Raw genomic sequence first — 115,343 nt, 5'->3', positions numbered from 1 at the left:
CCGGCGCCGCTGTTTCCGGGCTCCGATACGCTCGGCCAACTGCAATATATCCAGTCCACCGGCTATGATTATTCATGGTTCGTGCTGACGCAGGCGATCATCAAGAAAGAGTTTGCGCTCTCCGGCTCCGAGCAGAATCCCGACCTCACCGGCAAGAGCTGGCTGATGACCGCGCGCCGCGCCACCAACAAGGGTGCGCCAGCGCCTGTCGAAGCCTTCAAGGATCACGGCATCGACTTCGTGGTGCGCGATAATCTCGACGACCTCGTCAGCGCCATGAATGCGCTGACCGGCGACAATCTGCTGAAGCTCGACGAGATCCGCACGCAGATCGAGGCGCGTGACCGCACCATGGCCAATCCCTACGTCAAGGATGCGCAGGTGATGAACATCCACAATGCGCGCAAATATATCGGCGACCGCCTGATCCGGACTGCGAAGCCGCATCGCATTCTCGATGCCGCGCAGGGCCCGCTGATCGCCGTGCGGCTGAACATCCTGACGCGCAAGACGCTAGGCGGTTTCGAGACCGATCTGGACTCGCGCGTATTCGGCAGCAACGGCCAGATCATGCCAGGGCTCTACGCGGTCGGCGAAGCTGCCGGCTTCGGCGGCGGCGGCATGCACGGCTATCGCTCGCTGGAAGGCACGTTTCTCGGCGGCTGTCTGTTCACGGGTCGCACCGCCGGGCGCGCAGCGGCGAAGGCGGTGGGGTGATCGGTCTCCCGCTCACAGCCATCCGTTGCGCTTGAAGCGGGTATACAGGTAACCGCAGATCGCGGCGATGCCGCCCAGCACCACGTAATAACCGTAAGCCCATTTCAGCTCCGGCATGTGTTCGAAATTCATGCCGTAGATTCCGGCAATCGCCGTCGGCACCGCCAGGATCGCCGCCCAGGCCGCAAGCCGGCGGGTAATCTCGGTCTGCTGCGACTGCCCTGACATCAAGCTGGCTTCAAAGGCAAAGGCCAGCACTTCGCGCAGCGAGTCGATATCTTCTTCCGCGCGTTTGACGTGATCCAGCACATCGCGGAACAGAGGTTTCATGTCATCGTCGATGAACAAGATATCGATATGTTCGAGTCGGTGACAGACATCGACCAGCGGCCCGACCGCGCGACGCAGGCGCAGCAGCTCGCGGCGCAGCTTGTAGAGCCGCTCGAATTCCGCCCGCGTCAGCATGCGATGCAGGACGCCATCCTCGAGCTCGTCGATCTCGGACAGGATGGATTCGATGACAGGACGATAGTTGTCGACGATAAAATCGAGAATTGCGTAGAGGATGTAGTCTTCGCCGTGCGTCAGGTTGGTCGGGCAAGCCTCGCACCGCTCGCGGACAGACGCATAGGACGTCGAGGCGCCATGGCGCACGGACACGACGTAGCCTTTACCCAAGAAGATATGCGTCTCGCCGAAAGCAACAGTCTGATCGACCAGTTGCGCCGTACGCGCGACGATGAAGAGCGCTTCGCCATATTGCTCGACCTTGGGGTGCTGATGCGACTTCAGCGCGTCCTCGATGGCGAGCGGATGCAGATCGAATTGCGCGCGCAGTTTCTCGAGCAGTTCAAGGGACGGTTCAAACAGTCCGATCCAGACGACATGGCCCGGCTTCTGCGCCCAGACCCCCGCCTCCTCGACGGGGATATCCGCAACACGGCGGCCATTGGCATAGACGCTGGAGGCGACAACGCCGGGCACATTGCCGGCGGTTGCAGCTGAGAGGGGAAACGTCATGCAAGAACCTTGTGTTGTGCGAACAGCAACGGGCGCCTTTGAAGAACGGCGGGGATGCCAAACCGTTCAATCGCCATGCGGCACCGATCATCTGGAATGAATGAGGGGGCTGGAGCGGACGGAGGGAATCGAACCCTCGTATGCAGCTTGGGAAGCTGCCGTTCTACCATTGAACTACGCCCGCATCGTCGCGCCATCTGATCTAGCCGAGACCGGCCGATCCGCCAAGCGGATTGATGGCAGCTGGTTACAGTTCCTTGCGCCGCACACCCGGCCGCGCCCTCCGAAAGGTCACCGCTCAAAGATTCCAGATGACGGCTTCAATTCGCCTGCTAACATCCCTTCGGGATGGCTGGGCACGGATACACAACCTTCGACACGTCGGTGGGCCGATGCGGTATCGCATGGGGCGACGCCGGCATTGTTGGCGTGCAGTTGCCGGAAGCGCGCGAGATCGAGACCCGGCGCCGCCTGCTGCAGCAATTTCCCGATGCGCGCGAATTCCGGCCGCCGGCCGATGTCGACTACGCCATCGAGGGCATCGTTGCGCTGCTGCGCGGCCAAGCCGTCGACCTCGGCGATATCCCCGTCGACATGCATGGCCTGCCGCTGTTCAATTGCCGCGTCTATGAGGCGATCCGGATGATCCCGCGTGGCGAAACCCGCACCCATGCGGAGATCGCAGCAAAGCTCGGCGCCAGCGGTGCGGTCTATTCGGTCGGGCAAGCCATCGCGCGCAATCCGTTTGCGATCCTCGTGCCATGCCACCGTGCACTGGCCGTTGCGGGCCAGACCAGCGGCTTTGCCGGCAACGGCGGCATCATCACCAAGTCGCGGCTGCTCTCGATCGAGGGCGCGCTGGCGGGCCGGACGACCACCCTGTTCGACGCCCTGCTGTCGGTTGCCCCACCGCGCCCACAGGGCTAAATTCAGCCTATGCAGGCAACAACACTGTTCCAGAGCAACGCGATCACCGTCACGGACTATCGCTGTACGGCGGGGCCGGACGACCAGCCGTTTTCCGAACAGCACGCCGGCCATTCGCTCTCCTATGTTCGCAAGGGCAGTTTCGGCTGTCGCTGCCGCGGGCAATCGCACGAACTCATCGCCGGCGCGCTGCTGATCGGGCACCCCGGCGACGAATATACCTGCCATCACGAGCATCATGGCTCTGGCGACGAGTGCCTTTCATTCTCCTTCGCGCCTGAGCTGATCGACACCGTCGGCGACGCCAGGGACATCTGGCAGCAGGGCGCCATCGCGCCGCGCGCCGAATTGATGGTGCTGGGCGAGCTCGCGCAGGCCAGCGCAGGGGCGCACAGCGATCTCGGGCTCGATGAGATCGGTCATGCATTTGCGGCGCGTTTTGTCGACGTCGTCTCGGGCGAGCCGCGCAGGCGTGTGAACGGCAATGCACGGGATCGCCGGCGCGCGGTCGAGGCCGCGCTGTGGATCGACGCCCATGCCAGCGAGGAGATCGATCTCGATGCGGCCGCCCGTCAGGCCGGATTGAGTCCGTTTCATTTCCTGCGTCTGTTCAGGAATGTGCTCGGCGTGACACCGCACCAGTATCTGGTGCGCGCGCGGCTGCGGCAGGCTGCAAACCTGCTGGTCGAGAAAGACCGCGCCATCACCGACATCGCCTTCGATGTCGGCTTCGGCGATCTCTCGAATTTCGTGCGCAGCTTCCATCGCGCTGCCGGCGTCTCGCCCCGCGCATTTCGACAGGCTTCCCGCGGCGACCGCAAGATTTTCCAAGAACGGCTGGCCGTGCACTGAGTAGTCTGCCGTCCTGATCAACCCGGGAGGCACAGCATGGCATCGATTCACAAAGAGATTTTCCTCGGCGCACCGGCAGACGATGTCTGGTCCGCACTGGCCGACTTCGGCGCGCTGCACACAAGGCTGGTGCCGGGCTTCGTCACCGACACAAAGCTGGACGGCGACGCGCGTATCGTGACGTTCGCCAATGGGTCCGTCGCACGCGAAAGACTGGTCACCTGCGACCACGACCGGCAGCGCCTCGTCTATGCCATCGTCAGCGAACGGATCGGCCAGCACAGTGCGTCAGCGCAGGTGTTTGCCGATGGCGATGCGCGCTGCCGGTTTGTCTGGACGGCCGACGTGCTGCCGAATGAGATCGCGCCTTATATGAGCGAGCAGATGGATCTGGGCCTGGCGGCGATGCAGACCCAATTCGGGAAAGCCGCGCGATGACGGCATCGTTTCTCGATGCGCTCGCAGCGGACGGCCCCGCCCCGGATCGCGTCGGGCAGATGGATCTCTATGGCTGGCTGATCGGCGCCTGGGAGCTCGATGTGGTCAGGTATATGACGGACGGCGAAGAGCGCCGGCGCAAGGGCGAATGGCATTTCGGCTGGGTGCTGGAAGGCCGTGCCATCCAGGATGTCTGGATCGTGCCGCCGCGCGGCCAGTTGCGCGACGGCGACGCCGCAGCGAATGCCTACTCGTATGGAAGCACGCTGCGGATCTACGACCCACGTATCGATGCGTGGCAGATCCAGTGGACCGATCCGGTGATGCAGAATTTTCTCACCATGACCGGCCGCAAACAGGGCAACGACATCGTCCAGCTCGGCCGCGACAATGACGGACGCCCGATCCGCTGGAGCTTCTCGCAGATCACGCCGCGCTCGTTTCTATGGCGCGGCGAGACCTCGCATGACGACGGCGCGACGTGGCGGCGCGATGTGGAATTTACTGCGACGCGCGTCGGCTAGAAACTGCTCAGACGAGCTCCGGCCGAATCTCGGGCACGGGGCCAGCCTTCGGTCCCCACGACGTCAGCAGTACGCTGAGCGCCGACAGCACGCCGAGCAGCACCATGGACGCCGCCGCGAGCCAGAAAAAGCTTGTGGCCGAGGCATCGATCGACAGCAGCCACCAGCCTCCAACGCTGACGAAGACCAGCCGCGCGGTTTGCGCTAGCACCGGGCCGAGTACCTTGGCGGCGCCCTGCGAGGCAAAATAGGCCACCGTGGACAGCCCCAGAAAGGCATACATTGGCGCACAGGTGGCCAGATAGGTCCGGCTTGCCGCACGCACACCGGCATCATTGGTGAACATATTGACCCAGGCATCGGGGAAGATCGCGATCAGCGTGCCGAGCAGGCCGACGACACCGAAGGCGATCACGCTGCCAGTCCAGGTCACGCGGCGCGCACGCGCGATGCGGCCAGCGCCGATTGCCATGCCGACGATCGGCACCGAGGCGATACCCACCGCGAAAGCCAGCGTGCTCAGCATGAATTCGAGCCGCGCACCGATGCCGTAGCCGGCCAGCACCGCGGTGCCGTATTGCGCCAGCATATGGGTGAAAATCAGGAGAGTCAGAACGCCCTGTAGCGGATTGAAACAGGCGATGGCACCCACTTTCAGAATATCGAAGAACATTCCGCGCTGAATGCGAAAGCCCTTGATCTGAGGCCGGACTCGCGCACGACCGGAAAAGACATACCAGCCCATGACGCCTGTGCCGATCGTGAATGCAATCAGCGTGCCCGCCGCGACGCCGGGCATGCCGAATTGCGGGATCGGACCGAAGCCGAGGCCCAGCACGCCACCAAGAACCACTTGCAAGGCGGCCCCCGCCATCTGCATGGCGGAGGGCATCTTCATGTTGCCGGTGCCGCGCAGGATCGCCGCGAAGGTATTCAGCAGCCATGGGATCACGCCACCAGCGAAGAAGACGGTGATGTAGCCCTGCGCCTGGCTCAGCACATTGCCGCGGCCACCAAGCAGTTGCAGCAGCGTGGAGCCGAAGGTCAGCATGCCGACCGTGAAGGTGAGGCCGAAGCAGATGGCGATCAGCAGTGCATGGCCCGCCAGCGTATCGGCGCGCGCGCGGTCGCCGGCGCCGAGCGCGCGCGCGATGGCCGAGGACACGCCACCGCCCATGGCGCCGCCGGACATGGTCATGGTCAGCATCACGAAGGGAAACACCAGCGCCATCGCCGCCAAGGCTTCGGTGCCGAGCCGGCCGACATAGGTGGTCTCGAAAATAACGACAACGGCACCTGCCGTCAGCGCGATGACATTGGGCCAGGCCAGCCGCAGGATGGTCGGCAGAATGGGATGATCCAGCAGGGGATTTTTGGCGGGCGCCTTCAGGCTCGGGAGCGGCTGCTTGTCGGCATCGACCAATCGGGGTTCGGCGACGACAGCGTCGGACATGCATTCTCCCTGAGCTTCCGGTCTTGCCTGCCGGACACCTCGTTCGTAGCACCGATCACAGACAATGCCATGCCCGGCGCACGCATGGGGGATGCTCGATTTGCACTGCAGTATGAGCGAATATCGGTGCTAGCCGATCGTCCAGATGAACGGCAGCGCACCGCCCACGCCCGGCGTCATCGTGACGGGTATATTTCGACCGCATCCGGCGGCGAGGCCCTCGACCAACCCCTGCAAGGCCCTCGCGCAGGCGGCATTGTTGTCGGCGACGCCATCCATCAGTTTCCAGCTCTGCTGCCGGATCTCGAACTGGCCCTCGGATGTGCTGATCTCCACAATGTCGTCCTGCGCTGCGAACAGGGTGCCGAGGAAGTCGGCGAAAGCCTTGGCGTCGCCGCGCGGCAGGCCAAAGCCCGCAGACACCTCGTCGAAATACTGCATGCCGATCAGCTTGCCGGTAAGATGCAGCAAATAGCCTGCATCGACCGGGCCGAACAGTTGAACCGCCACAGGCGCTGCGGTCCGTACATATTCCATGGCGTAGTTGCGATAGGCCTTCTCCAGCCGGGCTTTCGGCCAGCTATCGACGGGCAGCGCCGGCGCCTTCGCGGGATCGAACAACGGCGCTTCCAGATGGCGCGCGAACACCAGACGCTGATCGATATCCAAATCATGGTCGTATTCGCAGTAATAGCCTTCGAGCCCATCCTGGCCATCGACGCTCTGCTTGGTACAGACGAAACCCATGCGGGGATTGCCGAGCGAAACGCCATTGTTGGCGTGCCAGCCGCGCAGCATCGCGCGCGAGACCTCGCCGGGCACACCGCAGATTGCCGTGCCGCGCCAGATCCAGCGCGGCGGCGGATAGCGGATCCAGGCCTTGCGGTCGCTCTCAACCATGTACTCGACCGACACGCCGCCGATCCAGTTCGAGAGATAGTGATACTGGGCCGCAGCGACCGCGGGCGGCAGGCCGGACAGACCGAGCTTCACGAGTCCCGGCAGAAAGCGCTCCTGCTGCTGCCGACGGAAGATCCGAAACATGAACTCGGCGGCGTCTGCCGTGCCGCGGCGCGTGACCGTGGTCAGAATCAGGCCGGTGAAATAGGCGTGATAAAGATCGGCGACGCTACGCCAGCGCGTCCACGTGGCTTCGTCGCTCGTATTTGTCGGTCCGGTCATCGTTTCTTCCCTGTTTGTTGGGAGGACCATAGCCGTGCATCACTCCGGCTTCACATGAAATTCATGCAGGGAGGCCGAACGTTCCTGCATCGCGCGCATTGAATTCCGTTAGCCACAAGGACATTCCATGCGCCAGAAATTTTTGCTTTCCGCCTGTCTCGTCGCCCTGGCGCTGCCACTGGCCGGATGCAACGAGAAATCCACCATTGCGTCAGGCGAAGATTTCGGACCGTCACCGAAGCTCGTTGAGCCCAACAAGTCGCTTATTCCAACGGTCAATGTCTCCAAGGCCGTCGGGTGGCCCGCGGGCGCCAAGCCGAAGGCTGCGGAAGGCATGACGGTCAACGCTTTTGCTAAAGGCCTCGATCATCCGCGCACGGTCTATGCGCTGCCCAATGGCGACGTGCTGGTGGCAGAAAGCAATGCGCCGCCGAAACCGGAAGATGGCAAGGGCATCAAGGGCTGGGTCATGAAACTGGTGATGGGCCATGCTGGCGCGGGCACACCGACGGCCAATCGTATTTCGCTGCTGCGCGACGCGGACGGCGACGGCGTAGCCGAGACGAAGACAGCGTTTCTCGAAGGGCTCAACTCACCCTTCGGCATGGTGCTGGTGGGCGACGAATTCTTTGTCGCCAATGCCGATGCTGTGGTGAAGTTTCCCTACAGGACCAATGATACCAGGATCACGACGCCAGCCGTGAAGGTGGCTGACCTGCCCGGCGGCCCGATCAATCACCACTGGACCAAGGATCTCACGGCGAGCCCCGACGGCACGAAACTCTATGCAACCGTCGGCTCCAACAGCAATGTCGGCGAGAACGGCATGGAGGCCGAGAAAGACCGCGCCGCGGTGTTTGAGATCGACCGCGCGACCGGCGCCTCACGCATCTTCGCATCCGGTCTGCGCAATCCCAACGGCCCGTCATGGCAGCCGCAGAGCGGCGCGTTGTGGGTCACCGTCAACGAGCGCGACGAAATCGGCAGCGACCTTGTGCCAGACTATATGACCTCGGTGAAGGATGGCGGCTTCTACGGCTGGCCCTACAGCTATTACGGCCAGCACGTCGATGTCCGCGTGCAACCACCACGTCCCGACATGGTTGCCAAAGCCATCGCGCCCGATTACGCGCTCGGTGCGCATACCGCATCACTCGGGCTGACCTTCAACACCGGAGACCTGTTTCCAGCCAGCATGAAGGGCGGTGCCTTCATCGGCCAGCACGGCTCGTGGAATCGGCGCCCGCAAAGCGGCTACAAGGTGATCTTCGTGCCCTTCACCGACGGCAAGCCATCGGGCAAACCGCAGGATGTGCTCACCGGCTTCCTCAATGACAGTGGCGAAGCGCAGGGACGCCCGGTCGGCGTGCGCATCGACAGCAAGGGCGCACTACTGGTGGCCGACGATGTCGGCAATACGGTCTGGCGCGTGACGCCATCGGGCGCGAAGGCTGCAGCGTTGAAGTGACACCAGAGCGCTGACAAAGCTCCGTCATGGCCGGGCAGCGCGAAGCGAGGGCTTCACTTGATTGTCCCGGCCATCCACGTCTTCCTGAGTTTATGGCCGAGACGTGGATGCCCGGCACGAGGCCGGGCATGACGAGTTTTTATTACTTCGCCTATCCCACTTGAAATTCTTCACGTCACCGGCGCGGGGTTGAACAGCACCAGGTCGTTGTGCAGTCCCCATTTGTCCGCCCAGACCTGCTTGCGACCGCTGGCGACGTCGAGGATCAGCTGGAACAGCTCCCAGCCGGCTTCCTCGATGGTCATCTCGCCTGACGCAATGCGGCCGGCGTCGAAATCGATCAGGTCCGACCAGCGCTTCGCCAGTTCAGTCCGCGTCGAGACCTTGATGACCGGTGCCTGCGCCAGCCCATAGGGCGTGCCTCGTCCGGTGGTGAAGATCTGCATCTGCATGCCGGCGGCAAGCTGCAGCGTGCCGCAAACGAAATCGCTGGCTGGCGTTGCTGCAAACAGCAGTCCCTTCGTCGTCGCGCGCTCACCCGGACCAATGACGCCGCTGATTGCGCTCGAACCGGACTTGACGATGGAGCCCAATGACTTCTCGACGATATTGGCAAGACCACCCTTCTTGTTTCCGGGCGTCGTATTGGCGCTGCGATCGGCGCCCCCGCGTGCCAGATATGAGTCGTACCAGTCCATCTCGCGTATCAGCGCGCGGCCGACATCCTCGTTGACCGCACGGCGCGTCAACAATTCGATCGCGTCACGCACCTCGGTGACTTCGGAGAACATCACCGTGGCGCCGGCGCGCACCAGCAGATCGCTCGCGAAGCCGAGCGCTGGATTGGCGGTCACACCGGAAAACGCGTCACTGCCGCCGCATTGCAGACCGATCACGAGGTCGGAAGCCGGACAGGTCTCGCGCTTGCGCTGGTTCAGGATTTTCAAGCGCGCTTCAGCCATGGTGATGATCGTATCCACCATGTCGCCAAAGCTCTGATTGCTCTCATCCTGAAGGCGCATCATGCTCGCAGGATCCTCCTTCGGCAGCAAACGCTCCGGTGCGAGCTTCTCGCAGCCAAGGCCGACTACCATCACCTCGCCGCCGAAATTCGGATTGCGCGCGATGTTCTGCAGTGTGCGGATCGGAATATAGGCATCCGGCGCATTGATGGCGACGCCACATCCATAGCCGTGGGTGACGGCGACAACGTCATCGACATTCGGATAGCGCGGCAGCAGCTCGGCTTTGATCTTCTTGAGCGCAAATTCGAGCGTGCCGGCGACGCATTGCACCGACGTGCTGATGGCGAGAATATTCTTCACGCCGACGGAGCCGTCGCGATTGCGAAAACCTTCGAATGTGTAATCGTTCAGCGGCGGCTGCGTTTCCGGAACCGCATTGGCAATCTCAAGACTGTCGAGATCCGGCGCATCGGGCATGTGGATACGCGCCTCCTCTACCCATTCGCCGGCATAAATCGCATCGAGGGCATAACCGATGATCTCGCCGTAGCGGATGATGGGCGCATCCTTGGCGATATCGGAGAGCGCCACCTTGTGGCCCTGCGGCACGAAGTTACGCAGCTCCAGGCCGCCGGTCATCAGGGTGCCCGCGGGCAGGCCAAAATCATTGACGATGATGGCGACATTGTCGCGCGCATTCAGTTTGATGTAGCGCGGCGCATATGCATCTGCTGCCAGCGTGGTGGCCATCGCCTTGTCCTTCCCAAATCTGCCGGCATTCGCGCCGGTCTCGTAGCAGAGCAGTAGCACAAAAGATGACGGTGTCGCGCACTTGACCGGCGCGCTCTGCAGCCCGAATGATGACCTTGAAATGGGCCGGCGCGCCCGAATTCATGCAGAAATGGAATGAACGTGCGTCTTTTCGTCTTCGGGCTCGGCTACAGCGCAAACCGGTTCATTGCTCGGCACGGCGGTCAATTCATCGGGATTGCCGGCACCATCCGCACGGCCGGCAAGTCGGCTGCCCGCGATATCGAGACGCTGGTCTTCAATCCGGATGTCACCGATCCCGGCATTGCCGATCACCTCGCGAGCGCCGATGCGCTGCTCGTCTCGGTCCCGCCCGGCACAGACGGCGATCCCGTGCTGCGGACCTTCGGCTCCGTGATCGCGGCCAGCGGCATCCGGCGCATCATCTATCTCTCCAGCGTCGGGGTTTACGGCGATCATCAGGGCGCCTGGATCGACGAAACCGCCCCGGTCTCCGGCGAGGGCCGACGCAAGGCACGTATCGATGCCGAAGACGCATGGCGCGCCGTGGCCGGCGATCGCACGACGATCCTGCGCATCGCCGGCATCTACGGTCCCGGCCGCAATGCGCTGGAGAATCTCAAAACCGGCAAGGCCCATCGCATCTTCAAGCCGGGCCAGGTGTTCAACCGCATCCATGTGGACGACATCGCAACATCTGTCGCCGCAGCATTCGATCACGCGCAGACCGGCATCTTCAATCTCTGCGACGACGAGCCGGCGCCGCCGCAGGACGTCGTCACCTATGCCGCAGCGCTGATGGGCATCGCGCCGCCGCCCGAGCAGAACTTCGATGACGCCGAGATGAGCCCAATGGCGCGCAGCTTCTATGCCAGCAACAACCGCATCTCGAATGCGCGGCTGAAACGCGAGCTCGGCGTGAAGCTCGCATTTCCAACCTACCGCGAAGGCCTCACGGCACTGTGGGAACAACGCGAGGTCTAGGCAGCGAGTGACCTGCGGACTACCGGCCGGTCATCGCCTCCAGCCTGTCCGGATATCGGTTGCCCTGCACGGTGATTTTTGCAGCAATGCTGTCGATATCCCGCAGATCGTTGGCTGTCAGCTCAACGTCTGCTGCACCGAGGTTCTCTTCAAGCCTGTGCAGTTTCGTGGTGCCCGGGATCGGCACAATCCACGGCTTCTGGGCCAGCAGCCACGCCAGCGCGATCTGGGCCGGCGTCGCCTGCTTGCGTCCGGCGATCTCGCCGAGCAGATCGACCAGCGCCTGGTTGGCCTTGCGCGCTTCGGGCGTGAAGCGCGGGAGGATATTGCGGAAGTCTCCGCTGTCGAGCGTCGTGCACTCGTTCATGGCGCCCGTGAGAAAGCCCTTGCCGAGCGGGCTGTAGGGGACGAAGCCGATACCGAGCTCCTCAAGCGTCGCCAGCACTTCCTTTTCGGGGCCACGCGTCCACAGCGAATATTCGCTCTGGATTGCGGTGATCGGCTGTACGGCATGGGCACGGCGAATTGTCGTCACGCCCGGCTCGGACAGGCCGAAGTGCTTCACCTTGCCCTCGCGGATCAGGTCCTTCACCGCACCGGCGACATCCTCGATCGGCACGTCGGGATCGACGCGATGCTGGTAGAACAGATCGATGGCATCGATCTTCAAGCGCTTGAGCGATGCTTCGGCGACCTCACGAATATGTGCGGGGCGGCTGTCGAGACCGACCTGCTGACCGGTTGCGGGATCGAGCCTGAAGCCGAATTTGGTGGCGATGACCACCTGATCGCGAACCGGCGCGAGCGCCGCGCCGACGAGTTCTTCATTGGTGAACGGGCCATAAACTTCGGCGGTGTCGAAGAACGTGACGCCGCGTTCGACCGCCGCGCGGATCAGTGCGGTCATTTCCGTTGTGTCGGCCGGAGGCCCGTAGCCGAAACTCATGCCCATACAGCCGAGCCCGATGGCCGAGACCTCCAGTCCGCTGCGTCCGAGTTTGCGTGTCTTCATGTCAGATCTCCTGTGCCATCCGGCCAATGAGCGGCTCCCGCGCTGGTGGGATTTTGCCGCCGACATGCGACATCTGGAGATCGTGCGCCCATGAGACTAGATGATATAATCTGCACGCACTTATCAGCCGGATTCATGAATGGCCCGCCAGACAATCGACGACCTCCTCGCTTTCTTCGCCGTCGCGAAGGAGGCGAGCTTCACGCGCGCAGCCGCCAAGCTCGGCGTCTCGCAATCCGCGCTCAGCCACACCATTCGCGGTCTCGAGGAGCGGCTTGGACTGCGGCTCCTCACCCGAACGACCCGCAGCGTGGCGCCGACCGAGGCTGGCGAACGCCTGATCCGGACGATCGGCCCCAAGCTGGAAGAGATCGACGCCGAACTCGCGGCCGTCACGGAGCTGCGCGAGAAGCCGGCCGGCACCATCCGCATCACCACCGGTGAGCATTCCGCCGAAACGATCATCTGGCCCGCCCTCGCCAAGCTGCTGCCGCGCTATCCCGACATCAAGGCCGAACTCGTCGTCGATTACGGCCTCATCGACATCGTCGCGGAACGCTACGACGCCGGCGTTCGCCTGGGCGAACAGGTCGCAAAAGACATGATCGCCGTCCGCATCGGGCCGGACTTTCGCATGGTCGTGGTCGGCGCACCGTCCTATTTCGCCAAACGACCGCTGCCGAAACGCCCGCAAGACCTCACCGCGCATGACTGCATCAATATCCGCCTGCCGACCATGGGCGGCCTCTATGCGTGGGAGTTCGAGAAGCGCGGGCGCGCCTTGAAAGTGCGCGTCGATGGCCAGATCGTGTTCAACAACATGTCGCTGCGCCACAAGGCGGTGCTGAACGGACTGGGGCTGGCCTATTTGCCGGAGGATCGCGTGCGCGATCACATTGCCTCAGGCCGGCTTGTTCAAGTGCTTGACGATTGGTGCCAACCGTTCTCGGGTTATCACCTTTATTATCCGAGCCGCCGACAACCGACATCCGCATTCGCGGCGCTGGTTGAAGCGTTGCGTTACCGTGGCTGATCAACGGTTGTCGTGTTCCAGCGCCTCAATCCGAACGTGATTGAAACGAAATCGCACATTGTGAAAAGTTCCTGAATCAATTTGGGCGATGCTGTGTCCTAAGCGCGACGTGGTCGCCAAAGCTGCCTTTTTCGTTTGAGGCGCTGTTGCACGCGTGTGACAGCAATCACTGCGCAATAGTCTAGGTTGCCTTTCGTCATCCCCCGTCGGGATTGAGAAGGAACACCTGATGAAGAAGCTTCTACTGTCTACCGCTGCTCTGGCCCTCGTCGCTTTGGCCGCTCCGGCGTCCGCTGCTGACCTGGCTGCGCGCCCTTACACCAAGGCTCCGGCCTATGCTCCGGCTGCTCCGATCTACAACTGGACCGGTTTCTACATCGGCGGTCACATCGGCGGCGCGTTCCCGGGCAACGACAACAACCTGCTCGGCGGCAGCAATGACGGCACGTTCATGGGCGGTGTGCAGGGTGGTTACGACTACCAGTTCGCCCCGAACTGGGTGTTCGGTCTTGAAGCCAATTACAGCTTCCTCTCCACCAGCAGCAACTTCGACAATCGCGGCCTCGGTTCGGTCACCGGTCGTCTCGGTTACACCTGGGGTCCGGCCTTGCTTTACGTAAAGGGCGGTTACGCCTGGGCTGACTCGCGCTTCACCAACGGCTTTGCCGGCGACGGCGGCCGCGATGGCTACACGGTTGGCGGCGGTCTCGAATATCTGTTCACCCAGAACTGGTCGGGCAAGGTCGAATATCAGTATTACGACTTCGGTAACGTCAACTTCATCACGCCGACCCTCGCCGTTGGTGGTTTCAAGAACGACGAGCACACGATCAAGGCCGGCCTGAACTATCGCTTCAATCTGGGCAACTTCGGCGCAGGCTTCGTTCAGTAAGCCTGACGATCTATCGTCTACTTCGTCTCCAGAAAAAACTTAGGCCCGCAGCAATGCGGGCCTTTTTTCTTGCTTACTCGGAGCGGTGAGCAATCAGACTTTGAAGTGCTTCGACAGCTTCAGGCTCTGGCCCTGATAATTCGAGCCGATACGCTGGCCGTAGAGGGCATCCGGACGATCCAGCATGCGCTCATAGACGAGACGGCCGACGATCTGGCCATGTTCGAGAATGAACGGCACTTCGCGCGAGCGCACTTCCAGCACCGCGCGCGAGCCTTTGCCGCCAGCGCCGTCATGACCGAAGCCCGGATCGAAGAAGCCGGCATAGTGGACGCGGAATTCGCCGACCAGCGGATCGAATGGCACCATCTCGGCGGCGTAGTCCGGCGGCACCTGCACCGCCTCCTTGGAGGCGAGAATGTAGAACTCGCCGGGATCGAGGATCAGCGTGCCGTCCTTGCGCGCCGAGATCGGCTCCCAGAATTCATTGACGCTGTAGCCACCGCGGCGATCGATATCGACCACACCGGTATGACGCTTGGCGCGGTAGCCGACGAAGCCCGAGGCATTCTCGCCGGAGAGATCGACAGACAGCGCGAGGCCATTGTTGAGGTCGGCAGTGTCGCTGTCGACCAGCGGCTCCTGCGCGTGGAGTTCTTCCAGCGCCTCGGTGTCGAGCACCGCATCGCCGACCCGGAAACGGACCTGCGACAGGCGCGAGCCTTCGCGCAGCAATACCGGAAATGTCTTCGGGCTGATCTCGGCATAAAGCGGCCCGTGATAGCCCGCACCGATCACATCGAACCGTCTGGTGCCATCAGCAATCACCCGCGTGAACACATCGAGGCGTCCCGTGGAGCTCTTCGGATTGGCAGCCGCGAAGATGTTCGGCGGCAGCGCCAGGCTTTCGATCAGCGGCACGATGTAGACGCAGTTGGTTTCCAGCACCGCGCCATCGGACAGGTCGATCTCGTGCAGCTTCAACTCGTCGATGCGTTCGGCGACCGTCGAATTCGGCCCCGGCAGGAAGCTGGCGCGCACGCGATAGGCGATGGAGCCGAGCCGCAGATCGAGGCTGGCAGGCTGGATCTGGCTCTCGACGAAGGGATATTCCGGCAGGATCAGGCCGGCATCGGCCATCGCCGCAATCATGCGGTCGGGCAGAATTCCATCGGCATCGGGGGCAAGCGTAAACGGCACAGGTCTCGTCCTTCGGTCGTCCTTCAGCGAGAATACACTGAAAAATAGCGACTTTACCGGTTATCTCAGCCCCGCCTTGACGAAAAGGGCAAGCGGGAATATGCACATCGTTATCCCGTGGTGATTTGAGCCGGCCGGCTTGCAGCCACGTAAAATAAGTCGCTAAACAGGCCGGGGACACATGTCCTTCCAGCATGCGATCCCGGCCTGAGGACGTCCGTCCAGGCCGGTTTTTTGTGCCCGTGTTACGCGGGTACGTTGGAGGTCACATGTCTACGAAGTCCTATCGCCCCGAAACCCGGCTCGTTCATTCCGGCGCGCTGCGCTCGCAATTCAACGAGACGTCCGAAGCCCTCTTCCTCACGCAGGGCTTCATCTACGAGACCGCAGAAGCCTGCGAGGCGCGGTTCAAGGGCGAAGATCCCGGTTTCATCTATTCGCGCTTTTCGAATCCGAATACGTCGATGTTCGAGAGCCGCATGATCGACCTCGAAGGTGCGGAGGCTGCACGCTCGACGGCCACCGGCATGGCCGCCGTGACCACCGCCATTCTCGCGCCGCTGCGCATGGGCGATCACGTCGTCGCCGCCAAGGCGCTGTTCGGCTCCTGTCGCTACGTCATCGAAGAGCTGCTGCCGCGCTACGGCATCGAATTCACGCTTGTCGATGGACTCGACCTCGACCAGTGGCAGAAGGCGATGCGCCCAAACACCAAGTCGCTGTTCCTGGAAAGCCCGACCAATCCGACGCTTGACGTGCTCGACATATCAGCCATCGCTGACATCGCCCATGCCGGCGGTGCGCGACTGATTGTCGATAACGTGTTCGCGACGCCGCTCTGGCAGAGCCCGCTCGCGCTCGGTGCAGATGTCGTCGTGTATTCGGCAACCAAGCACATCGACGGTCAGGGACGCTGCCTCGGCGGCATCATCCTGTCGTCGAAGGACTTCATCGACGAGCATATTCATAACTATCTGCGCCAGACAGGCCCCTCGATCTCACCGTTCAATGCATGGACGCTGGTGAAGGGGCTGGAGACGCTGGCGATCCGCGTCGAGCGGCAGACGCAGACCGCGGCTGCCCTCGCAGACGTGCTGGCCCAGCATCCGAAGATTTCGCGGCTGATCTATCCGGGCCGCGAGGATCATCCGCAGGCGGCGACGGTGAAGAAGCAGATGCGTGCGGGCTCGACGCTGATCGGCTTCGAGGTGAAGGGCGGCAAGGCAGCAGCCTTCCGCGTCCTCAACGAGCTGAAAGTCGCCCGCATCTCCAACAATCTCGGCGACGCCAAGAGCCTGGTCACGCATCCGGCGACAACGACGCATCAGCGCCTGCCGCTGGAAGCGCGGCTCGAACTCGGGATCACAGAGGGCTTCATCCGCTTCTCGGCCGGCCTCGAGCATCGTGACGATCTGATCGAGGATCTCGAAGCGGCACTGGCGAAGGCTTAGCCAATCTCTCCATCGTCATTGCGAGGAGCACTTGCGACGAAGCAATCCAGACTTTCTTTCAAGCAAGACTGGATTGCTTCGCTCAGCGAAAATCGCCGAAGGCGAATTTCGCGGGCTCGCAATGACGGCTGAGAGGCATTCGCCCCTCTTCGAACTTACAGCGGCTTCTGCGCCTGCTGAATCTGCGGCTCGTTGATGCCGAGCTTCACCTGGCCGACCGACTTGATGATGTTGTCGCCAAGCAACTGCGCGAAGCAGGCATAGCCCCAGTCATTCATGTGTAGGCCGTCGGCAATGACGAAGCTGTCGAACGACATCTGCTGACCTTCGTGCCATTCCTTCATCACTTCGAAGCGCGGGAAGATGCCGACCTTGCGCAGTTCGGCTACCTTGTGCAGCAGCGAGACCATCTTGCTGGTGCCTTCCGGCCGCGTATTCACCAGCGGCGAATATTGCGGATCGACCAGCACCAGATCGGCACCGGCCGCCTGAATGCGGGCGACGCCGTCTTCCACCATCTTGCTGGTTTCGCCGGGATCGAGATTGCGCAGCACCGCATTGGTGCCAACCTGCCAGATCACGAGATCAGGCTTCGAATTGATCACTTCGCTCTGCAGCCGCGCCATCATTTCCGGCGCATCTTCGCCGCCCTTGCCGCGGTTGAGCACGGTGATATTGGCCGAGGGATAGGCGCGGTGCAGCTGCGCTGCGAGACGGTTGGGATAGGTGAATTCCGGCGCCGTCGAACCGTAGCCCTCGGTGGAGGACGAGCCGAACGCAACGATGACCACGGGCTTGCCGGCAACGAGTTTGCTGGCCACATGCGGCAGCGCGCCCATCGCCTTCATGCCCCCTTTCGGTGTGCGGCAGGGGACGCGGCTCAAGATATCGGTCGCGGTCTTCGCGACTTCCTTGACCTTGTCGATGGCCTTCGCAGCGACGCCCCTCTTCGCGGCGTCCGCGGGATCATTGACCGCAATGCTCTGATCGGCGCCCTTGCCGTCAGCCGGGGCGGCCTGCGCCGCTTCGGCGTGCGCAATGGACGATGAGATCGGGAGCGCGAAGGTCGTGGAAGCGGCAAAGGCAGCGACGACAGCAAAGCGAGACAAATGGCCGACGAAACTCATTAACGCTGAATCCTCAAATCCGCTGCTTTGATCTTGGCCGCATCGACGACAAAGGTCGAAAGCGCCCGGCCAAGACAATCATGCACCCGCTTCGCCAGCTCCATGCCGGGCGACGCGCTGAACAGGTCAAAATCACCGCTCTCATTCCAGTGCCGCATGATGGCGAAACGGTCGAACAGCGGGACGTCGTGCTGCTGCGCCACCACACGCATATTATCTAGGTAGGCGGAGCCGGAAATCATCGTCTCCGTGCGCGGACTGTACTGCAGATTCATTAAAATGACGTCAGTTCCGGCCTTTTGCATGGCGGCAACGCCCTCATCCAAGGCGTTCCGGAAGTCGTCGGCGTCGGCCTGCTTCATGGCATCCACGGTTCCGGTCTGCCAGATCACCAGGTTCGGCTTCTTGTCCGTCACCAGCTGTTCCAGGGTCGGGGCCATTTCCTCGGCGGTCTTCTTGACCTGCAGCTCCAGCGCCATGTTCACCTCGACGCCCGGTAGCTTCTCCTTCAGATAGGCCTGCAGGCGGTTCGGATAGGCTGCGGAGTGGTCTGAGACCCCGATCACCGAGGATCGGCTGCCAATGACCAGAATATCGAGCTTTCCGCCCGGTTTCGCCGCAGCCTCGACCTTGGGCAGGGTGCTTTCGGAGGTCAGGAGGTAGGCGGGAACCTCACAGGTATGCGCGGGCGGTTCGGCCCGGACAGGAGCCGCCACCAGCAGGCCAGCCAGCATCGTGAGCCGCAGAACGGCCTTCATGCTTCCCCTCCTGCGAGATCCGCGTCGGATCGTTTGGCGCGGGATCCGCCTTTGACAGTGACGCCCTTGTACCACGAAAACACCCAGGCGGCGGTTGACATAACAACTATGCCGAGGAAGCTGATCAAGGCATGCATGCCAGCCCCGCCTGCGACCTCAGCCAGCACGAAATGGCCGGCAAAGGCCAGGAACACCCCGATACAGAAGATTTCGAGCGAGTGCTGGCCGCACAGCACCATCGGCCGCAGCCAGATCGATTTCAGCCCCGGCCAGTCCTTGGGCAGGAAACGGACCGTGAGCGCCGCCAGCGCCAGGAAGTGGGCGAAGCGCAGCACGTCGAGATCGGTTTTGTTGATGGGATACATCCACTGCTCGATGACCTTCGGCAGCAGATGATGGATCTGCGGAATGTACCAGGTCAGCGTCACCCAGAACGCCGCCAGAAGATAGGCCACGCAGAGCCATAGCGTGATGTTGGATGACAGTATCCGCGACATCCTGACGGCGCCGCCTAGTGCGCACCAGGCGCCGAACACGAACAGCAATTGCCAGGCGAACGGATTGAAGGCCCAGACGCCGTTCGGGTAAGCGGTCAGATGCAGGTCGAATTCCCAGGTCAGCGCATAAAGACCGACCGACAGCGCCAGCGTGAGATCGGCGCGGCGCCGCATCAGCCAGAGGATCGGCGGCAGGAACAGCATGAGGACGATATAGAGCGGCAACACGTCCATGTTGACCGGGCGAAATTTCAGCAACAGCGCCTGAACGATGGTCACGTCGGGCTGTTTGAGAAAATCGAGAATTCCCATTTCCTCTGAATAAAGCGGGTTCTCGAACCGCGTCGCGACATAGGAGATTTCCGCGAGGAAGATCGTGAACAGGAAGACGTGGGCGACATAGATCTGCCAGACCCGCTTGAAGATGCGCGCGCTGGCAACCAGCGTGCCCTGCTCCTGCATCGCGCGGCCATAGACGAAAGCGGCGGTATAGCCGGAGATGAAGATGAAGATCTCGGTAGCGTCGCTGAAACCGTAATTACGGATCGTCAGCCAGGTCAGGATATTCGGCGGCAGGTGATCGATGAAGATCAGCCACAGCGCCAGCCCGCGAAACAGATCGAGGCGCAATTCGCGTTCGGTGCCTGCAACGGGAAACGACACGGCATCGGCACGCGTCGAGACGCGCGACGCGGACACGTGGGAGGACGCATCTGCGTGGGGATGGCCGGCAATCGGGTCGGCAACAGAGGTCATTCAGCACCGCTCAACGGAAATCGTCGCATGATGAAAATCGACCGCCCCACACCACGCAGGCCATCTGCATGGGGCGATCCGTCACGTCATAGCCAAATCAGGGATCGATTATGGGGTAACTATGTTGAAACCGCGATGGGTTGCCGCCGTTCCGCGCAGCACTCCACGCCGATTTTCCCTGGATTTGGCCGGTAACGTGTTTTTCGCTATGCTTGCGACGCATTTTGAACGATGACACCGCCATGTACCGCGCCATCACACGACAGATCGAAGTCACCGTCGAACCGAATTTCATGCCTGAAAGCTCGTCGCAGGAGAAGCGACAGTTCTTCTGGTCCTATACGGTCGTCATCACCAATGCCGGCAAAGAGACCGTGCAGTTGAAGACCCGGCACTGGATCATCACCGATGCGTCCGGCCGCATGCAGGAAGTACGCGGCGAAGGCGTCGTCGGCGAGCAGCCCGTGCTCGGCCCCGGCGAACGCTTCGAATACACATCGCGCGTACCGCTGCCGACGACGTCGGGCTTCATGGAAGGCACCTATCAGATGGTGACCGATACCGGCGAGCCGTTCGAGATCGACGTGCCGCTGTTTTCGCTGGACGGACCGGACGGGAAGCGCGTGCTGAATTAGGCGACCGCCGAAATGTAGAAATGTAGGATGGGTAGAGCGTCTTCGCGAAACCCATCATCACCACCGTATGTTGATGTTGGTGATGGGTTTCGCTCCGGCGCAAGATGCGCCTGCGCTCTACCCATCCTACGGCCTCATCGCAGATTCAATTTTCAAACAGCCACTGCTCTTCAGACATGCGTCATCGCCCCCATTGTTTGCGGCGCGGGGGCGCCGTCGTTGCTTGCATTCCCTGCCCCGGTGAGAGGGCGTGCGGAACGCCGGGTGCCCGATGCACCCTTGGGCCTGATGCGAATGCGGTCTTCCGCAGGTTAGTGTGCATCAGGACTTTCGGAGGCGCCGAGCAAGTGCCCGACGTTCCGCATACGGTGTTTTTTCGGTTGCCTGCACATCTGCCATGGCGAACGGTCCCATCACCAAAATTAATGCCCCAGGGCGGAGGGACAGGGTAGCCGCAAAGCACTTGGCCGAACGCGTTTCGATTTGGTCGTCCGTCACACTGTCCAGGATTCTTTCCATCCCAAGGTCGGTCGTCTCCTTGCCAGTGGCAGTGCTGGCGCAGATCCGTCCTGCCCGAAGACAGACGTCACCCATGAACCGCGTGACGCCGCATCTCCGGCGTCTACCGCATCCTGCCCCGCGAACGTGACGATCGCGATCGCCCCTCTCGGTGGGGCAGGACGAAGGGGAATATAATCAAGGTGGGGATATTGTCAACGGGAATAGGAAAAAATGTTTGAGTGCTGTCTTGTCGCCCCAAACTGTCATTCCGGGGCGCGGCCGGCACTTGCCGGACGCGAACCCGGAATCTCGGCATAGGAGTCTCTAGTCAGTGCAAAACACTCTGGGATTCCGGGTTCGCACTTCAGCGGCTTCGCCGCTGTCGTGCGCCCCGGAATGACGAGTGTGGATCGAGACTCCCTCCATACCAATTGGTGTGCCGGGGAATGACAGCGGGGCGTGACGCGGGCGAATGCCTATTCCACGCCCGCTTCCTGCGGTGTGAACTCATACACCGACGAACAGAACTCGCAGGTCACGACGACCTTGTCGTCCTTGACCATGTCGGCGCGGTCCTGCGGCTCGAAGCTCTTGAGCATGCCGGACACGGCATCGCGCGAGCAGGAACACTCCGCGCGCAGCGGCGATGAGGCGAAGACGCGGACGCCGCGCTCGTGGAACAGGCGATACAGCAGCCGCTCGCCGGACAGATCGGGATCGATCAGCTCGACATCCTCGACGGTGCCAATCAGCGACTGGCCCTCGACCCAGGCGTCATCTTCCGGCACAGCATCCACCTCCGCGCCCTCCGGCGCATCGCCGGCATGGAGGTCGCGCTGCACGCGCTCCGGCGCCTTTGGCAGGAACTGCAGCAGCATGCCACCGGCGCGCCAGCGATGTGTCGGGCCACCTTCCTCGCCGCTGCGCCATTCCTCGCCGACGGCGAGGCGCACCTTGGTCGGAATCTGTTCGGAGCGCAGGAAGTATTCATGTGCGGCATCTTCCAGCGTACCGCCGTCAAGCGCGACGAGCCCCTGATAGCGGCTCATATCCGCCCCCTGATCGACGGTCATCGCCAGATGGCCCTTGCCGAGCAGCGCCGCGGTGCCGAGACCGGGCAAAAGGCGCTCGGCATCGAAACGCGCATAGGCGCGCATTTTATCGGGCGCGCGGAAGTCGACGATCATCAGCGACACCGGACCATCGGTCTGGGTTTGCAGGATGAAGCGGCCGTCGAATTTCAGCGACGAGCCGAGCAGCGTGGTCAGCACGATCGCCTCGCCGAGCAGCTTGGCCACCGGCGCGGGATAATCATGTTTGGCGAGCAGTTCATCGAGTGCCGGGCCAAGTCGCGTCAGCCGCCCGCGTAGGTCGAGCGGCGCCACCTCGAAGGGCAGCACCGCGTCATCGACCGGAACGGAGGACGGCGCGCGGATGGGGGCGTCGGGCTGGAGATTTGGATTTGATGGGGTCATGGCGCTCTATGTAAGGGCGAGGAGCTGAAATCGAAACCCCGCAAAGGGGCAAATGTCCGAACGAATACAAGGCATCCGGCGACGATTTGCCCCCGCCCGGATGAAATATCTACCAAGTATAAGCGAACGATGTTTGAAACCTACCTTAGGCGATGGCACCTCGTCCCGGACGGCACGGCCATTACCTCCCACGCCGGATATTTGCTGCCAGTCCTGCATCGGGGCCAGCCGGCGATGCTGAAACTGGCCAGGGGCGAGGACGAACGCGCCGGCAGTGCGGTACTGGAATGGTGGGACGGCGACGGCGCCGCGCGGGTTCTGGCTCGCCATGACGACGCGTTGCTGATGGAACGCGCACAAGGCCCGGCCTCGCTCTCCGACATGGCGCGTGGTGGACAGGACGACGAAGCCTCGCGCATCCTGTGCGCCGTGGCGGCACGGTTGCACCGGCCAAGGCAAAAATCGCCGCCTCCGCTGGTACCGCTGCAGCATTGGTTCCGCGAACTCGCGCCGGCCGCAGCGACCCATGGCGGCCTGTTACGTCGCTGTTCCGAAACGGCCAACGCTTTGCTGGACGACCCGCGCGAGGTGACCGTGCTGCACGGCGACCTCCACCATGACAATGTGCTAGACTTCGGGGAGCGTGGTTGGCTTGCCATCGATCCGAAGCACATCATCGGCGAGCGCGGCTTCGACTTCGCCAACATTTTCACCAACCCGGATCTCTCGGACCCCACGCGCCCGGTCTCGACCTTGCCAGGCCGTTTCCAGCGGCGTGTCGAGGTCGTCAGCGACGCGGCCAAGCTCGATCGCCATCGCTTGCTGCAATGGGTCCTGGCGTGGACCGGCCTCTCGGCCGCATGGTTCCTCGGCGACGACGATCCGGCGAGCATCGACTTTCAGGTGGCCGAGCTGGCCGCGACAGAACTCGATCGCTGATCGCGCCTCACGCCACCGCGTTGAGGCACCAGGCCAGAATGCCCTTCTGCGCATGCAGACGGTTTTCGGCCTCGTCGAACACCACCGACTGCGGACCGTCGATGACCTCGTCGGTGACCTCCTCGCCGCGATGCGCCGGCAGGCAGTGCATGAAGAGTGCGTCCGGCTTGGCCAGTGACATCAGGCGCGCATTGACCTGATAGGGTTTGAGCAGGTTGTGGCGGGTCTCGCCGTCCTTGTCGCCCATCGACACCCAGGTGTCGGTGACGACGCAATCGACGCCCTTCACCATCGCATCGGGATCGTCGCTGAAGGTGATCGGCGCGTTTGCCGCCTTGACCCAGTCCTTGAACGGCTTCTTCGGCGACAGCTGCGGCGGCGTCGCGATATTGAGTTTGAACTGGAAGCGCTCGGCCGCATGCGCCCAGGACATCAGCACATTGTTGTCGTCGCCGGTCCAGGCCACGGTGCGGCCCTTGATCGGGCCGCGATGTTCCTCATAGGTCATCACGTCCGCCATGACCTGGCAGGGATGCGAGAAGCGCGTCAGGCCGTTGATGACCGGCACGGTCGCATTTTCCGCGAGCTCCATCAGCGAGTCATGATTGAGGATGCGGATCATGATGATGTCGACGAAGCGCGACAGCACGCGCGCGGTGTCGGCAATGGTCTCGCCGCGACCGAGCTGCATTTCGGCGCCGGTGAGCATGACGACTTCGCCGCCGAGCTGGCGCATGCCGACCTCGAACGACACGCGGGTGCGCGTCGAGGGCTTCTCGAAGATCATCGCCAGCGTCTTGTTCTTGAGCGGACGATCGGGCTCGGCATTCGAGCCATCCCGCCCTTTCAGCTTCGCCTTCATGGCGGCAGCCGCGTTCATGATATTGCGCAACTCGCTGGCCGGCACGGCCGTGAGATCGAGGAAGTGCCGCGGTGACGTGCTCATCACGCGGCTCCCTGCGTCTTTGCAGATGCCTTGGCGGATGAGCCGAGGGCCACGCAGGCCTGTTCCAGCCGCTGCACGGCCTGCTCGATCTCGGCCTCGCTGACGATCAGCGGCGGCAGGAAGCGCACTACATTGTCGCCGGCGCCAACCGTCAGCAGCTTCGCGTCACGCAATGCGGCCACGAGATCGCCGGCCGGCACGACAGCCTTGAGGCCGATCAGCAGACCTTCGCCGCGCACTTCGCTGAGCACATCAGGATGGCCGTCGACCACGCCCGCGAGTTTCTGTTTCAGCAACAGCGACATCTTCTTCACATGGTCGAAGAAGCCTGGCTTCAGCATGATATCGAGCACGGAATTCGCCGCGGCGACCGCCAGCGGATTGCCGCCGAAGGTCGAACCATGGGAGCCGGGCGCCATGCCTTCGGCCGCTTCCGCCGTAACGAGGCACGCACCGATGGGGAAACCGCCGCCGAGCGCCTTGGCCAGCGACATGACATCCGGCGTCACGCCGATGCGCTGATAGGCGAACAACTCGCCGGTGCGGCCCATGCCGGTCTGCACTTCGTCGAAGATCAGCAGGATGCCGTTCTTGTCGCAGAGTTCGCGCAATGCGCCGAAGAACGCGTTGCTCGGCGCGCGCACGCCGCCTTCGCCCTGCAGCGGCTCGATGAGAATGCCTGCGGTGTTCGGACCGATCGCCTTCTTAACGGCTTCGATATCGCCGAGCGGCAACTGATCGAAGCCGTCGAGCGGCGTGCCGTAGCCTTCGAGATATTTGGCAGCGCCGGTCGCAGCCAGCGTGCCGAGGGTGCGGCCATGGAACGCGCCTTCAAAGGTGATAATGCGCGTGCGCTCGGGATGGCCCTTGGAGAAATGATAGTGGCGGGTCACCTTGATCGCGCATTCCATCGCTTCCGCACCCGAATTGGCGAAGAACACGAAGTCGGCAAAGCTCTGTTCGCACAGCCGGGCCGCGAGGCGCTCGCCGTCCGGGCTCTTGAACAGGTTCGACATGTGCCAGAGCTTGGTGGCCTGCTCCTGCAATGCGGCGACCATATGTGGGTGCGCATGGCCCAGCGCGTTCACGGCAACGCCGCTGGTGAAGTCGAGATAGCGCTCGCCATCGGTTCCAATCAGCCACGCGCCTTCACCGCGCTCGAAAGCGACATCCGCACGCGCGAAAACAGGCAGCAAGTGAGCCTGAGAGAGGGGCGAAGACGTTGCGTTGCTGGTCATAACCGATCCGATCGAAAAGACTGCGGCCGCGTCGATGACAACTGTGCGAAATCGAACAACGGACCCTAGAAACGAAACGTGCCGCCCTTCTCGGGCGGCACGTGGGCATTATTCTATGTGTGCTGTGAAGACTGTCAACCGCGCACTGCGGCTTTCGAGTCACACGGAGTCGCAGAAAAAGCCGATTTTGCAGCTTTACTTGCAGAAGCATGTGGACGCGGCATGCCCGACTCTTGCGCGCGAGTCACGGCATATTGTAGCTTTTGCCTCGTCGGATACGACATCTCGTGCGGCGGTAGATCCTTTTGACACATCCAGTGCGGCGTAACAGCCGGACGCGAAATTCGCGCCCGGTGAGCGCTAAAGGATTCTGACCGCAGGGATTTTTGAAGTCTCAACTCGCAGCGCTGCCCGGTCAGGCCGGCGCTCACGAAGGGAAAACGGCGATGACGGTAATGACATGGACCGACGATCGCGTCGAACAGTTGAAGAAACTCTGGGAAGGCGGCCTTTCCGCCAGCCAGATCGCTGCGGAACTCGGTAACGTGACCCGCAACGCCGTGATCGGCAAGGTTCACCGCCTTGGCCTGTCCGGCCGTGCCAAGAGCCCCTCCTCGGCAGCTCCGCGGCAGCGCAAGGCGCGCCCGGTGCAGCAGATGGTACGCGTCGCCCGCCCGATGGCGCGCGGCAACACCGCGCTGGCCCATAATTACGAGATCGAGGCCGAGCCCGATCCGATCGCCTATGACAACATTGTGCCGATCAGCCAGCGCCTGTCGCTGGTCGAACTCAACGAAGCCACCTGCCATTGGCCGATCGGCGATCCGTCGAGCGCGGACTTCTATTTCTGCGGCGGCAAGGCCCTGGCCGGCGCCCCCTATTGCGCGCATCACTCGCGCATCGCTTATCAGCCGGCAAGCGACCGCCGCCGCGCAGTGCCAAAGCCGACGCGCTGAGCTGGAAAGCATCTAAACCAAATGAAAATGCCCGGTGATGAGCCGGGCATTTTTTGTTTGGGGCTTCTAACCTCGCCCCGCTTGCGGGGAGAAGGAAGATACCTACTCCGCCGCCTTGTCGAAGCGGTCATCCAGCGCGTAGCCGGCGCCGCGCACGGTGCGGATCGGATCGGGCTCACCGGCGGGGTTGAGCAGCTTGCGCAGGCGGCCAATATGCACGTCGACGGTGCGCTCGTCGATATAGATGTCGCGGCCCCAGACGCTGTCGAGCAACTGTTCGCGGCTGAACACGCGGCCCGGATGTTCCAGGAAGAACTCCAGCAGGCGATATTCGGTCGGACCGAGATCGATCGGACGGCTGGACCGCACCACGCGGCGCTTGTCACGGTCGAGTTCGATGTCGCCAAACGCCAGGACAGTAGCGAGACGCTCGGGAGCTGCACGACGGAGCAGGCCCTTCACGCGGGCCAGGAGCTCCGGCACGGAGAACGGCTTGACGATGTAGTCGTCGGCGCCGGTGGCGAGACCGCGAACGCGCTCGCTCTCTTCGCCGCGCGCCGTCAGCATGATGATCGGCAATGCCTTGGTTTCGGGCCGTGCGCGCAAGCGGCGGCACAGTTCGATGCCGGACAGGCCCGGCAGCATCCAGTCGAGCACCACGAGATCCGGCACCCGCTCCTTCAAGCGGGTGTCGGCATCGTCGCCGCGAGCGACGGTTTCAACATCATAGCCTTCGGCGTCGAGGTTGTAGCGAAGCAGCGTCGTTAGTGCCTCTTCATCTTCCACAACCAGAATGCGTGCATTCACAGCCATCTTGATCAATACCCTCAGTGACGTCCGACAAGTCTTTAAATCATGATCCTTGCGGAAGACTGGCTTCCACTTTTCCGGATCATGCTTCAGACCGTCGGCGTATTCGCGAATGTGGTCATGTCGCCCTTCGGGCGCTTGTCGAGGATCTGCTGGCCCTCGATCATGTAGAACACGGTTTCCGCAATATTGGTGGCATGGTCGCCGATCCGCTCGATATTCTTGGCGCAGAACATCAGGTGGATACAGAACGAAATGTTACGCGGGTCTTCCATCATATAGGTCAGGAGTTCGCGGAACAGCGAGGTGCAGATCGCGTCGATTTCCTCATCGCCCTTCCACACCGTCATCGCGGCGGGCAGATCATGTGCGGCATAGGCGTCGAGCACGGCCTTGACCTGGGTGGTCACGAGGTCGGTCATGTGCTCGAGGCCGCGGATCAGCTTCAGCGGATGGAAGTCGCTGTCGAGTGCATTGACGCGCTTGCCGATATTCTTGGAGAGATCGCCGATGCGTTCCAGATCGGTGGCGACGCGCAGCGCGCCGACGATCTCGCGCAAATCGACAGCCATCGGCTGGCGCTTGGCGATGGTCAGCACGGCGCGCTCTTCGATCGTGCGCTGCAACTGGTCGATCTCGGAGTCGGTGGCGACGACGCGGGCGCCAAGTGCGACATCCCGGCGGATCAGCGCGTCGACGGATTCGACGATCTGCCGTTCCGCGAGGCCACCCATCTCGGCGACGAGACGGGTCAGCTCCTGCAGATCGTCATCGAAAGCCTTGGTGGTGTGTTCAAAAGCCATCTCAAATTCCTCCCGCGAATATGTCGCGTCAGCCGAAGCGGCCGGTGATGTAATCCTGGGTGCGGCGATCGGTCGGCGACGTGAAGATCTTGTTGGTCTGATCGAACTCGATCAACTCGCCGAGATACATGAAGGCCGTGCTGTCGGAGACGCGGGCAGCCTGCTGCATGTTATGGGTCACGATCGCGATCGTGTACTGATCCTTCAACTCGTCGATCAGCTCCTCGATCTTCGCGGTCGAGATCGGATCCAGCGCCGAGCACGGCTCGTCGAACAGGATCACTTCCGGCCGCACCGCGATGGTGCGCGCGATGCACAGGCGCTGCTGCTGACCGCCCGACAGGCTGAGACCCGACGCGTTGAGCTTGTCCTTGACTTCGTTCCAGAGTGCACCGCCGCGCAGCGCCCTCTCGACGCGGATGTCCATCTCCGACTTGGAGATCTTTTCGTAGAGGCGGATACCGAAGGCGATGTTTTCGTAAATCGTCATCGGGAACGGAGTCGGCTTCTGGAACACCATGCCGACGCGGGCGCGCAGCAGGTTGAGGTCCAGCTTCGGATCCAGAATGTTCTGGTTGTCGAGCATGAGCTGACCTTCGGCGCGCTGGCCGGGATACAGATCATACATGCGGTTGAAGATGCGCAGCAGCGTGGACTTGCCGCAGCCCGACGGGCCGATGAACGCAGTCACGCGGTTCGCCATCAGCGTCAGGTTGATCTTCTTCAGGGCGTGGTGTTCGCCATAGTAGAAGTTCAGGTCGCGCACGGTGACCTTGGGACGGGTCTCGCCCTGCAGGGCCGACGGCGGCGGCATCGAGACGGAAGGAACGCCAGACGACACAGAAAGCTCACTCATTTTGCTGTCCTCTCGGCGCCGAGAATGCGCGCGCCAATGTTAAGGGCAAGTACGGTCAAGGTGATGATCAGGGCACCGCTCCAGGCGAGCTGCTTCCAGTACTCGTAGGGGCTCTGCACGAAGTTGTTGATGGTCACCGGCAGGTTGGCCATCGTCTTGGTGAGATCGAGGCTGAAGAACTGGTTGCTCAGCGCGGTGAACAGCAGCGGCGCCGTTTCACCGGCGACACGCGCGGTCGCCAGCAGCACGCCGGTGATGAGACCGGCGCGGGCTGCACGATAGGCGATCCGCTTGATGACCAGGGAGCGCGGCAGGCCGAGCGCCGAGGCCGCTTCACGCAGCGGGTTCGGCACGAGACCAAGCATATCTTCAGTGGTGCGAACCACGACGGGGATCACGATCACGGCGAGCGCGAGCGAACCGGCGAGAGCCGAGAAGCCGCCCATCGGAACCACCACCGCACCATAAACGAACAGGCCGATGATGATGGACGGGGCCGACAGCAACACGTCGTTGATGAAGCGGATCACCGAGGTAAGTTTGTCGTGCTTGCCGTATTCCGCGAGATAGGTGCCGGCAAACAGGCCGAGCGGCGCGCCGATGCCGACGCCGATGACGGTCATGATGATCGAACCGACGATGGCATTGAGCAGGCCGCCTTCCATGGAGCCGGGCGGCGGCGTGTTCTGGGTGAAGATCTGCAGACTGATGCCGGCGATACCGTTGTAGAACAGCGTGAACAGGATCAGCGCGAGCCAGGTGACGCCAAAGAGAGCGGCACCCATGCAGAGCCCACGGATGATCATGTCGTTGCGGCGGCGTGAAGCGTAAATCGGGTTCATATTAGTTGCCCGCCTTCTTTTCCAGACGCAGCAGCATCAGACGCGCTGCCGAGAGCACGAAGAATGTCAGCACGAACAGCAGGAGACCGAGCAGGATCAGACCCGATTGATGCAGACCGTCGCTCTCCGCGAACTCGCTGGCGATCGCTGCCGAGATCGTGGTGCCCGGGCCAAAGATCGAGCCTGTGATCCGGAACGAGTTGCCGATGATGAAGGTCACCGCCATCGTTTCACCGAGCGCACGGCCGAGCGCCAGCATGACGCCACCGATCACACCAACGCGGGTATAGGGGATGACGACGTTGCGGACGACTTCCCAGGTGGTGCAGCCGACGCCGTAAGCGGCTTCCTTGAGCACCGGCGGCACCGTCTTGAACACGTCGACCGAGATCGAGGTGATGAAGGGCAGCACCATGATGGCGAGGATCAGCGACGCGTTGAACAGCGAGAGATAGGACGGCGGGCCGGCGAAGATCACGCCGAGGACCGGGACGCCTTCGAAGGCGTTGATCATGAATGGCTGCACGTGGTTGGCCAGGAACGGGCCGAGCACGAAGAAGCCCCACATGCCGTAGATGATCGAAGGAATACCGGCGAGAAGCTCAACCGCCATGCCGATCGGGCGGCGCAGCCAGTTCGGGCACAGTTCGGTGAGGAAGATCGCGATGCCGATGCCGACCGGAATGGCGATAGCCATCGCGATCACCGAGGTGATCAGCGTGCCGTAGATCGGGCCGAGCGCTCCCAGCACCGGCGGATCAGCCGACGGTGCCCAGCGCTGCGTCGTCAGGAACGAAAAGCCGAATTCGCGGAGCGCCGGCCACGCACCAACGATAAGCGACAGAATGATGCCGCCGAGGATAAACAGAACGGACAGCGCCGAGATGCGGGTGATCCAGTAAAACGCCTGGTCCCCCGTCTTGAAGGCATTCAAAGCCTTCGCACGATCATAAGGTCCAGCAGCGTCCATCGAAGAGCTCTGTACGGCCATGTCTGCCACGCCAGTCCCCTGTAATTGTTACAATACCCCAAAACGCATTGCCCTGGAGGGGCTTGTCAGGGCGCGAAGTCAGAAGAGAAGAAGAAAGAAATTCAGCCCTGCAGCAAACGGAGGAGAGATGCCCCTCTCCTCCGCCCACACACCAGATCAGCTCTTGATGTCAGCCGACCAGGTCTTTTCGATCAGCTTGACGACCGAGTCCGGCATCGGGATGTAGTCGAGCTCTTCGGCAGCCTTGTCGCCCTTTTCGAACGACCACTTGAAGAACTTCAGCGCTTCAGCCGAGGCCGCCTTGTCGGTCGGGGTCTTGTGCATGAGGATGAAGGTCGCCGCAGTGATCGGCCAGGACGCTTCGCCCGGCTGGTCGGTGAGGATCACGTAGTAGCCGGGAGCCTTGGCCCAGTCGGCATTGGCAGCAGCAGCCTGGAAGGCAGCGACGGTCGGCTGCACGGTCTTGCCAGCCTTGTTGACGAGACCGGCATAGGTCAGCTTGTTCTGCTTGGCGTAAGCATATTCAACATAACCGATAGCGTTCTTGGTCTGACCGACGTTGCCGGCAACGCCTTCATTGCCCTTGGCGCCGACGCCAACCGGCCACTCGACAGCCGTACCGGTGCCGACCTTGGTCTTCCAGTCAGCCGAGGCCTTGGACAGATAGTCGGTGAAGTTGAAGGTGGTGCCCGAACCGTCCGAACGACGAACGACGGTGATGGCAGCCGACGGCAGCTTCAGCTTCGGGTTCAGCTTGGCGATGGCAGCGTCGTCCCACTTGGTGACCTTGCCGAGATAGATGTCGCCGAGCACTTCGCCGGAGAGAACCAGCTCGCCCGAGGCGATGCCTTCGAGATTCACGACGGGAACGATCGCGCCCATCACCATCGGCCACTGAACCAGGCCGTCCTTCTCGAGCTGCTCAGCCTTGAGCGGCGCGTCGGTGGCGCCGAAGGTCACGGTCTTGGCCTGGATCTGCTTGATGCCGGCGCCCGAACCGATCGACTGGTAGTTCAGACCATTGCCAGTCTCTTTCTTGTAGGCGTCGGCCCACTTCGAATAGACCGGGAACGGGAAGGTTGCGCCGGCACCCGTGATGTCGGCGGCAAATGCCGAGGTCGAGGCGGCGACGAGGCCGGCAGCGACGATCGCTTTGAGGAATTTCATGGGATGTCTCCAATCTCGTGAGCGACCGCGCCGGATGCGCCAGTTGTGCTCACGCCGCCCGTTTAGGGGTGGTCGATTGTGCTTTTATGATAGTTCCGTGACACTTGGATGACGACACCAAGCATCTGTAAATGCTTTGTTTTTCTGCCTCCGCGGATAATTTTACCGTGCAAATGACATGGAAAATGCCCTGCCATGAGGGTCATCCCAAGCCGTCAAAATCCGCCGTCACAGGGGTTAACAATATGTTTCAGCAGGCGGAATCCGGCCTCGCGCGCATGCGCGCGTATGACAGCGGCGGGCACGATATTGAGGGGGATCGGACGCAATGCCGCACCATCCGCCAGGGCTTTTTTGACTGTCTGAGCGAAGCGCAGCGACGCGGGACCGCCCGAGGGCGGCCCTGACGGGCGCAAGAGAACGAAGGGAGTTTAAGGCGTCAGGACGCGGCGGAGGTAGGAGGGGCCGGCGGCGTCTTCACCTGCGGAAAGGCGGCGGTAAAAGTCGCGCCGTTCTTCGGTACGCTTTCGATCAGCAGCCGGCCGCGGTGCCGGTTCAGGATGTGCTTCACCAGCGAGAGGCCAAGGCCCGTGCCGCCCTGTGCGCGGCTGTCGCCGACATCGACCCGGTAGAAACGTTCGGTCAGGCGCGGCAGATGCTCGGGGGCGATGCCCGGGCCATAGTCCCGCACGGCGACGCGGATTTCCGGCACACCCTCCGAGGTCGACTCCGTGGTCAACGATACGTCCACCTTGCCGCCGGATGCGCCGTATTTCAGCGCGTTCTCGATCAGGTTCTCGAACAGCCGAAGCAATTCCTCGCGATCGCCAGCGATGGACACCGGCGTCTCCGGCAGCGCCATTTCGATCCTGACGTTGCGCTCATTGGCCAGCGGCTCCAGCCCATCGCCTACCTGACGGATAATGGGGAGAATATCCACCAGCGTGTCCGGCCGCACATGCGCCGACAGTTCGACGCGCGACAGCGACAGCAGATCGTCGATCAGCCGTGCCATGCGGGTCGCCTGCGCATGCATGATGCCGAGAAAGCGCTCGCGCGCCTTGGCGTCGTCCTTGGCAGGTCCCTGCAGCGTATCGATGAAGCCGGACAGCGCCGCCAGCGGCGTGCGCAGCTCGTGGCTGGCATTGGCGACGAAGTCGGCACGCATTTCCTCGACACGGCGCAGCGGCGTCTGGTCGTGGAACGTCATCAGCATGCAGGTGTCGGTGCCGCCAAAGGCAGTCGGAACCGGCACCGGCGTGATCATCAATTCCATCCAGCGATCGACCGGAACGTGGTCGAGGTAAGTCGCGCGGCGCGGCTCGGTGGTGGCGATGGACTCGCGCAAGGCGGTGATGATCTCCGGCGAGCGCAGCGCGAATTGCGCCAGCTCGTTCTTGCGGAGTGCCGGCGCGAGCTGCGCCGCTGCGGCATTGAGATGGATAACGCGGCCGGCGCGATCGAGCAGCACGGCGGGATCGGGAATGCCGGCAATGATGGCGCGCACCGCGGGTGCCTCGACAGGATTGGCGGCCAGCGCCTCGTCGCGCGCCGTCACCACGTCGTGCAGCCGCCACGGCACCAGCGCTGCGCCGGCGATGCAGACGAACACGATGCCCGCGCGAACAGGCGACAGCTCGCCGAAAAACACCAATGCGGCCAAGGCCAGGCCGGCGGCCAGCAGGATGATCGCCGAATGCCGCAGCCGATCTGGCCACGGCGAAAACATGGTCGATGGAGAAGCTTCAATGGCCATCTGAACCGGATCTCTTCCTGCTGCGAATGCGAACGTATGTCAGGCGCCGGAGCGACCATGTTCCTTGAGCGGGTGGCCGACGCCGGGCTTGGCGTCCGCCGCGACCGCCTGCAGCTTCTTCGATCGCGAACCGATAATAAGCTCGCGAAGCGTCAGTAACATGACTGATATAAAGAACGGCGCGAGGTAATAAAGCACCCTGAACAGTAGCATGCCAGCCAGCAGCTTTTCCTGATCCATCATTTCGAGGCCAACCAGCATGGCGGCGTCGAACACGCCAAGACCGCCGGGCGAATGGCTGGCGAAACCCAGCAAGGTGGCCGAGACGAAAACCACCGCCACCACGACGAAACCGACGTCAGGCTCGGCAGGCACGAGCATGTACATCGCCAGCGCACAGAAGCCGAGATCGATGATGCCGATGGTGATCTGCAGCAAGGTGAGCGGACCGCCCGGCAGCACCACCGACCATGGGCCGCGGCCGACGCTGCGCGGCTTCATCCAGACCCAGACCACATAGCCGACGAGGCCGGCGAGGATGATATAGGCCAGGATGCGGTTCATCCATGGCGGCACCTGGTTGATCGCGCTGGCCGCCTCCGGATGATAGGCGATGCCCATGCCGAGCACCGCGAGATTGCCGAGCCAGAAGGTGAGGCCGGCGAGAAAGACGATCTTGGCGACATCGACGGCGCTGAGATCCCAGGCCGAATAGATGCGATAGCGCACCGCGCCGCCGGTGAAGACGCTGGCGCCGACATTGTGGCCGATGGAATAGCTGGTGAAAGCGGCCAGCGCGTTGATCCGGTACGGCACGTCGCGGCGACCGATCGTGCGCACCGCAAACCAGTCGTAGAATGTCAGCGTGAAATAGCCGGCGGCAACCGACAGCGCCGACAACATGATCAGCCGCGGCTCGGTCTCGGTCATCGCCCGGAAAACGGCAGCAGCGTCGATGTTGCGCAGCTTGTGATACAGCATGTAGCAAGCGATGCCGATCACCGCGACGCTGATCAAGACACCGAGCTTGTGCAGGATTTGCTTCTCGCGCAGAAACGAGATCGCCCTGCGTATTGCTTCCAGCATCTCAACCTCGAATGCGATCCCCTGACCAGAGAGATCTGGACCAGGAAGTCAGACTAGCCTCGGCGGAACCGCCACATCAGTTGTCTCCGGCACAACCGTCGTAGCGCGTTTTGCGGCAAAGTGGAATTCGCCGACTGTGAATAAAAACAAGCCACATCAGTATATTAGGTCAGTCCTAACAAACCACCAGCCTCTCGGGCGCATTCGCTGCGGCAAAATGCCAACGTCCTGACGCGTCTCACGTGACATTGAGGCTTTCGTGACCTCATGCCGCCGATTTGGCGGCGAGACGTTGATAAAAAAGACGGCAGCGGCATGCGCCGCAGACCTCAGGTCGCGCGGGCCTGCTGCCTGACCACCACGATGTCGCGCAGCCACGACCCGATGGCGCAGCCGACGAGATAGAAACCGAACAATGCGAGGCCGAGATCGAGCCAGTAGCCGAAGCGGCCGGGCACGACCTTGGCAATCGCGATGCCGACGATGACCGCGGCGATCACCGACAGGCGCTGGATCCAGACCCGCGACACCGAACGCCCGCGATAGACCACGGCGATCCAGCCCATGCAGAAGCCGATCAGGAACGCTCCGAGCAGCCAGCCCCAGTGAAACATCGCAAGATAGGTCATGGCGCTTGCCTCACGACGAATTCGATCCGGCGATTCTGCAGCTTGCCTTCGTCGGTATCGTTGGTGGCGATGGGTTGGGTGCTGCCGTAGCCGATGGTGGAGAAACGGTCCGCCGGCAGGCCGGCCTTCACGAGATATTCTTCGACGGCGAGCGCACGCTTTTCCGACAGCGACTGATTGAACGCTGCGTCGCCATCGCCGTCAGTGTGACCGGCGATCTCGACCCGGACATTGGGACAGCGCATGGCGATTTCCACGAGGCGATCGAGCAAGCCCGCCGAATCCACATTGATGCTGGCGCTGGACGTCTCGAACCGGATACGGCCCTTGGTCAGGTTCTGCGCAAAGAGCTGCTGGCACACGCTAGCATCGACCGGCGCCGCGGCGGGCTTCACCGATACTTCGGCTTTGGCCTGCCAACCCTGCGGGAGCTCGCGCGCCAGGCTTGCGCGTATCTGGTCCGCGGCCACTTCGTAGAGTGCGTCACCTGACAGCTTCACCTCGCGGTCGGACACCACCAGGGTCCCCGTCGACAGGCGTGACAGCGCACCCAGCGCCGTCGTCACCGCGGCGGCAAAACCGCCGGGCGCGCCGATGCTGGCCTTCAGGTTGTCGACGATCTTCTCATTGCCGAACTTGCGTCCGGCAGCCGACGCCAGCGCGGCGTGAATGGTGTTGTCCGGGACATAGCCGCTCAGCGTCAGCGTATTCGTCACCGGGTCCTTGTTGGCCTGGAACACATAGGGCGGCGCCTTGACGTCATTGGCTGCGACCATGAAACCTTCCGGCAGATTCTTCAGCGCCGCCGCAATGGCTTCGCGGCCACCGAGATCGCGCGCCATGCCGGAGAGGCTGATATTGGTATCCGAAATCACCGCCTTGCCCTCTTTCAGCTTGGCGACCTGATCGAGCAACAGCACGGCTGCGGCATCAAACCGCGGCGGCGCGCCGCGCTTCAGACCCATGCGGTCGGAGACCTCGGTTCCGCTGAGTGCGGCGCGGGCCGCTTCCACAATGCGCGCCTTGCTGGCCGGCAATGGCGCGGTGCCCCACAGCGTGACGCGGACATTGTCGCGCTCCGCGACCCAGACGAACGGCTTGGCTTCCGCGACGAGACGGGTTTCGTCATTGACCAGGCGAACGCCCGGCGTGGCCTCGACCGACGAGACCGCACTGCGGCGACCATCTTCGGAAAACGCTTCGGCAGAAAACGATACGTCACGGCCGGCAACGGTGATCTGGCTCTTGTCGAGGATCGTGTTTTTCAGCGCCGCAGTGCTGTGCGCCGTTAAATCCGTTTCAAGCGGAATCGTGCTAACCCAGGCAGCAACCACCCAAAGGATGGCAAGCGGGATGAGCCCGGGCCACCATTTGGCACTCCACCTGTAAAATCCGTGCATTCGACGTCCTGCGGGTCTGGAAACAGAGAGAAAACAAACCCTTGCGGGACTGTCAAATTGAAATCAAGGCAAACCTCTGGCGTCGCCGCGGGTATTCGAATAACGCTTTGTTCAATCGTTTCTGATCATTTCCGTGGGTAGCATCAATTGCTCGGTCATACGATGAAGCAGATTCGCAACACGATTATTCGTGCCGGCCTGGATGCGCTGTATTTCAGCGGCGCCCACCGCGTGTTGCGACCGATCTTCGGCGGCGTGGGCACCATTTTCATGCTGCACCATGTGCGCCCTGCGCATGCCGGTCCGTTCCAGCCCAACCGCCACCTCGAGATCACGCCCGATTTCCTGCGCGCCACCCTCGCTTATCTGCGCGCAACCGACGTCGATATCGTGACCCCCGATGAAGTGCAGCGGCGGTTGACGGAGCGGGATTTCTCGCGCCGCTTCGCCTGTTTCACCTGCGACGACGGCTATCGCGACAACCGCGACCATGCATTGCCCGCGATGCGGGATTTCGACGCTCCCTTCACGGTCTATGTCACCAGCGACTTCGCCTCCGGCACAGGCCGGCTGTGGTGGGTGGCGCTGGAGCGCGTCGTTGCCAGGGCCGATGCGATCGAGGCCCCGATCGACGGACAGATGGTGCGCCTGGACACATCGACTCTCGCCGGCAAGGACATGGCGTTCGACCGCCTGCATGGCTGGCTGCGCGGATTGCCGGAAGAAGCGGATATCCGCCGCCAGGTCAGCGCGCTCTGCGCCGCGCATGGCATCGACGAAGACGCGGTCAGCCGCGAACTGTGCATGTCGTGGGACGAACTCAAACCTTTTGCCGCCGATCCGCTGGTGACAATCGGCGCGCATACCGTAAGCCACTGCAATCTCGCCAAGCAGAGCGAAGCGATGGTCGTGCATGAGCTGTCAGCCAGCCGCACCGATATCGAAAACGTTCTGCAGCGCCCGGCCGTGCATCTTGCTTATCCCTATGGCGACCGCTGCGCCGCGGGCACACGGGAATTCGCACTGGCGAAAAACGCCGGCTTCGAGACAGCCGTGACGACGCGCCCCGGCGTGATCGCCTCGGACAACTTCTCGCAGCTCACTGCGCTGCCGCGAGTCTCACTGAACGGCAACTATCAGGACACCCGCTATCTGCCGGTGCTGACCTCCGGCGCGGCCACCGCGATGTGGAACGGCTTCCAGCGCGGCGGCGTCGGATAGTCTGGCCCGCTGCAGGCGAACTGCAGCCTTGCTGGAGTCTTGCGTCCCGCGCCGGATCAAACCGGCTTTTGCGGCAGATCGGCATCCGGCGGAAAATACACGCCCGACATCGGATCGACCCAGCACAGATGCTCGTTGACGCGGGTTACGCCAGTCACATTTTCAGCAGCCACGACAATCGCCCGACGGACATTCTCGTCCGTGATGAAGCCGTCGATGTCCACGACGCCATCCTTCACCCGGACGTCGAGGCCGAATGGTGTCCATTCGTTATGCCTGAGCACAGCGACGATGCGGCGGCGGATCAACGCATCACTCGACCCGACATCGGAGACATCGTGCATGAGATCGGCGATGGCTTCGACGAAATTCTGCCGGCTGACGATACCCACGAGCTTGTCGCCCTGCACCACCGGCACGCGCTTGATGTGATACTTCTCCATCACGTCGACAATATCGGCCAGACCGGTCTCCTCGGTCACCGTCCGGACCTCGCGGGTCATGATCTCGTGCACCTTGCGGCCGGCTTCGCGGACATAATCGATGGCCTGCAGGCTGGGGCCACGCACGAATTCGAGCCAGCGCGGACGCCTGCGCTGCGTGCCGACCTCGTGCCGACGCAGGAAGTCCCGCTCGGTCACAATGCCGACCAGCTTGCCGGCCGCCTCCACCACAGGCAATCCGCTGACGTGATAATCGATCATCAGCCGCGCAGCTTCGCTGATCGACGCGTCCGGCGACACGGTGACGAGCTTGCGGGTCATAATTTGATGGGCTCTCATGACACTCTCCCGTTGGGTTGAGGTCCGTTTGCTGGACGAACCAACGCGAGAAGCCTACGCCGGCCGCCGGTTCGGGCCTTGATCTGGGTCAACTGCAGCAGCGCTTGTTGACTCCCCTTGCCCGCCGCCGCACACAATCGATCCAACGACAAAACAAGCGGGAGGCGTCATGTTCACCAATCTGTTTTCGCTCGATGGCCGCATTGCACTCGTCACCGGCGGCTCGCGCGGCATCGGCAAGATGATCGCAGCGGGATTTCTCAACCAGGGCGCGGCGAAGGTCTACATCACCGCACGCAAGGCCGGCCCGTGCGAAGCCACCGCGGAAGAACTCTCCGCGCAATATGCCGGTGAATGCATCGCGCTGCCGATCGACATCTCGACCATGGCCGGCATCGAGATGCTGGCTGCCGAAATCAAGAAGCGCGAACCCAAGCTCGACATTCTCGTCAACAATGCCGGCGCTGCCTGGGGCGCGGACTTCGACGAATTTCCGGAGAGCGGCTGGGACAAGGTGATGACGCTGAACGTCAAGACGCCGTTCTTTCTGACCAAGGCGCTGGCCGGGCCGCTGCGTGCAGCAGCCAGCGCGGACAAGCCCGCCAAGGTCATCAACATCGCTTCCATCGACGGCATCTTCGTCAATCCGATGGAGACCTACTCCTACGCCGCCAGCAAATCCGGCCTGATCCACCTGACGCGCCGCATGGCCGTGAGACTGATCAAGGACCATGTGGTCGTGACGGCCATCGCGCCGGGCCCGTTCCAGTCCGACATGAACAAGGCTGCACGCGACAATGCCGATGAAGTAGCGACCCGCGTGCCCGCCGGCCGGATCGGCACCGACGAGGACATGGCGGGCGCCGCGATCTATCTCGCTTCGCGCGCCGGCGATTACGTCGTCGGCGCCACCATCGCGGTGGATGGCGGCATCGTCTATGCGAATCCAGGCATCAAGGGCGACGGCTGGGATTGAGAGCATGCGCACCGCCTCATTGCGGCCCTCGGGGCTGCAATGACGCGCGGTCGCTGCCAATCTATCAGCCCCGGCTACAAACTAAGCAATTAACCAGCGTCAAGTCTGCGAACGACATTTAGGCCGCAAAGCTATTCTGAAATAACCATCTGATTTATATAAATATAATATCCTGAACCATTCCACCGTCGCAGTTGTACACAATGGCACGCTGCTTGCTTTGTTAACCTCTGAGACATCCATGCCTCGGGGAGTACACGGCAATGGCGGACTCACTGCATACAACGACGGTCCTTGCAGAACCCGGCCCGATCGCGGTCGACTGGGGCACGACAGCGCTCGTCATCATCGACATGCAGCGCGACTTCATGGAGCCCGGCGGCTTCGGCGAGACGCTGGGTAATGACGTGTCGCAACTCGCCAGCGCCGTCGCCCCGATCGCCGCGGTCCTGAAAGCCGCCCGCGAAACCGGGATGATGGTGGTGCACACCCGTGAGGGGCACCTGCCTGATCTCTCCGACGCACCGCCCGCCAAGATCGAACGCGGCGCGCCGTCACTGCGGATCGGCGATCCCGGTCCGATGGGACGCATCCTCATTCGCGGCGAGGCCGGTCACGACATCATTCCCGCACTCTATCCTGTCGAGGGCGAGATCGTCATCGACAAGCCCGGCAAGGGCGCATTCTACGCCACGACGCTCGGCGCCGATCTCAAGGCGCGCGACATCGACACGCTGCTGGTCTGCGGTGTCACCACGGAGGTCTGCGTCAACACCACCGTGCGCGAGGCCAATGACCGCGGCTATCGCTGCATCGTCATTTCTGACGGCTGCGCGTCCTACTTTCCTGAATTCCACGAGATGGGCTTGAAGATGATCAAGGCCCAGGGCGGCATCTTCGGCTGGGTCGCCTCATCCGCCGCAATCCTTGAAGCAATGACACTTTCTGAAAATGCACCGGAGACTTCCAACAAACTTGCAGCAGGAGCATCACGATGAGCACGACCGCGGGGACGTTTTCTAAAGATTCTGCCGGCAAATCCGACTTCAAGCCCGCTCTATGGACACCGGGCGACTGGAATGCGTTTTTCGGCTTCGGCACCAATATCCTCGTCAACATGCTGGTGCTGACCGGCCTGCTGCGCTTCGTCCTGAAAATGCCTGACAACATCGTGTTCGGCCGCATCCTGCCGGCCATGGGCCTGATGATGTGCCTGTCCACGATGTACTACGCCTGGCTTGCCTACAAACTGGCGCAGAAGACCGGCCGCAGCGACGTCTGCGCGCTGCCCTCGGGCATCAGCGTGCCGCATATGTTCATCGTCACCTTCGTGATCATGCTGCCGATCTCGATCACCACAGGCGATCCCATCAAGGGCTGGGAAGCCGGCCTCGTCTGGGTGTTCTTCCAGAGCTTCATCCTGATGATCGGCGGCTTCATCGCGCCCTGGATCCGCAAGGTGACACCGCGCGCCGCGCTCTTGGGCACGCTGGCCGGCGTTTCCATCGCCTTTATCGCGATGCGTCCGGCGCTGGAAATGTTCATGACGCCGGTGATCGGCCTCACATGTTTTGCCATCATCATGCTGAGCTGGTTCGGCGGCTATAAATATCCCAAGGGGATTCCGGCAGGCCTCGTCGCGATCGGCGTCGGCATGGTGATCGCCTGGGGCTCCAATCTGTTTGGCGTCGGAATCGGCGGCGTCAGCGTTGCCGGAGTGAAAGCCGCCTTCACCAATTTCGGCTTCTCGGTGCCACTGCCGGCCTTCGACCACGTGTTCTCGGGATTCCAGTTCCTCGGCATCATCCTGGTCACCGCCATTCCCTATGGCATCTACGATCTGGTCGAGGCGATGGACAACGTCGAAAGCGCGGAAGCTGCCGGCGACGAATATCCGACCACCCGCGTGCTGACCGCCGACGGCGTCGTCTCGCTGATCGGCTGCCTGATGGGCAACCCCTTCATCAACGCCGTCTATATCGGCCATCCCGGCTGGAAGGCGATGGGCGGCCGGATCGGCTATTCGGCAGCAACGGGCCTGATGGTGATCGTACTTTCCTGGTTCGGCGTCATCTCGCTGATGCTGGCCGTTATCCCTGTGGTCGCGATCTCACCGATCCTGCTCTATATCGGCATGCTGATCTGTGCGCAGGCGTTCGAGACCACGCCGCGCGAACATGCTCCGGCGATTGCCCTCGCACTCACGCCGCATCTTGCGGCCTGGGCCACGGTGCTCTTGTCCGGCGCACTTGGCGCCGCCGGGATGAATTTCGGCGCGATCCATTCGCCTGAATTCATCGCCAAGATGGGACAGAACGGCGTGCTGTTCCACGGCCTCGAAGTCATGGGCGGCGGCTCGATCCTGGTCGGCCTGGTGCTCGGTGCCATCGCGGTCTTCGTCATCGAGCGCAAATTCATCAATGCATCGGCCTTCGCTCTGGCCGGTGCGGTCCTGACCTATTTCGGCTTCATGCACGGCGAAGCGATCGGGGTCGGCGGCGGATTGGGGGTGACGCCCGGCGTTGCTCTCGCTTATGCTCTTGTTGCAGCCGGGCTCTTTGCCGCGGACAAGTTCGGCGCAACCAGCCTGTCTTCTGTCCCGCAATCGGAGCCGCCACTTGCCGTGCCTGCTGAATAACATCGTCTCAACCTGCGGGTGGCACACCCGTGCCATCCGCAGCAGGTTCGCATCGTGAGTGAGTCCGTTCCCGAGACAATCGTTCCCGAAACGATCGCCGCCATCGTTGCCGCGCATCGCGCCGGCTCCGTGACACCCGCGCAAACAGTCGCGCGCAGCTATCAGCGCATCCGCGAGCGCGGTGACACCGCGATCTTCATCACGCTCCGCGTTGAGGCCGAAGCGATCGCCGAAGCCGAGGCGCTCGCTGCGAAGGATCCCGCCACGCTGCCGCTCTATGGCGTGCCGGTCGGCGTGAAGGACAATATCGACGTCGCCGGTCTGCCGACCACCGCCGCCTGTCCCGCTTTCGCCTATAACGCAACGCGCGATGCCAGCGCCGTGGCGCGGCTGCGTGCCGCTGGCGCGATCATCATCGGCAAGACCAATCTCGACCAGTTCGCGACAGGTCTGGTCGGCGTGCGCTCGCCCTATGGCATTCCGAAGAATGCGATCCGCGACGATCTCGTGCCGGGCGGATCGAGCTCCGGCTCTGCCGTTGCCGTGTCTGCAGGCCTCGTGCCGCTGACGCTGGGGACAGACACTGCCGGCTCCGGCCGCGTGCCCGCCATGCTCAACAATATCGTGGGCCTCAAGCCCAGCCTCGGCCTGATCCCGACCGCCGGCGTGGTGCCGGCCTGCCGCACGCTGGATTGCGTCTCGATCTTCACGCTGACGGTGGACGATGCCGTTGCCGCGCTCGATGTGATGGGCGGCTATGACGCGCATGATCCCTATTCGCGCAAGCGGGTACCGGGTTCGCTCACCGCGTTTCCGAAGGGCCTCAAGCTCGGCGTGCCGCGCAACGGGCAGTTGATCTTCTTCGGCGACAAGGCCTCGGAGAAAGCCTATGCGGACGCGCTGAAGCGCTGGACCTCGCTCGGCGCGACGCTGGTCGAGTTCGACCTCGAGCCGTTCTATGAGACCGCGCGGCTGCTCTACGATGGACCATGGGTCGCCGAGCGCCTGCTGGTGATCCGCGACCTGCTGGCGTCGGCGCCGGATGCAATTCATCCGGTGACGCGCGAGATCACCATCGCCGGTGCACGCCAGAGCGCGACGGATACGTTTGCGGCTTTGTACAAGTTGCAGGAGCTGAAGCGTGTCGCAGAACAGGCTTTCACTGCTATCGATGCTCTAGTGCTGCCGACCGCGCCGACCGCCTATACGACGGCGCAGGTGCTCGCCAACCCCATCGAGCTCAATTCGCGCCTCGGCACCTATACCAACTTCGTCAACCTGCTCGACCTCTGCGGCCTCGCCATCCCCGCCGCCATGCGTGCCGACGGCATCCCGTTCGGCATCACGCTACTGGCGCCGGGCGGCGACGACGCCTTGCTGGCCAGCATCGGCCGCGTGTTTCACGCCGACACCAAACTGCCGGTTGGCGCCGGGGCCCTGCCGCAGCCGGCGCTGGCGCCGCTGTCCACTGAGTTGGCCGAAGGCGAGATCGCGATCGCCGTGGTCGGCGCGCATCTCTCCGGCATGGCGCTGAACGGCGAGTTGCAGGCCCTCCATGGTCGCCTGCTGAAAGCCACGACGACGGCGCCGGACTACAAGTTCTATGCGCTCAACAGCACGACGCCGGCGAAGCCCGGCCTGCTGCGCGTCGCGCCCGGCTTGGGCGCGGAAATCGCCGTCGAAGTCTGGGCGCTGTCGGCAGAGGCTTTCGGCAAATTCGTTGCATCGCTTCCGCAGCCGATGTCGATCGGCACACTGACGCTGTCCGACGGATCGAGCGTAAAGGGCTTCCTCGTGGAAGCCAAGGCGACGGAAGGCGCGCGGGACATCTCGTCGTTTGGCGGATGGCGGGCTTATATGGCTGGAAAAAAGTAGCCGCACGCAGCGTCGCTACTATTGAAACGCTGTCATGGCCGGGCTTGTCCCGGCCATCCACGTCTTCTCAAGCACCGCAAAGACGTGGATGCCCGGCACAAGGCCGGGCATGACGGAGTTATAGGTGCGGGCATCGCGTTTACGCCGCCCGGATATTCCCCATGAACCGATCGAGCTCGGCACGCAGACGCGCACTCTCGCTCGACAGGGTCTGTGCCGAATTCAGCACCTGAGCCGACGCCGCGCCGGTTTCGGTCGCGCCGCGGTTGACATCGACGATATCGCCGGCGACCTGCTGGGTGCCGTGGGCAACGCGCTGAACGTTCTGTGCGATTTCGCGCGTGGCAGCGCCCTGCTGCTCGACGGCGCTGGCGATCTCGGAGGCAATGCCGGAAATCTCGCCGATGGTGTTGCCGATCTGCTTGATCGCTGACACCGATTCCTGCGTCGCGCTCTGCATGCCGGCGATCTGGGTCGAGATTTCCTCGGTTGCCTTTGCGGTCTGGCTGGCCAGCGACTTCACTTCGGACGCCACAACCGCGAAGCCGCGGCCGGCATCTCCGGCACGTGCGGCCTCGATGGTCGCGTTGAGCGCCAGAAGGTTGGTCTGCTCGGCAATCGCCGTGATGAGATCGACGACGTCGCCGATGCGCTGCGCGGCGCGCGACAATTCGCCGATGCGGGCATCGGTCTGCTGCGCCTGCACGACTGCACTGTCCGCGATCTTGCTGGAGGTCTGCACCTGGCGGCCGATTTCATTGACCGACAGCGAGAGCTCCTCGGTCGCGGTCGCCACCGACTGCATGTTCGAGGAGGCCTGATCCGATGCACCGGCGACGCGGCTCGACAATCCCTCGGTGGTCTCGGCGGTGCGCGTCAGCGTGCCCGCTGCGGTTTCCAGCTGCCCTGCCGATGCCGACACGTTCGAGACGATCGCGCCCACGGCGGCCTCGAAATCGTCGGCAAAGCGGATGAGTTCGGCACGGCGCGCCGCACCGGCCTCGCGGCTTTGCTCTTCCTGCGTCGCGGCATCCCGCTCGGCCTTCGCGATGGCCTGTACCTTGAACTCTTCCACGGCGGACGCCATGTCGCCGAGTTCGTCGCGGCGGCCGAGACCCGGCAGCACGACTTCGAAGTCGCCGGCTGCGAGCTTGCGCATCGCTGCGCACATCGCAATCATCGGACCGGCAATGCTGCGGCCCAGCAGCAGCGCAAGGATGGCACCGACGATGAAGCCGCCAACGCCCAGCACCATCACCTGGCGCTCGGTATCGTGGATCGTGGTGTCGGATTCGGTTTCAAGACGCTGCTGATCGGACAGCAGATCCCCCTTCATCGCCGTCGACAGCTTGGTGATCGCTCCCGCCGTCTCTGACATTTCCTGAACGAGACCGTCGACCTTCTTGGTGTTCTCAACGAACTTGACGAAAGCATCAGCGTAGAGCTTCGTCTCCGCGGTGATCTCCTTCACCTTGTTGTTGATCTTGTCGTCATTGGCATAGATCGTCGCAAACGAGTTCTGCAGGAACTTGATGCGGGCCGTTGCGGCATTCGAGGTCTTGTCCTCGGCCTTGCCGATATAGGTGTTCACGAGCGACGTCGCGGTGATGAACTGGGTGGTGATTTCCTTGACCTGATCCTGCACGGAAGCAAGGCCGGCCATGGTCGCGGTGTCGCCGAGATCATCGATCTTGTTACGCAGCATCAGGCTGGTGCGCGACAACTGGGTCGAGGCGATGGCGTCGTTCTGTCCCTTGACGGTGAGGATGTCGGCGAACACCTTGGTGAACGTAATGAATTCGCGGGACAGTTTGGTGATCTTGTCGAGCCGCGCGGAGTCCTTGGTCACCTTCATCGACTGGTCGATGGCGTCCTTCAGACTTGTTTCCGCAGCCTTCGCTGCCTTGGCGTCCACTTCATTGCTGGTGAGGACGTAATAGCGCGTCAGCGCCTGATAGGAGGTCAGTTCGCGGTCGATATTGCGGGCCAGACCGGACTCCGCAACGCTGGTGCGATACGACACCACGCCGGCCGAGATGCGCTCGAAGCCGACATAAGCGAGCACCATGCTGAGCGCGGAGATGGCGAGTACGGCCGCAAAGCCCAGCGTCACCTTGGCGCGGAACCTGAGGGCAGGAAACTTAAAAGAAGCCGGCTTCTTCCGGACAAGCGTCGTCGTTGCCACGTGGGGCCCCCGTTCATCACTCCCAACATCCCGGTCATCGCGCGCAAGCGCGCGCAAAGCCGATGCCCAAACCTACGGCACATTGGCTAAGGACGAGTAAACGGATACCGGAACTTCTGGAGGTTGCGCGGCAGGCGAACGGGACTGTCATTCCGGGGCGGGCCGACGCCGTAGGCGGCGGGACCGAACCCGGAATCTCGACATGTTGTGCAAAGCAGCTCAAGATTCCGGGCCCATGCCGGCCCGCTACGCGGTCCGTCCTGTCCCGGAATGACGAGCCAACTACGCCGCCATCGCGGGCGGGGTGAGCGACTGCCAATTGTTGGCGAGCTGCAGCTTTGGCTCGGTGAGTGCCTGCAACTGCTCCAGCGTCATGCCTTCGACCATCTCGCGCACGAACAGGCCCTGCTCCGTGACGTCAATGACCGCCAGATTGGTGTAGATGCGCTTGACGCAGCCCGGTGCCGTGAGCGGCAGCCGGCACTTCTTGAGGATACGCGGCTTACCGGCTTTGTCGGTATGATCCATGATCACGCGGATTTCCTTGGCGCCGACCGCGAGATCCATCGCACCGCCGACTCCCGGCGGAAAGGACGGATCTTCCGTGGTCCAGTTGGCGAGATCGCCGGCTTCGGAGACTTCAAAGGCGCCGAGCAGGCTGACATCGAGATGCTTGCCGCGGATCATCAGGAACGCGTCGGCGTGGTGCATGAACACCCCGCCCTTGATCAGAGTCGTGTAGTTCTTGCCGGCATCGATCAGGTTCTCGTCTTCCGTGCCCGGCTCCGGCTTGGGACCGAGACCGAGAATGCCGTTCTCGCTATGGAAGATCACCTCGCGCCCATCGGGCACATAGCTCGCCGCCCGCGTCGGCATGCCGATGCCGAGATTGACATAGGCGCCTTCCTGCAGGTCCTGCGCGGCGCGCCAGGCCATCTGGTCGCGATTGAGCGGCTTGTATGTTGCAGTCTTATCAGACGACGTCATGCCTTTGCTCCCACTACCACCACACGATCGATGAAAATGCTCGGCGTCACCACCGCTTCCGGATCGAGACTGCCGAGTTCGACCATTTCATTGACCTGCACGACGCTGAGATCGGCAGCCATGGCCATGATCGGATTGAAGTTACGCGCCGACTGGTCATAGACGAGGTTGCCCCAGCGATCCGCCTTCTTGGCGCGCAGCAGTGCAATGTCGCCCTTCAGCGGCTTCTCGAACACATACAGCACGCCGTCGATCTCGCGGGTCTCCTTGCCCTCGGCGAGCTTGGTATGCGCCGTCACAGGCGAGAAGAAGCCACCAAGTCCCGCGGCATGCGCATGCATGCGCTCGCTGATGATGCCCTGCGGCACCAGTTCGAGTTCCAGCGTCTTGGCACGATAGGCATTCAGGAAGGCGCTGTAGTCGCCGGAGCGCGGATAAGAACAGATCACCTTGGTTACGCGGCCGGAATTGATCAGCCGGGCCAAACCAGTATCGCCATTGCCGGCATTGTTGTGGACGATGGTGAGATTGGTCGCCCCCTGCTCGTGCAGCGCCTCCAGCAGATCATCGGCAATGCCGACAGTACCGAACCCGGCCACCAGGACGACTGCCCCGTCCTTCACCCCAGCCACGGCCTCGGCCGCGCTGGCTACGCGCTTGTCGATCACTCCCGAAAACTCCTCGTCGCGGAATTGTTATTGTCCGCAATCGCTTGCGGCATTTATTGCGCCGCGACTAGAGCATTGCAGCCTGCGGATATGAAGGCACAAATTTGCAGGAGGGATACGCGCCTACCCTCCCCTGGAGGGGGAGGGTCGGTGAGCAGCCGCGAAGCGGATGCGAGACGGGGTGGGGTAAGACCACACACTGCGTCGCTTGTGATTTCACCCCACCCCGCTGCGAGCTACGCTCGCATCGACCCTCCCCCTCCAAGGGAGGGTGAAGCATCCACCAAATTCCCAGTTGCAAACTTTCTGGACCGCGCTTCTAATTGGAATAATTAAAAAATACCGGGAGGTCTGCGTGTCCACAGTGAAACTGACGGTCAATGGCAAATCTGTCTCTGCCACGGTCGAAGACAGAACCCTTCTCGTCCATTTGCTCCGTGAAAATCTCAACCTGACCGGAACCCATGTGGGCTGCGATACCAGCCAGTGCGGCGCCTGCATCGTTCATATCGACGGCAAGGCCGTGAAATCCTGCACCACGCTGGTCGGTCAGATCGACGGCGCCAATGTCACCACCATTGAAGGCATTGCCAAGGGCGACCAGCTGCATCCGATGCAGGCGGCGTTCCGCGACAATCACGGCCTGCAATGCGGCTACTGTACGCCGGGCATGATCATGTCGGCGATCGACATCGTGAATCGCCACGCGGGTGATCTCGATGAAGAGACGGTGCGCCACGAGCTCGAAGGCAATATTTGCCGCTGCACCGGCTACCACAACATCGTCAAATCGGTGCTCGACGCCGCCGGACGCATGAAGGTTGCGCAAGCGGCTGAATGAGCCGCAGCGCATTGATCTGAGCTGAGCCAACCGCGTCTTTCGATGGAAAGCGCGGACAATCAAAAACTCCGGCAGGGAGACCCATGAGATGGGCGTTGAAGGCATCGGCGCACGCGTTGCGCGCAAGGAAGACAAGCGATTCATCACCGGCCGCGGCCGCTATGTCGACGACGTCAAGATCGTCGGCCTCACCCACGCGCATTTCATCCGCAGCCCGCATGCCCATGCCAAGGTCAAAGGCATCGACGCTTCCGCGGCAAAGGACATGCCCGGCGTGGTCGATGTGCTGACAGCACAGCAACTGGTGGACGACAAGATCGGCAATCTGATCTGCGGCTGGGCGGTGTCCTCCAAGGACGGCACACCCATGAAGATGGGCGCATGGCCGGCGATGGCGCCGGACACGGTGCGCTTTGTCGGTCAGGCGGTCGCCGTGGTGATCGCCGAGACCAAGAACCAGGCGAAGGATGCCGCCGAGGCCGTGGTCGTGACTTATGAAGAACTCCCTGCCGTCAGCAGCATGACCGCAGCGCTCGCCTCGGGTGCACCGCAACTGCATCCGGAAGCGCCGGGCAATGTGGTCTATGACTGGGCGATCGGCGACGAGAAGCTGACCAACGACGCCTTCAGCAAGGCCGCCAACGTCGTCTCGCTGGACCTGACCAACAACCGGCTGGTGCCGAATGCAATGGAGCCGCGCGCAGCCGTCGCGGAATATGACGACGCAGAAGAGCACTTCACGCTCCATACGACATCGCAGAATCCGCATGTGGCGCGGCTCGTCCTGTCGGCGTTCTACAATGTCGCGCAGGAACACAAGTTGCGCGTCATCGCCCCGGATGTCGGCGGCGGATTCGGGTCGAAGATCTTCATCTATCCCGAGGAAATGGTCGCACTCTGGGCCTCCAAGAAAGTGCGCCGCCCGGTGAAATGGACCGGCGACCGCACGGAAGCGTTTCTCACTGATGCGCATGGCCGCGATCACATCTCACATGCCGAGATGGCATTCGATGCCAACAACAGGATCCTCGGCCTGCGGGTGAAGACCCACGCCAATTTCGGCGCCTATATGTCGCTGTTCTCGTCCTCGGTGCCGACCTATCTCTACGCCACGCTGCTGTCGGGCCAGTACAATATCCCGACCATCTATGCCGAAGTGATGGGCGTCTATACCAACACCACGCCGGTCGATGCCTATCGCGGCGCCGGACGCCCGGAAGCGAGCTATCTGGTGGAGCGGCTGATGGAGACATCGGCGCGGCAGTTGAAAGTCGATCCGGCCGAGCTGCGCCGCATCAACTTCGTGACACAATTTCCACATCAGACGCCCGTCATCATGGCCTATGACATCGGCGACTTCGGCGCCTCGCTCGATGCTGCGCTGAAGGCGATCGACTATGCCGGCTTCCCCGCGCGGAAGGCTAAAGCGAAAGCCGCCGGCAAACTGCGCGGCCTCGGCTTCTCCTGCTACATCGAGGCCTGCGGCATCGCGCCGTCCAAGGCTGTCGGCTCGCTCGGCGCCGGCGTCGGCCTGTGGGAATCCGCGGAAGTTCGCGTCAATCCGGTCGGCACCATCGAAGTGCTGACGGGATCGCACAGCCACGGTCAGGGCCATGAGACGACCTTCGCGCAGCTGGTCGCAGACCGGCTCGGCATCTCCGTCGATCAGGTCCAGATCGTGCATGGCGACACTGATAAAGTGCAGTTCGGCATGGGCACCTATGGCTCGCGCTCGGCGGCGGTCGGCATGTCCGCGATCTTCAAGGCGATGGAGAAAGTGGAAGCCAAGGCGAAGAAGATCGCCGCGCATCTGCTCGAGGCCTCCGAAGGCGACATCGTCATCGAGAATGGCGAGTTCAAGGTCGCAGGCACCGACAAGGCGATCGCGCTGCCGATGGTCGCGCTCGCGGCCTATACCGCGCACAACCTGCCTGACGGCATGGAGCCCGGCCTGAAGGAAGGCGCGTTCTACGATCCCACCAACTTCACCTTCCCGGCCGGCGCCTATATCTGCGAAGTCGAGATCGACCCCGGCACCGGCAAGACCGACATTGTCGACTTCGTTGCGGTGGATGACTTCGGCCGGCTGATCAATCCGATGATCGTCGAAGGCCAGGTCCATGGCGGCCTCGCCCAGGGCATCGGTCAGGCGATGCTCGAAAGCGCTATCTATGACGACAACGGCCAGCCGGTGACGGCGTCGTTCATGGATTACGCCATGCCCCGCGCCGACGACGTGCCGTCGTTCCGGGTCTCACACACCACGACGCTGTGCCCGGGCAATCCGCTCGGCGTGAAAGGCTGCGGCGAGGCCGGCGCGATCGGTTCGTCACCCGCGGTGATCAACGCCATTACGGACGCGCTCGGCCACAACAAGATCGAGATGCCGGCGACGCCCGGCCGTGTCTGGGAAGCGCTGCAATTGCAGCAGGCAGCGGAATAAGCGGAGTGTTTTCAAGCGAAGTGGAAGCCGGTTCGCGTCAAGAAAACACGACCAAAAGATAAGGAAGCAATACGATGTACGAGACCACTTATCACCGCCCCGCCAGCATCGACGAAGCAGCGGCCCTGTTCGCCAAGCATCCCGAGGCGAAATATCTCGCCGGTGGCCACACGCTGATCCCCGTGATGAAGCAGCGGCTTGCAGCACCCTCGGATGTCATCGACCTCGCGAAGATCAAGGACTTGATCGGCATCGAGGCAACATCCGACGCGCTGATCATCAAGGCGGCGACGACCTATTACGACATCACGCAGAGCGCTGCGGCGAAGAAGGCAATTCCCGCCATCGTGCATCTTACGTCGGTGCTCGGCGACCCTGCCGTGCGCTATCGCGGCACCATCGGCGGCTCGATTGCCAATAACGATCCCGCCGCCGATTATCCCGCCGCCGTGCTGGCGCTGAATGCCACCATCAAGACCAACAAACGCGAGATCAAAGGCGACGATTTCTTCCAGGGCCTGTTCTCGACCGCGCTGGAAGAGGACGAGATCATCACGTCCGTGTCGTTCCCCATTCCGGCCAAGGCCGGCTACGCCAAGATGCGCCACCCGGCGTCGCGTTTCGCACTCACCGCGGTGTTCGTCGCCCAGACAAAGTCCGGCGAAGTCCGTGTCGCCGCCACCGGCGCATCGCAGAGCGGCGTGATGCGCGTGCCGGCGATCGAAGCGGCACTGAAGGCGAACTGGTCGGCGGGAGCGCTGGATGGCGTGAAGATTTCCGCCGACGGGTTGATGGGTGACATCCACGGCTCGGCAGAATATCGCGCCAATCTCATCAGGGTGATGGCACAGCGCGCGGTGGAAGCGGCGGGGTAAAACTCGAACCTCTCAATTGTCATCCCCGCGAAGGCGGGGATCCATAGCCTCCATCCCGTCGTGGCGGAATGGCGGCAGAGGCCTTTGCAAAACACGAACTCGGTGGTTATGGGTCCCCGCCTTCGCGGGGACGACATCGAGTTTTGGCTTCAGCATTTTTGTGCAGTGCCGCAGCATGGCCGCATGCAGGATTGCGGCCAAAAGCTTCTTGCCCTTGTCACCTCCAGCATAGACAGTTTCCGGCAAATCGGCCCGTCGCCATCGACGGCCTATATCAAGCATGGGAAAAACAAGTGCAGGACACCACCATCGCGTCGTCGCGATCACAAACCAAAGCCACCGGCCCGCTCAAAGGCACACGCATCGTCGAATTCGCGGGCATCGGCCCCGGTCCGTTCGCCTGCATGCTACTGGCCGATATGGGCGCCGAGGTGATTACGCTGGTGCGGCCGAAGCAGATGCCGAAGGGCGCGGCGTCGCGCGGCCGCAAGGTCATCGAGGTCGATCTCAAGGACAAGGCCGCCATCGCACAGGTGCTGTCGCTGCTGGATAGCGCCGATGCGCTAGTGGAAGGTTATCGGCCCGGCGTGATGGAGCGCCTCGGCCTCGGGCCGGACGTTGTACTCGGCCGCAACAAGAGACTGGTCTATGGCCGCATGACCGGTTGGGGCCAGCACGGCCCGCTGGCGCAGGCCGCCGGCCATGACATCAATTACATCTCGATCACCGGGGCCCTCGCCGCGATCGGCGGCGCCGACAAGCCCGTGCCACCATTGAATCTCGTGGGCGATTTCGGCGGCGGCTCGATGTATCTCGTCATGGGCATGCTCGCGGCCATGCTGGAAGCCAGCCGCTCCGGCCAGGGCCAGGTGGTGGACGCCGCCATGTGCGACGGCGCGGCATCCTTGATCACCATGTTCTTCGACATGACCGCGGCCGGTCGCTGGAAGGAAAGTCGCGAGAGCAACATGCTCGATGGCGGCGCGCATTTCTACGGCGTCTATGAATGCAGCTGCGGCAACTTCATCTCGATCGGATCGATCGAGCCGCAGTTCTATGCCGAGCTGCGCGAACTCGCCGGGCTTTCGGAGGCCTGCTACGACAATCACATGGACTCGAAGAATTGGGCCGCGGTGAAGGACAAGCTCACCGCGGTGTTCAAGACCAAGAGCCGCGATGAGTGGTCAAAGATCATGGAAGGCACCGATGTGTGCTTCGCACCGGTGCTGACCATGTCGGAAGCAACCAAGCATCCGCATATGGTGGCACGCGAAGTCTTCATCCAGCACGAAGGTGCGACACAGCCGGCACCCGCGCCGCGGTTCTCGCGCACGCCGTCGGCAGCACGGCCGGCGGTGAAGGTGGAGCTGGGGGATGCGGTGAAGGAGTGGGCGCAGTAAGGTCCATCTGCACCTGATTTCGCATTGACCTCTCCACGTCATGGCCGGGCTTGTCCCGGCCATCCACGCCTTTGATTGCCGCAAGACGTGGATGCCCGGTACAAGGCCGGGCATGACGGTTGAGGAGTGGCGTTCGACTATAGAGGCTGTCGGAGCAAAAACACTACGCCGCGGTCTTATCGCCGACGTGCAACACGCCGCGCCTGATCTGGTCTTCCTCGATCGACTCGAACAGCGCCTTGAAATTGCCCTCGCCGAATCCGTCATCGCCCTTGCGCTGGATGAATTCGAAGAAAATGGGTCCGATCGCATTGGCCGAGAAGATCTGCAGCAGCACCTTGGTCTCGCCGCCTTCGACCACGCCCTCGCCGTCGATCAGGATGCCGTTCTTCTGCAGGCGCGGCACGTCCTCGCCATGCTTCGGCAGCCGCGCATCGATCTTCTCGAAATAGGTCACAGGCGGCGCCGGCATGAAGGGCAGGCCATCGGCGCGCAGCTTCTCGATGGTCGTGTAGATATCCGTCACGCCGCAGGCGATGTGCTGGATGCCCTCGCCGTGATACGTATTGAGATATTCCTCGATCTGGCCGGCATCGCCAGCATCCTCGTTGATCGGAATCCGGATCTTGCCATCCGGACTGGTCAGCGCACGCGAGAACAGGCCCGAAGCACGGCCCTCGATGTCGAAGAAACGGATCTGGCGGAAATTAAACAGCTTCTCGTAGAAGCCGGTCCAGACGTCCATGCGGCCGCGATGGACGTTGTGAGTGAGGTGATCGAGATAGAACAGGCCGGCGCCCTCAGGATGCGGATTCTTCGCGCCCAGCCATTCGAATTCATGGTCATAGGCCGAACCCTTCGCGCCATAGCGATCGACGAAATACAGCAGGCTGCCGCCGATGCCCTTGATAGCAGGCACGTCGAGCGTCTTCTGCGCTGCGATCGCATCCGCCGGCTCGGCACCGAGCAAAATCGCGCGGTCATAGGCCGCCTGCGCATCGACGACTCGGAACGCCATCGACGGCGCGCACGGGCCGTGCGCGGCGACGAAATTGAAGCCGTGGGTGCCGGGCTCCTCATTGACGAGGTAGTTGATATCGCCCTGGCGGTACACTGTGATGTGCTTGGTCTTGTGCCTTGCGACGGGCGCGTAGCCCATCAGCTTGAACAGCGCATGCAGCTCCGCGGGGTTCGGATGCGCGTATTCGACGAATTCAAAGCCGTCGGTGCCCATCGGATTATGTGCCGAGATGATGGCAGCCGGCGCGTCATGCGGAAACGGACCCATGGTGATCTCCCGAAACTGATTTGCATTATCGCTTGCCTGGAGTGTCGGTCGTTTGCGACGCAAGGTGCATGCAAATTCGGATGGAATATGCGACATTCATGCACGCTTCACGCATGAAAGAGGCTTTTGACGCATGACCCCGGTAGACGCCTTCGATCTCAAGATGCTGGCCGCCTTGCAGGACGACGGCCGGCTGACCAATCAACAGCTCGCCGATGCCGTCGGCCTATCGGCCTCGCAATGCTCACGGCGGCGGATGCGGCTCGAAGAGGAGAAGGTGATCTCCGGCTATCACGCCGACCTGTCATCGGACGCACTCGGCTTCAACGTGATCGCCTTCATCCAGGTGCAACTGGCTACCCACTCGCCGGACAATGCCAAGAAGTTCCGCACGCTGGTGCAGCGGGTCGACGAGGTGCAGGAGGCTTACTCGCTAACCGGCGATGCCGACTACGTGCTCAAGGCCGTGCTGCGCGATCTCAAGGGACTGTCCGACCTCGTCAACAATGTGCTGATGCCGCATCAGAGCGTGGCGCATGTGCGCTCGTCGATCGTGCTCGATCGGTTGAAGGAAACATCGAAACTGCCACTGAAATCAGCCCTCGCCTGAGCGCTAGAGGCCTGCGACACAGCGGAATTTGCAACCGCCGATTGATCAGTTCTTAACTCGAAGCGCCTACAACACCCGTCTGGTTCCAATCCGAATTGATTGGACACTCGATACTGCCAAAGCATTGCAGGAAAGAGCAGAGATGGGTGGACGCGACGCAGGCACGACCGAGAATGCCAATCACCGGCTCGTTCGCTTCTTCTGCATCTGCCTTGGCACCCTCGTCTTCGCCTATTCTCTGCTGGCATTGCGCCTGCTGTTCGAGAGCGACGGCATCACCGCAACCGATGGTCTGCTGACACTGGTGCGCGTGTTGCTGGGCGCAGCGGCGCTGGCCATCATCATTTCTCCACCCCTGATCGCAAAGCCGCTTGGCCGCCAGATCACGCTGCTCGGCACCGATTTCGAAGCCGGCTACGCGAGCATGAGCACCAAGGAGAAGGTACGGCTGATCGTGCTGGTCACCATGGTGAGCCTGCTGCTCGAACTGGTGATGATCCGCTGGCTAGCGTCGGTCTTCCCAGTGTTTTCGTTCTTCAAGAATTTCACGCTGCTGGCGTGCTTTCTAGGCCTTGGCGCCGGCTATGCCGTGTCCGAGAAACAACCCTGCGCACCGGCGCTGGTGCTGCCGATGCTGGCGCTGTTCGTCAGCGTCATCACGCTGCTGCGCTACGATATCGGAGCCGGCAACGGCTTCTTCACCGGCCTGCCGATGCATGAACAGACCTCGATCAATATCGATATGGATCGCCTCGACTGGCTGTCGCTGTTTGCCCAGAGCATTCCCGTCTATTTGCTGCTGGCGATGAGCTTCGTGTTGTGCGCCTGCATCTGCTATCCGGTCGGCCAGCTCTGCGGCAAGCTGCTGCACGCGACCGACGCCCTGAAGGCCTACGGCCTCAATCTCGTCGGCAGCATCCTCGGCGTGCTGGTGCTGTTCGTCATGAGCCTGTTCTGGCTGCCTCCGGTGATCTGGTTCACCGCGGCCGGCGGCATCCTGCTTGTCTTCGTACTGTCGCGGGATGTCCGCTCGCCGATCGGCATTGCGAGCTTCTGCGTGCTGCTCACGGTGCTGGCATGGCCGGTGCAGCCGGAGACCCAACGGATCTACTCGCCCTATCAGCTGCTCGAACGCATGGCGAAATCCGACGGGTTGATGAATATCCTGTCGGGCGGCTCGTATTATCAGAAGGTGTTCAACCTCGCGGAGAGCCACCGCAGCATTGAAGCTGCCGAGGACCGCTATGTGCGGACCTATTACGAGTTCCCGTTCAACTTCAAAACCAAACCGGAACGCGTGGCCATTATCGGCGCCGGCAGCGGCAACGACGTTGCGGCGGCGCTGCGCATGGGCGCGTCCCATGTGGACGCCATCGAGATCGATCCCGCCATCATCCATCTTGGCCGCAGCAATCATCCGGAACACCCCTATGACGATCCGCGGGTGACCGTACATATCAACGACGCGCGCAACTTCTTCCGCACGGCGCAGCAAAAATACGACCTGATCATTTATGGCGTGCTCGATTCCCACACGGCGCTCAGCCATGCATCGAACCTGCGCGTCGATTCCTATGTCTATACCCGCGAGGGCATCGACGAGGCCTTCCGCCTGCTCAAGCCTGACGGCGTGATGTCCATTGCTTTCGCGCTACCGAACGAGTCGCTCGGCTTCAAGCTGTCGCATATCCTGCAGGGTCTGCCGGGCGCCGGCAAGCCGCTGGCCATTCGCGTGCGTTACGATTCGAGCACGACGACGGCCTTCGTCGTGCAGAAAGGTCGCGACGCCGTGCTGCCGAACATGGAGGCCTTCGCGGCCATCGGCTTCACGGACGTGTCGCCGCGCTATGCGCAGCCCTATCCTGAAGCCAGCATCCCGACCGATGACTGGCCGTTCTTCTACATGGTCAGCCGAACCTATCCGACCAGCTACATGATCGCGCTCGGCATGGTCATGTTGCTGAGCACGATGTTCGTGCGCAAGACCATCGGCCTCAATGACCCAATCGAGCGCGGCTATCTGCCATTTTTCTTTCTCGGCGCCGGCTTCATGCTGGTGGAGACCAAGGCCATCACCGAGCTGGGTCTGCATCTTGGCGGGACCTGGTTCGTGATCGCCGCCACCATCATCATGGTGCTGGTGATGGCGTTTCTGGCCAATCTCATCGTGCAACGGAACGCATTCCAGCGCACTGGCCTCGCTTATTGCGGCCTGATCGTCAGCCTGCTCGTTGGCTACTTCTATGCGCGCAACCACACGCTGATTGCCTTTGCCTCGCCATGGGCCAACCTCGCACTCAGCGGCGTGCTGCTGACGATCCCGCTGTTCTTCTCGGGCATCATCTTCTCGAGCTTGATCGCCCGAGCCAGCGTCAATATCTCGACCGCACTGGCCTATAACCTGATGGGCGCGCTGTTCGGCGGTTTGATGGAATACAACTCAATGTATTTCGGCTTTGCGTTTCTGTACCTGCTGGCCATCGGCTTCTACGCGCTCGCCTGGCTGTTCTCACGCAATCCCGGCATCGCCTGGGCGCGGCGGCTCAACATCCCGCGCACGGATGCGGCATCGTAGCATCCACCTCCCGACGTCACGTCTTCTGGCAGTTCCCGAACCACCGATGTTCTGCCAAGATCGACGCAACGAACAGATTGGGGAGTGAACCATGGCGCTGGCGCTGCGGCCAAACTGCGAATATTGCGACAAGGACCTGCCGCCCTCGGCACGCGATGCCATGATCTGCACCTTTGAATGCACGTTCTGCGCGGACTGCGTGGAGACCAAGCTCCACAATGTCTGTCCGAACTGCGGCGGAGGCTTCGCCCCACGCCCGATCCGGCCGGTCACCGAATGGCGGCCAGGTTTGTCCGTAGCCAAGCGCCCGGCGTCGGACAAGCGCGTGCGCCTCTCCCGCAGCCTTGAAGACATCGCGGCGCAGTCGGCTCGTATCAAGGATATTCTGCCGGAGGATCGCTAGCGCTTGTTCGGATCGAAGCGCTTCTCCAGGCCCTTCCAGCAATCCGCATAATCGCTCTGCAGCGTCGCCGTCGTGGCCGCGTGTTCCGTAACGCGCTGCGGGTAGCGGGTCTCGAACATGAAGGCCATGGTGCCGGTGAGCTTCACGGGCTTCAACTCGCCATTGCTGGCGTGATCAAAAGCCTCGCGGTCTGGCCCATGCGGCAGCATCATGTTGTGCAGGCTGATGCCGCCCGGCGTGAAGCCCTGCGGCTTGGCGTCATAGACGCCGTAAATGAGACCCATGAATTCCGACATGATGTTCATGTGATACCACGGCGGCCGGAACGTGTTTTCCGCCACCGCCCAGCGCTCCGGAAAAATCACGAAGTCGATATTCGCCGTGCCGGCGGTTTCAGACGGTGAAGTGAGCACCGTGAAAATCGACGGATCCGGATGATCGAAGCCGATGGCGCCCACTGGCGAGAATGTGCGCAGATCGTATTTATACGGCGCATAGTTGCCGTGCCAGGCGACGACATCCATGGGCGAATGCGGCAGCACCGTCTTGAACAGCGTGCCGCCCCATTTCACATAAAGTTCGGTCGGCGTGTCCTTGTCTTCATAGGCGGCCACTGGCGTGAGGAAGTCGCGCGCATTGGCAAGACAATTGGCGCCGATCGGCCCGCGCTCCGGCAGCGTGAAGGCGCCGCCATAATTCTCGCAGAGATAGCCGCGCGCAGCACCACCCGTGAGTTCGACGCGAAACTTGACGCCGCGCGGGATCACCACAATCTCGCCAGGCTCGGCATCGATGCGGCCGAATTCGGTGACGAACTTGAGATTGCCCTGCTGCAGCACGAACATCATCTCACCGTCGGCATTGTAGAAATGCTGATCGACCATCGACTTCGTGATCAGATAGACATGCGCCGCCATGCCGGCCTGGGTACCGGCATCGCCAGCCGTGGTCATGGTCTGCACACCCTGCAGGAAGGTCATGTCCTCCTTCGGGATCGGCGCCGGATCCCAGCGCAATTGTGCGATCGGCAGATCGTTCTCGTGGCACGGCGCGGTGCGCCACAGCTTGCTATCTGCCTTCTCGAAGCGGCCGGAATGTTTCACCGATGGGCGGATGCGATAGAGCCAGGACCGCTCATTGGTGCCGCGCGGCGCGGTGAAGGGCGAACCGGAGAGCTGCTCTGCATAGAGTCCATAGGCCGCACGCTGCGGCGAGTTACGGCCGATGGGCAACGCGCCCGGCAGCGCCTCCGTTTCGAAGCTGTTCCCAAAGCCGGACATATAGCCCGGCGTGACGTTGACGGTGTTGCGGCTGATCAGATCGGGATTGGTGGTGATGTTCATCTCATCCTCCTTTTACTACCGTCATTGCGAGGAGCGCTTGCGACGAAGCAATCCAGTCTTCCTTTGTGACCTTCTGGATTGCTTCGCTTCGCTCGCAATGACGAATCTACTACGTTACCCTTGGAGCGCGGCCCACATTTCGCGGTCGCGCTTGTCGGTCCAGATCACGGGGTCGTCGATTCCCGACGCTTCATCGAACGCACGCGACACGTTGAACGGCAGGCAGTGCTCGTAGATCGCAAAGCTCGAAAACTTCTTGTCCATGACGTCGCGGGTCGCCGCCATGGTCTCCTTCAGGCTGCGCCCCTTGGCGACTGACAGCTCCGCCGCGCCGTAGAGCGACATCACGAAGTCACGCGTCATCGCGATCGCCTCGCGGGTCGTCTCCAGCCCTTTCAGTGCATCGCCGCGGCCCGGCGCAATCGCCTTCGGGTTGAACGCACGAATCTCGTTCAGCGTCGACGGCCATTCGCGCAGCAGCGCATCGCCGCAGTAGCAGGCCGAATGATATTCGATGAGATCGCCGGAGAACATCACCTCGGCATCCGGCACCCAGGCGACGATATCGCCCGACGTATGGCCGGCGCCGAGCTGCATCAGGCGCACCTCGCGCTTGCCGAGGAAGATCGACATCTCGCCCTCGAAAGTGAGCGTCGGCCAGGTCAGGCCGGGAATGCTCTCGGCATCCTGGAACAGACGCGGGAAACGGCCGAATTCGGAATCCCAGTCCTGCTGGCCGCGCTCCTCCACCAGCCGATAGGTTTCCTGCGACGCGACGACGCCCTGCGCCTTGTAGGCGGCCGCGCCGAGCACACGCACCGCATGATAATGCGACAGCACGACATATTTGATCGGCTTGTCGGTGACCGTTCGCACCCGCTCGATCACCTTGTTGGCCATCGCCGGCGTCGCCTGCGCGTCGAACACGATGCAACCGTTATCGCCGACGATGACCGCCGAGTTCGGATCGCCTTCAGCCGTAAAGGCATAGAGATCGGTGCCGATCTCCGAGAAGGTGACCTTCTTCTCGGTCATGTCGGTCGTGGATGCGAAACCTTTGGTCATCAAATTCTTCCTTTGATTCTTGTCATTCAGTTCGTGTGGCGACAGGCAGCCGCCGCTTCGCCAGCGTTATCGCGTCACCGAGCACAGCGGCATCGCCGATATGATTGGCGAGGATCAGCACGAGTGCCGTATCGAGCGCCGCGCTTTGATCGTCGGTCAATCCGCGATGCGCCTCGACGATCGCACGATAGGCGTCGTCGGGACTGGCGAAGTTGGACGTCGTGGATAGTGCCGTCATGACGGCCTCCCGCAGGCACGCGCGACCGCGGCCTTGATCGCCTGCGGCGTTGGATGCCGGAAACGCGCGGCGACATAACCATCGGGGCGCAGCAGATAGGCGTTTCCGGGATCGGCGCCATAACGCGCCTTGAACAGCCCAGTCTCGTCGCGCAGCGCCGCATCGTCGCCGACGACCAGACGGGCCACGCCCTCGGGCAGTTCGATCGCCTGACCGTCCGACTGCAGCACGGTAAAGCCGCGCCCCGCCCCCGCGAAACATTCCGAGAGAAACACATGCGCGCCGTCATCAGTTGCGAGCGGCGCGTCCGGCATATGTGCGCCCGGCCGCGGACCGCCGGACCAGTCATCGCTATCGGCCGTCGAAAGCGGCGTCTGATAGACCGATGGCACAGACAGCCGGCCGCCATTGATCATCCGCTTGGCGAAATCGGCTTCCCTGGCGAGCGACAGCACGGCTTGCCGCATGCGCTGCTCCTGCTTCGAATGCGGCGCGATGAAATCGGTCGCATGGGTCGAGGCACGGATGTTCTCGTCCGCCGCTGGACCGCGCTCGGCGTCATAGCTCGCCAGTAACGACGCCGGCGCATCGCCAGCCAGCACCAGTGCGAGCTTCCAGGCGATATTCTCGGCGTCTTCGAGGCCGGAATTGGCGCCCCGCGCGCCGAAAGGCGACACCTGATGCGCGGCATCGCCGGCAAAGATCACGCGCTCATGCAGGAAGCGCTGCATGCGGCGGCACTGGAACTTGTAGACCGAGATCCACTCGAAATCGAAATCATCGTGGCCGAGCATACGCGCGATGCGCGGCCTGACCTTTTCTGGTTGCCGTTCGATTGTGGGATCGGCATCAGGCCCGAGCTGCAGATCGATACGCCAGACATCATCGGGCTGGCGGTGCAGCAGCGCGGACTGGCCGGAATGGAATGGTGGATCGAACCAGAACCAGCGTTCGGTCGGGAATTCCGCGGTCATCTTGACGTCGGCGATCAGGAACTGATCCTCGAACACCTCGCCGGAAAAATCCGCGCCGACCATGCCACGCAAACCGGAGCGGGCACCATCGCAGGCAACGACATAGTCGGCGCGCAGCGTGTATGGCCCATCGGGCGTCTCGATGGTGAGTTCGGCGTGATCGTTGTGCTGCGCCAGCGCGATGACCTTGTTGCGCCAGCGCAGATCGATCTCCGGCAATTGATGCACGCGATCGACGAGGAAGGATTCAGCGTAATATTGCTGCAGATTGATGAAGGCCGGCATCTTGTGGCCGGTCTCGGGCAGCAGATCGAACTGGTAGAGCATGTCCGGTCCGAGAAAGATCTTGCCAACCTTCCACACCACGCCCTTGTCGATCATGCGATGGGCGACGCCCAGGCGATCCCAGTATTCGAGCGAGCGCTTGGAGAAACAGATCGCGCGCGAGCCGTCACCGATCCGATCGGCATCGTCGAGCAACACCACGCGCTGGCCGCGCTGCGCCAGATCGATGGCCAGCGACAGGCCGACAGGGCCAGCACCAACAACCACTACGGGATGATGCGCCGCAGCGGCAGCTGATCGCGCCTGATCGGCATGGCGGCGATAGGCAAACTGGCGGACATGTTGCGCCATGGCTCAGCCCCCGCCCTGCAACCGGATGTATTTTCGGATCAACGCTGGTCTGGCCAACGAATCGCACTCCCTCTAAGATAGTCTCATCTGCAACCATCTAAACGCCGGACCCGTGGCGGCGTCAACAGCAGAATTGGTGGCTCCGTGGCAAAATTCGACCTGTTTCAGTTCGTTCCGTTCCGGCTCAACCGGCTGGCGGCGGAGGTCAGCGCCGCACTGTCCGATGAATATCAGGTGCGCTACGGGCTCGACATTCCGGAATGGCGCGTCATAGCCACGCTGGGCTTTCGCGACGACGCCTGCAGCGCCCAGTTCATTTCGCAATGCACGCGCACCCACAAATCCACCATCAGCCGGGCGGTGACGGCCCTGCTGGACCGCGAACTCATCGAACGCGTGGAGAACGAGGATGATCGCCGCGCCTTCGAGCTGCGGTTGTCCACGAAAGGGCAAGCGCTTTACGAGGAACTGATCCCGCGCCTGCTCAGCAAAGAGCGCGACATCCTGTCATGCCTGACGGCGCAGGAGCGCAAGGATTTCGCGGCTGCGCTCGGCAAGATCGAGCGTAGCCTCGACCTCGTGCAGACCCGGCATGGGCACAAGGTCGGCGCCTATTGAGCGATTAGTCTTTCACAAAGGAGCGCGACGGCATCTCGTGCAGCGCATAGGCATCGGCCTTGCTGCCCTCGACGCGCGGATAGAGCTCACGCACCAGCGGATCATGGCCGGGAATGATGCGATCGGGGTGGCCCGCAAGGCGCTCGCAGGTGGTCCAGCCGTCGCACATGTCGCCGATATTGTAGACGATCGGAAACGGGCTACGGCGCTGCATGTTGCCGTAATAATGCGAGGCGTCCGAGGCCAACACCACCGGGCCGCGCGCGGTTTGCACGCGCACGATCTGCAAACCATCGGAATGGCCGCCAACGCGGTGCAGCGTGACGCCCGGAGCAACCTCGCCATCGCCATTGTGGAACGTGACACGCTCGTTGAACACGTGTCGCACCATCAGGGTGACGTCCTCCGCCGAAAACGGATGCCGCAGCAGCCCGTTGCACATGCAGCGGCCCGTCGCGTAGCTCATCTCGCGGTCCTGCAGATGGAACCTGGCATTGGGAAGGCGATCGAGATTGCCGGCATGGTCGTAATGCAGATGCGTGACGATGGCGTCGCGGATATCCACCGCGCGAACGCCGAAATCGACCAGCGCATCGATGGGGTTGATCGTGAGCTTGCGGCTGCGCTCCTTCGCGGCGACCTCGTTGAAGCCGGTATCGACAAGGATGTCGCGGCCATCGCCGCGGATCAGCCAGACGAAATAATCGAGATCAGCCGCTGCCGTCTCATGGGGATCGGGTGCGAGATAATTCATCTGCGGCGTCCGCGGCGTCATCGTGGCATAGCGGATCGCATAGATTTCGTAAGTCACGCTCATTCGTCCCGTCCCATTCCCGATCGTTGTTATGCGCAACAAGCCATTGCTGCCGGGAAAGGTCAAACCGTTCCAGCCACCGGAATGACCGGGAACCGCGACTGTAGCGACAACGCCGGACGCGTGGTGAATTGACGCGATAGCTGCCGCCCGCACTGCACGTTGACAGCCGCGATCACGCCGGTTTGATAATGGGAATGGCGTGGATTAGTGTCGCTGCGGCGCAAGCCACAGCTTGGACAGCGCCCTCAAGTCTGGACCGGTTTCATTATGAAAATGCGCATTGCTCTGATCGCTCTCCTGACGTTTGCTGCCACGCCCATCTGGCAGGCCTCCGCCGCAGAAGATCGGACCCACCGGATCGCACTGGTGATCGGCAATGCGAAATATCCGGACGCCGAGACACCGCTCAAAGAGCCCATCAACGATGCCCGCGACGTCGCCGCCGAATTGAAGCGTGACGGATTTGAGGTCGATACCGGGGAAAATCTCGGCGGCGACGGCATGCGCCGGGCGCTCGACAAATTCTACGGCAAGGTGAAGCCCGGCTCGGTCGCCCTGGTGTTCTTCAGCGGCTTCGGCATCCAGTCCGCGCGGCAGAGTTACATGATCCCGGTCGATGCCCAGATCTGGACCGAGCCCGACGTGCGCCGCGACGGCTTCAGCCTCGAGACCGTGCTGGGCGAGATCAACGGCCGCGGCGCCGGCGTCAAGATCGCGCTTTTGGACGCATCCCGGCGCAATCCGTTCGAACGCCGGTTCCGCAGCTTCTCCGCCGGGCTCGCTCCGGTGATCGCACCAAGCGGCACGCTGGTGATGTATTCGGCGGCACTCAGCTCCGTGGTCAGCGATGGCGGCGGCGATCACGGGTTGTTCGTCAGTGAGCTGCTCAAGGAAATCCGGGTTCCAGATCTCACCGCCGAGCAGACGCTGAACCGGACCCGCGTCAACGTCACCCGCGCGTCGCGCAGCGAGCAGGTGCCGTGGATTTCGTCGTCGCTGGCAGAAGACTTCTCTTTCATAGCGGGAACGCGCCCGGCATCGGCCGCTGTGGCAGAAGCCAAACCGGCCGATCCGGCGCCGGCTGCGACACCGCGCCCCTCTGCTGTGCCCAAGCCGGAGGTCGCCGCCGCACCTGTCGCCCCCGCGCCTGTTGCGCCCACGCCGGCCGCTCCGGCAGCAGCGCCTGCGCCGGCCGCGGCACCGACTCCTGCTCCTGCTCCTGCTCCCACCGTCGCCGCTGAAGCGCCCCGTGACGAAAACAAGATCCTGCTGGCGCTGGCGGAGGATCCGACCGTCAAATCGCTGAATGTCAAGCTGACCGACAATCCGGAAGACGCCGGCGCGCTGTATCGCCGTGGCCAAGTCTATGCCAGCAAGGGCGCCTATTCCGCGGCCATCAAGGATTTCGACGCCACGATCAAACTGAATCCCAAGGATGTCGAGGCCTACAACAATCGTTGCTGGGCGCGTACCGTGACCGGCGACCTCGCCGCCGCGCTCAAGGACTGCAATGAAGCCCTGCGCCTGCGCCCGAATTTTGTCGATGCGCTGGACAGCCGCGGCCTGGTCAACCTCAAGAACGGCCAGAGCAAGAACGCCATTGCGGATTTCGACGCTGCGCTGAAGATCAATCCGCAGCTGACCTCATCGCTCTATGGCCGCGGTCTGGCCAAACATCGCCTTGGCCAGACGGCTGAAGGCGATCTCGACATCACCAATGCCAAAGCCATGGACCCGGACATCGTCAAGGAATTTGCCAGCTACGGCGTTCGATAGAACGGCGTCCGATAGGACAGCGCGATAACACGCCATCCGATGATCCCCAGAGGTCGGCAGGATTTCGCAGGAAAGTCGTAAGAAAATCGCAGGAAATCCGCAAGCCCGGTTTGAACCTGCGGCGCGCGAGCGGACACTATTGATGGCAAGCCGGAAGCCATCCTGAAGCGATCCGGCACCAGAATTTGCTGGATTTGATTCAAGCGCGTTTCGCGCGACTAGATGAAGGATGCACCCATGTCGAACACATCCGCACGCCCTGGCTTCAAGGCACTTCGCACGATCGCCATGATCAGCGTCGCCCTGTCGCTAACCGCAGGCATCGCCGCAGCGGCTGAGGAAGTGACCTCCGACCAGATCCTGCGCGCATTGGCGCCGAAGAAGCCACTGACCCGCGGTCTGTCAATGACACCGCCGGCCGAGCCGGCCGTCAATGCCGCCGAAGGCAAGTTCGTCGACTCCCTTCGCAATCGCAGCACACGGTCGCTGTCGATCGGCGAGCGCGAGCAGATCGCCGCCGTCGCCCAGACCAAGCCGGCGATCGATCTGGAAATTACCTTCGACTACAACTCGGCGAATATCAGCAAGAAGTCGCTGTCCTCAGTGCAGGCCCTCGGCAAGGCGCTGAGCAGCGAAGACCTCAAGGGCGCTACCTTCGTGGTCGCCGGCCATACCGACGCGGTTGGCGGCGAAGAATATAACCAGGACCTGTCAGAACGCCGCGCCGATGCCATCAAGCGTTATCTGACGGACAAATACGGCATCGCCGGCGCCGACCTCGTCACCGTCGGCTATGGCAAGGGCAAGCCCAAGGCTGGCGTTGCGCCGACCGATCCATCGAACCGCCGCGTTCAGGTGGTGAATATGGCGAACAAGACCACCGCGTCCCAATAGAGCTCGGTGGTACCTCCGAGCTTGCTGCGGATTGCCGCACCACAGCGTTCCGCGCCACGCGGGACGCTGTTTGCTGTGGTGATCGCGGATATCCTGTATAGATTGCCCCGACCTGCCGCCGCACCGATCGAATGCCCCTGGTGCTCCGTAATACCAAGTGGATCGATCTCGCAATGAAGGCTTTTGCCTGCTTCTCCCCCTCTCTCGCATGTCTGTCGCTGGCGGCCACCATGGTCGCAACCACCTCTATCGGCTTCGCCGCTGAACCCGCACCTGCCGGCTCCGCCTCACCGAATGGCGCCATGGTGATCGTCGCCAAGGCCACCAATGCCTGCTTCTCCGATCTCGTGCGGGTCACCGGTTTCGTGGTTCCGCGCCGCGAGGCCGTTGTCGGCGTGGAGACCGAAGGCTCAAAGGTCTCCGAAGTGCTGGTCCGCGAAGGCGACACCGTCACCGAGAACCAGGAACTGGCGCGGCTGATACCGCCGCCGACGGCAGGCAATGCACGCCCGAATCCTGTGACGCTGCGCGCCCCGGCGGCAGGTCTGATTACGTCCGTGAACACCATCGTCGGCGCACCGGCCTCGCCGCAGGCCGGGCCGATGTTCAGGATCGCCATCAACAACGAGCTCGAGCTCGATGCGGAAGTGCCGAGCATCCACATCCTCAAGCTCAACCCCGGCGTCACAGCGCGGATCAGCCGCGACGATCAGCCCGATATTTTCGGCAAGGTGCGTCTGGTGTCGCCACAGATCGACCGCGTGACACAGCTCGGCCATGTCCGGCTGTCGCTGGCCAGCAATCCGTCGCTCAAGGTGGGTGTCTTCGCTCGCGCCAGCATCGACGCCAAGCGCAGCTGCGGCGTCGCGATCCCGCGCTCGGCGATCGAACACTTCATGGTGCAGCTCGTGAAAGGCAACACCATCGAGACCCGACGGGTAAAAGTCGGGCTGGTGTCCGATACGTCGACGGAAATTCTTGAAGGCGTCGAGGTGGGCGACATCGTCGTCGCCGATGCCGGCACATCACTTCATGACGGCGACAAGGTCCAGACCATGTTCGCCGATGACCTCGATCGATCGCGGGTGCGTTAATGGCAATGAATATCTCGGCATGGTCGATCCGCCATCCGCTTCCGTCCATCGTCTTCTCGATCATTCTTCTGGTACTCGGCTGGATCAGCTTCACCAAGCTGGCGATCACGCGGCTACCGAGCGCAGACATTCCGGTGATCTCGGTCGCCGTCTCGCAATTCGGCGCGGCGCCCGCGGAACTTGAAGCGCAGGTCACCAAGACCATCGAAGACGGCGTCTCCGGCGTCGAAGGCGTGCGGCACATCTCGTCATCGATCACCGATGGTCTGTCGGTCACGACGGTGCAATTCGCGCTGGAAACGAACACCGATCGCGCGCTGAACGACGTCAAAGACGCCGTGACGCGCGTGCGCGCCAACCTCCCCCAGAATGTCAATGAACCACTGATCCAGCGCGTCGACGTCATCGGCCTGCCGATCGTGACCTATGCGGCGATCTCGCCGGGCAAGACGCCGGAGCAGCTCTCGTGGTTCGTCGATGACGTGGTCAAGCGCGCGTTGCAGGGCGTGCGCAACGTCGCGCAGGTCGAGCGCATCGGCGGCGTCGAGCGCGAAATCCTCGTCTCGCTCGATCCCGATCGCTTGCAGGCCGCAGGCCTTACCGCGGTCGATGTCTCCAGGCGTCTGCGCGGCACCAATGTGGATCTCGCCGGCGGGCGCGCCGAAATCGGCAAGAACGATCAGGCGATCCGGACACTGGCGGGCGCCAAGACGCTGAACGAACTCGCCGGCACCATGATCAGCCTGCCGTCCGGCGGCGAAGTGCGGCTCGAAGATCTCGGCACGGTCACCGACACTATCGCCGACCGCCGCACCTTTGCGCGCTTCAACGGCGAACCAGTGGTGGCGCTGGGCATCAAGCGCTCCAAGGGCGCCAGCGATGTGGTGGTCGCCGCGGCCGTACAGAAACGTATCGATGCGCTGAAGGCGTCCTATCCCGATGTCGACCTGAAGCTGATCGATACGTCGGTCGACTTCACCAAGGGCAATTACGAAGCTGCAATCTCGACGCTGTTCGAAGGCGCGGCGCTTGCCGTCATCGTGGTGTTCTTCTTCCTGCGCGATCTGCGCGCCACGGTCATCGCGGCGATCTCGCTGCCGCTGTCGATCTTCCCGGCCTTCTGGGCGATGGACCTGCTCGGCTTCTCGCTCAACCTCGTGAGCTTCCTCGCCATCACGCTGTCGACAGGCATTCTCGTCGACGACGCCATCGTCGAGATCGAAAACATCGTGCGGCATATGCGGATGGGCAAGTCGCCTTATCGCGCCGCGCTGGAAGCGGCCGACGAAATCGGCCTCGCCGTGATCGCCATCAGCCTGACCATTATCGCGATCTTTGCGCCGGCGAGCTTCATGTCGGGCATCGCCGGACAATTCTTCAAGCAGTTCGGCATCACCGTCTCGGTGCAGGTATTCTTTTCACTATTGGCAGCGCGCTTTGTCACGCCCGTGCTGGCCGCCTACTTCCTCAAGGATCACAAGCACGACGACCCGCCGCCGGGGCGCCTGCTGCAAGCCTATAACAAGCTCGTGACCCTGTCGGTGAAGCGCTACTACGTGACGGTTCTGTTCGGTCTCGCCGTCTTCGCACTGTCGATCTGGAGCATCCAGCTGCTGCCGCAGGGCTTCCTGCCGGCCCAGGACACCGCGCGTTCGCTGATGGCGATGGAATTGCCACCGGGATCGCAGCTCGCTTACACCGAGAAAGTCACAGAAGACATCGTCGCACGGCTCCGCAAGCGACCTGAAGTGAAGAGCGTGTTCGTCGATGGCGGTCACGTCCCGCCCGGCACCTATGAAGTGCGGCGCGCAGCTCTGATCATCAACTACACCCCAAAGAGCGAACGCGACAGCGCACATACGCAGCGACTGCTCGAACTCGATATCAGCAAGGAACTCGAAAGCGTTCCGGATATCCGTTACTGGTTCCTCGACGAAAACGGACTACGCGCCATCTCGCTGGTGGTGACTGGCACCGACAGCAATATCGTCGCCAATGTCGCCAGCGAACTGGCGACGCAGATGAAGCGCATTCCGCTGATCTCCAACGTGATCTCGGAAACCTCGCTGGATCGTCCTGAGCTGCGGGTGCAGCCGCGTGCCGATCTTGCGGCACGACTCGGCGTCTCCACCGAGAGCCTGTCGGAGACCATCCGCGTCGCCACCATCGGCGACGTCGGCCCGGCCTTGGCGAAATTCGATGCCGGCGATCGTCTGGTACCGATCCGCGTGCAACTCGAAGACACGGCACGCGCCGACTTCCAGATCCTCGAACAGTTGCGGGTGCCACTTGGCGGCGGGCGCGGCGGCGTGCCGCTATCCGTCGTTGCCGACATCAAGCTCGACCAGGGACCGACCAGCATCAACCGCTACGACAGGGAACGGCAGGCCACCGTGGCCGCGGATCTCGTGGGCACCGCCGCACTCGGCGATGCCCTGAAGAAGATCTACGAACTGCCGGTCATGAAGAGCCTGCCCAAGAATGTGAGTGTCAAGCAGTCCGGCGACGCCGAAAGCCTGAACGAACTCGCGGATGGTTTCGCCACCGCGATCTCGGCAGGCCTGATGATGGTCTATGCGGTGCTGGTGCTGCTGTTCGGCACGTTCCTGCAACCGATCACCATCCTGTTCTCGCTGCCGCTCTCGATCGGCGGCGCGATCCTGGCGCTGCTCCTGACGGGCAAGCAACTCACGACGCCTGTCTGGATCGGCATCCTGATGCTGATGGGCATCGTCACCAAGAACGCCATCATGCTGGTGGAATTTGCAGTGGAAGCCATTCGCGAAGGCAAGCCGCGAGAGGTCGCGATCATCGATGCCGGCATGAAGCGCGCGCGACCGATCGTGATGACCACCGTTGCCATGGTCGCTGGCATGATGCCGTCCGCACTGGCCTTCGGCGCCGGGGGCGAGTTCCGCTCGCCGATGGCGCTTGCTATCATTGGCGGGCTGATCTTCTCGACGGCGCTGTCGCTGCTGTTCGTGCCGGCGATGTTCATGATGATGGACGATGTCGGACAATTGGCATGGCGCTTCGGGCGCAAGCTGCTGGTGTCGAGCGGCGAGGAAGACCCGCAAAACGGTCAACCACCCGCCGTCCCGCACAAATAGGCAAATGCAATGACCCTGTCCGTCGCCTCTTCCAAGCGAACCACCACATGGGCCAGATTGCTGGTCGCGTTGTCGCTATGCGTGTTCACGCAGCCGGCTCTGGCCGCCGACGATCCTGCTGATGCCCCGAAGGGTGCAGCAGTGACCGTGCTGACCGCCGCGAAGTCCTGCTTCTCAGCAACGGTCGAAGTCTCCGGCATCCTGATCCCGCGCGAGGAAGTCTCGATCCGTCCGGATCGCCCGGGCCTCAAGGTCGCAGAGGTCATGGTCGATGCCGGCGAGAACGTCACTGCGGGCCAGATCCTCGCACGCCTGACGCCACCGGAAGGCGGATCGCTTCAAGTTCAGACCACGGTCGCAGGATTGGTCAGCGCCTCTTCCGCCGTTGTCGGATCACTCGCATCGGCCAAGGGCGAGGCTCTTTTCAGCATCATCGCGCGGAGCGAATTCGAATTCATCGGCCAGGTACCGACGCGCGACCTGCCGAAGCTGAAAGTCGATCAGCCGGTCAAGGTCAAGGTGATCGGCGCTGGAGAGCTGGACGGTAAAGTGAAACGCGTCGCCTCCACCGTGGAGCCCAACAGCCAGCTCGGCCAGGTCGTGGTCTCGATCACCTCGGCCCGGCGGCTGATGAGCAATTCCTACGCGCGTGCCATCATCAAAACAGGCGAAAGCTGCGGCGTCGCAGTGCCATTGACCGCCGTTCTCTACAGTGCCGGCGGGACCGTCGTGCAAGTGGTCCGGCGGCAGCGCATCGAGACGCGCCGCGTCGAGATCGGGCTGATGTCAGGCGGACGCGTGGAGGTACGCGAAGGTTTGAGCGATGGCGATGTGATTGTCGCGCGCGCGGGCGCCTTGTTGCGCGAGGGCGATCCGGTTCGTCCGGTGATGGCTAACGCGGACGCTGCAAAGTAATCGTAACGGGAAAGCTTAGCTGCCGGCTTTGGCCGTTGCGCTGTCGCCGAGCAGGATGTCCTCAACGAGCGACGACGACACGGCAGGAACCTGCTCACCGGCGGTCGCGCGGGTAACCGCAACGCGGGTGTTGGTGAAGACGGACTCGGCACTCGCCGGCTTGGCCTTCATGTTCTTCAGCAATTCGGTTGCGAGCAGGCTGTTCTGACCATCCACATCGTCGGCAACCTTGCCTGGCGTCGCCGAGGTCAGGATCAGCGCATTCTCCGGCACGTCGATCGGCGCGAGACCACGGGAGTAACCGCGGAAGCGACGCTCATAGGGATTGCGGCGGGATGCATCCAGCACGACCAGTTTGGCCTGGGCACCCTGCTCCTTCATGATATCGAGAACGGACTCGACGCTCATGCCATCGCGACGGATGTCACGCTCTTTCCAGATCGCAGCATCGACCGGGATCATGTAGCTCTGGCGGCCAACCTGAACGCCATAGCCACCGAAATACAGCATCACGACGGTTTCAGGTTTGATCTTGGCCTTCAGGCGCTCGACAGCGCGGGTCATGTCATCGCGGGTCGCGTCTTCCACCACATCGACGTCGAAACCGTCGCGGCGAAGTGCGCTCGTCATGGCACGTGCATCATTGATCGGCTGGCTCAGCGGCGCGCCGGCGTCGGGGTAATGACCGTTGCCGATCACCAGCGCGATGCGCGACGCCTTCGTCACGGGATTAATCGTCCCGGTCACCGTCTCGGCCTGTGCAGCTTCCAGTGAGCGCTTGTTCAGCGCGGCGTTGGCGCCAAGCACCAGCGACACCAAGCCGACAAAAGCTGCGGCCACAGTGATCGAGCGACGGGATACGCGAAACTGCCGTACGTTCATAACGTCATTCCTGCTCATCGTTCAGGCGCAACCGTGGGTCGCGCGAACGTCGAAATAGGTTTGAAGGGATGCCAAACCAATGAGTATTAAATGCGCTCAATTTGCGGCATCGCAGCAAACTGGTTGTTAACCCGTCGAGCCCACCCGGGCAACCGGTAAAGGCCGGGATTTAAGACAGGGTTACTGACTGACCAGGCTAAGGTCTTGAACGGGCTTGCGCTTCACGCAATTGTAATTCAGACCGATTCGTGCAATTTTTCAAAGGCTTGCACGTGTCGGGAAGCGACTGCGCCGCAGCAGCGGCGGGCGGTTTTCGAAGCGTGCGCAGGGGGCGGCACTGAAAGAAACCTCATGGGTGTGACTTATTTTGCCGGCGCCGCATACCGCGCGCTGACAGCGAGCAAGGTCGGCCCGTCGCTTTACGACCTCTGCGACCCCCTATTCCACAAGCAGACCGGCGGCGACGCCCATATCGTCAAGTTCTACAAAACCGCGCTCGGTAATCCTGCGCTCCGTCCATTGCTCTGTCGCGCCGGCCTGCCCGAGTTGCGTGACCCCGCCCGGTTCAAAGCCATACAGCAGGCCCTGAGAGCGGCGCGCGACGACGCGAGCCCCGATTGGGAAGCCATCGGCCAGCCCATCGCCGAGCTGCTCGACACGGTCGCATTGAGCCATCCAGAGCCGAAGCCGGTGACGGCGTCAGCGCAGGCACCGTCGCTGGGCGAGATCGACGATGTCATCAAGGCCTGCGGCACGCATCTGCTGCGCTCGTTCGACCGCAACGGCTTCATCCCCACCTACGCGGCATTCAACCTGATCGGCGATCCCGACATGCATGGCCGCGATTTCCTGATGGCTCTGACGGGCCTGAATTCGCGCGGCTACAAGAATTCGACGCTGCTGTTCACCCTCGCGCGCATCTTCATCGCACGCTCACCGGCCGGAAAACTCATCAATCCGCCATGGACCGGAATTGCCGAACCCATGTGGGAGCCGGTGCAGATCCGGCATCGCTCTGCCTATTACGACGCGTTCTTCACCGAGGCGCTGCTCAGCTTCGGCGAAACCGGACTGCCGTCGCCGGACCAGACGACATCCTCGCACCGCGCCATCGATGCGATGGTTGAATTCTGCCTGGTCACCAGCCGCGAGGAAGTCCGCTCGCATGACGGGACGAGCGTGAACGTCATCACCGCGCTGGCGCCGCCGCCGCATCCGCGCTTCAGCCGCCTCTTCGCACAGATCAAGCAGGACCTCGGCTTCGGCATCTATGTGCCGGACTGCGACACCACCGCCTGCTCGTTCTCCGCCGCCACACAGGCCGGCTCGACCGATCCGATCCTCGATCAACCCCTGCTCGACTTCTATGCCGGCTATCAGGTCGGCAACGGCAGCAACGAACCGATGGTCACCGTGCCGCTCAACGACCATATCGACTATGACGGCGCCATCGTCACATGGATCGACAATCTCGCGGGCGAGCGGCCCTATGGCAACGATCTCGATCCGACACTCAATCTCGACGTGCTCGAAGTCTCGTTCCGGAATCTCGTCCGCTGGAAGGTGATGGAGACGCCGACACGTCTGGAAACGGTGCAGCGGATCATCGGCTTCCAGCGCCGCCTCGTGGCATCCGGCGCCTTCGCCGATCCGAAATCGCACATCTATTATCTGCCGGAGCTCTACAGCGCCTATTTCGGCCGCTGCTATGCGGCTTTCCGTGAATTGCCGGCCGAGACACAACAGGCCATCGATACCGACGGCACGTTCGACTTCATCCGCCTGCGTGTGCTCGCTTATGTGCAGGACGAGTTGATTGCGCGTGAGATGAATACTTTCGATGCGGCACTCGCACTGATCGCGCTTGGACATCTCGGCGGCGAGCTCGCGCATTTCGCACCCGCGCTGCGCTGCATCATCACGGCAACAGGCGAAGGCGGCCGCAAGGGTCCGTTCAAGGCCTATGAATGGAACAAGATGAAAACGCCGACACGGATTCTCGTTGGCGGTCCCGAAGTGACCTCAGCCTTCGTGCTGATGGGTCTCGCGCTGGCGCGGCGGAGAATGATGAACGGCCACGCCGCATAGTTCATCGCGCGAAGTTGAAGGTATGAAGGAGCGACCGCGCTGGCATGCACGGCGAAATGCCCGCACTGTCTCCGGATTGTCGTCATGATTTTGCAATCAAACGGTTCGATGCGCATGTTCCGCACCTTCTCTCTTTTTATCGCGATGCTTTGCATTCCCGCACTGGCACAGGCCGCCGACGTGACCGGGGTGCCGAAGATTCGCGATGGCGACCAGATGACCATTGGCGCGACCCGCATCCGGCTCGCCGGCATGGACTCGCCCGGCCTCGATCAGTTGTGCCTGAATGCCGCCGGCGAGCGCTGGACCTGCGGCGTCGCGGCCCATGAAGCGCTTGTTGAACATGTCGGCGACAAGAGCTGGACCTGCCACGTGCTACGGACCGATCGCTTCGGTCGCTCGGTCGCCAAATGCGAGGTGGACGGCGAAGACATCAGCCAATGGATGGTGAAGAGCGGCTGGGCGCTTTCCTATGTGCGCTTCTCCCATGCCTATGATGCCGACGAGAAAGCCGCACGTGAGGCCAAGGCCGGACTTTGGGCTGGCGCGTTCTTTGCGCCCTGGGACTGGCGCGTACGCAACAAGAAAACCACCATTCTCGGCTCGATCAAGCCTCCGGAGGATGCCTTGCCGATCCTGCTGGCCTCGGCATCCGGCCACGTGGCGCCGTCGCCGGCCTGCCGGATCAAGGGCAACGTCAACCGGGCCGGCGTCTGCATCTACCACACGCCCGAAAGCCGCTGGTATGCCAAGATCAGCATGCGGATCAGCAAGGGAACACGCTGGTTTTGCTCTAAAGAAGAGGCCGAAGCCGCCGGCTGCCGCGAGACCCGACGATGACATCGTGGCGCTGACGTGGCAGGTTCCCCGCTCAGATTCGATCGAGCGGAACCGTGGCTGACCTGCAGACGGATGTCATTGCGCAAAAACAACGCCGCAGCCGGACATTCCGGGCGGCGCGGCTGACGCTGCTCGCTTTGGTCATCTATGGCGGCATCGCCTATCTGTTGCTCCCGGAACTCTGGACTCATTACGAGCACCAGAAGAGTCTTGCCGGATTGCCGATGACGACGATGACCGCGCAGGGCATCCCGGGCGATCCCATCAATGTCGGGCTGATTGGCGACAAGAAGGACGTGCTGTGCGCGATGCATGCTGCCGGCTGGTATCCGGCCGATCCCGTAACCTTGCGCTCGTCCCTCGAGATTGTCGGCAGCGTCTTGCTCGACCGACCCTATCGCGAAGCACCGGTGAGCCCGCTGGTTTATCTCGGCCGCCGCGAGGATCTCGCTTTCGAGAAGCCGGTCGGCAACAGCGCTGATCATCGCCACCACATCCGGCTCTGGAAGGTCCTCGACAAGGGACAGGAAGATCGCCCGGTCTGGCTCGGCGACGCGACTTTCGATCGCAGCGTCGGGATCAGCAAATACACCGGCGCGATCACGCATCATATCGCTGCCGATATCGACGCGGAGCGCGCGGTGCTCGCGGGCGACCTCGAAAAGGCCGGCATGGTCGAGGCCAAATATCAGGTCACCGGAATCGGCCCAACCGTCGCCGGCCACAATGGCGGCGGCGACCTGTACTACACTGATGGCGAAGTCTGGATCCTGCGGCTGGTGGTGGCCTGCGCCAAACACGACGGCCCTCCCGAGACGATCCCGAGTCCGGCGGCGACCGAGATCAAGGACCAGATCTTCCAGGCCATCGCGAATGTGATCGGGCGTGATGCGCTGACTCACTAAGCGGTCAAATTCAAACCACCTCACACGCGCTTTGATTTCGCGCTGCGCCATGGCACCATGGCCGAAAATACCAACAAGGATTGAAAATGGTCGTTCGTGCAGGTCGTGAATTTCTCGCCATCCCCGGCCCCACCACGATGCCAGACGAAGTATTGCGGGCGATGCATCGTCCGCCGCTGGATATCTACTCCAAGGAAATGGTGCAGCTCACATTCGGGCTGCTGCGCGATATCGGCACGTTGTTCGCCACCAAAGGCAACACCTATATGTATATCGCCAACGGGCACGGTGCCTGGGAAGCGACGCTCACCAATGTGCTGTCGCGCGGCGACAAGATCCTGGTGCTGGAAAGCGGGCGTTTTGCGGTCGGCTGGGGCCATGCGGCACGCGCCATGGGCGTCGACGTGCAGAGCCTGAAGGGCGACTGGAATCGCGCCATTCGTCCTGCCGAGGTTGAAGCAACGTTGCGACAAGACACCAATCACGAGATCAAGGCTGTGCTTGCAGTGCAGATCGACACGGCGTCGGGCGCGTTCAACGACATTGAAGCCATCGGCAAGGCGATCAAGGCCGCCGGCCATCCCGCATTATTCATGGTCGACACCGTGGCTTCGCTCGGCTGCATGCCGTTCGAGATGGATGCATGGGGCATCGATGTCGCCATGTCAGGCTCACAGAAAGGCCTGATGACACCGCCCGGCCTCGGCTATGTCGCCGCGAATGACCGTGCCCGCGAGGTGCACAAGACTGCCAATCTGCGCACACCCTATTGGGACTGGACCGAGCGCGACGGCGACGAGCACTACCGGAAACATTCGGGCACCGCGCCGGTGCACCTGATGTTCGCACAGCGTCAGGCCATCGACATGCTGTTCGACGAAAAGCTCGTCAATGTGTTCCAGCGCCATCGATTGCTGGCGGAAGCCGTCCGCCGCGCCGTTGCCGTATGGGCCGGTGGCGGCGTGCTGAGCTTCAACATCGTCGAGCCGAAAGAACGCGGCAACACGGTCACGACGGTGCGGATGGACAACCCGACGCCGCTGCTCGATTACTGCCGCGATAAATGTGGCGTCATTCTCGGCGTCGGCATCGGCGACCTGCACGGAAAAGCATTCCGCATCGCCCATATGGGCCATGTCAACGCGCCCATGATTCTCGGAACGCTCGGCGTGATCGAGATGGGACTGCAGGCGCTCGGCATTCCGCACGGCAAGGGCGGTGTCACGGCCGCGGTCAACTTCCTCGGTGAGAGCGTCGCGCCCTAAGGTCCGTTCTCAACCTCGCCGTGGTCGCGGCGAGTTTCCGGCATCACCAGCCAGATCAGCAACAAGCCAAGCCCGGCGACGCAGGCCAGACCGACAAAGGCAACCGGCGCGCCGAGCTTGTCGGCGACGAAGCCGGCGGTCACCGTACTGAGCGACGCACCGATGCCGGTGGCTGTTCCGACAATGCCTTGCGCAAGGCTGAAGCGACCGCTGCCAAAAGCGATGTCGGCGACGATCAGCGGGATCATCACGCTGAACACGGCAGCAGTGACGCCGTCGAAGACCTGCACAGCGACCAGCGCAAACGGATCGGTGACCACGGCGAACAGCAATCCGCGGATCACGAGCGCGGCGAAGGCGATCAGCAGCAGTGGCCGACGGCCCCATTGCTGCGCCTTTCGGCCGACCGTCGGTGAGGTCGCCGCGACGATGGCCTGCGGGACCACGATGCAGAAGGCGATCAGCGCCGGTGCCCAGTCGGCCGAGCGCGTCGTGACGACGCCCGCCATCAAAGGCAGCATCGCAGCATTGGCGAGCTGCAGCAGCAGCACAGCACAGGCGAAAATCAACAGCGGCTTCTGCCGCACCAGATCGCGAAAACGGATCGGCTTATTGCTCTCGGCTTCTTTGGTGCTGGCGCCATGGGCCTGCGCGGAATTGATCTCCTGAGGTCGAATCCGCGACAGCGCGTAGAGCACCGGCAGCGCCAGCAGGAAGGTGACGATGAACACCGACCGGCTGGACAGCAGATAGCCGCAGGTGCCCATCACGGCGGCGGCGACGCCATTGCCGAGCGAGGCGAAGCGCGCATTGCGCCCCAGCCGTTCACCGATCCGCAGCGGCCCGACCAGCCCCAGGCTGATAGCGGCGATCGCAGGGCCGAGCACACAGCTCGCCATCGCATGCAGCGTCGCTGCCGCGACGATGACAGGAAACACCGGCAGCGCCGCGTAAGCTAGCGCACAGCCGCCGATGGTCGCGACCGCGGCGCCGGCGACCAGCCGCGTCGAGCGCGCCGCATCGATGATCGCGCCACCCGGAATTTGGCCGAGCAGCGCGACGATGCCCCCGATCGACAGCACGAAGCCGATCTCGACCTGGGTCCATTTCTGTGTGGTGAGATAGACCGCAACGAACGGGCCGAATCCGGTTTGCACATCGGCGAGAAAGAAGATGAACCAGTCGAGCCCACGCAGGCTCTGCTTCGACGGCTCAGGACTCCGCTGCGGCTCCTGCGGGCCCAGCTCGGACTCCGGCGCAATCCCCGGCGCACAGGCGACCTCAGGCACCGCCGCGACATCGTCGCGGCGGGAGAGATCGGCTGCACGTGTGGTCGCGTGAACCGCCAATTAGCGCTCCTGCATGGTGAGAGGCGGAAACCTCAGCGGCGTCAGCGTGCCGGACGCGCCGAGCACGACGATCGGCTGGTCGTCCTTGTATTCCGGCGCAGCACGCACCTGCTCGCGTGTGAGATCGAGCGTGATGCTGGCGGTCTTGTCGGCCACGTTCCAGAAATGCAGCGCACCCCAATCGACCACGATCTTGCGCGAGCCGACCCCGAGGAATCCGCCGAAGTCGATGACCGCGCCGCGCACCTGGCCCGCGCGATCGACGATCACGTCGGCAATGCGTCCCATATTCTCGCTTGCGGGGCTTCGCACATCGCGGCCCAGAATGCCCTTGGCATCGAAAGCGTCGATCACCGTAACCGATGGCGGCTTGGCGACAGGCGCAGACGCGACCGGGGGTGGCGTTGCCGGCTGCACGGCAGCCGCATCCGGTGCTGGCGGCGGCACAGACGGCTGCGCTTCAGGGGTGGATTTCTCTGACGACGCGGGCGGAGGCACAGGCGCGTCCGCCGCCTGGCACACGGCCACGGCGTTCAACGCCAACGCTACAGCCAATCCGGCAACGATACGAATTGCAGGCATGGAAACTTCCTCACTCACGCGTATCGCCGATGATGCGAACCCAGCGGCAGGGCGACGCGTCAATGCGTCAGCACGATCGACACCTGGATTTGACCGCGGGTCCGCAGCACTTCCAGCGACACATCGTTCTCGTGTTTGCGCAGGCAGAGATCGACGCTGGATTCGCCGAGCCGAAGATCACGCAGAATGACGTATTGCAGGAAAGCGGGCAGCCGCGGATTGCGGAAACGAATCTCGCCGCGCGCGACATCGAATTCGATTCCTAGCGCTGCCTCGAGCAGAGTATACGGCGTTGCGCTGGCCCAGGCCTGCGGCGCGCAAGCCACCGGATACAAGGTCGGGCCACGGCGTTTTTCGCGCTGGAAGCCGCAGAACAATTCCGGCAATCGTCGCAAGTCCATATAGGCCGCGGTATCGAACAGGCCCTTGAATACAGCCTCGACCGAATGCTTCAGGCCATAGCGCGCCAGACCGAGTGTGATCAGCGCATTGTCGTGCGGCCAGATCGAGCCGTCATGATAGGACATGGGATTGTAGCGCGCCTCGCCGCGCGCGATGGTACGAATGCCCCAGCCGGTGAAGAAATGCGGACGCATCAGGTCGGCGGCGACCATGCGCGCACGGTCTTCGCGGACGATGCCTGTGAACAGCAACTGGCCCGCATTGGAGGCACGAACCGCGCAAGGCATCTTCTTGCCGTCGAGCGCAAGCGCATAGGTGCCGAGTTCCTCGCACCAGAATGCTTCCTCGAACCGCGCAGCAAGTTGCTCCGCTTCGGCCTCGAGCTGCCGGGCCTTGTCGGGCAGGCCTATGCGCAATGCGAGACACGACGCCAGATGCTTGGCGGCGAAGACATAGCCCTGCACCTCCGCCAGTGCGATATTGCCCTCAGCGAGCTTTCCATCGGCATGGAAGATGGCGTCATACGAATCTTTCCAGCCCTGGTTCTGCAATCCTTGTTCGGTCGCGCGCTGATATTCGACAAAGCCATCCCTGTCGGGATCGCCCGGACCATCGATCCATCCGAGGGCCGCCTCAACGGCCGGCCACAGCTCGCGCAGGGTTTCATCATCGCCGGTGCGCTCGACATACATCCCTGCGAGCATCACAAAGAGCGGCGTGGAGTCGACGCTGCCGTAATATTGCGCGAACGGGACTTCGCGGAGCGCAGCCATCTCGCCGCCGCGCATTTCGTGCAGAATCTTGCCGGGCTCGGCATCCGCAAGCGGATCGACCGACTTCGCCTGAAACGCCGCAAGCCGTTTCAGCACGCCGCGCGCCACGCGTGGATCGATCCACAACAGCTGCAGCGCCGTGATCAGGCCATCGCGACCGAATGTCGTGGAGTACCAGGGAATACCAGCATAGGGATATCGCCCCTGCGGCGTATTCGTCATCAGGATACTGAGATCGGCCATCGCCTGGCAAAGCACCTCGTTGAAAATATCATTCGAGGTCTCGACCGTCGCCGCACCCTTGCTGAAATTGCGCATCTCGCGGCGGTGCGCGAGCAGCCCACGAAAGAACGGCACAGGCTTGTGGCCGACCTCGGCATTGCAACTGACAGCAACGAACAGTGACGTCGTTTGCTGCGGCTTCAGCTCGAAGTGGTAGGTCGCGGTATTGGCCGCCAGCCGCGTCGGGCGCGGATCGAAATGCACCATCGTGCTGAGCGGCTTGCCGTCGAGGCCGGTATATTCCAGCGCAACGTCACTGGGCCCGACCAGGCGACTGGTGGCGATGCCGCGATGCTTGCGCTTTTCGCCGCGCACCTCGAACAGATCGGCAAAGTCATTGTCGAATGACAGCGTCAGATCGAAACTGGCACGGTGTTCGCCGTGATTTTGCAGACCGATCCGCTGATAAGCCGCACCACGCCACAGGAAGAACGTGCGCACGATGTGCAGCATATCTTTCTGCAGCACCAGGCGGCCGTTGCGATAGATATCCGGATTGGTCAGATCGACGGTCAGCGACGAGTTGTCATCGCGCAGATTCGAACCGAGCAACAACGGCTGCACGTCGTTCAGCGCCAGCTCCAGCCGCGCGAGATAACGCGTATCGGCATTGAACAGGCCATCCGGGCCGCCCGCGGACGCGCCGATGTCACCATGGCTGTCGAGCACCACGAACGTATCGTCGTGCTTGAGTGCACGCCGCGGCCGCGAAGCAGGACCCGTCATCGGGATGTAGAACGGCGACTCGACCGCCTTTTGATCAGCGATAGCGTTCAACTTGGTCGCGGCGGCTTCGATGGACATGGATGACCTCGGCCGGTTGTAAGGTGAAGACAGGCACGAAGATAAACGCAGCGCCTGGAGAGGATAACTGAGTCGTCAGGCTGCGTGCTGCGCGAGACGGCTCATTTCCTGTGTGACGAGTTCCCGATACGGCCCCTCGCCCTGCATCAGATGATCAGGTTTGCCGTCCTCAATGATCTTGCCGCTCTGCAGCATGACCACGCGATCAAAATTGCGCAACGTCGCGAGGCGATGCGCAATCGCAATTACCGTGCGACCACGCATCAGACGCGCCAGCGCCTCACGGATCGCCTCTTCCGATTCACTGTCGAGGGCCGCCGTCGCCTCATCCAGCAGCAGAATGGGCGCGTCCTTCAGGAAGGCGCGTGCAATGGCGATGCGTTGACGTTGCCCGCCGGACAGTTTGACGCCGCGGTCCCCGACCATGGTGTGGAGACCTTCCGGCAGCGTCTCGACGAAGTCGCAACGCGCCGAAATGGCTGCACGCAATACCTCGTCATCCGTCGCCTCGGGACGTCCATACCGGATGTTCTCCATGATGGAGCGATGGAACAGTGAGATGTCCTGCGGTACCACGGAGATCGCGTGACGCAGGCTGTGCTGGGTTACGCGTGAAATATCCTGGCCATCGATGGTGATGCTGCCATCCTGGACGTCGTAGAAGCGCTGCAACAGCACGAACAGGCTCGACTTTCCTCCTCCGGACTGGCCGACAAGGCCAACGCGCTGGCCGGCATTGAGCCGCAATGTGAACTTGTCGAACACCTGCAGACCGCCGGGGTAGCGGAACGAGATATTGTTGAAGGCGATCGCCGCACCTGACTTCACCAGCGGCTCGGCCTCGGGATGGTCGCTAAGCTCATGCGGCACCAGCAATGTGGACAGCGCCTCGGACAAGCGCGCAACATGTTGCGTGACATCCACGAGCGCCACCGCAAGATCTCGCGTCGCATGCAGAATCGAGAGACCGAGCGTACAGATCAGAACGACATCGCCGGTGCTGGCACCGCCGCGTTGCCACAGCATGATCGCCCAGGCGAGTAGCCCGATCGTGAGCGCGACCGTGATGGCCGCATGCGTCAGGCGCAGACGCTCGAGATAGCGCAGGCTGCGACCACGGGCGTTCAGCTCGCGATCGACCGTTTCATCGAAGCGGTCATGCTCAAAGCTCAATCCGCAGAATGCGCGAACCAGCGGCATATTGTTGATGACATCGACCATTTCGCCATCGACGGCGGCTGCCTTGCTGGCGAAGTCGTCATGCAGTTTCTTGCCGGCCGCGGCCATCTTGAACATCATCACGACGACCGCGCCCGCCACCACTGTTAGTCCCGCCGCCATCGGCAGGCTGACGGTTCCAATCAGCAGGATCGCCGCGAATGTCGCGACGCAGGGCGGCAACACGTTCCAGACAAACATGTTTTCGACAGTGAAGACCGCGTTGGACGTTGCCGTGATACGGCTGGTGAGCATCCCGGGCAGCCGATCCGAGAAGTAGCTCGGTGCGTGTCCGGTCAGATGGCGAAAGATATCGCGCCTGAGATCGCCGGTGACACCAACGAATGTGTAGCTCGCGGTCCAGCTGGCCACGCGCCACAGGAACATGTCTGCCGTGATCAGCGAGATCAGAACGCCAAATGCGATCCAGACGGTATTACCGGCTCCCGAAGGTCCCGATGAGAGGCCATCGACTAAAAATTTAATTCCGTACTGCGTGCCCACCGAACAGGCGACGGCTGCAAGCACGGATATCAGGATGATCATATGCGATGCAGAACGCATCCTGATGTAGCGCATCACGAAAGCGAAAGGGCGATACGCATATCCGGAAAGACTGTCCATGTGATTGTCAAAACCCGTTGAATAAGAACAAGAATCTCGACGGACAGCGTCCCCGCCCGCTGATGGAGATGATGCCATCCCGAATTTCCCACGCTCTCGCCATCTCGGCGCAACATTCGGGCAGCATTAACACTCCGGAAACCGTGGTTGAACGTGATGGCATCAGCAAGACCACAGTGTGGACGAACTACGCAGATCACATAGGAACCTCGCAGATGCGAGAACGTTCCAGCTTCAGGCATACCGGTACCGACACGTCGTCGCTGAAGTTGTTCATCACTTCCAACATGGGAGATATGTAAAATGCGCATCGCGCAAGTTGCTCCGCTGACAGAAGCCGTTCCGCCGAAGCTCTATGGAGGCACGGAACGCGTCGTACACTGGTTGACCGAAGAGCTGGTGGCGCAGGGGCATGATGTTACACTGTTCGCCAGCGGCGACTCTCAAACGTCAGGCAAGCTCGACGCCGGATGGCCGAAGGCGCTGCGGCTCGATGGCTCTGTCCGCGATCCCAACGCCCTCCATATGGAAATGCTCGAGCGCGTAAGACAGAAATGTGACGACGACGAATTCGACGTTCTGCATTTCCATCTCGATTACTATCCGTTCTCGCTATTCTCCCGCCAACCCACACCATTTCTCACGACGCTGCACGGCCGTCTGGATCTGCCGGAACATCAGCCGACCTTCACGACTTTCTCCAAGATTCCCGTTGTTTCGATTTCGAACGCGCAGCGGCGCCCGGTACCGCAGGCGAATTTCGTGCGCACGATCTATCACGGCCTTCCCGAGAAGCTGCTGACGCCGCAACCGATCACGCCGAGCTACCTCGCCGTGCTCGGGCGTATTGCGCCTGAGAAGGGCGTCGACCGCGCGATCAAGATCGCCATCCGCGCCGGCATCCCGCTGAAAATCGCGGCCAAGATCGACCGCGCGGATGAGGACTATTACGAGCAGGTCGTTCGCCCACTGATGGATCATCCGCTGGTCGAATATATCGGCGAGATCAGCGACCGGGAGAAGCCGGAATTCCTCAGCGGCGCCTATGGTCTGTTGCTGCCGATCGACTGGCCCGAGCCGTTTGGCCTGGTGATGATCGAAGCCATGGCCTGCGGCACGCCGGTCATTGCCTATAACCGCGGCTCAGTACCGGAGATCATCGACGAGGCCCTCACCGGCTTCATCGTCGAGGACGAGACCAGTGCAGTTGCCGCGGTGGGTCGTCTCGCCGGCATGGACCGTACAGCGATCCGCAAGCAGTTCGAAACCCGCTTCACCGCCCGGCGCATGGCTCTGGATTATGTGGCCACCTATCGCAGCATGATGGAGCATAGGGTGTCGCTGCGACTGGTCAGCAGCGCAGAGTAGTCTGAAGCGCATAATTAAGGCATCGAAGGGCGGCCCGTCGGGTCGCCCTTTTTGGTGCTGGCCTGCTGCAAAATCACTGGCCCGCTGTACAGCCCGTGCGACATTTGCAAGATAGATGACAGACATCAGATCACGGCATTGGCCCGAATCGACGTCCGACCGTTTTTCTCGCATCTCGACAGGCCCTCATGACCGCCGTTTCCCGCTTCGAAATCATCCTGTTGCTGATGGCTGTCATCGTTTTGCTCGACATGATCGCGCGGCGTTTTCAGCTCCCGCGCGCGGCTGCACTGATCCTCGGCGGCATCGGCTTCGCGCTGATCCCGGGCACCCCGGATGTCGAGATCGACCCCGAGTTGGTGCTCGTGTTGTTTCTGCCGCCGCTGCTGATGTCGAGCGCCTGGTTCACCTCGTGGCGGGATTTCCGCGCCGATCTGCGTATCATATTGCAGCTCGCCGTCGGCGCCGTCTTCTTCACCACCCTCGTGGTCGGCGTCGTCGCGCATCTGGCGATGCCGTCGCTGCCCTGGGCCGCCTGTTTTGCGCTCGGTGCCATCGTCTCGCCGCCGGATTCGGTGGCGGCCAAGGCCGTGCTCCAGAGCGTACCGCTCCCGCCGCGCATTATCGTGCTGCTGGAGGGCGAGAGCCTCGTCAACGACGCATCGGGCCTGGTGCTGCTGCGCTTCGCCATCGCGGCAGCGCTGACCGGCTCGTTCAGCGCCACTGCGGCCACCGTGAGTTTCTTCTCGGTTGCGATCGGCGGCCTGCTTGTTGGCATCGCATTCGCCTTCGCCGCCATCCTGGTAATCAAGCGCATCAAGGACATCGACCTCGCCATTGCATGGACCTTCCTGGTCGCCTGGATCTCCTATATCGCAGCGGAAAAGCTGCACGTCTCCGGCGTGCTGTCCACAGTCGCCTGCGGCATGATCCTCGGATGGAAGCAACACGAGTTCTTCGGCGCTGCGACGCGCACCCGCGCCACCGCAGCGTGGAGTGTCGTCGTGTTCGTGCTGGAATCCCTGGTGTTTATCCTGATTGGCCTGTCGCTGCGCGGTGTGCTGTATCGCCTCGGCGGATATGACGCGGTGGTGGCGCTGTTGCCGGTGACGGCTGCTGTCATCGCAGCAGTGATCCTCGCGCGCTTCGCCTGGATGTTTCCGGGCACCTATCTGCCGCGTATGCTGATGCCGAAGCTGCGCGCCCGCGACCCCGCTCCGCCATGGACGGTGCCGTTCATCATGAGCTGGGCCGGTTTGCGCGGCGTGGTTAGCCTCGCTGCCGCATTATCATTGCCGGAGGAATTTCCGGGCCGCGACGTCATCCTGGCGATCACCTTCGCAGTCATCCTGGTAACCGTCCTTGTCCAGGGCTCGACGCTGGCACCGATCGTGCGCTGTCTGATCAAAACCGACAATGTCCGCGCACCGCATCATTCCAAACTCAGCGAAGCGCAGGCGCGCGCGCGCGTTGCGGCCGCGCAATTTTCTGCTATCGAGAAGGCGTCACGCAATGATGACGGCACACATCGCCATCCGCGCCTGTTCGAGCAATATACCTATCGCAAGGGCGCCGCGGCGCGCTATGCCGAAGAGGCTGAGGCACTATCGCCGCACCGCATCGACCATTACACGACCGTGCTGGCCGCCATCGAAGCCGGCCGTGCAGAGCTTCTGAAGATGCACCGTGAGGGCGAAATCCACGACAGCGTGCTGCATGCGATCGAGGAAGGCCTCGATCTTGAGGAAGTCAATGCAAGACGCTTCCTGTAAAAGCCACGCTTCCTCTAGCAGCCATTCGCCTTGGCGCCTTCACAGCCACCACCATCGGCTCTAACCTTGATCGTCAAGCGCCAGTCAAGGCGCAAAATCCGGGAGAAAACAACATGCGACTTCAAGGCTTATCCACCATCGTCACCGGCGGCGCATCGGGTTTCGGCGCCGAGATCGCACGGTCTTACGCGCGCGAAGGCGCCAAGGTCATCATCCTCGATCTGAATGCCGATGGCGCGAAGAAGGTTGCGGCCGAGATCGGCGACAGCGCAATCGCCCTCGGCGGCAGCGTCACCAGCAAGGCAGATGTTGATGCCTCGGTGAAGCTCGCGGTCGAGAAATTCGGCAAGCTCGACGTCGTCGTCAACAATGCCGGCTGGACCTTCCGCAACAAGCCCTTGCTCGAAGTGACCGAAGAAGAATTCGACAAGGCATTCGACATCAATGTGAAATCGATCTTTCTGATGACCAATGCCTGCGTGCCCGTGATGAAGAAGCAGAAGAGCGGTCGCATCATCAATATCGGCTCCACCGCCGGTGTCCGGCCGCGCCCGGGCCTGACCTGGTACAACGCCACAAAGGGCGCGGTGAACCTGATGTCGAAATCGATGGCCGTGGAACTGGCGCCCGATGGTATCCGCGTCAATTGCATCGCGCCGGTGATCGGCGAAACCGCGCTGCTGGAATCCTTCATGGGCGTGCCGGATACGCCAGAGAACCGCGCCAAATTTATCGGGACGATCCCGCTCGGCCGCATGTCGCGCCCCTCCGATATCGCCAATGCCTGCGTTTATCTGGCGGGCGAGGAATCCGAGTTCCTCACCGGCGTGATCCTCCCAGTCGATGGCGGGCGAACAATCTAGAACGAGGAAATTCATAAACCATCGAATCCGGTCAGATTCGATTTACCACGCGCGTTAAGCAGTTCACCGGCCATTCATGCGATGGTCGCGTCATGATCGAGGGACACACCTCGGCAGGAAGGCGTCAGGGTCAGGCCGGTCAACGGTCTGACCCCTCTCTTTGGGGATCATCATGGCAGCAAAGAAGAAACCGGCTCCGCGCAAGAAAAATGCTGCGCCCGATGTGGCTCACCCCGCTTCTGCAGTCGTGACAATGGCAGCACGTAATCTGATCAATATGGCGATTGTGTCCGCATCCTGCGCAACCACGTTGTTGACGCTGATGGCCGTGCTCAAGTTCCAGACCGCCTGAGCGGCGATCACTTCATCTCGTTGAGCAGCGTCGGGATCAGTTCCGACACTGTCGGATGGATCGGCACCGCCCATTGCAACTGGGTATAATCGGCGCTGGCATTCATGATGTCGAGGATGCCATGGATCGCCTCGTCGCCTCCGGTACCGAGGATGGCGGCTCCCAAAATCTTCTTCGTTTCAGCATCGACCACAACCTGCATCATGCCCGCGGTCTCGCCCTTCTCGACGGCACGGCCCACATGGGTCATCGGCCGATTGCCGATCAGCAATTTCTTTCCTGTGGCCTTTGCCTGAGCCAGCGTCATGCCGACGCGGCCGAGCGGTGGATCGATGAACAGCGCGTAGCCGGGAAGCCGATCGCTGACGCGGCGACTTGCGCCATCGAGCAGATTGGCGGCAATGATCTCGAAGTCGTTGTAAGCCGTGTGCGTGAAGGCCCCGCGGCCGTTGCAATCGCCCATCGCGAAAATGCCGGGTACATTGGTGGCGAGACCGTCATCGACCTTGATGTAGCCGCGGTCATCCACAGCGACGCCAGCCTTGTCGAGACCGAGATCGTCGGTATTCGGACGGCGTCCCACCGCAAGCAAAACATCACTGCCGATGATCTCCGGCGCGCCTTCGGTGCAGTCGACACCGACAGCCACGCCATCGGGATGCGGCTTGAAGGTGATGCATTCGGCATTGGTTCGTATATGGATGCCTTCGGCGAGCAGGATATTGCGGATCGCTTCGGAGATCTCAACATCCTCACGCGAGACCAGATGCGCGCCCTTCTCGACCACCGTCACTTCGGCGCCGAAGCGGCGATACATCTGCGCAAATTCGAGCCCGATATAGCTGCCACCGATCACCACCAGATGTTTCGGCACGCGATCCAGCTGCAGGATGCCTGTATTGGTCAGATAGGTGACGTCGTTGATCCCCGGCATGTCCGGCACGACAGCCCGCCCACCGACATTCAGGAAGACCTTTGGCGCCGTCAGCAACTCATCGCCGACGCGGATCGTATCCGCAGATTCGAAGCGCGCATGGCCGTTGATGACCGTGCATTTGTCCATGCCGCGCAACCAGCTTTCGACGCCATTGCGCGAGTCGCGGATCACCTTGTCTGCCCGCGCCTTCACGCGAGCCATATCGATCCGCACGGGCGCGTCAATCATCACGCCATAGTCGCTACCGCGGCGCGCAAGATGCGCAGCATAGGCGGAGGCGACCAGCGTCTTGGTCGGTTTGCAGCCGGTATTGACGCAGGTGCCACCAAACAGATGGCGCTCAATGATCGCAACCGACATGCCTGCGGATGTGAGCCGACACGCGAGTGAAGGTCCGGCCTGCCCAGCGCCGATGATGATAGCGTCGAAGCGCATGATTTCAGCTCCCAACCGGCACAGCCAATGCTCCGCCGTGGCGAGAGACTATCGTTGGAAACGGCATCAGCCAACGGATGACCGAAGTTCCAGCACCGGCAACTCCCGAGCCGCTTAGGGCTTGCCGGCAACCGCAGGGCCGCGCCAGCGCGCCCAGAGCCGTTCAAACAGCGGCAACAGCCCGCGCGGCGTCACCAAAATCACCGAGATCACCACGATGCCGTAGATGAAATAGTGCAGGCCGGGCAGCGTGCTGCCGAGCTTGCCACGCAGGATTTCGCCAAGCGGCACCAGCAGCAATGCGCCGAGCGCGGGGCCATAGGCACGACCCAGACCACCGACCGTGGCGAACAGCACGATCTCGATGGTGATCACAGGCGAGATCAGCAGATAGGGATCGGCGAAGGTGAGATAGCGCACATAGGCAGTACCGACGACGGAGGCGAGCATCGCCGAGATCACCATGGCGGTGATCTTGTAACGCAGGATGTTGACGCCAATCGCCTGCGCCGCCTTCTCATTGTCGCGGATGGTGCGCAGATAATAGCCAAGCGGCGAATTGAGGATCGCGACATTGACCAGCACGCAAATCGCGGCCAGCCCCAGCATCATCCAGAACGCGCCGTGGCCACCGCCAAACTGGAACGCCAGGAAATTACCCGTGTCCTTCGGCAGCAGCAGCCCGGACGCACCGCCGAGGAAGTCCCAGCCCTCGACCACGATGCTGCCCATTTCCGCGAAAGCCAGCGTGATTAGCACGAAGGAGAGATGGCCGAGCTGAAAGCGGAAGTCGATCCAGGCGATCACAGCACCGAGGACACCGGAGATCACCGCCGAGATGACGAGACCGAGCCACATATTGATGCCGAGCTTGAGCAGGAGCGCGGCCGAGAACATCGATCCGATGCCGATGAACAGGCTGTGCGCCAGCGAGATCTGCCCGGCCATGCCGCCGACGATGTTCCACGACGAAGCCAGTGCCACATAGACCAGCGCCAGCGTGAGAATGTGGACGTAATAGCTCGACAGCACGAACGGCATGATGGCGGCGATGACCAGCGCGCCCCACCAGATCGGCGATGCGAGCGTCTTGTAGAATTCGTCTCTCATCGTGCCGAGCTCCAGGTCAGGCCCTTCGGGAGAAACAGCATGATCGCCACGAAGATAATGTATGGCAGCAGCAAGCCGATCGGGCCGTCGAGATAGATCGTGCCGAAAGCTTCGGCGATGCCGATGATCAGGCCGCCGAGCATGATGCCGACGAAATTGGTCATGCCACCGAGCACAACGACCAAGAGCGTGATCACGGTGTAGCGCAGACCCTGGGTCGGCTGGATCGGAGTGCCCGGCAGCAGCAGCGCGGCGGCCAGCGCGAGAATACCGATGCCGAGCGCGAAGGTCAGCACCTGGACGCGGCTGACATTGATGCCCATCAGCGCGGCGGCATGCGCATTCTGGTGCACGGCGCGGATCGAGCGGCCGAAGTCGGTCGAGCGCAGCATGATGTAGAGGCCGATGGCGAGCGCAAAGGAAACGACGAAGGCGACGATGTGCGGCACTCGCAGCACCACGTCACCGAGAATGATCAGCTTGGATTCGACGAAGGAGGGCGTCCGCGCCGGCTCGCCGCCGAACACCATCAGGATGCCGTTCTGCAGCACCAGGCTGAGACCCAGCGTAAGCTGCACCACCATCAGGAACTGATGCCCGACCATTGGCCGTATCAGGAAGATGTAGACCAGTGCGCCGATCGCGGTCATCAGCGGCACCGTGATGATGATGGACACATAAGGGTCCATGGCGAAAGCCGAATACAGCGCGAGGCACATGAACATGCCGAGCGAGATGAAATCGCCATGCGAGAAATTGACGACGCCCGACACGCCGTAAACGAGCCCCATGCCCAACGCCAGCAAGCCATAGGTGGCGCCGATCAGAAGGCCTTGGGCGAGAGCCTGATAAAGTTCAGTCACATCACTCTCCGATCACAGACCAAGATAGGCGCTGCGGGTGCGCGGATCGTTTTTCACGGTCTCCGCATCGCCCTCGACCGCCACCTGCCCGCGCTCCAGCACGTAGCAGCGCTTGGCGTGGCGCAACGTCAAATTCAGATTCTGCTCCACCAGCAGAATCGTCAGACCGTCGGCATGTAGTTTGTCGATGATCTCGAAAATATACTGCACGAACAGCGGCGACAGACCGAGCGAGGGCTCATCGAGCATCAGCAGCTTGGCTTCCGCCATCAGCCCGCGGCCGATGGCCAGCATCTGCTGCTCACCGCCTGACAGTGAACCGGCACTCTGGGTCAGTCGCTCGCCGAGCCGCGGAAACAACCCGATGACTTTTTCCATCTGCTGCGGACGATGTTTGCGCGCATGCGCATTGATGCCGCCAAGCAGAAGATTTTCGCGGATGCTCATTTCCGGAAACACCAGACGGCCTTCCGGCACCTGCACGATGCCGAGTTCGACACGCGCCTGCGGCGTTAATTTGCTGATGTCTTCGCCGAGAAACAGAATGCGCCCGGAAATCGGCTTGACCATGCCCGACAGTGCATTGATCAGCGTGGTCTTGCCGGCATTGTTAGCGCCGAGCAGGCCGACGATCTCGCCCGCAGCGATCTTGGCGTTGACGTCGCGCAGCACCGGCACACCACCATAGCCTGCAACCAGGTTATCGATCTCAAGCATCGAGATGATCTCCGAAATAGGCATCCACGACGCGCTGATCCTTGAGTATCTCGTCGGGCGTGCCCTGCGCGATCTTCTCGCCGAAATTGATCACCACCATACGCTGCGCCAGCCGCATGATGACCGGCATCACATGCTCAACCATCACGATGGTGACGCCCTGCTTGTTGAGCTCCTCGATGATCGCGATCGGCGCGGCGGTCTCGGCCATGGTCAGGCCGGCCATCACTTCGTCGAGCAGAATGCAGCGCGGATCGGTAGCGATGCACTTCGCCAGTTCCAGCAGCTTCTTGTCCTGCAGCGACAGTGTCGCCGGCGTCTTGTGCTCCTTGCCGCCAAGGCCGACACGCAGCAGCGCCTGCGCCGCATAGTCGATGGCCTCGCGCATCGGCCGGCGCGTCAACGCTGCGGTCGTGACGACGTCGAGCGCCGTCATGTCGGCAAAGGACTGGACGATCTGGAAGGAGCGCATCAATCCACGGCGCACCAGCCGATCCGGCGACACCCCGATAATGCTTTCACCGTCATAAACGACGTCGCCCGCACTCGGCGGAATGAAGCCGGAGATCACACCGAACAAAGTGGTCTTGCCGGCACCGTTCGGGCCAATGATGCCGAGAATTTCGCCTTTCTCGACGTCGAAGCTCACCGCGTTGAGCGCGACCAGCCCGCCAAACCGCCTGGTGATGTTGGAGACTTCCAGAAATGCCACAGCCGTCCACTCTTTATGTTGCGCCGAGCCTCCGTGCAGGGCCGATCAGGACTTCGGCCGCGGCGGCACCTGGGCAAATTCCTTCGGGAACACGACCTGCTGATTCTGCTCGGGAGTCCACTGGATGAACATTGCAGAACCGTCCTTGAGCAGACGGTCTTCCGCGAATTGCAGGCCCTTCGGCTTGGCAATGTAGAGGTTCGGATCGCCTGCTGGAATGTTGACGTTCTTCAGCGCCTCGAGCAGTGCATCGCTCTGCAGCGACTTGGCGTTCTCGAGCACCTGCTGCAGCACGCGTGCCGCCTGGGCATATTGCACCGCGCCCTGGCCGATTTTGTCGAGCTTGGCGACATCGCGCAGTTCCGTGACGATCTTCTGCATTGATTCAATCTTGGCGCCGGCGCTGAAGCCGGTCATGCCGAACAGGTTCTTCGTCAGCACGGCCTTGCCGATCTCGGGGCCGAGATCCTTCCAGAGCGACAGATCCGAGTAGCCGCCGGTGCCACCGCAGAAGATGCTGCCGTGATAGTTCAGATTGTAACGCGCCTGATGCAGCAAAATGCCATCGCGCGGCGTCACGAGACCGACCACGACGTCGGGCTTGAGCGAGCGAATACGAACCATCGCCGCCGTCTGGTCCTGCGCACGAATATCGAGCGCGGCTTCGCCGATGATCTGGATGCCGCTCGCCTTCAGCTTCTCGACCAGGAATTTGTTCGACTGCTGGCCGGCCTCGTAATTCGAATAGGCCATGACGGCGGTCTTGATCGGAAACTTGAAATCGTCGCGCAATGAGATGACGAAATCATGCATGGTCTGCGCATAGCCGCGATCATACGGGTATCCCAGCGTGAACATATAGTTCGACTGCGACCCACCGGCCCAGACCGACAGCGTCGGAATCTTGGCTTCGTCGACCACCGGCGTCAGCGCCAGCATCTGTGCGCTGAGAATGGTGCCGGTCAGAAGCTGCACCTTTTCCTCGGTGATCAGGCGCCGCGCTTCGGCAGCGGTTCGCGCCGGCTGGCTGGTATCGTCCGCCAGCACCAGCTCGATCCTGGCGCCGCCCTTGCTCTTGATGCCGCCTTCGGCATTGATCTTCTTGATGATGTATTCGAAAGCCGGCTGGCCTTCCTGCGCGTAAGCCGCAAGACCGCCGCTCATCGAATTGACCATGCCGATGCGGATCGCCGGCTCGGCGGCGCCTGCGCTACGAATGAACGGCGCGGCGATCGGCCCTGCCAAAACGGCAGAGGCACCAAGTCCAAACGTGCGGCGGGTCATGCTCATGTCATATCCTCCGATGCGCAACGTCGCTGAAGCGGCGCGCTTTCTTGTTCTGTTACTGGGCGCTGGAGTGTCGAACACTGCGTTACAGATTGGGAGTCTGCATATCGCAGTCGGGCAGCGTTTTTCGGACTTAGCCGCGTTTGCGCAGCTGCGTCAAATTGCGGCGCATGGAAATCGCGAATGAGGGCCATGCGTCCGTGACGGGGCTTTCACAGTCGCGCAATCGCAAAGCCTGCACGCGGGAAGTGTACAACCGTCGCGCCGACATCGGGATCCTCACGCCGCAAAGCGATGCTGTCATGACCCGCAGAAACAAACGCACCGATGACGGGATCGAAACCCCAATCGGTCGGCATGACCGATACCATCATGCCCTCCGCAAAAGGCCCTTGCTGATCAACCGTACCGTCATCGTAAGCAGCACGAGGCGTCGCGACAGGCTGGCAAAACCGCGCCGTCTCCAGCGCGTGTTCGGGCGACAGCTCCTCAACCATTCCGTGCCCCAGCGAAGCCACCCGGTCCATCCACGCGAGAACGCGCGGATGCTCGGCAAGACCTTCGCTCTCACCGAGATTGCCGCGCGCGTACCAGAGCGGGTGGTAGACGGCGATGTCGGCAAGTGACGGCGCGTTGCCGAGCAGGAATGCGTCGCCAAGCGCAAGCCAATCGCTGAGCCAGGCAAGATGAATGCGAAACTGGTTGCGCAGCGCAGGAATCTGCTCACGCATCTTCACGCTGTCCCAACCATCGAACTTGCCTGACGTGAAACTCGCGCGATCAGTATGCAGCTCCGGCGGAAAACGATCGCCGTTCAGGCCGAAGACCAGTCCAAGAGCATTGGCAAAGAGCGCGCGATCGGCCCAGGCTGCGATGATATCGGCCTGACCGCGCGTGCCCGCCGGATAAAGCGTCAGCTCGGGAAAACGTTGCTCAAGCTCCGCGAGAATGCGGCGCGTATCGCAATAGACGTCTGCGCCGATCTGCAGCACCGGAATGCGGCGATAGCCTCCGGTGAGCGCCACGAGCTCTGGCTTCGGCGCGATCCGCGGCTGAATCACCGATCGCCAAGACAGACCCTTCAATCCGAAGGCGACGCGCACCTTCTCGGCAAACGGCGAACGCGGATAGTGATGCAGAACAAGATCGGTCGCCGTCACTGCATCCCTTGCCTGTCAGCTATGTCACATGCACCGCCGTCGTCGCACCGGCGGAATACATCGCCTCGAATTCGGCAATCGGATGCGGAAGTCCATCCGGGCCGGTGATTTCAACATCCCAGCTGCCGTCATCGAGCAGCTCCCTGGCCTTCTTGACAGCTCCGGCCGCGTTGTCCCGGCGGAGTGAAACAGTCCCTGACGTATCGGTTCCCCTGACGAAAAACGGCAAGTCACGTCCTCCCTGTGTGAGGCGCCCCGCAATGCGAGACCGCGCGCGACGTCTTGATCGCGTCACTCTGCGCATCAGACCACAGGACTCACGGCAATTCCAGCAACTTGCCGTCGCAATCGTCATGAACCTGTTATGCAGCCCCGCGCTGCGCTGCGGGACGCGTCAACACGAAGAAGACGAGGGTGCATACGGTCAGGAATACCGCCATTGAGATTAAAACTGCGGGCAATCCCCAGGCGGCGGCAATCGGACTGGTGGCCGATTGCATTACGGCGGTGCCGAGGAAGAATGACAGGTTTGCTGCAGAGAGCGCTTTACCAATATTCTCGGCAGCGACGACCTGGCGGATCATCGCATAGACGAGCGGCTGCATCGCGACGAGAAGGCCGATGACCACAAGCAGGCCGGTATCGACTGCCACGGGCATCACTGACAGGCCGAAAAGCGTGGCTAACGGATAGCCCGGTGCACCGAGCGCCATCACGAGCAGCAGCGCGGCGGCGCACAAATGGACCGCAAACAGCAGCATGCGGCGATGACCCAGCTTGCGATCGAGCAGGCCCGACAGCGCCGGTCCGATCACCAGCGCCACCGTAAACAACGCCAGCACATTGCCGGCCTCTATCCGCGACAGTCCCTTGATATTCATCAGCCAAGGGCCGGCCCAAAGCCCACGCAACACGAGCTGAACCGCAAGCGACACGAAAGCGAGGATCACGATACCGCGCACCGCGCGCGACACACCGAGTTGCAGAACCGAAATCATCTCGCCCAGAAGCGCGCGCGGCTGGCCTTCGGGACGCGACGACGGAACGATAACCACGATCAGCATGGCCACGACAATAGCCGCGGCCGCCGCAATCCAGAAGCCGGCGCGCCAGCCCCAGTGCTCGACGACGTAAGCAAGCGGACTGGCCGACAACAGCAGCCCCGCATTGCCGAATGACAGAATGATGCCGGACCACAGACCGAACTGCGCTGGTGTCAGCCTCTTGGCCGCGAGCGTCATCGGGCACATCAGCATGCCCGACGTCGCCATGCCGATCGTTGCCTGCGACACGAAGAACGACAGAGGCCCTGTCGATAGCGCGGCAATCGCCGCGCCGCAGACCGTACCGGCGAACAGCACGAGCGACACCGTGCGGATGCTGTAGCGATCCAGCGCGACGCCGACCGGAATCTGCAGGAGCGCGAAGAAAAAATGATAGGCCGAAGTCAGCGCGGCCAGCGTCTGCGGCGTGACGCCGAGATCGGTCGACATCAAATCGATCGCGACCGCAGGCGTGGTGCGCAGCATGTTGGACAATACATGCCCGCAGGTCAGAATGAGCATGGCGGCCACGAGAGCCACGCTCACGGGCGGATCGATGGCAACGGGCTTGAAGGCAGAAGAGTCGGCAGCACTAGTCATGGCGCTCGCCTACGCGGAAACACGGCGCGCATCAACCGCCACGAAAGCCGTGGCGGTCATGCTCTCTCAATGCTGCGGCGCAACTTAGGCGACCGATGCCTCGATCCGGATCGGGATCGATTTGTAAGCCGGCGTTCCCGACTTCGCATCATGCTGGTCGAGTGACACGAGCACATTGGCCTCAGGATAATAGGCCGCCACCGATCCTTGTGGGATGTTGTAAGCCACCGCCGTCACCCGACGCAGCGCGCGCGGCGCGCTGTCCGGACGATCCAGCACGATGTCGATCAGATCACCGTGGCTCAGCCCGCGGCGGGCGAGGTCCTGCTCGTTCACGAACACCACATCGCGCCGCCCTGTGATGCCGCGATAGCGATCGTTCATGCCGTAAATCGTGGTGTTGTACTGATCGTGGCTGCGCAGCGTGGTCAGCGTCAACGCGGTCCCGGCGGGGCCGTCCTCATAGAGGCCAGAGAAGACCAGGAACTGCGCCTTCTTGCTCGGCGTCAGCCATTCCCGCTCCGAGGCAGCGTTGCGCAGCCGGAAGCCACCCGGCTTCTTGATCCGCGCATTGTAATCCTCGAAGGCCGGAAAGACCGACTCGATGGCGTCGCGGATCTTGCTGTAGTCGGCGACGTAGTCGAGCCACTTCACCTTGGTATTCGGCAAAGTCGCGATGGCCATATCGGCAACGATCGCAGTCTCGGACTTCAGATGCTCGGACGCCGGCTTCAAGCCGCCGCGCGAGGCGTGCACCATCGACATCGAATCTTCTACCGTCACCAGTTGCGGTCCCGTCGCCTGCACGTCGATCTCGGTACGGCCAAGGCATGGCAGGATGATCGACTCTTTCGCGATCAGAAGATGCGAGCGATTGAGCTTGGTGGCGATGTGCACCACGAGATCGAGGCTACGCATCGCCGGATAGGTCGCCTCAGGATCTGACATCGCGACCGCGAGATTGCCGCCAAGACAGATCAACGCCTTCGAACGGCCATCGCGGATCGCCTTCACCGACGCGACGGCGTCATGACCATGCGCGCTCGGCGGCTTGAAGTTGAAGGTGCGTTCGATACCGGCGAGCAGTGCGGCGTTGGGTACTTCGGTGATCCCCACGGTGCGGTCGCCCTGCACGTTGGAGTGCCCGCGCAGCGGCGAGATGCCGGCGCCGGGACGGCCGATATTTCCGCGCAGCATCAGGAGATTGGCGATCTGCTGCACGTTACCGGTGCCGTGGCGATGCTGCGTGATGCCCATGCCGTAATTGATGATGACGCTCTTGGCCGCGGCGTAGATGTTGCCGAGGTTTTCGATATCGGCGCGCGGCAGGCCAGACGATTTCTCGATCGCCTCCCATGAGGTCGTGTCGAGATCGGCGAGCAGCGCCTCAATGCCGTCGGTATGTTCGGCGATGAAGGCGCGGTCGAGCACGCCGGGACCGCCCTGGGCCAGGCTCGCGGCATCGAGCGCCACGACGGTCTTCATCATGCCCTTCAGCACGGCAATGTCGCCACCGACCTTGACCTGGTAGTAGGTCGACGAGATCTGCGTAGAGCTCAACGTCAGCATTTCCGCTGGATGCTGCGGGGATGTGAATCGTTCCAGCCCGCGCTCGCGCAGCGGATTGATTGAAACGATGGCAGCACCGCGCTTGGAGCATTCGCGCAAGGTCGTCAGCATGCGCGGATGATTGGTGCCAGGATTGTGCCCGATACAGAACACCGCATCCGCATGATCGAAATCCTCCAGCGTCACCGTGCCCTTGCCGACGCCAATGGATTCCGGAAGGCCGACGCTGGTGGCCTCGTGGCACATGTTCGAGCAATCGGGGAAATTGTTGGTGCCGAATTCGCGCACGAACAACTGATACATGAAGGCTGCTTCGTTAGAGCAGCGGCCCGACGTGTAGAATTCGGCCATGTTCGGATCGGGCAAAGCGCGCAAGCCGGCACTGATCCGCGCCATCGCATCCTCCCACGAGATCGGAAGATACTTGTCGCTAGCCTGGTCATAGGCCATCGGATGGGTGAGACGTCCCTCGTTTTCGAGGTCGTGATCATGCCATTCCCAGAGCTCGCTCACCGTATGGGCCGCAAAGAATTCCGGCGTCGTGCGCTTGGCCGTTGCTTCCCACGACACCGCCTTGGCGCCGTTCTCGCAGAATTCGAAGGACGACGTATGCTTCGGATCGGGCCAGGCGCAGCCCGGGCAATCAAAGCCATGCGGCTGGTTCATCGTCAGAAGGCCATGGGTCTCATTGACGACCGCCATCTGTCCGCGCACCGCGTCGGCCACTGCTTTCAACGCGCCCCAACCTGCGGCGGCACCTTTATAGTCTTCGACGCCCTGAACCTGCTTCTTCGCCATCGCGATCCGTCCTTCGTCGTCAGGGCCCATATGGCCCAACCTAATTCCGCCTCGTAGCATTAAAGGCAGCATTGCTGCGAATAGATGCCATCAACTTTGATTGACCGACCCCTGCGCTGTATTGAACGATACGAATGCCGCGACACCTGTTCACCAAGGCTATCGCCCGATTGATATTTTGAATGGAGCGCCGATGACCTCTTCTTCCCTGTTCCAGCCGCTGCAAGTTGGCCCGTATCAACTCAGCCACCGGGTTGCGATGGCGCCGCTGACGCGCATGCGGGCCGAGAAGACAACGCTCGCGGCCTGGACCCTCAACGCCGAATATTACGCGCAGCGCGCGACCGAAGGCGGACTGATCATCGCCGAAGCGTCGCAGGTCATGCAGGAAGGACAAGGCAACCCGCACACGCCGGGCATCTATTCGAAAGAGCAGATCGCCGGCTGGCGTCAGGTTACCGATGCCGTGCATGCCAAAGGCGGCATCATCTTCCTGCAGCTATGGCATGTCGGCCGTGCCTCACATTCCTCGTTCCAGCCCGGCGGCGGGCTTCCGGTCGCGCCGTCAGCCATTGCGATCAACGCTACCACGCGGACGGCTTCAGGCGAGACGGCATCTTACGAAACGCCCCGCGCCCTGGAGACCAGCGAGATTCCTGGCATTATCGACGCCTACCGACAGGCCGCGCGCAACGCCAGGGAAGCCGGCTTCGACGGCGTCGAGGTGCACGGCGCCAACGGCTATCTGCTCGAACAATTTCTGCAGACCCGCAGCAATCGGCGCACCGACCAATATGGTGGCTCAATCGAGAACCGCGCCCGCCTGCTGCTCGAAGTGACCAATGCCGTCATCGACGCCTGGAGCGCGGATCGTGTCGCCGTCCGCCTGTCACCCTATGGTGTCTCGAACGACTCCGGCGAAGCGGATCCGATGCCGCTCTACAGCTATGTGGTCCGTGAGCTCGACAAGCTCGGCCTCGCCTACCTCCATTTCGTCGAGCCGCGCACCAGCGGCGTCGGCCGCGCGGAAGTGTTTCATAACAATGTGCCTAAAGCCTATGAGCTGTTCCGGCCGATGTGGAGCGGCGTGCTGGTCACCGCCGGCGGATTCGACGGCACCTCCGCCGAGGAGGCCGTCGCTTCCGGCAATGTCGATATTATCGCCTTTGGCCGCCCGTTCATCGCCAATCCGGATCTGCCGGAGCGTATCAAGCGCAAGGCGCCCTTTACGCCTTATAACCGGGCGACGTTTTACGGCGGCGATGTGGCTGGCTACACCGACTACCCGGTGCTTGGCGCGGGCTAGTCTGCGGATTATTCAATAGAAAGCACTTCTGGCGCGCTATAGTCTGTGTACGGCCCGTAGCGGGTCAGGAGTATCGCCCCATGGATTCCACCCTCTCAGCCGCCGAGCTCGACGATCGCATCGCCATCCTTCGCGACAATATCCGGCAGTTGATCGAGCAGGCCACCGCGGCTTCCGGCGAGAGCAACGAGGAGCGCACCGCGGATCGGCTGGCGCAGCAGAATGAGGAGCTGGACCGGCTGATCGCCCAACGCGACGCCCTGGGCAAATAGCCGAGAGGACTACGGACTGGAGGCCTGCCCGGTTGTCGGGCGGGATGCGCAAAACCGCGGCTTTTCCTCCAGTAAACTTTTGGCTAGCTTGGCTGCATGAACGTTCAAGCCAAGATCGACATCAAGCACTCCACCTGCCCGCATGATTGCCCCTCCGCCTGCGCCCTCGACATCGAGGTGATCGGCGGGAACACCATCGGCCGGGTCCGCGGCTCCAAGGAGCAAAGCTATACCGCCGGCGTGGTCTGCGCGAAGGTCGCGCGCTATGCCGAGCGCATCCATCATCCAGAACGGCTGATGTATCCGATGCGCCGCACCGGCCCGAAGGGCTCCGGCCATTTCACCCGCATCACCTGGGACGAGGCGCTCGACGAGATCGCTTTGAGGTTCAACGAGGCCGAGCGCGACTTTGGCGCGGAGTCGGTGTTTCCCTATTACTATGCCGGCACCATGGGTCTGGTGATGCGCGATGGCATCAACCGCCTCGCCAATGTGAAGAAATATTCGCGCTTTTACTCGACGATCTGCGCAACCATTGCCTGGGCCGGCTTTGCCGCCGGTACCGGCAAGGTAGCCGGCGTCGATCCGCGCGAGATGGCGAAGTCGGACCTGATCGTGATCTGGGGTACCAACCCCGTCTCGACGCAGGTCAATGTGATGACCCACGTCTCGCGCGCGCGGAAAGAACGCGGCACCAAGCTGGCGGTTGTCGACATCTACGACAACGACACCATGAAGCAGGCCGACATCAAGATTCTGCTGCGGCCAGGTACAGATGGCGCCTTCGCCGCCGGCGTCATGCATGTGCTGTTCCGCGACGGCCTAGCTGATCGCGACTATCTCGCCAAATATACCGACCACTCGCCCGAGTTCGAGGCGCATCTTGCTTCGCGAACGCCGGAATGGGCGTCGGACATTTGCGGCGTGCCGGCCGCCGAAATTGAGGCCTTCGCGCATCTCGTCGGCGAAAACAAACGCAGCTATTTCCGTCTCGGCTATGGTTTCACCCGCAGCCGCAACGGAGCCGCACAGATGCATGCAGCGCTGTGCGTGCCCACCGTTACCGGCGCCTGGCAATATGAAGGCGGCGGCGCTTTCTTCAACAATGCCGCGATCTGGAAATTCGACAAGACGCTGATCGAGGGCCTCGACGTGCTCGACGAGAGCGTTCGGCGTCTTGATCAATCGAAGATCGGCCGCATCCTGACCGGCGATGCGGAGGCCTTGCACAACGGCCCGCCGGTTAAGGCGATGCTGATCCAGAACACCAATCCGATGACGGTGGCGCCCGAGCAGGCCTTGGTGCGGCAGGGCTTTGCCCGCGAAGACCTGTTCGTCGCGGTGCATGAGCAGTTCATGACCGAAACGGCCATGATGGCCGACATCGTGCTGCCGGCGACCATGTTCATGGAGCACGACGATCTCTATTACGCCGGCGGCAACCAGCACATCTCGGTCGGTGCCAAGCTGATCGACGCGCCGGAAGAGTGCCGCTCGAACCACGACGTTCTGCAAGGCCTCGCCACCCGCCTCGGCGCGAAACACCGCGCGTTCGATATGCATCCGCGCGACATCATCGACGAGACGCTGCAAGTCAGCGGCCGCGGTGGCATCGAAGGGCTGGAGGCCGACAAATGGCGCGATATCCAGCCGGATTTCCGCACCTCGCACTATCTCGACGGTTTCGCCCATGCCGACGGCAAATTCCACTTCGAGGCGAACTGGTCGACAGTGCCGATGCCCAATGCCGGGCTGATGGGGGCGTGGGACGAGATGCCGTCATTCCCCGACCACTGGGCGGTGATCGAACAGGTCGATGAGGCGCATCCGTTTCGTCTGGCCACCAGCCCGTCGCGCTCATTCCTCAACACCTCGTTCAACGAGACGCCATCATCGCAGGCCCGCGAGGGTGCACCCAGTGTGATGATGCACCCCGTCGACGCGGCGAGGCTCGGCATTACCGATGGCGATGCCGTGACACTCGGCAACACGCGCGGCGAGACGACCCTGACCGCGCGTATCTTCGAGGGCCTGCGGCGCGGTGTGCTGATTGCGGAATCGGTACACCCCAACAAGGCGCATATCGGCGGCCATGGCATCAATATGCTGACCGGCGGCGAAGCCGTCGCGCCCTATGGCGGCGCGGCGTTTCACGACAACAAGGTGTGGGTGAAGAAGGCGGGATAGCCCGCCTTCTTACGCCGTCGATACCTGCACCAGGATGTCGGAGAAGGTCGGCGCACGTCCGAGATCGGCCATCGCCGGCGAAGTCAGCGCATGCACCGTTGCACTCTTGCGGGTCGAGCGTTGCCAATAGCCGCTCGGTGCCACCACCACGCCGGGCTTCACATCCGCCGAGATGGTGACGAGCGCCTCGAACGAGCCGCGATCGTTATAGACACGGATCGGCGCGCCCGCTTCGATGCCACGTACTGCAGCATCGTCGGGATGCAGTAGTACGGCCTGCTCGCCGGCATGATGGAGCTGCTTCGGCATATTGCCGAAATTGGAATTCAAGAATGCGTGGCTCTTCGGCGAGATCAGGCTGAGCGGATATCTCTTCGCCAGCTCGGGATTGGTCTGCGGCGATTCTCGTGGTGGAATATAGGACGGCAACGGATCGACCGGCTCGCCGGACTGTTGGCCACCATAGCCCTGCCGGAACAGCGGCACGACGAAATTGCCGCCGGCGGCGATCGAGGATTTGAATTCGCATTTGCCTGACGGCGTGAAAAAATTGCCTTCGCGATGTGGCGCGTAAGTATCGGATCCCTCGACTTTCAAGCGCGCATAGCCGGTTTGCTTCAATTGCTCGATGGTGATGTTTTCCAGCACGGGACTGGTCCAGTCCATCGAATCCGCAATCATCTCGTCATCGCTGCGGAAGAACGACGGATCGTCGATGCCCATGGCGGCGGCGAGCCTGCGAAACAGCTCGGTGTTCGATACGGCTTCGCCGAGGGGTTCGATCGCCTGGTTGTTGTAGGACAGATAAAGATGCCCCCACGAGAACATTAGATCCTTCTGTTCGAGCTGCGTCGTCGCCGGCAACACGATATCGGCAAAGCGCGCGGTGTCGGTCATGAAGTGTTCGCTGACGACGGTAAACAGATCCTCACGCGCCAGGCCAGCCTCGATCTTGCCCTGCTCTGTGACCATGGCCATCGGATTGGCATTGTAGACGCACAGCGACTTGATCGGTGGATCGAAACCAAGCTCGCCGGTGAGCACCGGGCCGAGTTGCCACAGATTCACGATGCGCAGATCCTCTCCTTGTAGGTCCGGGCGCATCAGCACGTCCCATTTCACCGGAAACGCCCAGATCGGCAGCTGCAGCAGACCGCCGCCGACGTGACGCCAGGCACCGATCAGCGCGGGCAGACATGAGATCGCGCGCACGGTCTGGCCTCCGCCGGCATGTCGCTCGACGGCGACGCCGATGCGGATTACCGCGGGCGGCGTGGTGGCATATTCACGCGCCAGCGTGCGGATGTCGTCCGCCGCGATCCCGGTGATTCCAGACACGTAGTCGGGCGTGTAAATCGCGGCACGTTCGGCCAGCTCGTCATAGCCGATCGAATAGTTGTCGACGTAATCGCGATCGATCAGCCCCTCGGTGGTGATGACGTGGATGAGGCCCAGCGCCAGCGCCGCGTCTGTCCCCGGCCTTATAGCGATGTGCCAGTCCGCCTGCTGCGCGGTCCGCGTCCGCACGGGATCGATGACCACAAGCTTGGCGCCGTTCTTCATCGCCTGCTTGATATAAGGCCAGTGATGCGAGTTGGTGCTGAGCGTGTTGCAGGCCCAGAGGATAATGTATTTAGAGTGGACGAAGCTCTCCGGATCGGTACCCGGTGTATGGCCTATCGTCATCAGATAGGCTGTACAGGCGCCGGAATCGCAGAACGTACGTTCGGCCACCGTGGCGCCGAGCTTGTTGAACAGGGGATCGCCGACATTGAGGCCGTTGATGATGCCCTGGGTGCCAAGATAGCTGCACGGCAGGATCGCCTTGGCGCCGTCCTCGGCGATGATCGTCTTCCATTTGCCGGCGATCTCGGACAGAGCGTCATCCCATGAGATGCGCGTAAACTGGCCACTGCCCTTCGGCCCCGAGCGCCGCATCGGATAGAGAATGCGCTGGTCGCTATAGACGCGCTCCTGATAATCGTTGACCTTCACGCAGAGCCGACCTTGCGTGAACGGGTGATCCGGATTGCCCCGCACGGACACGGCGCGGCCATCTTCGACCGTCGTGATCATGGAGCAGGTGTCGGGGCAATCATGGGGGCATGCACCAATTACGGTTATCTGGGTCAAGCTGGCCTCCGCTGGCTACCGATCTGGGTTGATGCCGAGCATGCTGAGCTGACGGACTGTTGGCTTTTCCGAGCCTGCTGTTCTGTTTGCAAATCCTGCTGACCACGCGGCGGGTTCCGCCCCGCGCCCATGGCACAGGAATTGAATGTTAAGCGGCGATCATTTCAGCGAGTGGGGGTTGGCTATGACGATTGCAGGCCACGGCGCGGAAAAGTATGTCACCGGACATCTCATCGATGGGTCTCAGGACCGGAATTGGCCCCATCTGCTCGCGGAGCGCTGGAGCCATCGGGCCGGCGATCTACCCTCGGTGCTGCCACGAGATACCGAGATTGCCATGTTCCTGCGCGGCAACTCGGTCGTGGAGCGTCAGGGCGGCGGTATGCGGCAACGAACGTCGGGCCATCGCGGCACCATCTGGCTCTGCCCCGCCGGCATTCGCGAAGAATATATCAACGTCTCCGAACCGGTCGCGGACTGCCTGCACATCTATCTTCCCGGCCAGCCCTTTGAGGACACGCTTCTGCAGGATCTGGAAATCGATCCATCACGTATGACCTTGCGCTATGAGAGCGTCGATCATGATCCATTCATCGAACAGGTCGCCGAGCTGATCCTGCAGGAGCTGAATACCGAGACCTCCGCCGGCCGCCTGCTGATTGAAACACTCAGCAGTGCATTGTCCGCACATCTCGTTCACAAATATGCGGCGAACGCGCTTCCGCTGAAGCCGCCACCGTCATCCGACAAGCCATTGGATCAACGGCGGCTGGCGCGGGTAATCGAATTCGTTGACGCCAACATCTCGCGCGAATTCGCGGTCGCCGATATGGCCCGCACGGCCTGTCTCAGCCCGGCGCATTTCGCGCGGGTGTTCAAGGTCCGAACCGGTCTCACACCGCATCAGTTCGTCAGCGAACGGCGGCTGACACTGGCGAAACAAATGCTGGCGGATCTGTATCGACCAATCGTCGATGTCGCCTATACCGCTGGCTTTTCATCTCAAGCCAATTTTACCCGCGCCTTCCGCCGGGCGACCAACATGACGCCCGGCCAGTTCCGCGGCCAGACAGCCGCCTATCGGATGTCCGACGAACTGTAGCGCTGGAGCTCGCAACTGAAGCTACCGCGCATCCTCCAGGATCATATCCGACGCCTTCTCGGCGATCATGATCACCGGCGCGTTGGTATTGCCCGACATCAGGTCCGGCATGATGGATGCGTCGATCACGCGCAGACCTTCGAGCCCGCGCACACGCAAGCGCTGATCGACCACGGCCTTCGCATCATTGCCCATCCGGCATGTCGAGGTCGGGTGATAGACCGTGCTGCCGCGCTGGCGGCAGTAAGCGAGCCATTGCTCATCGGTCACCGTGCCCGGACCAGGCTCGACCTCCTTGGTCACGAAAGGCTTCATCGCCGGCGCGTTGAGCATCTTGCGCAGGATCTTGAGCCCTTCGACATTCGCCGTACGATCGGTTTCGGTCGCGAGATAATTGATCCGGATCGCCGGGGGCACCGAAGGATCAGCGCTCTTGATGCGCAGCGAGCCGCGGCTTTCCGGGCGCAGCTGACAGACTGAGGCGGAGAAGCCGGAAAACGGATGCAATTTCTCGCCCATCTTGTCGGTGGAGAACGGCAGGAAGTGGATCTGGATATCCGGAGACGCCATCCGCGGATCGGTCTTGAAGAAGGCACCTGTGGTGCCGGCAGCATAGGTCAGCGGACCGGTGCGGAACGCCGCATACTGCAGACCCATCATCACCCGGCGAACGGGATGATTGACGAAGTCATTGAGCGTGATCTTCTGCGGGCATTCCATCACCATCCGGACCTGCATGTGATCCTGCAGATCGCTGCCGACGCCGGGGGCATCGAGAAGGACCTCGATGCCGTGCTCCTTGAGCAGATCGGCGGGCCCGACGCCGGAGAGCTGCAGCAGTTGCGGTGAATTATAGGCGCCGCTCGACACCAGCACTTCCTTGCGGGCGCGCGCCTTGCGCACCACGCCGTGCTGCTTGAACTCGATGCCCACCGCACGCTTGCCTTCGAACAGGATGCGTAGCGCCAGTGCTTCGGTCTCGACGCGGACATTGCCCTGCTTCAATGCCGGGCGCAGATAGGCCCGCGCAGTCGAGGCGCGGCGGCCACCTTTCGTGGTGGTCTGGAACCAGCCGGCGCCTTCCTGCGTCGCGCCGTTGAAGTCGTTGTTCACCGGAATGCCCGTCTCGGCAGCTGCAGCGATGAAAGCTTCCGACAGCGGATCGGGGCAGCGCGAGTCCGACACCGGCAGCGGGCCGCCAACGCCGTGATACTCGCTCGGCCCACGCGTCTGATTTTCCGCCTTCTTGAAATAGGGCAGCACATCATCATAGCCCCATCCGGTATTGCCGATCTGGCGCCAGCGATCGTAATCCTCATGCTGGCCACGCACATACAGCAGTCCGTTGATGGAGCTGGAGCCGCCGAGCACTTTGCCGCGCGGCTGAAACACCGAGCGTCCATCGAGACCCGGTTCGGGCTCGGTCTGGTACATCCAGTTGACGGTCTTTTCCTTGAACAGCTTGCCGTAGCCGAGCGGGATGTGAATCCAGATATTCCGATCCTTCGGGCCGGCTTCCAGCAGCAGCACCGAATATTTGCCCGAGGCCGAGAGGCGATTGGCCAGCACGCAACCGGCCGAGCCGGCGCCGACGATGATGTAATCAGCCTCAATGGCGTCAGCCGACGCGCGATGCGCCGACGCAGTTTGACCGCTCATGTTTCCCCCAATTGTTTTCAGCAACTGAAAACGGAAATGGCGGGGGTGTAAATGGGCGTGGACGGAAGCATGGCACGCATGCGGCTAGAATCGTCGCAATGCGAAAGTGGGAGACTGCGCTAGGTAAGCTCCCTCCCCGCGCAAGATTGTTCAGTCCGGACAGATCGCTGACAGGTGTTCGGAGACATAGTTGACACATTCAGATTGGCTGGAGTCCTCCTTTTCAGGAGGTTTCCATGCCATGGCGCGAGGTGTCGGCAATGGATCAGCGGCGGGAGTTTGCCCTTTTGGCAATGCAGGAGGGCGTCAATCGGCGAGAACTGTGTCGGCGGTTCGGGATCAGCCCGCAGACCGGCTACAAATGGCTGGCGCGGGTCGAGGCCGGCGATGCGGAACTGGCCGATCGGTCGCGGCGACCGCTTGTCAGCCCACGACGCAGCAATACGGCAATCGAGACGCTGGTGCTTGCGGTGCGCGATGCCCATCCGGCCTGGGGCGCGCGCAAGATTGCGTACTGCCTGCAGCGTGACGGGATGACACCGCCGGCGATCTCCACCGTGCATGAGATCCTGCACCGCAACGGCCGCATTATCCTGCCGCCGGGCGGCGCAACACAGCCGCTGCAGCGCTTCGAGAAGGAGGCGCCCAACCAGCTATGGCAGATGGATTTCAAAGGGCGCATGCCGCTGGCCAACAACGCAGCATGCCATCCGCTCACCGTAATCGACGACCACTCGCGCTATGCACTTTGCATCCAGGCCTGCGCAAACGAACAGAGTGCAACCGTGCAGCAGCGGCTGATACAGACTTTCCGGCGCTATGGTCTGCCGGACGCGTTCTTCGTCGACAACGGCTCGCCTTGGGGCGACAGCGGCGGCTCGCGCTGGACTGCCCTGCGGGTCTGGTTGCTCAAGCTTGGCGTCGACACGATCTATGCAAGGCCGTTCCACCCGCAAAGCCGCGGCAAGAACGAACGCTTCCACCGTTCCCTCAAGGCCGAAGTATTCGCGGCACGCCGGTTCCGCGACTTTGCCGAACTACAGCGCGCTTTCGATACATGGCGCACCGTCTACAATCTGCAACGCCCCCACGAAGCACTCGGCATGGACGTTCCCGCTACCCGTTACAAACCCAGCACGCGGCCGATGCCCGACAAAATCGTCGAGGTCGAATATGCCAGCAATGACATCGTGCGCCGCGTCTCAGTCAATCCGCGCATCGACTTCAAGGGCCGGCGATGGCGCGTACCAAAAGCCTTTCGCGGCGAACGGCTGGCAATCCGCCCCTTGGACAGCGATGGCCACTACGGGATTTTCTTCGGCAGCCGGAAAGTCGCAGAAATCGACTTGACTGGCACAAAAAGTGTCAGTGATGTCTCCGAACAGGTGTCAACCATGTCTCCCGACTGAACAAATGCGCGGGGAGAGGGTTGGGGTGAGGGGCGAGGCACATACGATGCAAAAGGAGTGGTCTCTCGGGTCGAAGACATGTGAACCGAGAGACCCGTGATGGAGGCTTCGTCCGAAACGGCCCCTCACCCGCCGCGAAGACGCGGCGACCTCTCCCCGCAATGCGGGGAGAGGTTAAGAAAGAGCGTTGCTTCAGTTATAACGGCTAATCGCCAGATCCTTCACGTCCAGCTCCGGTGCCTTGCCGGAGATCTGGTCGGACAGCACGCGGGCGGTGCCGCAAGCCATGGTCCAGCCGAGCGTTCCATGGCCCGTATTGAGATGCAGATTACCCAGATGCGTCGGGCCGACGATGGGCGGACCATCCGGCGTCATCGGGCGCAGGCCGCTCCAGAAGGTCGAGCGCGAGAGATCGCCGGCGGTCGGAAACAGGTCGGTCACCGACTTGTCGAGCGGCATCCTGCGCGGCGCAGTCGGCACCGGGTGATAATTACCGACTTCGGCGGTGCCGCCGACGCGGATGCGGTCACCAAGGCGCGTGATTGCCACTTTGTAGCTTTCGTCCATGATCGTCGATTGCGGCGCAACGCTCTCGTCGGTGATCGGCACCGTGAGCGAATAACCCTTCACCGGATAGACCGGCGCATCGACGCCGAGCGGACGCAGCAGCAGCGGCGAGAAGCTGCCAAGCGCCATCACATAACTATCTGCGGTGAAGACACCCTTGTCGGTCGTCACCTGCGCGACGCGGCCACCCGTCGCATCCACCGACTTGATGGTCGTCTCGTAGACGAATTTCACCCCAAGTCCGGCCGCGATCTTTTCCAGCCGCTGCGTGAACAGATGGCAGTCGCCGGTTTCGTCCTCCGGCAGACGCAGGCCACCGACGAACAGACCCTGCACGCCGGCGAGGCCCGGCTCATACTTCACGCAGCCGGCACGATCGAGCACCTCATAGGGCACGCCATATTGCTTGAGCACGTCGATATCACCGCCGGTGGCATCGAGCTGCGACTGCTTGCGGAACAGTTGCAGCGTGCCCTGGCTGCGATCGTCATAGGTGATGCCGGTCTCCGCGCGCAGCGCACGCAGGCAATCGCGGCTGTATTCGGCGATTCCCACCATGCGCGACTTGTTCAGCGCATAGCGCGCGCTCGTGCAGTTGCGCAGCATCTGCAGCATCCAGCGCCACTGGTGCGGATCGGCCTGTGGCCGCACCACCAGCGGGCCGTATTTGTCCATGATCCAGCCGAGCGCCTTCTTCGGCACGCCGGGGCCGGCCCAGGGCGAGGCGTAGCCGGGCGAGACTTCGCCGGCATTGCCGAACGAGGTCTCCAGCGCGGCGCCGGGCTGACGGTCGATCACCGTCACCTCATGGCCTGCCTTGGCCAGATAATAGGACGTGGTAACGCCGATCACGCCCGCGCCAAGAACCAGAACCTTCATCGCACCGTGCCTCCAGACCGGGCGGTCCACCGCACATCGATCTCATCCGAGTAAATTCGTTCATAGCGCTGACCCAGCGAGGTCAGCATTTCGTAGCCAATGGTGCCCGCGGTTGCGGCCAACGCGTCGAGCGACTGATGCCCGCCGATGATCTCCACCTGCGAGCCCCGTGCCAACATACCGGGCGGCAGATCGCCAAGATCGACGGTCAGTGAATCCATCGAGACGCGCCCGGCAACGGCCAGCCGCCGCCCGCGGAAATACACGGCACCGCCACTACCGAAGGCACGCTGCAGACCGTCGGCGTAACCAATGGCCAATGTCGCCAGACGCGTCGGCTTCGTCGCCTTGAAATTCCAGCCATAGCCGACATGGGCACCGGCTGCGACCTCGCGCATCTGGAGCACCTGCGCGGTGAGCCGAACCACTGGCAGCATCGGATTGCTTTGCGCGGGATGGGGATTGAGCCCGTAGAGCGCGGCGCCGGGGCGGACGAGGTCATGATGATAGTTGCGCCCAAGGAAAATGCCGGATGAATTGGCCAGAGATTGTCGCGCAGCAGGGAAGCGTTTCGCGAGCGCCTGAAACGCGGCGAGCTGGTGCGCATTGGCCGGATGCTCCGGCATGTCGGCACAAGCGAGATGGCTCATCACCATCTGGATATCGAGAACTGAGGTGTCCTTGCCCGAGAGTTCGGCGACCTCACGCGGCGACATGCCCAGTCGCGACATGCCGCTATCGACCTGAACGACCGCGGGCAGAATCCGGCCGCGTTGCCGCGCCTGATCCGACCAGGCCTCAAGCTGTTCGCGCGAATTGAGCACCGGAATGATGCCGGCTTCCGCGCAGTCACGCTCGCTGCCCGAGGGCAGACCGTTGAGCACGTAGATCGTAACGTCGCGGGCCAGATGGGTCTGGAGATCCAGCCCTTCGTCGAGATGCGCCACGAAGAAGGTGCGGCAGCCGGCCCGATAGAGTGCCGGCGCGACACGATCAGCGCCGAGGCCATAGGCGTCGGCCTTCACTACGCCGGCGCAGGTGACGCCGGGGCCGACCCGCTCGGCCAATAGCCGGTAATTGCGTGAGATGGCTTCGAGATCGATGGTCAGCACCGCGCTCGCATGCCGCGTGCCCGTTCCGCCTGTCCAAGGTGCCAGCATCACATCCCCCGCCACGAATGATCGCAACGGCAGTATCTCACCTTCCGCATGGCGCTTTACGGCGATTCCGGCCGCTGCTACGGTCATGAATGGTGATTATCGGCGTAAATTTACGTCCCTGTAGAGAAATCCTGCAAAACTTTGGCGAGAACCATGGCAAGCGACCTCGATTCGACCGACCGGAAGATCCTTCGCGAGGTTGTCCGGGATGCCCGGATCAGCCAGATGGCACTGGCAGAGAAAGTCGGCCTGTCACCCACCGCCTGTACCCGGCGTCTCACGGCCCTGGAAAAGAAGGGCGTGATCAAAGGCTATGCCGCCGAGATCGACGCATCCGAGCTCGGCTACATGATGACGGTCCACGTCCACATCACGCTCGACAAGCAGAGCGAGGATGCGCTGTCCGCCTTCGAGCGCGAGATCGCCAAATGCCCGGATGTCGTGTCGTGCTACCTGATGTCGGGCAATGACGACTATCTCGTCCACGTGCAGGCGCGCGACATGGAAGACTATGAGCGCATCCACAAGCAGCACCTCTCGCGGATGCCCGGCGTGGCGCGGCTGCATTCAAGCTTCGCGATGCGCAGCGTGGTGAAGCGCGGCGTCTCGGTGTCCGCGCTGACGGGCTGAACTTGCTTAACCTCTCCCGCCTAGCGAAGCTTCGCTTCGCCGGGCGGGGCGAAGGAAACAGCGCGCTTAATTCGGATGCAAACCCGGCGCTTCCTGGCCGGTACGTTCGACATATTCAGTATAGCCGCCGCCATATTGCTGGATGCCGTCCGGGGTCAGCTCAAGCACGCGGTTCGACAGCGCCGCGAGGAAGTGGCGGTCATGCGACACGAACAGCATGGTGCCTTCGTAATCGCCGAGCGCCTTGATCAGCATTTCCTTGGTGGCCATGTCCAGATGGTTGGTCGGCTCGTCGAGCACCAGGAAATTCGGCGGATCGAACAGCATCTTGGCCATCACCAGACGCGCCTTCTCGCCGCCTGACAACACGCGGCAGCGCTTCTCGACATCGTCGCCGGAGAAGCCGAAGCAGCCAGCGAGTGCGCGCAGCGTGCCCTGGCCTGCCTGCGGGAATGAGTCCTCGAGATTCTGGAAGATCGTGCGCTCGCCATCCAGCAGGTCCATCGCGTGCTGCGCGAAATAGCCGAGCTTGACGCTGCCGCCGATGGTGACGTTGCCGTTGTCAGGCTCGGCCGCGCCGGTCACAAGCTTCAGCAGCGTCGACTTGCCGGCGCCGTTGATACCCATGACGGCCCAGCGTTCTTTACGACGCACCGAGAAGTCCAGCCCTTCATAGATGGTACGGCTGCCATAGGCCTTGTGGATGTTCTTCAGGCTGACGACGTCTTCGCCCGAGCGCGGCGCCGACAGGAAGTCGAACGACACGACTTCGCGGCGCTTCGGCGGCTCGACGCGCTCGATCTTGTCGAGCTTCTTGACGCGGCTCTGCACCTGCGCGGCATGCGACGCGCGGGCCTTGAAACGCTCGATGAACTTGATTTCCTTGGCCAGCATCGCCTGCTGGCGCTCGAACTGCGCCTGCTGCTGCTTCTCGTTCATGGCGCGCTGCGCTTCGTAGAATTCGTAATCGCCGGAATAGGACGTCAGCGATCCCGCATCGATCTCCATGATCTTGGTAACGATACGGTTCATGAATTCGCGGTCATGCGAAGTCATCAGCAGCGCACCCTCGTAACCCTTGAGGAAGCCTTCGAGCCAGATCAGGCTTTCGAGGTCGAGATGGTTCGAGGGTTCGTCGAGCAGCATCACATCGGGACGCATCAACAGAATGCGTGCCAGCGCGACGCGCATCTTCCAGCCGCCGGACAGCTTGCCGACATCGCCGTCCATCATTTCCTGCGTGAACGACAGACCGGAGAGCACTTCGCGGGCACGACCTTCCAGCGCGTAACCGTCGAGTTCCTCGAAGCGGGCCTGGACCTCACCGTAACGCTCGATGATCGTGTCCATATTGTCGGCCTGGTCCGGATCGGCCATGGCCGTTTCCAGTTCCTTCAGCTCGGTCGCGACGACACTGACCGGGCCCGCGCCCTCCATGACTTCGGCGACGGCGCTATGGCCCGCCATTTCACCGACATCCTGGCTGAAATAGCCGATGGTGACGCCGCGCTCGACCACCACTTGCCCCTCGTCGGGCAGTTCGCGGCCGGTGACCATGCGGAACAGGGTCGTCTTGCCGGAGCCGTTGGGGCCGACCAGACCGATCTTCTCACCCTTCAGCAAAGCGCCGGCGGCTTCGATGAAGACGATCTGATGACCGTTCTGCTTGCTGATGTTGTCGAGGCGGATCATGGGAACTACGGGCTCGCGGGACAGGGATTGAGGCCTGCCAATAAGGCATCCGGCCCGCCCAAGGAAGGATATTTTGCGCTGCAAAAGAGCTAAGTGCCCGCCCGCATCTCGCCCAGGCTCTTCATCAGGATTTCCGCGAAAGTCGCCGCGGCTACCGGTAGCGTGCGACCGCGCAGCTGGCACAGCACCAGATCGGCGGTGGGCACATCGCGGGTATCGATCGGGCGGCCGACCAGCCCCATTCCGAGGGTCCCGGTGGGGGCTCCGATCTCGATCTGGAACGAGATCATGTTACAGCGGAACACCAGCCCGCGCAGCATCTCGAAGGAGTTTGATTCCGCGAGCATGTTGAGGCGCAGATCGCGCCGGGTCGTGACCTCATCGAGAATTTGGCGGCCACTCAAAGTCCGATCCGGCAGGGCTGCGGGATAATCGACACAATC

The 115,343-nt window shown here is 62.3% G+C and carries 99 protein-coding genes, 1 tRNA gene and 1 riboswitch (2 of these 101 cut by a window edge); of the genes, 46 read left to right on the top strand and 54 right to left on the bottom strand.

Features of this window, described 5'->3' with window-relative positions:
• Positions 1-717, top strand: partial view of an FAD-binding dehydrogenase gene (locus AB7783_RS25275; RefSeq protein ID WP_184512977.1) — the end only. 942 nt of this gene lie to the left of the window's left edge; 717 of the gene's 1,659 nt are visible here — the last part of the coding sequence; the start codon falls outside the window, past its left edge; it ends in the stop codon at positions 715-717.
• 12 nt (positions 718-729) lie between these two features.
• Here AB7783_RS25275 and corA read toward each other — a convergent pair whose 3' ends face one another.
• Together corA and AB7783_RS25265 are read right to left on the bottom strand one after the other, a co-directional pair.
• On the bottom strand, positions 730-1,737 hold the full coding sequence (gene corA, locus AB7783_RS25270; protein WP_089266783.1) for a magnesium/cobalt transporter CorA: 1,008 nt from the start codon (positions 1,735-1,737) through the stop codon (positions 730-732).
• A gap of 110 nt (positions 1,738-1,847) precedes the next feature.
• Positions 1,848-1,921 (bottom strand) — tRNA-Gly (locus tag AB7783_RS25265).
• Between the two features lie 164 nt (positions 1,922-2,085).
• On the opposite strand from AB7783_RS25265, the gene AB7783_RS25260 reads away from it, so the two are divergent.
• The 4 genes from AB7783_RS25260 to AB7783_RS25245 are packed head-to-tail and all read left to right on the top strand — an operon-like array spanning position 2,086 to position 4,478.
• Positions 2,086-2,664 (top strand): methylated-DNA--[protein]-cysteine S-methyltransferase, encoded by a 579-nt coding sequence (locus AB7783_RS25260; RefSeq protein WP_184512974.1) that lies wholly within the window; start codon positions 2,086-2,088, stop codon positions 2,662-2,664.
• A gap of 9 nt (positions 2,665-2,673) precedes the next feature.
• Positions 2,674-3,516: a helix-turn-helix domain-containing protein gene (locus tag AB7783_RS25255; RefSeq protein WP_184512973.1), complete on the top strand. Its 843-nt coding sequence runs from the start codon at positions 2,674-2,676 to the stop codon at positions 3,514-3,516.
• A 36-nt stretch (positions 3,517-3,552) separates the two neighbouring features.
• Positions 3,553-3,954 carry an SRPBCC family protein gene (locus AB7783_RS25250; protein WP_184512971.1) on the top strand — a complete coding sequence of 134 codons (402 nt, stop codon included), beginning with the start codon at positions 3,553-3,555 and terminating at the stop codon, positions 3,952-3,954.
• Entirely contained in the window at positions 3,951-4,478 is a 528-nt protein-coding gene (locus tag AB7783_RS25245; protein ID WP_184512969.1) for a hypothetical protein, read from the top strand. Before AB7783_RS25250 ends, AB7783_RS25245 begins: the two co-directional genes overlap by 4 nt.
• A 7-nt stretch (positions 4,479-4,485) precedes the next feature.
• Here AB7783_RS25245 and AB7783_RS25240 read toward each other — a convergent pair whose 3' ends face one another.
• Both AB7783_RS25240 and AB7783_RS25235 read right to left on the bottom strand, forming a co-directional pair.
• Positions 4,486-5,931, bottom strand: coding sequence for an MATE family efflux transporter (locus AB7783_RS25240; RefSeq protein ID WP_441279104.1), 1,446 nt, complete (start codon positions 5,929-5,931; stop codon positions 4,486-4,488).
• A 129-nt stretch (positions 5,932-6,060) separates the two neighbouring features.
• Complete coding sequence (locus AB7783_RS25235) at positions 6,061-7,113, bottom strand: hypothetical protein (protein ID WP_441279103.1); 1,053 nt, start codon at positions 7,111-7,113, stop codon at positions 6,061-6,063.
• Positions 7,114-7,240: 127 nt separating this feature from the next.
• Between AB7783_RS25235 and AB7783_RS25230 the strand changes: the two genes are divergently transcribed.
• Positions 7,241-8,581 (top strand): PQQ-dependent sugar dehydrogenase, encoded by a 1,341-nt coding sequence (locus tag AB7783_RS25230; protein WP_441279102.1) that lies wholly within the window; start codon positions 7,241-7,243, stop codon positions 8,579-8,581.
• Positions 8,582-8,751: 170 nt separating this feature from the next.
• On the opposite strand, the gene garD is transcribed toward AB7783_RS25230, so the two are convergent.
• Positions 8,752-10,296 (bottom strand): galactarate dehydratase, encoded by a 1,545-nt coding sequence (garD, locus tag AB7783_RS25225; RefSeq protein WP_441279101.1) that lies wholly within the window; start codon positions 10,294-10,296, stop codon positions 8,752-8,754.
• Between the two features lie 162 nt (positions 10,297-10,458).
• Between garD and AB7783_RS25220 the strand changes: the two genes are divergently transcribed.
• The gene (locus AB7783_RS25220) at positions 10,459-11,301 is read left to right on the top strand and encodes an SDR family oxidoreductase (RefSeq protein WP_441279762.1); all 843 of its coding nucleotides are present in this window, start codon (positions 10,459-10,461) and stop codon (positions 11,299-11,301) included.
• Positions 11,302-11,320: 19 nt separating this feature from the next.
• On the opposite strand, the gene AB7783_RS25215 is transcribed toward AB7783_RS25220, so the two are convergent.
• Positions 11,321-12,313, bottom strand: coding sequence for an aldo/keto reductase (locus AB7783_RS25215; protein WP_441279100.1), 993 nt, complete (start codon positions 12,311-12,313; stop codon positions 11,321-11,323).
• A gap of 139 nt (positions 12,314-12,452) precedes the next feature.
• On the opposite strand from AB7783_RS25215, the gene AB7783_RS25210 reads away from it, so the two are divergent.
• Together AB7783_RS25210 and AB7783_RS25205 are read left to right on the top strand one after the other, a co-directional pair.
• Positions 12,453-13,346 (top strand): LysR family transcriptional regulator, encoded by an 894-nt coding sequence (locus AB7783_RS25210; RefSeq protein ID WP_089266774.1) that lies wholly within the window; start codon positions 12,453-12,455, stop codon positions 13,344-13,346.
• Positions 13,347-13,575: 229 nt separating this feature from the next.
• The gene (locus AB7783_RS25205; RefSeq protein WP_184512957.1) at positions 13,576-14,238 is read left to right on the top strand and encodes an outer membrane protein; all 663 of its coding nucleotides are present in this window, start codon (positions 13,576-13,578) and stop codon (positions 14,236-14,238) included.
• A gap of 93 nt (positions 14,239-14,331) precedes the next feature.
• Here AB7783_RS25205 and AB7783_RS25200 read toward each other — a convergent pair whose 3' ends face one another.
• The gene (locus AB7783_RS25200; RefSeq protein ID WP_068737579.1) at positions 14,332-15,438 is read right to left on the bottom strand and encodes a 2'-deoxycytidine 5'-triphosphate deaminase; all 1,107 of its coding nucleotides are present in this window, start codon (positions 15,436-15,438) and stop codon (positions 14,332-14,334) included.
• 107 nt (positions 15,439-15,545) lie between these two features.
• Positions 15,546-15,625, top strand: a riboswitch (SAM riboswitch).
• 82 nt (positions 15,626-15,707) lie between these two features.
• On the opposite strand from AB7783_RS25200, the gene AB7783_RS25195 reads away from it, so the two are divergent.
• Positions 15,708-16,889, top strand: a complete 1,182-nt coding sequence (locus AB7783_RS25195) for an O-succinylhomoserine sulfhydrylase (RefSeq protein ID WP_309940754.1) — start codon at positions 15,708-15,710, stop codon at positions 16,887-16,889.
• 155 nt (positions 16,890-17,044) lie between these two features.
• On the opposite strand, the gene AB7783_RS25190 is transcribed toward AB7783_RS25195, so the two are convergent.
• From AB7783_RS25190 to AB7783_RS25180, 3 genes are read right to left on the bottom strand one after another with little or no spacing between them, the layout of a single operon-like run.
• Positions 17,045-18,016, bottom strand: a complete 972-nt coding sequence (locus AB7783_RS25190; RefSeq protein ID WP_439079036.1) for an SGNH/GDSL hydrolase family protein — start codon at positions 18,014-18,016, stop codon at positions 17,045-17,047.
• Positions 18,016-18,774 carry an SGNH/GDSL hydrolase family protein gene (locus AB7783_RS25185; protein WP_441279099.1) on the bottom strand — a complete coding sequence of 253 codons (759 nt, stop codon included), beginning with the start codon at positions 18,772-18,774 and terminating at the stop codon, positions 18,016-18,018. Before AB7783_RS25185 ends, AB7783_RS25190 begins: the two co-directional genes overlap by 1 nt.
• The gene (locus tag AB7783_RS25180) at positions 18,771-20,027 is read right to left on the bottom strand and encodes an OpgC domain-containing protein (RefSeq protein WP_441279098.1); all 1,257 of its coding nucleotides are present in this window, start codon (positions 20,025-20,027) and stop codon (positions 18,771-18,773) included. Before AB7783_RS25180 ends, AB7783_RS25185 begins: the two co-directional genes overlap by 4 nt.
• Before the next feature lie 242 nt (positions 20,028-20,269).
• On the opposite strand from AB7783_RS25180, the gene apaG reads away from it, so the two are divergent.
• Entirely contained in the window at positions 20,270-20,662 is a 393-nt protein-coding gene (apaG, locus tag AB7783_RS25175) for a Co2+/Mg2+ efflux protein ApaG (protein ID WP_089266768.1), read from the top strand.
• A 977-nt stretch (positions 20,663-21,639) separates the two neighbouring features.
• On the opposite strand, the gene AB7783_RS25170 is transcribed toward apaG, so the two are convergent.
• Positions 21,640-22,638 carry an Hsp33 family molecular chaperone gene (locus tag AB7783_RS25170; protein ID WP_089266767.1) on the bottom strand — a complete coding sequence of 333 codons (999 nt, stop codon included), beginning with the start codon at positions 22,636-22,638 and terminating at the stop codon, positions 21,640-21,642.
• Positions 22,639-22,767: 129 nt separating this feature from the next.
• Between AB7783_RS25170 and AB7783_RS25165 the strand changes: the two genes are divergently transcribed.
• Positions 22,768-23,577 (top strand): aminoglycoside phosphotransferase family protein, encoded by an 810-nt coding sequence (locus AB7783_RS25165; RefSeq protein ID WP_441279097.1) that lies wholly within the window; start codon positions 22,768-22,770, stop codon positions 23,575-23,577.
• 7 nt (positions 23,578-23,584) lie between these two features.
• Here the strand turns inward: AB7783_RS25165 and argF are convergent, their stop codons facing one another.
• Together argF and AB7783_RS25155 are read right to left on the bottom strand one after the other, a co-directional pair.
• On the bottom strand, positions 23,585-24,523 hold the full coding sequence (gene argF, locus AB7783_RS25160; protein ID WP_068737593.1) for an ornithine carbamoyltransferase: 939 nt from the start codon (positions 24,521-24,523) through the stop codon (positions 23,585-23,587).
• Complete coding sequence (locus AB7783_RS25155) at positions 24,523-25,761, bottom strand: aspartate aminotransferase family protein (RefSeq protein ID WP_175369590.1); 1,239 nt, start codon at positions 25,759-25,761, stop codon at positions 24,523-24,525. Before AB7783_RS25155 ends, argF begins: the two co-directional genes overlap by 1 nt.
• Positions 25,762-26,207: 446 nt before the next feature.
• Here AB7783_RS25155 and AB7783_RS25150 point away from each other — a divergent pair, with 446 nt between their 5' ends.
• Positions 26,208-26,717, top strand: a complete 510-nt coding sequence (locus AB7783_RS25150; protein ID WP_441279096.1) for a GcrA family cell cycle regulator — start codon at positions 26,208-26,210, stop codon at positions 26,715-26,717.
• Positions 26,718-26,819: 102 nt separating this feature from the next.
• Here the strand turns inward: AB7783_RS25150 and phoB are convergent, their stop codons facing one another.
• The 10 genes from phoB to AB7783_RS25100 form a co-directional block, all read right to left on the bottom strand.
• Positions 26,820-27,524 carry a phosphate regulon transcriptional regulator PhoB gene (gene phoB, locus AB7783_RS25145; RefSeq protein ID WP_068737970.1) on the bottom strand — a complete coding sequence of 235 codons (705 nt, stop codon included), beginning with the start codon at positions 27,522-27,524 and terminating at the stop codon, positions 26,820-26,822.
• 92 nt (positions 27,525-27,616) lie between these two features.
• Positions 27,617-28,330 (bottom strand): phosphate signaling complex protein PhoU, encoded by a 714-nt coding sequence (gene phoU / locus AB7783_RS25140; protein ID WP_089266763.1) that lies wholly within the window; start codon positions 28,328-28,330, stop codon positions 27,617-27,619.
• Between the two features lie 28 nt (positions 28,331-28,358).
• Complete coding sequence (pstB, locus tag AB7783_RS25135; protein WP_068737599.1) at positions 28,359-29,186, bottom strand: phosphate ABC transporter ATP-binding protein PstB; 828 nt, start codon at positions 29,184-29,186, stop codon at positions 28,359-28,361.
• A complete protein-coding gene (gene pstA, locus AB7783_RS25130; RefSeq protein WP_089266762.1) occupies positions 29,183-30,028 on the bottom strand; it encodes a phosphate ABC transporter permease PstA in 846 nt (281 codons plus the stop codon). Before pstA ends, pstB begins: the two co-directional genes overlap by 4 nt.
• A 1-nt stretch (position 30,029) precedes the next feature.
• Positions 30,030-31,028 (bottom strand): phosphate ABC transporter permease subunit PstC, encoded by a 999-nt coding sequence (gene pstC, locus AB7783_RS25125; protein ID WP_086937148.1) that lies wholly within the window; start codon positions 31,026-31,028, stop codon positions 30,030-30,032.
• A gap of 147 nt (positions 31,029-31,175) precedes the next feature.
• Positions 31,176-32,186 carry a phosphate ABC transporter substrate-binding protein PstS gene (pstS, locus tag AB7783_RS25120; protein WP_441279095.1) on the bottom strand — a complete coding sequence of 337 codons (1,011 nt, stop codon included), beginning with the start codon at positions 32,184-32,186 and terminating at the stop codon, positions 31,176-31,178.
• 439 nt (positions 32,187-32,625) lie between these two features.
• On the bottom strand, positions 32,626-33,942 hold the full coding sequence (locus AB7783_RS25115; protein WP_089266759.1) for an ATP-binding protein: 1,317 nt from the start codon (positions 33,940-33,942) through the stop codon (positions 32,626-32,628).
• A 39-nt stretch (positions 33,943-33,981) separates the two neighbouring features.
• Positions 33,982-35,028, bottom strand: a complete 1,047-nt coding sequence (locus AB7783_RS25110) for a lysylphosphatidylglycerol synthase domain-containing protein (protein ID WP_089266758.1) — start codon at positions 35,026-35,028, stop codon at positions 33,982-33,984.
• Between the two features lie 329 nt (positions 35,029-35,357).
• Complete coding sequence (locus AB7783_RS25105) at positions 35,358-35,657, bottom strand: hypothetical protein (RefSeq protein ID WP_068737611.1); 300 nt, start codon at positions 35,655-35,657, stop codon at positions 35,358-35,360.
• On the bottom strand, positions 35,654-37,057 hold the full coding sequence (locus AB7783_RS25100; protein WP_441279094.1) for an OmpA family protein: 1,404 nt from the start codon (positions 37,055-37,057) through the stop codon (positions 35,654-35,656). Before AB7783_RS25100 ends, AB7783_RS25105 begins: the two co-directional genes overlap by 4 nt.
• Positions 37,058-37,219: 162 nt before the next feature.
• Between AB7783_RS25100 and AB7783_RS25095 the strand changes: the two genes are divergently transcribed.
• Positions 37,220-38,278 (top strand): polysaccharide deacetylase family protein, encoded by a 1,059-nt coding sequence (locus tag AB7783_RS25095; protein WP_441279093.1) that lies wholly within the window; start codon positions 37,220-37,222, stop codon positions 38,276-38,278.
• A 56-nt stretch (positions 38,279-38,334) separates the two neighbouring features.
• Here the strand turns inward: AB7783_RS25095 and AB7783_RS25090 are convergent, their stop codons facing one another.
• Positions 38,335-39,060 (bottom strand): CBS domain-containing protein, encoded by a 726-nt coding sequence (locus AB7783_RS25090; protein ID WP_441279092.1) that lies wholly within the window; start codon positions 39,058-39,060, stop codon positions 38,335-38,337.
• 169 nt (positions 39,061-39,229) lie between these two features.
• Here AB7783_RS25090 and AB7783_RS25085 point away from each other — a divergent pair, with 169 nt between their 5' ends.
• The 4 genes from AB7783_RS25085 (at position 39,230) to atzF (ending at position 44,549) form a co-directional block, all read left to right on the top strand.
• The gene (locus tag AB7783_RS25085; protein ID WP_441279091.1) at positions 39,230-40,036 is read left to right on the top strand and encodes an SDR family oxidoreductase; all 807 of its coding nucleotides are present in this window, start codon (positions 39,230-39,232) and stop codon (positions 40,034-40,036) included.
• 263 nt (positions 40,037-40,299) lie between these two features.
• Entirely contained in the window at positions 40,300-41,034 is a 735-nt protein-coding gene (locus tag AB7783_RS25080; RefSeq protein ID WP_184512931.1) for a cysteine hydrolase family protein, read from the top strand.
• Entirely contained in the window at positions 41,031-42,674 is a 1,644-nt protein-coding gene (locus AB7783_RS25075; RefSeq protein WP_441279090.1) for a regulator, read from the top strand. Before AB7783_RS25080 ends, AB7783_RS25075 begins: the two co-directional genes overlap by 4 nt.
• Before the next feature lie 54 nt (positions 42,675-42,728).
• Positions 42,729-44,549, top strand: coding sequence for an allophanate hydrolase (gene atzF / locus AB7783_RS25070; RefSeq protein ID WP_441279089.1), 1,821 nt, complete (start codon positions 42,729-42,731; stop codon positions 44,547-44,549).
• A 139-nt stretch (positions 44,550-44,688) separates the two neighbouring features.
• Here atzF and AB7783_RS25065 read toward each other — a convergent pair whose 3' ends face one another.
• The 3 genes from AB7783_RS25065 to AB7783_RS25055 form a co-directional block, all read right to left on the bottom strand.
• Entirely contained in the window at positions 44,689-46,734 is a 2,046-nt protein-coding gene (locus AB7783_RS25065) for a methyl-accepting chemotaxis protein (protein WP_441231253.1), read from the bottom strand.
• 282 nt (positions 46,735-47,016) lie between these two features.
• Positions 47,017-47,721, bottom strand: a complete 705-nt coding sequence (locus AB7783_RS25060) for a 3-oxoacid CoA-transferase subunit B (protein ID WP_210185319.1) — start codon at positions 47,719-47,721, stop codon at positions 47,017-47,019.
• Positions 47,718-48,389: a 3-oxoacid CoA-transferase subunit A gene (locus AB7783_RS25055; RefSeq protein ID WP_441279088.1), complete on the bottom strand. Its 672-nt coding sequence runs from the start codon at positions 48,387-48,389 to the stop codon at positions 47,718-47,720. The genes AB7783_RS25060 and AB7783_RS25055 overlap by 4 nt, the downstream gene beginning before the upstream one ends.
• Before the next feature lie 355 nt (positions 48,390-48,744).
• Between AB7783_RS25055 and AB7783_RS25050 the strand changes: the two genes are divergently transcribed.
• The 4 genes from AB7783_RS25050 (at position 48,745) to AB7783_RS25035 (ending at position 53,948) form a co-directional block, all read left to right on the top strand.
• Positions 48,745-49,230 (top strand): (2Fe-2S)-binding protein, encoded by a 486-nt coding sequence (locus AB7783_RS25050; protein ID WP_068737631.1) that lies wholly within the window; start codon positions 48,745-48,747, stop codon positions 49,228-49,230.
• 88 nt (positions 49,231-49,318) lie between these two features.
• Entirely contained in the window at positions 49,319-51,673 is a 2,355-nt protein-coding gene (locus AB7783_RS25045; RefSeq protein ID WP_441279087.1) for a xanthine dehydrogenase family protein molybdopterin-binding subunit, read from the top strand.
• Between the two features lie 74 nt (positions 51,674-51,747).
• Positions 51,748-52,548, top strand: coding sequence for an FAD binding domain-containing protein (locus tag AB7783_RS25040; protein WP_441279086.1), 801 nt, complete (start codon positions 51,748-51,750; stop codon positions 52,546-52,548).
• A 293-nt stretch (positions 52,549-52,841) separates the two neighbouring features.
• Positions 52,842-53,948, top strand: coding sequence for a CaiB/BaiF CoA transferase family protein (locus tag AB7783_RS25035; protein WP_439056895.1), 1,107 nt, complete (start codon positions 52,842-52,844; stop codon positions 53,946-53,948).
• A 163-nt stretch (positions 53,949-54,111) separates the two neighbouring features.
• On the opposite strand, the gene hppD is transcribed toward AB7783_RS25035, so the two are convergent.
• Positions 54,112-55,236: a 4-hydroxyphenylpyruvate dioxygenase gene (gene hppD / locus AB7783_RS25030; protein ID WP_441279085.1), complete on the bottom strand. Its 1,125-nt coding sequence runs from the start codon at positions 55,234-55,236 to the stop codon at positions 54,112-54,114.
• Between the two features lie 133 nt (positions 55,237-55,369).
• Here hppD and AB7783_RS25025 point away from each other — a divergent pair, with 133 nt between their 5' ends.
• The 3 genes from AB7783_RS25025 to AB7783_RS25015 all read left to right on the top strand — a co-directional run bounded on the left by AB7783_RS25025 (position 55,370) and on the right by AB7783_RS25015 (position 58,824).
• On the top strand, positions 55,370-55,846 hold the full coding sequence (locus tag AB7783_RS25025; protein ID WP_441279084.1) for an Lrp/AsnC family transcriptional regulator: 477 nt from the start codon (positions 55,370-55,372) through the stop codon (positions 55,844-55,846).
• A gap of 142 nt (positions 55,847-55,988) precedes the next feature.
• Positions 55,989-58,421 carry a spermidine synthase gene (locus AB7783_RS25020; protein WP_441279083.1) on the top strand — a complete coding sequence of 811 codons (2,433 nt, stop codon included), beginning with the start codon at positions 55,989-55,991 and terminating at the stop codon, positions 58,419-58,421.
• A 91-nt stretch (positions 58,422-58,512) separates the two neighbouring features.
• A complete protein-coding gene (locus tag AB7783_RS25015; RefSeq protein WP_441279082.1) occupies positions 58,513-58,824 on the top strand; it encodes a DUF1272 domain-containing protein in 312 nt (103 codons plus the stop codon).
• Here the strand turns inward: AB7783_RS25015 and hmgA are convergent.
• The 4 genes from hmgA to AB7783_RS24995 all read right to left on the bottom strand — a co-directional run bounded on the left by hmgA (position 58,821) and on the right by AB7783_RS24995 (position 63,080).
• Positions 58,821-60,167 (bottom strand): homogentisate 1,2-dioxygenase, encoded by a 1,347-nt coding sequence (gene hmgA / locus AB7783_RS25010; protein ID WP_441279081.1) that lies wholly within the window; start codon positions 60,165-60,167, stop codon positions 58,821-58,823. The two genes, AB7783_RS25015 and hmgA, sit on opposite strands and share 4 nt — an antisense overlap.
• 114 nt (positions 60,168-60,281) lie before the next feature.
• Complete coding sequence (locus AB7783_RS25005) at positions 60,282-61,232, bottom strand: MBL fold metallo-hydrolase (protein ID WP_441279080.1); 951 nt, start codon at positions 61,230-61,232, stop codon at positions 60,282-60,284.
• 22 nt (positions 61,233-61,254) lie between these two features.
• Positions 61,255-61,470 carry a DUF2783 domain-containing protein gene (locus AB7783_RS25000; protein ID WP_441279079.1) on the bottom strand — a complete coding sequence of 72 codons (216 nt, stop codon included), beginning with the start codon at positions 61,468-61,470 and terminating at the stop codon, positions 61,255-61,257.
• Positions 61,467-63,080: an FAD-dependent oxidoreductase gene (locus AB7783_RS24995; protein ID WP_441279078.1), complete on the bottom strand. Its 1,614-nt coding sequence runs from the start codon at positions 63,078-63,080 to the stop codon at positions 61,467-61,469. Before AB7783_RS24995 ends, AB7783_RS25000 begins: the two co-directional genes overlap by 4 nt.
• Before the next feature lie 144 nt (positions 63,081-63,224).
• Here AB7783_RS24995 and AB7783_RS24990 point away from each other — a divergent pair, with 144 nt between their 5' ends.
• Positions 63,225-63,698: a MarR family winged helix-turn-helix transcriptional regulator gene (locus AB7783_RS24990; RefSeq protein ID WP_441279077.1), complete on the top strand. Its 474-nt coding sequence runs from the start codon at positions 63,225-63,227 to the stop codon at positions 63,696-63,698.
• A 4-nt stretch (positions 63,699-63,702) separates the two neighbouring features.
• On the opposite strand, the gene AB7783_RS24985 is transcribed toward AB7783_RS24990, so the two are convergent.
• Positions 63,703-64,515 (bottom strand): N-acyl homoserine lactonase family protein, encoded by an 813-nt coding sequence (locus AB7783_RS24985; protein WP_441279076.1) that lies wholly within the window; start codon positions 64,513-64,515, stop codon positions 63,703-63,705.
• Positions 64,516-64,782: 267 nt separating this feature from the next.
• Here AB7783_RS24985 and AB7783_RS24980 point away from each other — a divergent pair, with 267 nt between their 5' ends.
• The 5 genes from AB7783_RS24980 (at position 64,783) to AB7783_RS24960 (ending at position 72,304) form a co-directional block, all read left to right on the top strand.
• The gene (locus tag AB7783_RS24980; protein WP_441279075.1) at positions 64,783-66,291 is read left to right on the top strand and encodes a caspase family protein; all 1,509 of its coding nucleotides are present in this window, start codon (positions 64,783-64,785) and stop codon (positions 66,289-66,291) included.
• A gap of 237 nt (positions 66,292-66,528) precedes the next feature.
• Positions 66,529-67,185: an OmpA family protein gene (locus AB7783_RS24975; RefSeq protein ID WP_089266920.1), complete on the top strand. Its 657-nt coding sequence runs from the start codon at positions 66,529-66,531 to the stop codon at positions 67,183-67,185.
• Positions 67,186-67,415: 230 nt separating this feature from the next.
• Positions 67,416-68,279 carry an efflux RND transporter periplasmic adaptor subunit gene (locus AB7783_RS24970; protein ID WP_184520127.1) on the top strand — a complete coding sequence of 288 codons (864 nt, stop codon included), beginning with the start codon at positions 67,416-67,418 and terminating at the stop codon, positions 68,277-68,279.
• Positions 68,279-71,389 carry an efflux RND transporter permease subunit gene (locus tag AB7783_RS24965; RefSeq protein WP_089266725.1) on the top strand — a complete coding sequence of 1,037 codons (3,111 nt, stop codon included), beginning with the start codon at positions 68,279-68,281 and terminating at the stop codon, positions 71,387-71,389. Before AB7783_RS24970 ends, AB7783_RS24965 begins: the two co-directional genes overlap by 1 nt.
• A gap of 9 nt (positions 71,390-71,398) precedes the next feature.
• Complete coding sequence (locus AB7783_RS24960; RefSeq protein WP_441279074.1) at positions 71,399-72,304, top strand: efflux RND transporter periplasmic adaptor subunit; 906 nt, start codon at positions 71,399-71,401, stop codon at positions 72,302-72,304.
• 15 nt (positions 72,305-72,319) lie between these two features.
• On the opposite strand, the gene AB7783_RS24955 is transcribed toward AB7783_RS24960, so the two are convergent.
• Positions 72,320-73,186, bottom strand: coding sequence for a caspase family protein (locus AB7783_RS24955; RefSeq protein WP_439065616.1), 867 nt, complete (start codon positions 73,184-73,186; stop codon positions 72,320-72,322).
• 351 nt (positions 73,187-73,537) lie between these two features.
• On the opposite strand from AB7783_RS24955, the gene AB7783_RS24950 reads away from it, so the two are divergent.
• From AB7783_RS24950 to AB7783_RS24935, 4 genes are all read left to right on the top strand, one after another.
• Positions 73,538-75,274: a hypothetical protein gene (locus tag AB7783_RS24950; RefSeq protein WP_441279073.1), complete on the top strand. Its 1,737-nt coding sequence runs from the start codon at positions 73,538-73,540 to the stop codon at positions 75,272-75,274.
• A 114-nt stretch (positions 75,275-75,388) separates the two neighbouring features.
• Positions 75,389-76,114, top strand: a complete 726-nt coding sequence (locus AB7783_RS24945; RefSeq protein ID WP_089266918.1) for a thermonuclease family protein — start codon at positions 75,389-75,391, stop codon at positions 76,112-76,114.
• Between the two features lie 53 nt (positions 76,115-76,167).
• Positions 76,168-77,019, top strand: coding sequence for an LssY C-terminal domain-containing protein (locus AB7783_RS24940; protein ID WP_089266719.1), 852 nt, complete (start codon positions 76,168-76,170; stop codon positions 77,017-77,019).
• An 86-nt stretch (positions 77,020-77,105) separates the two neighbouring features.
• Positions 77,106-78,284, top strand: coding sequence for a pyridoxal-phosphate-dependent aminotransferase family protein (locus AB7783_RS24935; RefSeq protein WP_441279072.1), 1,179 nt, complete (start codon positions 77,106-77,108; stop codon positions 78,282-78,284).
• Here AB7783_RS24935 and AB7783_RS24930 read toward each other — a convergent pair.
• The 4 genes from AB7783_RS24930 to AB7783_RS24915 all read right to left on the bottom strand — a co-directional run bounded on the left by AB7783_RS24930 (position 78,281) and on the right by AB7783_RS24915 (position 84,318).
• Positions 78,281-79,546, bottom strand: coding sequence for an MFS transporter (locus AB7783_RS24930; protein ID WP_441279761.1), 1,266 nt, complete (start codon positions 79,544-79,546; stop codon positions 78,281-78,283). The two genes, AB7783_RS24935 and AB7783_RS24930, sit on opposite strands and share 4 nt — an antisense overlap.
• Positions 79,547-79,633: 87 nt before the next feature.
• Complete coding sequence (locus AB7783_RS24925; RefSeq protein ID WP_441279071.1) at positions 79,634-80,215, bottom strand: PRC-barrel domain-containing protein; 582 nt, start codon at positions 80,213-80,215, stop codon at positions 79,634-79,636.
• Positions 80,216-80,274: 59 nt separating this feature from the next.
• On the bottom strand, positions 80,275-82,476 hold the full coding sequence (locus tag AB7783_RS24920; protein WP_441279070.1) for an amylo-alpha-1,6-glucosidase: 2,202 nt from the start codon (positions 82,474-82,476) through the stop codon (positions 80,275-80,277).
• Positions 82,477-82,551: 75 nt separating this feature from the next.
• Positions 82,552-84,318: an ABC transporter ATP-binding protein gene (locus tag AB7783_RS24915; protein WP_120287890.1), complete on the bottom strand. Its 1,767-nt coding sequence runs from the start codon at positions 84,316-84,318 to the stop codon at positions 82,552-82,554.
• Positions 84,319-84,335: 17 nt separating this feature from the next.
• On the opposite strand from AB7783_RS24915, the gene AB7783_RS24910 reads away from it, so the two are divergent.
• The 5 genes from AB7783_RS24910 (at position 84,336) to AB7783_RS24890 (ending at position 88,673) form a co-directional block, all read left to right on the top strand.
• Positions 84,336-84,620, top strand: coding sequence for a hypothetical protein (locus AB7783_RS24910; protein WP_139285809.1), 285 nt, complete (start codon positions 84,336-84,338; stop codon positions 84,618-84,620).
• Between the two features lies 1 nt (position 84,621).
• Positions 84,622-85,686, top strand: coding sequence for a glycosyltransferase family 4 protein (locus tag AB7783_RS24905; protein WP_441279069.1), 1,065 nt, complete (start codon positions 84,622-84,624; stop codon positions 85,684-85,686).
• A gap of 188 nt (positions 85,687-85,874) precedes the next feature.
• Positions 85,875-87,458 carry a Na+/H+ antiporter gene (locus AB7783_RS24900; RefSeq protein ID WP_441279068.1) on the top strand — a complete coding sequence of 528 codons (1,584 nt, stop codon included), beginning with the start codon at positions 85,875-85,877 and terminating at the stop codon, positions 87,456-87,458.
• A gap of 113 nt (positions 87,459-87,571) precedes the next feature.
• Positions 87,572-88,321, top strand: a complete 750-nt coding sequence (locus tag AB7783_RS24895; protein ID WP_441279067.1) for a glucose 1-dehydrogenase — start codon at positions 87,572-87,574, stop codon at positions 88,319-88,321.
• A 172-nt stretch (positions 88,322-88,493) separates the two neighbouring features.
• Entirely contained in the window at positions 88,494-88,673 is a 180-nt protein-coding gene (locus AB7783_RS24890; protein WP_439065609.1) for a hypothetical protein, read from the top strand.
• A 7-nt stretch (positions 88,674-88,680) separates the two neighbouring features.
• Here the strand turns inward: AB7783_RS24890 and AB7783_RS24885 are convergent, their stop codons facing one another.
• The 10 genes from AB7783_RS24885 to AB7783_RS24840 all read right to left on the bottom strand — a co-directional run bounded on the left by AB7783_RS24885 (position 88,681) and on the right by AB7783_RS24840 (position 99,904).
• Positions 88,681-90,045, bottom strand: coding sequence for an FAD-containing oxidoreductase (locus AB7783_RS24885; protein WP_441279066.1), 1,365 nt, complete (start codon positions 90,043-90,045; stop codon positions 88,681-88,683).
• 114 nt (positions 90,046-90,159) lie between these two features.
• A complete protein-coding gene (locus AB7783_RS24880) occupies positions 90,160-91,155 on the bottom strand; it encodes a branched-chain amino acid ABC transporter permease (protein WP_439079007.1) in 996 nt (331 codons plus the stop codon).
• A complete protein-coding gene (locus tag AB7783_RS24875; protein ID WP_441279065.1) occupies positions 91,152-92,018 on the bottom strand; it encodes a branched-chain amino acid ABC transporter permease in 867 nt (288 codons plus the stop codon). Before AB7783_RS24875 ends, AB7783_RS24880 begins: the two co-directional genes overlap by 4 nt.
• 12 nt (positions 92,019-92,030) lie before the next feature.
• A complete protein-coding gene (locus AB7783_RS24870) occupies positions 92,031-92,735 on the bottom strand; it encodes an ABC transporter ATP-binding protein (protein ID WP_441279064.1) in 705 nt (234 codons plus the stop codon).
• The gene (locus AB7783_RS24865; protein ID WP_441279063.1) at positions 92,728-93,447 is read right to left on the bottom strand and encodes an ABC transporter ATP-binding protein; all 720 of its coding nucleotides are present in this window, start codon (positions 93,445-93,447) and stop codon (positions 92,728-92,730) included. Before AB7783_RS24865 ends, AB7783_RS24870 begins: the two co-directional genes overlap by 8 nt.
• A gap of 45 nt (positions 93,448-93,492) precedes the next feature.
• Complete coding sequence (locus AB7783_RS24860) at positions 93,493-94,737, bottom strand: ABC transporter substrate-binding protein (RefSeq protein WP_441279062.1); 1,245 nt, start codon at positions 94,735-94,737, stop codon at positions 93,493-93,495.
• Positions 94,738-94,946: 209 nt separating this feature from the next.
• Positions 94,947-95,894: a glutathione S-transferase family protein gene (locus AB7783_RS24855; protein WP_441279061.1), complete on the bottom strand. Its 948-nt coding sequence runs from the start codon at positions 95,892-95,894 to the stop codon at positions 94,947-94,949.
• A 19-nt stretch (positions 95,895-95,913) separates the two neighbouring features.
• Entirely contained in the window at positions 95,914-96,123 is a 210-nt protein-coding gene (locus tag AB7783_RS24850) for a hypothetical protein (RefSeq protein WP_441279060.1), read from the bottom strand.
• Between the two features lie 133 nt (positions 96,124-96,256).
• A complete protein-coding gene (locus AB7783_RS24845; RefSeq protein WP_441279059.1) occupies positions 96,257-97,537 on the bottom strand; it encodes an MFS transporter in 1,281 nt (426 codons plus the stop codon).
• Positions 97,538-97,621: 84 nt separating this feature from the next.
• On the bottom strand, positions 97,622-99,904 hold the full coding sequence (locus AB7783_RS24840) for an FdhF/YdeP family oxidoreductase (protein WP_441279058.1): 2,283 nt from the start codon (positions 99,902-99,904) through the stop codon (positions 97,622-97,624).
• 193 nt (positions 99,905-100,097) lie between these two features.
• Here AB7783_RS24840 and AB7783_RS24835 point away from each other — a divergent pair, with 193 nt between their 5' ends.
• The 3 genes from AB7783_RS24835 to AB7783_RS24825 all read left to right on the top strand — a co-directional run bounded on the left by AB7783_RS24835 (position 100,098) and on the right by AB7783_RS24825 (position 103,669).
• On the top strand, positions 100,098-101,210 hold the full coding sequence (locus AB7783_RS24835) for an alkene reductase (protein ID WP_441279057.1): 1,113 nt from the start codon (positions 100,098-100,100) through the stop codon (positions 101,208-101,210).
• An 80-nt stretch (positions 101,211-101,290) separates the two neighbouring features.
• Positions 101,291-101,482: a hypothetical protein gene (locus AB7783_RS24830; RefSeq protein ID WP_081422070.1), complete on the top strand. Its 192-nt coding sequence runs from the start codon at positions 101,291-101,293 to the stop codon at positions 101,480-101,482.
• A 96-nt stretch (positions 101,483-101,578) separates the two neighbouring features.
• The gene (locus AB7783_RS24825) at positions 101,579-103,669 is read left to right on the top strand and encodes a molybdopterin-containing oxidoreductase family protein (RefSeq protein ID WP_441279056.1); all 2,091 of its coding nucleotides are present in this window, start codon (positions 101,579-101,581) and stop codon (positions 103,667-103,669) included.
• A gap of 9 nt (positions 103,670-103,678) precedes the next feature.
• Here the strand turns inward: AB7783_RS24825 and AB7783_RS24820 are convergent, their stop codons facing one another.
• Positions 103,679-105,802, bottom strand: a complete 2,124-nt coding sequence (locus tag AB7783_RS24820) for a molybdopterin-containing oxidoreductase family protein (protein WP_184512867.1) — start codon at positions 105,800-105,802, stop codon at positions 103,679-103,681.
• A gap of 184 nt (positions 105,803-105,986) precedes the next feature.
• Between AB7783_RS24820 and AB7783_RS24815 the strand changes: the two genes are divergently transcribed.
• Positions 105,987-106,904, top strand: a complete 918-nt coding sequence (locus AB7783_RS24815) for a helix-turn-helix domain-containing protein (RefSeq protein ID WP_231078444.1) — start codon at positions 105,987-105,989, stop codon at positions 106,902-106,904.
• A gap of 21 nt (positions 106,905-106,925) precedes the next feature.
• Here the strand turns inward: AB7783_RS24815 and AB7783_RS24810 are convergent, their stop codons facing one another.
• The gene (locus tag AB7783_RS24810) at positions 106,926-108,563 is read right to left on the bottom strand and encodes a GMC family oxidoreductase (RefSeq protein ID WP_441279055.1); all 1,638 of its coding nucleotides are present in this window, start codon (positions 108,561-108,563) and stop codon (positions 106,926-106,928) included.
• Positions 108,564-108,799: 236 nt separating this feature from the next.
• Between AB7783_RS24810 and AB7783_RS24805 the strand changes: the two genes are divergently transcribed.
• A complete protein-coding gene (locus AB7783_RS24805; protein WP_441276790.1) occupies positions 108,800-109,972 on the top strand; it encodes an IS481 family transposase in 1,173 nt (390 codons plus the stop codon).
• A gap of 192 nt (positions 109,973-110,164) precedes the next feature.
• Here the strand turns inward: AB7783_RS24805 and AB7783_RS24800 are convergent, their stop codons facing one another.
• On the bottom strand, positions 110,165-111,418 hold the full coding sequence (locus tag AB7783_RS24800) for a D-amino acid dehydrogenase (RefSeq protein ID WP_441279054.1): 1,254 nt from the start codon (positions 111,416-111,418) through the stop codon (positions 110,165-110,167).
• A complete protein-coding gene (alr, locus tag AB7783_RS24795) occupies positions 111,415-112,665 on the bottom strand; it encodes an alanine racemase (protein ID WP_441279053.1) in 1,251 nt (416 codons plus the stop codon). Before alr ends, AB7783_RS24800 begins: the two co-directional genes overlap by 4 nt.
• Positions 112,666-112,731: 66 nt before the next feature.
• Here alr and AB7783_RS24790 point away from each other — a divergent pair, with 66 nt between their 5' ends.
• The gene (locus tag AB7783_RS24790; RefSeq protein ID WP_068737711.1) at positions 112,732-113,208 is read left to right on the top strand and encodes an Lrp/AsnC family transcriptional regulator; all 477 of its coding nucleotides are present in this window, start codon (positions 112,732-112,734) and stop codon (positions 113,206-113,208) included.
• Positions 113,209-113,274: 66 nt separating this feature from the next.
• Here AB7783_RS24790 and AB7783_RS24785 read toward each other — a convergent pair whose 3' ends face one another.
• Both AB7783_RS24785 and AB7783_RS24780 read right to left on the bottom strand, forming a co-directional pair.
• Positions 113,275-114,900 (bottom strand): ABC-F family ATP-binding cassette domain-containing protein, encoded by a 1,626-nt coding sequence (locus AB7783_RS24785; RefSeq protein ID WP_441279052.1) that lies wholly within the window; start codon positions 114,898-114,900, stop codon positions 113,275-113,277.
• Positions 114,901-114,989: 89 nt separating this feature from the next.
• Positions 114,990-115,343, bottom strand: partial view of a LysR family transcriptional regulator gene (locus tag AB7783_RS24780; RefSeq protein ID WP_441279051.1) — the end only. It continues 555 nt past the right edge of the window; the window shows 354 of its 909 coding nt (coding positions 556-909); the start codon falls outside the window, past its right edge — the gene reads right to left on this strand; the stop codon is at positions 114,990-114,992.

The organism is Tardiphaga sp. 172_B4_N1_3 (assembly GCF_052076035.1).
Lineage (GTDB): Bacteria > Pseudomonadota > Alphaproteobacteria > Rhizobiales > Xanthobacteraceae > Tardiphaga > Tardiphaga robiniae.
This window is presented reverse-complemented; position numbering and strand designations above follow the sequence as displayed.

Excerpts from the sequence above, each read along its gene's own strand:
- AB7783_RS25250 (WP_184512971.1), top strand. The coding sequence starts at position 3,553 with ATGGCATCGATTCACAAAGAGATTTTCCTCGGCGCACCGGCAGACGAT.
- AB7783_RS24845 (WP_441279059.1), bottom strand. The coding sequence starts at position 97,537 with ATGACTAGTGCTGCCGACTCTTCTGCCTTCAAGCCCGTTGCCATCGAT.
- pstS (WP_441279095.1), bottom strand. The coding sequence starts at position 32,186 with ATGAAATTCCTCAAAGCGATCGTCGCTGCCGGCCTCGTCGCCGCCTCG.
- AB7783_RS24920 (WP_441279070.1), bottom strand. The coding sequence starts at position 82,476 with ATGTCCATCGAAGCCGCCGCGACCAAGTTGAACGCTATCGCTGATCAA.
- AB7783_RS25005 (WP_441279080.1), bottom strand. The coding sequence starts at position 61,232 with ATGACCAAAGGTTTCGCATCCACGACCGACATGACCGAGAAGAAGGTC.
- pstA (WP_089266762.1), bottom strand. The coding sequence starts at position 30,028 with ATGAACCCGATTTACGCTTCACGCCGCCGCAACGACATGATCATCCGT.
- AB7783_RS25090 (WP_441279092.1), bottom strand. The coding sequence starts at position 39,060 with ATGAGAGCCCATCAAATTATGACCCGCAAGCTCGTCACCGTGTCGCCG.
- AB7783_RS25215 (WP_441279100.1), bottom strand. The coding sequence starts at position 12,313 with ATGAAGACACGCAAACTCGGACGCAGCGGACTGGAGGTCTCGGCCATC.
- AB7783_RS24985 (WP_441279076.1), bottom strand. The coding sequence starts at position 64,515 with ATGAGCGTGACTTACGAAATCTATGCGATCCGCTATGCCACGATGACG.
- AB7783_RS25180 (WP_441279098.1), bottom strand. The coding sequence starts at position 20,027 with ATGACCTCTGTTGCCGACCCGATTGCCGGCCATCCCCACGCAGATGCG.
- AB7783_RS25095 (WP_441279093.1), top strand. The coding sequence starts at position 37,220 with ATGAAGCAGATTCGCAACACGATTATTCGTGCCGGCCTGGATGCGCTG.
- AB7783_RS25170 (WP_089266767.1), bottom strand. The coding sequence starts at position 22,638 with ATGACCCCATCAAATCCAAATCTCCAGCCCGACGCCCCCATCCGCGCG.
- AB7783_RS24950 (WP_441279073.1), top strand. The coding sequence starts at position 73,538 with ATGGGTGTGACTTATTTTGCCGGCGCCGCATACCGCGCGCTGACAGCG.
- AB7783_RS25195 (WP_309940754.1), top strand. The coding sequence starts at position 15,708 with ATGTCTACGAAGTCCTATCGCCCCGAAACCCGGCTCGTTCATTCCGGC.
- AB7783_RS25020 (WP_441279083.1), top strand. The coding sequence starts at position 55,989 with ATGGGTGGACGCGACGCAGGCACGACCGAGAATGCCAATCACCGGCTC.
- AB7783_RS24905 (WP_441279069.1), top strand. The coding sequence starts at position 84,622 with ATGCGCATCGCGCAAGTTGCTCCGCTGACAGAAGCCGTTCCGCCGAAG.
- AB7783_RS25245 (WP_184512969.1), top strand. The coding sequence starts at position 3,951 with ATGACGGCATCGTTTCTCGATGCGCTCGCAGCGGACGGCCCCGCCCCG.
- AB7783_RS24785 (WP_441279052.1), bottom strand. The coding sequence starts at position 114,900 with ATGATCCGCCTCGACAACATCAGCAAGCAGAACGGTCATCAGATCGTC.
- AB7783_RS25100 (WP_441279094.1), bottom strand. The coding sequence starts at position 37,057 with ATGCACGGATTTTACAGGTGGAGTGCCAAATGGTGGCCCGGGCTCATC.
- AB7783_RS25040 (WP_441279086.1), top strand. The coding sequence starts at position 51,748 with ATGTACGAGACCACTTATCACCGCCCCGCCAGCATCGACGAAGCAGCG.
- AB7783_RS25155 (WP_175369590.1), bottom strand. The coding sequence starts at position 25,761 with ATGACCAGCAACGCAACGTCTTCGCCCCTCTCTCAGGCTCACTTGCTG.
- AB7783_RS24995 (WP_441279078.1), bottom strand. The coding sequence starts at position 63,080 with ATGGCGCAACATGTCCGCCAGTTTGCCTATCGCCGCCATGCCGATCAG.
- corA (WP_089266783.1), bottom strand. The coding sequence starts at position 1,737 with ATGACGTTTCCCCTCTCAGCTGCAACCGCCGGCAATGTGCCCGGCGTT.
- AB7783_RS25235 (WP_441279103.1), bottom strand. The coding sequence starts at position 7,113 with ATGACCGGACCGACAAATACGAGCGACGAAGCCACGTGGACGCGCTGG.
- garD (WP_441279101.1), bottom strand. The coding sequence starts at position 10,296 with ATGGCCACCACGCTGGCAGCAGATGCATATGCGCCGCGCTACATCAAA.
- AB7783_RS24830 (WP_081422070.1), top strand. The coding sequence starts at position 101,291 with ATGGATTCCACCCTCTCAGCCGCCGAGCTCGACGATCGCATCGCCATC.
- AB7783_RS25000 (WP_441279079.1), bottom strand. The coding sequence starts at position 61,470 with ATGACGGCACTATCCACGACGTCCAACTTCGCCAGTCCCGACGACGCC.
- AB7783_RS24880 (WP_439079007.1), bottom strand. The coding sequence starts at position 91,155 with ATGAGAGACGAATTCTACAAGACGCTCGCATCGCCGATCTGGTGGGGC.
- AB7783_RS24870 (WP_441279064.1), bottom strand. The coding sequence starts at position 92,735 with ATGCTTGAGATCGATAACCTGGTTGCAGGCTATGGTGGTGTGCCGGTG.
- AB7783_RS24825 (WP_441279056.1), top strand. The coding sequence starts at position 101,579 with ATGAACGTTCAAGCCAAGATCGACATCAAGCACTCCACCTGCCCGCAT.
- AB7783_RS24840 (WP_441279058.1), bottom strand. The coding sequence starts at position 99,904 with ATGGCGAAGAAGCAGGTTCAGGGCGTCGAAGACTATAAAGGTGCCGCC.
- AB7783_RS25075 (WP_441279090.1), top strand. The coding sequence starts at position 41,031 with ATGAGCACGACCGCGGGGACGTTTTCTAAAGATTCTGCCGGCAAATCC.
- AB7783_RS24895 (WP_441279067.1), top strand. The coding sequence starts at position 87,572 with ATGCGACTTCAAGGCTTATCCACCATCGTCACCGGCGGCGCATCGGGT.
- AB7783_RS24960 (WP_441279074.1), top strand. The coding sequence starts at position 71,399 with ATGACCCTGTCCGTCGCCTCTTCCAAGCGAACCACCACATGGGCCAGA.
- AB7783_RS24945 (WP_089266918.1), top strand. The coding sequence starts at position 75,389 with ATGTTCCGCACCTTCTCTCTTTTTATCGCGATGCTTTGCATTCCCGCA.
- AB7783_RS25060 (WP_210185319.1), bottom strand. The coding sequence starts at position 47,721 with ATGACGTCGTCTGATAAGACTGCAACATACAAGCCGCTCAATCGCGAC.
- AB7783_RS24885 (WP_441279066.1), bottom strand. The coding sequence starts at position 90,045 with ATGCGCTTCGACGCTATCATCATCGGCGCTGGGCAGGCCGGACCTTCA.
- AB7783_RS25015 (WP_441279082.1), top strand. The coding sequence starts at position 58,513 with ATGGCGCTGGCGCTGCGGCCAAACTGCGAATATTGCGACAAGGACCTG.
- argF (WP_068737593.1), bottom strand. The coding sequence starts at position 24,523 with ATGAGCACGTCACCGCGGCACTTCCTCGATCTCACGGCCGTGCCGGCC.
- AB7783_RS24965 (WP_089266725.1), top strand. The coding sequence starts at position 68,279 with ATGGCAATGAATATCTCGGCATGGTCGATCCGCCATCCGCTTCCGTCC.
- AB7783_RS25190 (WP_439079036.1), bottom strand. The coding sequence starts at position 18,016 with ATGAGTTTCGTCGGCCATTTGTCTCGCTTTGCTGTCGTCGCTGCCTTT.
- AB7783_RS24925 (WP_441279071.1), bottom strand. The coding sequence starts at position 80,215 with ATGCCTGCAATTCGTATCGTTGCCGGATTGGCTGTAGCGTTGGCGTTG.
- AB7783_RS25165 (WP_441279097.1), top strand. The coding sequence starts at position 22,768 with ATGTTTGAAACCTACCTTAGGCGATGGCACCTCGTCCCGGACGGCACG.
- AB7783_RS24800 (WP_441279054.1), bottom strand. The coding sequence starts at position 111,418 with ATGAAGGTTCTGGTTCTTGGCGCGGGCGTGATCGGCGTTACCACGTCC.
- AB7783_RS24890 (WP_439065609.1), top strand. The coding sequence starts at position 88,494 with ATGGCAGCAAAGAAGAAACCGGCTCCGCGCAAGAAAAATGCTGCGCCC.
- pstB (WP_068737599.1), bottom strand. The coding sequence starts at position 29,186 with ATGAGTGAGCTTTCTGTGTCGTCTGGCGTTCCTTCCGTCTCGATGCCG.
- AB7783_RS25115 (WP_089266759.1), bottom strand. The coding sequence starts at position 33,942 with ATGGCCATTGAAGCTTCTCCATCGACCATGTTTTCGCCGTGGCCAGAT.
- phoU (WP_089266763.1), bottom strand. The coding sequence starts at position 28,330 with ATGGCTTTTGAACACACCACCAAGGCTTTCGATGACGATCTGCAGGAG.
- AB7783_RS24860 (WP_441279062.1), bottom strand. The coding sequence starts at position 94,737 with ATGAGCATGACCCGCCGCACGTTTGGACTTGGTGCCTCTGCCGTTTTG.
- AB7783_RS25210 (WP_089266774.1), top strand. The coding sequence starts at position 12,453 with ATGGCCCGCCAGACAATCGACGACCTCCTCGCTTTCTTCGCCGTCGCG.
- AB7783_RS25025 (WP_441279084.1), top strand. The coding sequence starts at position 55,370 with ATGACCCCGGTAGACGCCTTCGATCTCAAGATGCTGGCCGCCTTGCAG.
- hppD (WP_441279085.1), bottom strand. The coding sequence starts at position 55,236 with ATGGGTCCGTTTCCGCATGACGCGCCGGCTGCCATCATCTCGGCACAT.
- AB7783_RS24835 (WP_441279057.1), top strand. The coding sequence starts at position 100,098 with ATGACCTCTTCTTCCCTGTTCCAGCCGCTGCAAGTTGGCCCGTATCAA.
- AB7783_RS25230 (WP_441279102.1), top strand. The coding sequence starts at position 7,241 with ATGCGCCAGAAATTTTTGCTTTCCGCCTGTCTCGTCGCCCTGGCGCTG.
- AB7783_RS24900 (WP_441279068.1), top strand. The coding sequence starts at position 85,875 with ATGACCGCCGTTTCCCGCTTCGAAATCATCCTGTTGCTGATGGCTGTC.
- AB7783_RS24975 (WP_089266920.1), top strand. The coding sequence starts at position 66,529 with ATGTCGAACACATCCGCACGCCCTGGCTTCAAGGCACTTCGCACGATC.
- AB7783_RS25260 (WP_184512974.1), top strand. The coding sequence starts at position 2,086 with ATGGCTGGGCACGGATACACAACCTTCGACACGTCGGTGGGCCGATGC.
- AB7783_RS25150 (WP_441279096.1), top strand. The coding sequence starts at position 26,208 with ATGACGGTAATGACATGGACCGACGATCGCGTCGAACAGTTGAAGAAA.
- AB7783_RS25240 (WP_441279104.1), bottom strand. The coding sequence starts at position 5,931 with ATGTCCGACGCTGTCGTCGCCGAACCCCGATTGGTCGATGCCGACAAG.
- AB7783_RS25045 (WP_441279087.1), top strand. The coding sequence starts at position 49,319 with ATGGGCGTTGAAGGCATCGGCGCACGCGTTGCGCGCAAGGAAGACAAG.
- AB7783_RS24805 (WP_441276790.1), top strand. The coding sequence starts at position 108,800 with ATGCCATGGCGCGAGGTGTCGGCAATGGATCAGCGGCGGGAGTTTGCC.
- AB7783_RS24815 (WP_231078444.1), top strand. The coding sequence starts at position 105,987 with ATGACGATTGCAGGCCACGGCGCGGAAAAGTATGTCACCGGACATCTC.
- AB7783_RS25185 (WP_441279099.1), bottom strand. The coding sequence starts at position 18,774 with ATGAAGGCCGTTCTGCGGCTCACGATGCTGGCTGGCCTGCTGGTGGCG.
- AB7783_RS25080 (WP_184512931.1), top strand. The coding sequence starts at position 40,300 with ATGGCGGACTCACTGCATACAACGACGGTCCTTGCAGAACCCGGCCCG.
- AB7783_RS24955 (WP_439065616.1), bottom strand. The coding sequence starts at position 73,186 with ATGAACGTACGGCAGTTTCGCGTATCCCGTCGCTCGATCACTGTGGCC.
- AB7783_RS25110 (WP_089266758.1), bottom strand. The coding sequence starts at position 35,028 with ATGCTGGAAGCAATACGCAGGGCGATCTCGTTTCTGCGCGAGAAGCAA.
- apaG (WP_089266768.1), top strand. The coding sequence starts at position 20,270 with ATGTACCGCGCCATCACACGACAGATCGAAGTCACCGTCGAACCGAAT.
- alr (WP_441279053.1), bottom strand. The coding sequence starts at position 112,665 with ATGACCGTAGCAGCGGCCGGAATCGCCGTAAAGCGCCATGCGGAAGGT.
- AB7783_RS24980 (WP_441279075.1), top strand. The coding sequence starts at position 64,783 with ATGAAAATGCGCATTGCTCTGATCGCTCTCCTGACGTTTGCTGCCACG.
- AB7783_RS24970 (WP_184520127.1), top strand. The coding sequence starts at position 67,416 with ATGGTCGCAACCACCTCTATCGGCTTCGCCGCTGAACCCGCACCTGCC.
- AB7783_RS24810 (WP_441279055.1), bottom strand. The coding sequence starts at position 108,563 with ATGAGCGGTCAAACTGCGTCGGCGCATCGCGCGTCGGCTGACGCCATT.
- AB7783_RS25105 (WP_068737611.1), bottom strand. The coding sequence starts at position 35,657 with ATGACCTATCTTGCGATGTTTCACTGGGGCTGGCTGCTCGGAGCGTTC.
- hmgA (WP_441279081.1), bottom strand. The coding sequence starts at position 60,167 with ATGAACATCACCACCAATCCCGATCTGATCAGCCGCAACACCGTCAAC.
- AB7783_RS25255 (WP_184512973.1), top strand. The coding sequence starts at position 2,674 with ATGCAGGCAACAACACTGTTCCAGAGCAACGCGATCACCGTCACGGAC.
- AB7783_RS24790 (WP_068737711.1), top strand. The coding sequence starts at position 112,732 with ATGGCAAGCGACCTCGATTCGACCGACCGGAAGATCCTTCGCGAGGTT.
- AB7783_RS24935 (WP_441279072.1), top strand. The coding sequence starts at position 77,106 with ATGGTCGTTCGTGCAGGTCGTGAATTTCTCGCCATCCCCGGCCCCACC.
- AB7783_RS25205 (WP_184512957.1), top strand. The coding sequence starts at position 13,576 with ATGAAGAAGCTTCTACTGTCTACCGCTGCTCTGGCCCTCGTCGCTTTG.
- AB7783_RS24915 (WP_120287890.1), bottom strand. The coding sequence starts at position 84,318 with ATGGACAGTCTTTCCGGATATGCGTATCGCCCTTTCGCTTTCGTGATG.
- AB7783_RS25085 (WP_441279091.1), top strand. The coding sequence starts at position 39,230 with ATGTTCACCAATCTGTTTTCGCTCGATGGCCGCATTGCACTCGTCACC.